General features: G+C 58.9%; 104 protein-coding genes and 1 riboswitch (1 of these 105 running past the window's edge). Of the genes, 59 read left to right on the plus strand and 45 right to left on the minus strand.

All coding sequences use genetic code 11. The features are described 5' to 3' along the window. Window positions 1-328: 328 nt before the first annotated feature. Window positions 329-595 (minus strand): 30S ribosomal protein S20, encoded by a 267-nt coding sequence (gene rpsT / locus QP995_RS00005; RefSeq protein WP_016422323.1) that lies wholly within the window; start codon window positions 593-595, stop codon window positions 329-331. A gap of 273 nt (window positions 596-868) precedes the next feature. Then, window positions 869-1483, minus strand: coding sequence for a type II toxin-antitoxin system PemK/MazF family toxin (locus QP995_RS00010; RefSeq protein WP_070549439.1), 615 nt, complete (start codon window positions 1481-1483; stop codon window positions 869-871). Between the two features lie 162 nt (window positions 1484-1645). Between QP995_RS00010 and lepA the strand changes: the two genes are divergently transcribed. The 4 genes from lepA (at window position 1646) to QP995_RS00030 (ending at window position 6847) form a co-directional block, all read left to right on the plus strand. Further along, complete coding sequence (gene lepA, locus QP995_RS00015; RefSeq protein ID WP_141744758.1) at window positions 1646-3493, plus strand: translation elongation factor 4; 1848 nt, start codon at window positions 1646-1648, stop codon at window positions 3491-3493. Between the two features lie 12 nt (window positions 3494-3505). Next, window positions 3506-4522: an ankyrin repeat domain-containing protein gene (locus tag QP995_RS00020; protein WP_070546428.1), complete on the plus strand. Its 1017-nt coding sequence runs from the start codon at window positions 3506-3508 to the stop codon at window positions 4520-4522. Window positions 4523-4613: 91 nt separating this feature from the next. Further along, on the plus strand, window positions 4614-6197 hold the full coding sequence (locus QP995_RS00025; protein ID WP_049189287.1) for a cation:proton antiporter domain-containing protein: 1584 nt from the start codon (window positions 4614-4616) through the stop codon (window positions 6195-6197). A gap of 77 nt (window positions 6198-6274) precedes the next feature. Then, window positions 6275-6847, plus strand: a complete 573-nt coding sequence (locus QP995_RS00030; protein ID WP_049189288.1) for a histidine phosphatase family protein — start codon at window positions 6275-6277, stop codon at window positions 6845-6847. Window positions 6848-7126: 279 nt separating this feature from the next. On the opposite strand, the gene QP995_RS00035 is transcribed toward QP995_RS00030, so the two are convergent. Continuing rightward, window positions 7127-8212 (minus strand): lipoate--protein ligase family protein, encoded by a 1086-nt coding sequence (locus QP995_RS00035; RefSeq protein ID WP_070549440.1) that lies wholly within the window; start codon window positions 8210-8212, stop codon window positions 7127-7129. Between QP995_RS00035 and QP995_RS00040 the strand changes: the two genes are divergently transcribed. Further along, complete coding sequence (locus QP995_RS00040; protein ID WP_284852776.1) at window positions 8136-8717, plus strand: cation efflux transmembrane domain-containing protein; 582 nt, start codon at window positions 8136-8138, stop codon at window positions 8715-8717. The genes QP995_RS00035 and QP995_RS00040 overlap by 77 nt on opposite strands. A 58-nt stretch (window positions 8718-8775) precedes the next feature. On the opposite strand, the gene nagB is transcribed toward QP995_RS00040, so the two are convergent. The 5 genes from nagB to QP995_RS00065 all read right to left on the minus strand — a co-directional run bounded on the left by nagB (window position 8776) and on the right by QP995_RS00065 (window position 13139). Next, window positions 8776-9561, minus strand: coding sequence for a glucosamine-6-phosphate deaminase (nagB, locus tag QP995_RS00045; RefSeq protein ID WP_049172635.1), 786 nt, complete (start codon window positions 9559-9561; stop codon window positions 8776-8778). Window positions 9562-9722: 161 nt separating this feature from the next. Beyond that, on the minus strand, window positions 9723-10034 hold the full coding sequence (locus QP995_RS00050) for a hypothetical protein (RefSeq protein ID WP_049172637.1): 312 nt from the start codon (window positions 10032-10034) through the stop codon (window positions 9723-9725). An 81-nt stretch (window positions 10035-10115) separates the two neighbouring features. Next, on the minus strand, window positions 10116-10430 hold the full coding sequence (locus QP995_RS00055) for a cupin domain-containing protein (protein WP_049193606.1): 315 nt from the start codon (window positions 10428-10430) through the stop codon (window positions 10116-10118). Window positions 10431-10495: 65 nt separating this feature from the next. Beyond that, on the minus strand, window positions 10496-11284 hold the full coding sequence (locus QP995_RS00060) for a MerR family transcriptional regulator (protein WP_049172640.1): 789 nt from the start codon (window positions 11282-11284) through the stop codon (window positions 10496-10498). A gap of 115 nt (window positions 11285-11399) precedes the next feature. Beyond that, window positions 11400-13139 (minus strand): ABC-ATPase domain-containing protein, encoded by a 1740-nt coding sequence (locus tag QP995_RS00065; protein WP_151011430.1) that lies wholly within the window; start codon window positions 13137-13139, stop codon window positions 11400-11402. A 142-nt stretch (window positions 13140-13281) separates the two neighbouring features. Between QP995_RS00065 and QP995_RS00070 the strand changes: the two genes are divergently transcribed. After that, window positions 13282-14601, plus strand: a complete 1320-nt coding sequence (locus QP995_RS00070) for an MFS transporter (protein ID WP_224783798.1) — start codon at window positions 13282-13284, stop codon at window positions 14599-14601. Here the strand turns inward: QP995_RS00070 and QP995_RS00075 are convergent. Both QP995_RS00075 and QP995_RS00080 read right to left on the minus strand, forming a co-directional pair. Beyond that, on the minus strand, window positions 14598-15632 hold the full coding sequence (locus tag QP995_RS00075; RefSeq protein WP_016422338.1) for an NADP-dependent oxidoreductase: 1035 nt from the start codon (window positions 15630-15632) through the stop codon (window positions 14598-14600). The two genes, QP995_RS00070 and QP995_RS00075, sit on opposite strands and share 4 nt — an antisense overlap. 59 nt (window positions 15633-15691) lie before the next feature. Beyond that, entirely contained in the window at window positions 15692-16288 is a 597-nt protein-coding gene (locus QP995_RS00080; RefSeq protein WP_049172644.1) for an HD domain-containing protein, read from the minus strand. Between the two features lie 57 nt (window positions 16289-16345). Here QP995_RS00080 and QP995_RS00085 point away from each other — a divergent pair, with 57 nt between their 5' ends. From QP995_RS00085 to QP995_RS00095, 3 genes are all read left to right on the plus strand, one after another. Continuing rightward, on the plus strand, window positions 16346-17440 hold the full coding sequence (locus QP995_RS00085; protein ID WP_016422340.1) for a trimeric intracellular cation channel family protein: 1095 nt from the start codon (window positions 16346-16348) through the stop codon (window positions 17438-17440). 15 nt (window positions 17441-17455) lie between these two features. Next, on the plus strand, window positions 17456-18751 hold the full coding sequence (locus QP995_RS00090; protein ID WP_284852777.1) for an alpha/beta fold hydrolase: 1296 nt from the start codon (window positions 17456-17458) through the stop codon (window positions 18749-18751). Between the two features lie 104 nt (window positions 18752-18855). Continuing rightward, window positions 18856-19500: a class I SAM-dependent methyltransferase gene (locus tag QP995_RS00095; RefSeq protein WP_070605505.1), complete on the plus strand. Its 645-nt coding sequence runs from the start codon at window positions 18856-18858 to the stop codon at window positions 19498-19500. Window positions 19501-19507: 7 nt separating this feature from the next. Here QP995_RS00095 and QP995_RS00100 read toward each other — a convergent pair whose 3' ends face one another. From QP995_RS00100 to arsC, 8 genes are all read right to left on the minus strand, one after another. Then, window positions 19508-21334, minus strand: coding sequence for an amino acid ABC transporter ATP-binding/permease protein (locus tag QP995_RS00100; protein WP_284852778.1), 1827 nt, complete (start codon window positions 21332-21334; stop codon window positions 19508-19510). A 1-nt stretch (window position 21335) separates the two neighbouring features. Next, window positions 21336-23054 carry an ATP-binding cassette domain-containing protein gene (locus QP995_RS00105; protein ID WP_284852779.1) on the minus strand — a complete coding sequence of 573 codons (1719 nt, stop codon included), beginning with the start codon at window positions 23052-23054 and terminating at the stop codon, window positions 21336-21338. A 117-nt stretch (window positions 23055-23171) separates the two neighbouring features. Further along, window positions 23172-24197, minus strand: coding sequence for an ABC transporter substrate-binding protein (locus QP995_RS00110; protein ID WP_070439421.1), 1026 nt, complete (start codon window positions 24195-24197; stop codon window positions 23172-23174). A gap of 111 nt (window positions 24198-24308) precedes the next feature. Continuing rightward, the gene (locus QP995_RS00115) at window positions 24309-25169 is read right to left on the minus strand and encodes an ABC transporter ATP-binding protein (protein WP_049189321.1); all 861 of its coding nucleotides are present in this window, start codon (window positions 25167-25169) and stop codon (window positions 24309-24311) included. Next, on the minus strand, window positions 25166-26263 hold the full coding sequence (locus QP995_RS00120; RefSeq protein WP_284852780.1) for a FecCD family ABC transporter permease: 1098 nt from the start codon (window positions 26261-26263) through the stop codon (window positions 25166-25168). Before QP995_RS00120 ends, QP995_RS00115 begins: the two co-directional genes overlap by 4 nt. A 142-nt stretch (window positions 26264-26405) precedes the next feature. Continuing rightward, on the minus strand, window positions 26406-26573 hold the full coding sequence (locus QP995_RS00125) for an antitoxin (protein ID WP_016422348.1): 168 nt from the start codon (window positions 26571-26573) through the stop codon (window positions 26406-26408). A 142-nt stretch (window positions 26574-26715) separates the two neighbouring features. Continuing rightward, window positions 26716-28113 (minus strand): MFS transporter, encoded by a 1398-nt coding sequence (locus QP995_RS00130; protein ID WP_049189323.1) that lies wholly within the window; start codon window positions 28111-28113, stop codon window positions 26716-26718. A 197-nt stretch (window positions 28114-28310) separates the two neighbouring features. Continuing rightward, window positions 28311-28655 carry an arsenate reductase (glutaredoxin) gene (gene arsC, locus QP995_RS00135; protein ID WP_284852781.1) on the minus strand — a complete coding sequence of 115 codons (345 nt, stop codon included), beginning with the start codon at window positions 28653-28655 and terminating at the stop codon, window positions 28311-28313. A gap of 275 nt (window positions 28656-28930) precedes the next feature. Between arsC and QP995_RS00140 the strand changes: the two genes are divergently transcribed. The 7 genes from QP995_RS00140 (at window position 28931) to QP995_RS00170 (ending at window position 34008) form a co-directional block, all read left to right on the plus strand. Further along, entirely contained in the window at window positions 28931-30061 is a 1131-nt protein-coding gene (locus QP995_RS00140; RefSeq protein WP_284852782.1) for a metal ABC transporter substrate-binding protein, read from the plus strand. 23 nt (window positions 30062-30084) lie between these two features. Continuing rightward, window positions 30085-30753, plus strand: coding sequence for a metal ABC transporter ATP-binding protein (locus tag QP995_RS00145; protein ID WP_410397476.1), 669 nt, complete (start codon window positions 30085-30087; stop codon window positions 30751-30753). Further along, the gene (locus QP995_RS00150) at window positions 30743-31573 is read left to right on the plus strand and encodes a metal ABC transporter permease (RefSeq protein ID WP_016422353.1); all 831 of its coding nucleotides are present in this window, start codon (window positions 30743-30745) and stop codon (window positions 31571-31573) included. Before QP995_RS00145 ends, QP995_RS00150 begins: the two co-directional genes overlap by 11 nt. Next, window positions 31566-32384 carry a metal ABC transporter permease gene (locus tag QP995_RS00155; protein WP_147722511.1) on the plus strand — a complete coding sequence of 273 codons (819 nt, stop codon included), beginning with the start codon at window positions 31566-31568 and terminating at the stop codon, window positions 32382-32384. Before QP995_RS00150 ends, QP995_RS00155 begins: the two co-directional genes overlap by 8 nt. A 3-nt stretch (window positions 32385-32387) precedes the next feature. Continuing rightward, window positions 32388-33080, plus strand: coding sequence for a metal-dependent transcriptional regulator (locus QP995_RS00160; protein WP_147722513.1), 693 nt, complete (start codon window positions 32388-32390; stop codon window positions 33078-33080). 92 nt (window positions 33081-33172) lie between these two features. Next, a complete protein-coding gene (locus tag QP995_RS00165; RefSeq protein WP_147722515.1) occupies window positions 33173-33490 on the plus strand; it encodes a hypothetical protein in 318 nt (105 codons plus the stop codon). Then, complete coding sequence (locus QP995_RS00170) at window positions 33487-34008, plus strand: hypothetical protein (protein ID WP_049193626.1); 522 nt, start codon at window positions 33487-33489, stop codon at window positions 34006-34008. Before QP995_RS00165 ends, QP995_RS00170 begins: the two co-directional genes overlap by 4 nt. 13 nt (window positions 34009-34021) lie before the next feature. Here QP995_RS00170 and QP995_RS00175 read toward each other — a convergent pair whose 3' ends face one another. Both QP995_RS00175 and QP995_RS00180 read right to left on the minus strand, forming a co-directional pair. Further along, on the minus strand, window positions 34022-34987 hold the full coding sequence (locus QP995_RS00175; RefSeq protein WP_284852783.1) for a quinone oxidoreductase family protein: 966 nt from the start codon (window positions 34985-34987) through the stop codon (window positions 34022-34024). Window positions 34988-35017: 30 nt separating this feature from the next. Then, window positions 35018-35704: a GntR family transcriptional regulator gene (locus tag QP995_RS00180; RefSeq protein ID WP_070549497.1), complete on the minus strand. Its 687-nt coding sequence runs from the start codon at window positions 35702-35704 to the stop codon at window positions 35018-35020. 148 nt (window positions 35705-35852) lie between these two features. On the opposite strand from QP995_RS00180, the gene QP995_RS00185 reads away from it, so the two are divergent. The 5 genes from QP995_RS00185 to QP995_RS00205 all read left to right on the plus strand — a co-directional run bounded on the left by QP995_RS00185 (window position 35853) and on the right by QP995_RS00205 (window position 40112). Continuing rightward, window positions 35853-37064, plus strand: a complete 1212-nt coding sequence (locus QP995_RS00185) for an NRAMP family divalent metal transporter (RefSeq protein WP_049193630.1) — start codon at window positions 35853-35855, stop codon at window positions 37062-37064. Between the two features lie 91 nt (window positions 37065-37155). Next, window positions 37156-37929, plus strand: a complete 774-nt coding sequence (locus QP995_RS00190; RefSeq protein WP_049193632.1) for a LamB/YcsF family protein — start codon at window positions 37156-37158, stop codon at window positions 37927-37929. Between the two features lie 71 nt (window positions 37930-38000). After that, complete coding sequence (locus QP995_RS00195) at window positions 38001-38654, plus strand: 5-oxoprolinase subunit B family protein (RefSeq protein WP_049172678.1); 654 nt, start codon at window positions 38001-38003, stop codon at window positions 38652-38654. 18 nt (window positions 38655-38672) lie between these two features. Further along, window positions 38673-39557 carry a 5-oxoprolinase subunit C family protein gene (locus QP995_RS00200; protein ID WP_049172680.1) on the plus strand — a complete coding sequence of 295 codons (885 nt, stop codon included), beginning with the start codon at window positions 38673-38675 and terminating at the stop codon, window positions 39555-39557. A gap of 87 nt (window positions 39558-39644) precedes the next feature. Next, a complete protein-coding gene (locus QP995_RS00205; protein ID WP_070549467.1) occupies window positions 39645-40112 on the plus strand; it encodes a GNAT family N-acetyltransferase in 468 nt (155 codons plus the stop codon). Between the two features lie 49 nt (window positions 40113-40161). Here the strand turns inward: QP995_RS00205 and QP995_RS00210 are convergent, their stop codons facing one another. Both QP995_RS00210 and QP995_RS00215 read right to left on the minus strand, forming a co-directional pair. Beyond that, entirely contained in the window at window positions 40162-41637 is a 1476-nt protein-coding gene (locus QP995_RS00210) for an NAD(P)(+) transhydrogenase (Re/Si-specific) subunit beta (RefSeq protein ID WP_070546438.1), read from the minus strand. A gap of 6 nt (window positions 41638-41643) precedes the next feature. Further along, window positions 41644-43233, minus strand: a complete 1590-nt coding sequence (locus QP995_RS00215) for a Re/Si-specific NAD(P)(+) transhydrogenase subunit alpha (protein ID WP_070546440.1) — start codon at window positions 43231-43233, stop codon at window positions 41644-41646. 389 nt (window positions 43234-43622) lie between these two features. On the opposite strand from QP995_RS00215, the gene QP995_RS00220 reads away from it, so the two are divergent. Beyond that, window positions 43623-44825, plus strand: coding sequence for an alpha/beta hydrolase (locus QP995_RS00220; protein WP_070439467.1), 1203 nt, complete (start codon window positions 43623-43625; stop codon window positions 44823-44825). Between the two features lie 6 nt (window positions 44826-44831). Here QP995_RS00220 and QP995_RS00225 read toward each other — a convergent pair whose 3' ends face one another. Then, the gene (locus QP995_RS00225; RefSeq protein ID WP_070439472.1) at window positions 44832-45377 is read right to left on the minus strand and encodes a TetR/AcrR family transcriptional regulator; all 546 of its coding nucleotides are present in this window, start codon (window positions 45375-45377) and stop codon (window positions 44832-44834) included. Beyond that, window positions 45364-46860: an MFS transporter gene (locus QP995_RS00230; RefSeq protein WP_284852784.1), complete on the minus strand. Its 1497-nt coding sequence runs from the start codon at window positions 46858-46860 to the stop codon at window positions 45364-45366. Before QP995_RS00230 ends, QP995_RS00225 begins: the two co-directional genes overlap by 14 nt. A 386-nt stretch (window positions 46861-47246) precedes the next feature. Here QP995_RS00230 and QP995_RS00235 point away from each other — a divergent pair, with 386 nt between their 5' ends. From QP995_RS00235 to QP995_RS00255, 4 genes are all read left to right on the plus strand, one after another. Next, on the plus strand, window positions 47247-48458 hold the full coding sequence (locus QP995_RS00235; protein WP_284852785.1) for an IS110 family RNA-guided transposase: 1212 nt from the start codon (window positions 47247-47249) through the stop codon (window positions 48456-48458). 122 nt (window positions 48459-48580) lie between these two features. After that, a complete protein-coding gene (locus QP995_RS00240) occupies window positions 48581-49063 on the plus strand; it encodes a pirin family protein (protein ID WP_048732946.1) in 483 nt (160 codons plus the stop codon). Window positions 49064-49312: 249 nt separating this feature from the next. Further along, entirely contained in the window at window positions 49313-50551 is a 1239-nt protein-coding gene (locus QP995_RS10860) for a methyltransferase domain-containing protein (RefSeq protein WP_083280599.1), read from the plus strand. Window positions 50552-50672: 121 nt separating this feature from the next. Then, window positions 50673-51152: an SDR family oxidoreductase gene (locus tag QP995_RS00255; RefSeq protein ID WP_070566844.1), complete on the plus strand. Its 480-nt coding sequence runs from the start codon at window positions 50673-50675 to the stop codon at window positions 51150-51152. On the opposite strand, the gene QP995_RS00260 is transcribed toward QP995_RS00255, so the two are convergent. Then, window positions 51134-51433, minus strand: a complete 300-nt coding sequence (locus tag QP995_RS00260) for a hypothetical protein (RefSeq protein WP_224784042.1) — start codon at window positions 51431-51433, stop codon at window positions 51134-51136. The two genes, QP995_RS00255 and QP995_RS00260, sit on opposite strands and share 19 nt — an antisense overlap. Before the next feature lie 808 nt (window positions 51434-52241). On the opposite strand from QP995_RS00260, the gene QP995_RS00265 reads away from it, so the two are divergent. Further along, entirely contained in the window at window positions 52242-52487 is a 246-nt protein-coding gene (locus QP995_RS00265) for a hypothetical protein (RefSeq protein ID WP_246820052.1), read from the plus strand. 490 nt (window positions 52488-52977) lie between these two features. Here QP995_RS00265 and QP995_RS00270 read toward each other — a convergent pair whose 3' ends face one another. Next, the gene (locus QP995_RS00270; RefSeq protein WP_241482348.1) at window positions 52978-53508 is read right to left on the minus strand and encodes a hypothetical protein; all 531 of its coding nucleotides are present in this window, start codon (window positions 53506-53508) and stop codon (window positions 52978-52980) included. A gap of 384 nt (window positions 53509-53892) precedes the next feature. Beyond that, window positions 53893-54014, plus strand: a riboswitch (TPP riboswitch). Between QP995_RS00270 and thiC the strand changes: the two genes are divergently transcribed. The 3 genes from thiC (at window position 54013) to QP995_RS00285 (ending at window position 58741) form a co-directional block, all read left to right on the plus strand. Further along, entirely contained in the window at window positions 54013-55719 is a 1707-nt protein-coding gene (gene thiC, locus QP995_RS00275) for a phosphomethylpyrimidine synthase ThiC (RefSeq protein WP_284852786.1), read from the plus strand. It overlaps the preceding riboswitch by 2 nt. A gap of 382 nt (window positions 55720-56101) precedes the next feature. Next, window positions 56102-57085 carry an HtaA protein gene (locus QP995_RS00280; RefSeq protein WP_224784255.1) on the plus strand — a complete coding sequence of 328 codons (984 nt, stop codon included), beginning with the start codon at window positions 56102-56104 and terminating at the stop codon, window positions 57083-57085. 180 nt (window positions 57086-57265) lie between these two features. Then, window positions 57266-58741 carry a glycosyltransferase family 87 protein gene (locus QP995_RS00285; protein WP_242451377.1) on the plus strand — a complete coding sequence of 492 codons (1476 nt, stop codon included), beginning with the start codon at window positions 57266-57268 and terminating at the stop codon, window positions 58739-58741. Window positions 58742-58743: 2 nt separating this feature from the next. Here QP995_RS00285 and QP995_RS00290 read toward each other — a convergent pair whose 3' ends face one another. Further along, window positions 58744-58941, minus strand: a complete 198-nt coding sequence (locus QP995_RS00290) for a hypothetical protein (protein ID WP_048732933.1) — start codon at window positions 58939-58941, stop codon at window positions 58744-58746. Between the two features lie 264 nt (window positions 58942-59205). On the opposite strand from QP995_RS00290, the gene QP995_RS00295 reads away from it, so the two are divergent. From QP995_RS00295 to QP995_RS00305, 3 genes are all read left to right on the plus strand, one after another. Beyond that, window positions 59206-60588 (plus strand): M18 family aminopeptidase, encoded by a 1383-nt coding sequence (locus tag QP995_RS00295; RefSeq protein ID WP_284852787.1) that lies wholly within the window; start codon window positions 59206-59208, stop codon window positions 60586-60588. A gap of 135 nt (window positions 60589-60723) precedes the next feature. Continuing rightward, a complete protein-coding gene (locus QP995_RS00300; RefSeq protein WP_284852788.1) occupies window positions 60724-62139 on the plus strand; it encodes a M20 metallopeptidase family protein in 1416 nt (471 codons plus the stop codon). A gap of 4 nt (window positions 62140-62143) precedes the next feature. Further along, the gene (locus tag QP995_RS00305; protein WP_284852789.1) at window positions 62144-63487 is read left to right on the plus strand and encodes an alpha-amylase family protein; all 1344 of its coding nucleotides are present in this window, start codon (window positions 62144-62146) and stop codon (window positions 63485-63487) included. A gap of 156 nt (window positions 63488-63643) precedes the next feature. Here the strand turns inward: QP995_RS00305 and QP995_RS00310 are convergent, their stop codons facing one another. After that, window positions 63644-63841 (minus strand): hypothetical protein, encoded by a 198-nt coding sequence (locus tag QP995_RS00310; protein ID WP_048732925.1) that lies wholly within the window; start codon window positions 63839-63841, stop codon window positions 63644-63646. An 89-nt stretch (window positions 63842-63930) separates the two neighbouring features. Next, entirely contained in the window at window positions 63931-65982 is a 2052-nt protein-coding gene (locus QP995_RS00315; RefSeq protein ID WP_284852790.1) for a DUF2339 domain-containing protein, read from the minus strand. Window positions 65983-66139: 157 nt separating this feature from the next. Between QP995_RS00315 and QP995_RS00320 the strand changes: the two genes are divergently transcribed. The 6 genes from QP995_RS00320 (at window position 66140) to QP995_RS00345 (ending at window position 71860) form a co-directional block, all read left to right on the plus strand. After that, window positions 66140-66748: an ECF transporter S component gene (locus QP995_RS00320; protein WP_048732921.1), complete on the plus strand. Its 609-nt coding sequence runs from the start codon at window positions 66140-66142 to the stop codon at window positions 66746-66748. An 8-nt stretch (window positions 66749-66756) separates the two neighbouring features. After that, on the plus strand, window positions 66757-68373 hold the full coding sequence (locus QP995_RS00325; protein WP_284852791.1) for an ABC transporter ATP-binding protein: 1617 nt from the start codon (window positions 66757-66759) through the stop codon (window positions 68371-68373). Further along, window positions 68370-69188 (plus strand): energy-coupling factor transporter transmembrane component T family protein, encoded by an 819-nt coding sequence (locus tag QP995_RS00330; RefSeq protein ID WP_070566834.1) that lies wholly within the window; start codon window positions 68370-68372, stop codon window positions 69186-69188. The genes QP995_RS00325 and QP995_RS00330 overlap by 4 nt, the downstream gene beginning before the upstream one ends. A gap of 19 nt (window positions 69189-69207) precedes the next feature. Beyond that, window positions 69208-69723 carry a nucleoside/nucleotide kinase family protein gene (locus QP995_RS00335; protein ID WP_070566832.1) on the plus strand — a complete coding sequence of 172 codons (516 nt, stop codon included), beginning with the start codon at window positions 69208-69210 and terminating at the stop codon, window positions 69721-69723. Then, window positions 69723-70568: a YdcF family protein gene (locus tag QP995_RS00340; protein ID WP_049193650.1), complete on the plus strand. Its 846-nt coding sequence runs from the start codon at window positions 69723-69725 to the stop codon at window positions 70566-70568. The genes QP995_RS00335 and QP995_RS00340 overlap by 1 nt, the downstream gene beginning before the upstream one ends. A 107-nt stretch (window positions 70569-70675) precedes the next feature. After that, a complete protein-coding gene (locus QP995_RS00345; RefSeq protein ID WP_016422383.1) occupies window positions 70676-71860 on the plus strand; it encodes an acyl-CoA dehydrogenase family protein in 1185 nt (394 codons plus the stop codon). A 415-nt stretch (window positions 71861-72275) separates the two neighbouring features. Here QP995_RS00345 and QP995_RS00350 read toward each other — a convergent pair whose 3' ends face one another. The 5 genes from QP995_RS00350 to QP995_RS00370 form a co-directional block, all read right to left on the minus strand. Further along, complete coding sequence (locus QP995_RS00350; protein WP_284852792.1) at window positions 72276-73508, minus strand: amidohydrolase; 1233 nt, start codon at window positions 73506-73508, stop codon at window positions 72276-72278. 83 nt (window positions 73509-73591) lie between these two features. Continuing rightward, entirely contained in the window at window positions 73592-74089 is a 498-nt protein-coding gene (locus tag QP995_RS00355) for a hypothetical protein (protein WP_048732907.1), read from the minus strand. Window positions 74090-74196: 107 nt separating this feature from the next. Beyond that, a complete protein-coding gene (locus tag QP995_RS00360; protein WP_070767383.1) occupies window positions 74197-74808 on the minus strand; it encodes a suppressor of fused domain protein in 612 nt (203 codons plus the stop codon). Between the two features lie 30 nt (window positions 74809-74838). Further along, complete coding sequence (locus QP995_RS00365; RefSeq protein WP_070866565.1) at window positions 74839-75483, minus strand: ribonuclease FAU-1 family protein; 645 nt, start codon at window positions 75481-75483, stop codon at window positions 74839-74841. A gap of 96 nt (window positions 75484-75579) precedes the next feature. After that, window positions 75580-76272, minus strand: coding sequence for an Rv1157c family protein (locus QP995_RS00370; protein WP_016422388.1), 693 nt, complete (start codon window positions 76270-76272; stop codon window positions 75580-75582). A 635-nt stretch (window positions 76273-76907) separates the two neighbouring features. Between QP995_RS00370 and typA the strand changes: the two genes are divergently transcribed. The 7 genes from typA to QP995_RS00405 all read left to right on the plus strand — a co-directional run bounded on the left by typA (window position 76908) and on the right by QP995_RS00405 (window position 85299). After that, complete coding sequence (typA, locus tag QP995_RS00375) at window positions 76908-78821, plus strand: translational GTPase TypA (protein WP_016422389.1); 1914 nt, start codon at window positions 76908-76910, stop codon at window positions 78819-78821. An 82-nt stretch (window positions 78822-78903) separates the two neighbouring features. Next, window positions 78904-81054, plus strand: a complete 2151-nt coding sequence (locus QP995_RS00380; RefSeq protein ID WP_049172722.1) for an ABC transporter family substrate-binding protein — start codon at window positions 78904-78906, stop codon at window positions 81052-81054. 8 nt (window positions 81055-81062) lie between these two features. After that, on the plus strand, window positions 81063-82016 hold the full coding sequence (gene mshB, locus QP995_RS00385; RefSeq protein WP_284852793.1) for an N-acetyl-1-D-myo-inositol-2-amino-2-deoxy-alpha-D-glucopyranoside deacetylase: 954 nt from the start codon (window positions 81063-81065) through the stop codon (window positions 82014-82016). Next, entirely contained in the window at window positions 82009-82530 is a 522-nt protein-coding gene (locus QP995_RS00390; protein WP_016422392.1) for a hypothetical protein, read from the plus strand. Before mshB ends, QP995_RS00390 begins: the two co-directional genes overlap by 8 nt. A 232-nt stretch (window positions 82531-82762) precedes the next feature. After that, a complete protein-coding gene (gene fdxA, locus QP995_RS00395) occupies window positions 82763-83086 on the plus strand; it encodes a ferredoxin (protein ID WP_005509435.1) in 324 nt (107 codons plus the stop codon). 53 nt (window positions 83087-83139) lie between these two features. Further along, window positions 83140-84267, plus strand: coding sequence for a succinyldiaminopimelate transaminase (dapC, locus tag QP995_RS00400; RefSeq protein WP_284852794.1), 1128 nt, complete (start codon window positions 83140-83142; stop codon window positions 84265-84267). 90 nt (window positions 84268-84357) lie between these two features. Further along, the gene (locus tag QP995_RS00405; protein ID WP_284852795.1) at window positions 84358-85299 is read left to right on the plus strand and encodes a pseudouridine synthase; all 942 of its coding nucleotides are present in this window, start codon (window positions 84358-84360) and stop codon (window positions 85297-85299) included. Here the strand turns inward: QP995_RS00405 and dapD are convergent. The 3 genes from dapD to QP995_RS00420 all read right to left on the minus strand — a co-directional run bounded on the left by dapD (window position 85296) and on the right by QP995_RS00420 (window position 88904). Then, window positions 85296-86267: a 2,3,4,5-tetrahydropyridine-2,6-dicarboxylate N-succinyltransferase gene (gene dapD, locus QP995_RS00410; RefSeq protein WP_049193664.1), complete on the minus strand. Its 972-nt coding sequence runs from the start codon at window positions 86265-86267 to the stop codon at window positions 85296-85298. The two genes, QP995_RS00405 and dapD, sit on opposite strands and share 4 nt — an antisense overlap. 116 nt (window positions 86268-86383) lie before the next feature. Next, window positions 86384-87787 carry an amino acid permease gene (locus QP995_RS00415; protein ID WP_275043520.1) on the minus strand — a complete coding sequence of 468 codons (1404 nt, stop codon included), beginning with the start codon at window positions 87785-87787 and terminating at the stop codon, window positions 86384-86386. 124 nt (window positions 87788-87911) lie between these two features. Beyond that, window positions 87912-88904, minus strand: coding sequence for a 2,3,4,5-tetrahydropyridine-2,6-dicarboxylate N-succinyltransferase (locus QP995_RS00420; RefSeq protein WP_049193666.1), 993 nt, complete (start codon window positions 88902-88904; stop codon window positions 87912-87914). Between the two features lie 83 nt (window positions 88905-88987). On the opposite strand from QP995_RS00420, the gene QP995_RS00425 reads away from it, so the two are divergent. From QP995_RS00425 to QP995_RS00450, 6 genes are all read left to right on the plus strand, one after another. Continuing rightward, on the plus strand, window positions 88988-89878 hold the full coding sequence (locus tag QP995_RS00425) for a hypothetical protein (RefSeq protein ID WP_255456290.1): 891 nt from the start codon (window positions 88988-88990) through the stop codon (window positions 89876-89878). Between the two features lie 5 nt (window positions 89879-89883). Continuing rightward, a complete protein-coding gene (gene dapE, locus QP995_RS00430; RefSeq protein ID WP_284852796.1) occupies window positions 89884-91020 on the plus strand; it encodes a succinyl-diaminopimelate desuccinylase in 1137 nt (378 codons plus the stop codon). Window positions 91021-91089: 69 nt separating this feature from the next. Further along, window positions 91090-91917 carry an LOG family protein gene (locus QP995_RS00435; RefSeq protein ID WP_070429515.1) on the plus strand — a complete coding sequence of 276 codons (828 nt, stop codon included), beginning with the start codon at window positions 91090-91092 and terminating at the stop codon, window positions 91915-91917. A 45-nt stretch (window positions 91918-91962) separates the two neighbouring features. Next, window positions 91963-92775 (plus strand): dihydropteroate synthase, encoded by an 813-nt coding sequence (gene folP, locus QP995_RS00440; protein WP_070437943.1) that lies wholly within the window; start codon window positions 91963-91965, stop codon window positions 92773-92775. A 223-nt stretch (window positions 92776-92998) separates the two neighbouring features. Continuing rightward, window positions 92999-93166 carry a DUF3117 domain-containing protein gene (locus QP995_RS00445; RefSeq protein ID WP_005509573.1) on the plus strand — a complete coding sequence of 56 codons (168 nt, stop codon included), beginning with the start codon at window positions 92999-93001 and terminating at the stop codon, window positions 93164-93166. Window positions 93167-93478: 312 nt separating this feature from the next. Beyond that, a complete protein-coding gene (locus QP995_RS00450; RefSeq protein ID WP_284852797.1) occupies window positions 93479-94354 on the plus strand; it encodes a methyltransferase domain-containing protein in 876 nt (291 codons plus the stop codon). A 3-nt stretch (window positions 94355-94357) separates the two neighbouring features. On the opposite strand, the gene budA is transcribed toward QP995_RS00450, so the two are convergent. From budA to glgA, 3 genes are all read right to left on the minus strand, one after another. Beyond that, a complete protein-coding gene (gene budA, locus QP995_RS00455; protein WP_049171946.1) occupies window positions 94358-95098 on the minus strand; it encodes an acetolactate decarboxylase in 741 nt (246 codons plus the stop codon). A gap of 139 nt (window positions 95099-95237) precedes the next feature. Beyond that, window positions 95238-96761 (minus strand): cellulase family glycosylhydrolase, encoded by a 1524-nt coding sequence (locus tag QP995_RS00460; protein WP_284852798.1) that lies wholly within the window; start codon window positions 96759-96761, stop codon window positions 95238-95240. A 202-nt stretch (window positions 96762-96963) separates the two neighbouring features. Continuing rightward, entirely contained in the window at window positions 96964-98160 is a 1197-nt protein-coding gene (glgA, locus tag QP995_RS00465; protein ID WP_284852799.1) for a glycogen synthase, read from the minus strand. A 112-nt stretch (window positions 98161-98272) separates the two neighbouring features. On the opposite strand from glgA, the gene glgC reads away from it, so the two are divergent. After that, window positions 98273-99490 carry a glucose-1-phosphate adenylyltransferase gene (gene glgC, locus QP995_RS00470; RefSeq protein WP_042388575.1) on the plus strand — a complete coding sequence of 406 codons (1218 nt, stop codon included), beginning with the start codon at window positions 98273-98275 and terminating at the stop codon, window positions 99488-99490. 294 nt (window positions 99491-99784) lie between these two features. On the opposite strand, the gene QP995_RS00475 is transcribed toward glgC, so the two are convergent. After that, the gene (locus QP995_RS00475) at window positions 99785-100459 is read right to left on the minus strand and encodes an O-methyltransferase (protein WP_070603699.1); all 675 of its coding nucleotides are present in this window, start codon (window positions 100457-100459) and stop codon (window positions 99785-99787) included. Window positions 100460-100617: 158 nt separating this feature from the next. Here QP995_RS00475 and sigE point away from each other — a divergent pair, with 158 nt between their 5' ends. The 4 genes from sigE (at window position 100618) to tatB (ending at window position 103679) form a co-directional block, all read left to right on the plus strand. Further along, window positions 100618-101271 (plus strand): RNA polymerase sigma factor SigE, encoded by a 654-nt coding sequence (gene sigE / locus QP995_RS00480; protein ID WP_070429357.1) that lies wholly within the window; start codon window positions 100618-100620, stop codon window positions 101269-101271. A gap of 51 nt (window positions 101272-101322) precedes the next feature. Continuing rightward, the gene (locus tag QP995_RS00485) at window positions 101323-101715 is read left to right on the plus strand and encodes an anti-sigma factor family protein (RefSeq protein ID WP_239271898.1); all 393 of its coding nucleotides are present in this window, start codon (window positions 101323-101325) and stop codon (window positions 101713-101715) included. Continuing rightward, complete coding sequence (locus tag QP995_RS00490) at window positions 101715-103034, plus strand: S1C family serine protease (protein ID WP_284852800.1); 1320 nt, start codon at window positions 101715-101717, stop codon at window positions 103032-103034. Before QP995_RS00485 ends, QP995_RS00490 begins: the two co-directional genes overlap by 1 nt. Before the next feature lie 90 nt (window positions 103035-103124). Further along, entirely contained in the window at window positions 103125-103679 is a 555-nt protein-coding gene (tatB, locus tag QP995_RS00495; protein ID WP_070429355.1) for a Sec-independent protein translocase protein TatB, read from the plus strand. A gap of 244 nt (window positions 103680-103923) precedes the next feature. Here tatB and QP995_RS00500 read toward each other — a convergent pair whose 3' ends face one another. Further along, the gene (locus tag QP995_RS00500) at window positions 103924-105057 is read right to left on the minus strand and encodes an Mrp/NBP35 family ATP-binding protein (RefSeq protein WP_049193006.1); all 1134 of its coding nucleotides are present in this window, start codon (window positions 105055-105057) and stop codon (window positions 103924-103926) included. 319 nt (window positions 105058-105376) lie between these two features. Between QP995_RS00500 and QP995_RS00505 the strand changes: the two genes are divergently transcribed. Continuing rightward, window positions 105377-105859 carry a YflT domain-containing protein gene (locus QP995_RS00505; protein ID WP_042388577.1) on the plus strand — a complete coding sequence of 161 codons (483 nt, stop codon included), beginning with the start codon at window positions 105377-105379 and terminating at the stop codon, window positions 105857-105859. A gap of 43 nt (window positions 105860-105902) precedes the next feature. On the opposite strand, the gene QP995_RS00510 is transcribed toward QP995_RS00505, so the two are convergent. Continuing rightward, a complete protein-coding gene (locus tag QP995_RS00510; protein WP_016422415.1) occupies window positions 105903-107126 on the minus strand; it encodes a magnesium and cobalt transport protein CorA in 1224 nt (407 codons plus the stop codon). 43 nt (window positions 107127-107169) lie between these two features. On the opposite strand from QP995_RS00510, the gene QP995_RS00515 reads away from it, so the two are divergent. After that, window positions 107170-107925 (plus strand): type 2 periplasmic-binding domain-containing protein, encoded by a 756-nt coding sequence (locus QP995_RS00515; protein ID WP_070429353.1) that lies wholly within the window; start codon window positions 107170-107172, stop codon window positions 107923-107925. A 352-nt stretch (window positions 107926-108277) separates the two neighbouring features. Here the strand turns inward: QP995_RS00515 and QP995_RS00520 are convergent, their stop codons facing one another. Beyond that, the gene (locus QP995_RS00520; protein WP_048732838.1) at window positions 108278-111946 is read right to left on the minus strand and encodes a multifunctional oxoglutarate decarboxylase/oxoglutarate dehydrogenase thiamine pyrophosphate-binding subunit/dihydrolipoyllysine-residue succinyltransferase subunit; all 3669 of its coding nucleotides are present in this window, start codon (window positions 111944-111946) and stop codon (window positions 108278-108280) included. A 103-nt stretch (window positions 111947-112049) separates the two neighbouring features. Beyond that, window positions 112050-115343, minus strand: partial view of an ABC transporter ATP-binding protein gene (locus QP995_RS00525; protein ID WP_284852801.1) — the 3' portion only. Its footprint extends 543 nt past the window's final position; the window shows 3294 of its 3837 coding nt (coding positions 544-3837); its start codon lies beyond the right edge, outside the window; it ends in the stop codon at window positions 112050-112052.

The following is a 115343-nucleotide window of genomic DNA, read 5'->3' on the forward strand; positions in this document are numbered from 1 at the left end:
GTCACCGACCAAGAGGTCGCCGAGGCGGAAGCATTGCTGAATAACCGGCCGCGGGTAGTGCTCGACGGGTTAACTCCCCGGGAGGTAATCTCTGGTGTTATCCATGATGCAATGACCGCCTGACCCTACCGGGCCATTTTTGTCATAAACGTAGTCAGTAACTCGCATCGCCCCACCGCCGCCAGCCATAAACGCAGCCACTAACTCGCGTTGGGGTTAAATAATAAAAACCGCCTCCCGCCACATCCGAAATGAAATCGGAAAATAGCAGGAAGCGGTTAATTTCACGGCACAAGCGCCACAAGAACGGCACAGCGCCAAAAGGGAATTAGCCCTCCAGCTTGTTGAAAGCCTTAGCCATACCGGACTTCTTGTTAGCCGCAGTGTTGCGGTGGAAGACGCCCTTGGTGACAGCCTTGTCCAGCTTGCGGGAAGCAACGCGCAGCTGAGCCTCAGCAGCAGCCTTGTCGCCAGCCTCAACAGCAGCCTGGAACTTGCGGATCTCGGTGCGGACTGCAGAGCGGATAGCCTGGTTACGCAGGCGAGCCTTCTCGTTGGTCTTGTTGCGCTTGATCTGGGACTTGATGTTTGCCATCGTGAATACCTCTTGTATCCGTAGTAGTTGGAATTGCTACCGCCCGCCACCAAGAAAACTCCTGATCACAGTGCAAATTTCGGGGTCGAACCTCTGCTGGTTAAAACTCTTTAACCAGCGAGTTAAAACCACCCACTGCGCTTATGCGACGATGAAAACGCGAACCCAAGGTCCTGTCCGCGCTCGCCGCAAAGGAACGCAACGGTAAACAACTTGCAGAATCTTAGCAAACAGCGCTGCCTAATACCAGCCGCTGCCTAGTTCCAGCTGCGGCTAATTCCAGCCATAGTCACCGCGCAACCGGGCGGCGATGAGCTCGAAGCGCCTGCGGGGCATCATTGCGCCTGCGCGGCGAATACCCGATTCTGGAATGAGCAAGATACGGTCCATGCGAACCCACGATGGCTTGGGGTCTTCATTCCAGAACCCACTACCGATAAACAGCCACTCCGGGTGCTCACTGTGCTCGGTGCGTGTGGAAATCAGCATGCCCAGAAGATACTGGTCGTGGCGACCAACCACGACCACAGCGCGCTCACGCAAAGCGGCATTTTCACCTTCGAGCTGCAGCGGAATCCACACCACTTCGCCGGGGTCGGCCTGGCCATCCATGTCAGGGCTGTAGACAATTGTGCGGGCCAGTTCTGCGGTTGGGCGCGCGATGGTCACCGAATCTCGCAGTCGAAGTAGAGCCTCCTTGGACTCGTCGGAAAGCGAGGTGTCCTGAGCGAGCCCAAGTTGCGTGTTGAGCTTAAACAGTGCCTCATCGAGGGTGTCGGGGCCGCGGAACCACTCGGTACCGGCGAAAAGACGCGCGCTGATGCGATTGCGCAGGCGGCGCGGCCAGCTTTCGCGGTCATTTTGATCGGTGGGCGAAGTGGAGCTCATGGAATCTAAGTCTAGAGGTTTAGTGCGGAGGGAATCGATAGGTAAGATTGTGCGTGATTGTATTTAAGCCCGGCTGGTCGGTTTTCGAGGCCGGCGCATGTGGGTCGGCCAACGCCGCGCCCCAATGCCCATAACGTCTTTATTTTTCGGAGTAGACCCAACGTGACCAAGAATTTTGCGGAGCAGACTTTTACGGACCCCTCACGGATTCGAAATTTCTGCATCATTGCGCACATTGACCACGGTAAGTCCACCCTGGCGGACCGAATTCTGCAGCTCTCGGGTGTTGTGGAGGCGCGCGACATGCGCGATCAGTACCTCGACAATATGGATATTGAGCGCGAACGCGGCATCACTATTAAGGCTCAGAACGTGCGCCTGCCGTGGGTTCCGAGCGCAGGTAAGCACGCGGGGGAAGAGATCGTCCTGCACCTGATTGACACGCCTGGTCACGTCGACTTCACCTACGAGGTCTCGCGCGCGCTAGAGGCGTGTGAAGGCGCGATTCTGCTTGTCGACGCCGCGCAGGGCATCGAAGCGCAGACGCTGGCCAATCTGTACTTGGCCATGGAAAATGACCTGGAGATTATCCCGGTTCTGAACAAGATTGACCTGCCGGCCGCGGATCCGGATAAGTACGCGGAGGAGATTGCGCACATCATCGGCTGTGAGCCGGAGGATGTCATGCGTGTTTCGGGCAAGACCGGTGAGGGCGTTGAGGAAATGCTCGACCGAGTCTGTGAGCTCGTCCCGGCACCGGTCGGCGATCCAGAGGCACCTGCCCGTGCGCTGATTTTTGACTCCGTCTACGACACCTACCGTGGTGTGGTCACCTACATCCGTGTTGTTGATGGTCAGCTCAAGCCGCGTGAGGTCATTCAGATGATGTCCACCGGCACCAAGCACGAGCTGCTGGAAATCGGCATTGTTTCGCCACAGCCGAAGAAGTGTAAGGGCCTTGGCGTCGGCGAGGTCGGTTATCTCATCACTGGTGTGAAGGATGTCCGTCAGTCCAAGGTCGGTGATACCGTCACGCTGAACGCCACACCGGCTGAGGAGCCGCTGGAAGGCTACGAAGAGCCCAAGCCGATGGTCTACTCCGGTCTGTTCCCAATCTCTCAGCAGGACTATCCCGACCTGCGTGATGCGTTGGAAAAGCTCCAGCTTAACGACGCTTCGTTGACATTCGAACCGGAGACTTCGGTTGCCCTCGGGTTTGGTTTCCGCGGTGGCTTCTTGGGCTTGCTGCACATGGAGATTACCCGTGCCCGCCTCGAGCGCGAGTTCGACCTGGATTTGATTTCGACGGCTCCGAACGTTGTCTACCGCGTTGTCATTGAGGACGGCACCGAGGTCACTGTTCACAATCCGAGTGACTGGCCCGAGGGCAAGCTCCGCGAAATTTACGAGCCGATGGTCAAGTGCACCATCGTTGTGCCGAGTGAATTCGTTGGCCCCACCATGGAGCTGTGTCAGCAGAAGCGCGGCGAGATGGGCGGTATGGACTACCTGTCGGAAGACCGCGTGGAGCTGCGCTACAAGATGCCACTGGGCGAGATCATCTTCGACTTCTTCGACATGCTGAAGTCCCGTACCAGGGGTTATGCCTCGCTGAACTACGAAGATGCCGGCGAGCAGCTTGCGGATCTGGTCAAGGTGGATATCCTCCTGCAGGGCGAAGCAGTCGATGCTTTCTCCGCTATCGTCCACCGCGACAATGCGCAGTGGTACGGCAACAAGATGACCAAGAAGCTGCGCGAGCTGATTCCTCGCCAGCAGTTCGAGGTCCCGGTTCAGGCCGCAATCGGTTCGAAGATTATTGCCCGCGAGAACATTCGTGCACTGCGCAAGGACGTCCTTGCTAAGTGTTACGGCGGTGACATCTCCCGTAAGCGCAAGCTGCTGGAGAAGCAGAAGGCCGGTAAGAAGCGTATGAAGAACATCGGTTCGGTTTCGGTGCCGCAGGAGGCATTCGTGGCTGCGCTGTCCACCGACGAGGGCGGTAAGTAAAGGGGAAACTGCATGCCACGGAAGCGGAAGAAACTGGTCGAGAACTTCGAAGAGCTGCTCGAAGCCGGTGACATGGATGCACTGAAGGCCGTCTATGACACTTGCGCTCTCGACGCAGTCTTTGGCTACAGCAAGGACACTGCACTGGCGCTCCGTGGCACCCCGCCAGAGCTCATGCGCTGGCTAATCGACCAGGGGATCGACGTCAACACTGAGAACCACTTCGGTAAGACCGCGCTGGCAGAGCATGCAAGCCGGGGCGATACCGACAAGATGAAAATCCTGCTCGAATGCGGTGCCGACATCGAAGCCGGTAAGTATCCTCCGCTTTTCATGGCAGCGAAGAGCCATCAGCCCAAGGCGATTGCGTTGCTGTTGGAAAATGGTGCTGACCTTCACCGCGAGAACCGCCTCGGTCACGGCCGGACAGCGTTCAAAGAGGCGGTTGCTGCTGCCGATACCGATTCCCTCAGTCGAGTCCTAGACAGCATCGAGGTGCTTCTGGACGCTGGTTCGGAAATCGACGACGAAGTGCGCGAAGAGTTCACCAAGTTCGGTCGCCGCTACAACCGCATGTCAGAGAAGCAACGCGACAAGTACCAGCCAGTTATGGATCGCCTCTACGAGCGCATCGGTGCGGAACGTCCGGACGTGATTACACCTCACGATGGCCACAGCGACATCATTGTCCCCGCAGGCAAGTCGACCAACGGTCAGTTCCGATACCTCTGGAACTACCTGGTGCCGGGTGGTGGCGCAGCCGCGACTGTGCAGGGCGAGGTTATTCGCATCGTGGGCCGGCTCGGGTACGAGGCCCTGGAGATGGGCTACGTCAACTGGGACGAAGACTTTGTCGCGATGACCGACTTTTGGCTGGAGACGGTTGGGGCTGCCGAGGATGCAATGGCCGTCGTAAAGCAGCGCAAAGCTGGTGAGGCGGACATTGATGCGTTGACGGCAGCGGCGGTCGCGTGGGTGGCAGAGCACCCGCAGCCGATTGCATTGGGCGAGGTTCCGTACCGACGCTAGCTCCCAAGACGCTAGCCCCAGTCGGGTGGCAAAGAACGGTTAATGGCCAACCTCTGCATTTATCAGTTGTGTCAGACGTTATCTTTGATGGGTGGAATCCGTATACCTAACAGCAATACTGTTTTCGATTATCGGCGGGCTCGGTGCTTCGTTGCTTCGGCTGCCGCCGCTGATTGGTTTCCTTGGGGCCGGTTTTGCCGTTCATGCAATGGGACTTGAGGAAATCCCGTTTATTGATTCGCTGGCCGAGCTCGGTGTTACCACCTTGCTCTTCACAATCGGTCTGAAGCTGAATCCCAAGGATATCGTGGCGCCGCGAGTGGTCTTTTCAGGGTTGGGTCACGCATTTTTAAACACGGTGGTTTTTGCCGTGCTGTTTGGTATCGCCAGTTTCTTGCCGCTGCGTGAACTCACGGGGCTGTCGGTGACTGCGTTGATTTACATCGGCATCGCGACTTCCTTCTCGTCGACGGTGTTTGTGATGAGCCACTTGGAGGAGCAGAACCGCGGTGCTTCGGCCATCGGACGCATCGCGATTGGTGTGCTCATTCTGCAGGACATCATTGCGGTCGGTGTGCTGGTGGCATCGTCGGGTAAGACCCCGGAGCTGTGGGCGCTGGCTCTACCACTGTTGTTCTTCATCCGTCCGCTGGCGGCGCGGCTTCCCAACCGCATGTTCCGCACTGAGCTGCTGGTTCTCACCGGCATTGGTATTGCTGTGGCCGCTTACTCGGCTTTCGAGCTGGCAGGGCTGTCCGGCTCGCTGGGGTCCTTGGTTGCCGGTATTCTGCTGTCCTCGCACCCGATTTCTGACCGTCTGTCGGAAGCTCTGATTAGTATCCGTGAGCTGCTGCTGGTCGCGTTCTTTATCGAAATTGGCCTCGGTGGTCTGCCAAGTGCTGGCGGCTACGTTATCGCCGCGATTATGGTCCTGTTCCTGGTGTTCAAGGTCACTATCTTCATCGGGATTCTCAAGCGCACCGGACTGTCCCTGCGCACTAGTGCGTTGGCGGGTCTGACGTTGAGTAACTACTCGGAGTTCGGCCTCATTGTCATGGCTGCGGCGACGCAACAGGACATTCTGCCCGATGAGTGGACCTCGATTATGGCAGTCGCCGTGGCGGGTAGCTTCATTGCCAGCTCGCTGATGGTCCCGCATGAGGACAAGCTGGTCAGCTTCCTGCAGAAGTTCGTCCCAGAAACCCCAGAGGACCGCCTGGTCCCAGAAGAGGCAACGGTCATTATTGATAACGCTGATGCCCTCATCATGGGTATGGGGCGCGTCGGCGTCGGTGTCTACGGCAGGTTGGTTAATGAGTACGGCATGAACGTCTTTGGCGTTGACTTCGATGAGGATCGCATCGAAGAGCTGCGTGAGCAGGGCTACCAGGTTATCCCGGGTGATGTGACAGACCCAGAGCTGTGGCACCACATCGAGTTGGAGAAGAAACCAGCGCTGTACGTGTTGGCGCTGTCTGAGCACGCTGAGACCTACGCGATGATTCAGAACATCCGTAAGCAGGACACCGAAGCCGTGGTTGCTACCACCACTAAGGTGCAGAGGTTTAAGGATCAGCTTCTCAACGTTGGTGCCGACATGGCCGTCTACCTTTATGACGGTGCTGGCGAGGAGCTTGCCGACCGCGCAGTGGAAACACTTCAGCAGCGTTCGTAGTCGGATCCGTGACCCCGTGATGGGCTAGCAGGGCTGCCGCGGCTAACCGCACTTTCAGATAAGCCTAAGCTGGAACTATGACTGATTTATATCTCGTGCGGCACGGCGAAACTGAGTGGTCGCGCACTGGGCAGCACACATCGGTAACTGATCTTCCTCTGACTGACAACGGTAGGGAAGAAGCCAAGGCCCTCAACGGCTGGCTGGATCCGAAGGACTTTGGGCTAGTGCTGGCATCACCCCGCCAGCGTGCCCAAGAGACCGCTCGATTGGCAGGATTCCACGACTTCGAAGTCGAAGAGGATCTCGCGGAATGGTTCTACGGCGACTACGAGGGGATTACCTCGAAGGAAGTGCAGAAGACTGTTCCCGACTGGCAGATTTGGACTCACGGTGTGCCCAATGGCGAAACCGCGGAGGAAGTCCGTGAGCGCGTTGAGCGCGTGGTCAAAAGGGTTCGTGAATCGGGTGAAGACAAGGCGATTTTGTTCGCACACGGTCACTCGCTGCGTGCGCTCACTACGGCCTGGTTGGAACTGCCCATTGAACTTGGCCAGTCCTTCCCATTGAATACTGCGTCCCTGTCAGTGCTTGGTCGCTACCATGACCGGCCTGCGGTTCTGCGCTGGAACCTCTCGCGGGGGCTGTAGCGGCGTTGTGGCCGGTGCCTCAGTGAATTCGCCGACACCGTTCAAGCTCTGTAGTGGGCGCCCGTGAATCACAATTCCGGTGCCTTCGATATCGGGGAGACCACCACGGCGGTGTTGTTACGGCGCGCGCCGAACCCTTCACCAGGTTTTGGTGCATATTCGCAGGATAGGACCCAATTGCACGCTCGCCGCTCACGTCGACTCTCCTTTGTTTACTTGTCTCCTTTAGTTAACTCCTTTTCCCGACCAGCTGTCGTATACAAGTAAGCAGTGCGACGTTTAGGGGACTCGGTGAGTCCAGCCCTCCGTGCCGTATTTGGTGTCAATAAGATGCTGCGCCGCAGCGAAGTCCTCGTCGGAAAGCGATACCTCGGCGGCGCCGTAGCGGTTGATGAATGTCTGCTTCATCGCGTCAATGACTTCGGCGCGGCTGGCACCCGTCTGGCGGCGGAGCGGATCGACGCGCTTCTTTGCGCTGCGCAAGCCCTTGTCGGCAATCTTGGCCTTGCCAATGCGCAGGACTTCCATCATCTTGTCAGCGTCGATGTCGTAGCTCATGGTGACATGGTGGAGCACCGTCGAACCACGGCGCTTCTGCGCGGCACCACCAATCTTGCCGCCATCGGAGGTGATGTCATTGATGGGGACATACCACGCATTGACGCCGAGCTGCGCGAGCGCAGCGATGACCCAGCGGTCGAGGAACTCATAGGATTCGACGTAGCTGAGGCCGGCGACCAGCTTCTCCGGAACATAGATCGAGTAGGTGACGCAGTTGCCACCCTCCATGAACATCGCGCCACCGCCGGAGAGACGACGCACCACTTGCACATCGTGCTTCTCTACGCCCTCGGGTTCGAGTTCATTAACATAGGACTGGTAGGAACCGATGACGGTGGCACGATCATCCCAATCCCAGAAGCGCAGAGTTGGTCCGCGCTGTCCGGAATTGACTTGGTCAAGGAGGAGTTCGTCGAGAGCAACATTCATCACCGTCGGCAGGACTCCCGGCTGCAAAACCTCCCACTCCAAATCAGTGAAGTCGACAGCCTGTGTCAGTGCACGTCGAACGACCTGCGCAATGATGTGGGTATCAAAACCGTGCAGTCGCACCTCGCGACCAGACTGATCCTCAAAATCCTTCAGCGCCGCATCGAGGCGAACCTGTAAACGCTCCGTATGGTCTCCCGCAGGTGCACCGAGCAGAGCGTCATTAATAATGTCGTAGGCTTCATCGGGCTCGAGGAAAAAATCGCCCGAAATGCTTATCGACGAAATCGTGTCACCGGTGGTCTCACAATCGGCAACAACCAATTTGCCGCCGGGAACCTTCATTTCTGAGTGGAACTTCTGCGGGTGCGTCATAGGATTCGATGGTACTCGCGCCGAGCGTTACGATGTCCCCCGTGTTTACGTCATCAACCTGCTAGTTCTCACCGCATTGGGTTGGTCGCTGGCGAGCCGTCGTAAAGCGAGTATCGGCCTTGCCGGGCTGATTCTGATCCCGGCGATTGCAGCGTTCGGCACCGCCATCTGGAAGATGATTAGCGGTGAGCCGCCAGAGCCACTAACGCTGTCGGTAACGGCAATTATTGCGATGGTTATCAACCTAGTCTGCGCGATTTTGCTGATGAATCTGCGCAAGGCTGACAGTGCGCTCATGCGCGGCGCGTGGTTGGCGGCGCGTAACGACGTCCTGGCGAACCTGCTCATTCTCGCCGCCGGAGTGGTCACCATTTTCTGGTTCAGCGCATGGCCGGACATCGTCGTGGGACTTGTCATCGGCGTCATTAGTCTCACGGCAGCGAAGGAAGTTTACGAGCAGGCGCGTGCCGAAGACCCCGAGCTGGAGATGGATGATGACGACTAGCGCTGACTAGTCCGGGGGTGGGAGCGAAGGTTGGGAAGGGGCCGGGGAGGGCCGGGGCCTACTTCCACATATCCTTCTGCCACTGCGGCTTATGGGCGTAGGTGAACTCGTAGTATTCCTTGTTCTTCAGCTCACTGGCTGCGGCCTGGTCAATGACAACCGTGGCCCGTGGGTGCAGCTGCAATACGGACGCAGGCATCGACGCGCTCAGTGGGCCCTCGATGGATGCGGCAATAGCGTGCGCCTTTGCGGTGCCGGTGGCCAGCAGCAGGAGGTGCCCCGCACGTGAAATGGTGCCAAGCCCCTGGGTGACCACGTGGTACGGCACATCGTCCGCGGAGTCGAAGAAGCGGGCGTTATCCAGCACGGTCTGCGGGTGCAGCGTCTTAATGCGAGTCAGAGAGCCAAAAGAGCTGGCGGGCTCGTTAAAACCAACATGCCCATTGGTGCCGATGCCCAGCAACTGAATGTCAATGCCGCCGGCCTCGATAATCTTTCGCTCGTAATCCTCGCAGGCCGCGCCGATATCGTCCGCGAGGCCATCGGGAATATGGACCCTCGCCGGGTCAACATCCACGTGATCGGAAAACTCATTGTGAATCACGTGGTAGTAGCTCTGCTCATGCTCGATGGGCAGTCCCACGTATTCGTCGAGTGCGAAGAAACTGCAGTCCTTAAAAGTGACTTCACCAGCCCGATGGCGACGAATCAGTTCCCGATACGTCGCAAGCGGAGTCGATCCTGTCGCTACACCGAGGTTTCCACCTTTGTTGGCGTAGTGAGCGAGGTAGTCCGAAGCGATGCTCGCGACTTCGGCCTCAGAATCGACGATGATGATTTCCATGGTGGAACACTCCTGAAAACGAGGGCTCGTGGCAGAAATTGCAAAAGGTGCGAGACAGAGTACCAGTGACTCCACAACGCTAAGCGCTATAGCCCTATTCAGATGAGGTTAATCTGCCACGGGGTGAGACCTGTAATTGAGCCCTGTTTTTCCTGCGTAGGCTACTTCACCCAGAAGTTGCCGTCTTCATCCTTGTAGATGATGTCGCCAGCGTGAGCGACCTGGGTGTCGTTAACCTGAAGCTCAACCAAATCCAGCGTTTCGACGATTGGTTCAATGTAGACGCCACCGTTAAACCAAACCTTGAAAGCATCTGCTGAAGTCGAAGAACCGGAGAAACGGTGTTCTTCATACTTGTGCACTGGTGCAAAGGGGCAACCAATAGCCTGTGCGACAGCTGGAGAGGCAGCAACAGCGCCCAGCACAGTAGCGGCACCGATGGCGACAGCGGCGATAGAGCGAGAGAATTTCATGGTTAATTCCTTCCCGAGTCGGGGATATGACGGAGTTATGGAGATGCCGAAGTGTGCACTGTCAGCTGCTGTTGCTGTGGGCTAGACTGAGCCTTCTTTTTCAATGACAAGCATGCGCGCCTCGCCCTGCGGGTGCGCGACATGTTCGTCGCCGGCTTCTGCGAAACAGATAGTGCCAGGCGTTAATGTGCGTACGCATTCCTCTCCCGCATCGCGGTAGTGCATATCGACGGCTCCGTCGACAACCACAAAGACCTCTTCGCCATCATTGATGTGCCACTTGTATGGCTGATCGCTCCAGTGGAGCCGAACGCTTGTGGCTCCAGTCATAGTGACCACATCCAGTGCGCCCCACGGGCGATCAGCGGTGAAGTCTGCGGCTTCGATGAATTTCATGAGGCAATTCTATGCCGATTCAGTCCCGGATGGGAAGGCCGGGCTGAACGGCTGCTTCCCTGTATTTACCGCCACTCGGCAGTTGCCGGGTCAATGCCTTCCTTACGGGCCTGAGCTTCAATCAGCTCCAGCAGGTAGCCAGCATTGCCGCGGTAGTACCGATCAAACCGGGAATCAGCGACGTACATGCGAGCCAACAGAATCTGCTTTTCTCGACCAGCCTCGTAGAAGCGAGTAATAGAGGCCAAGTGACGGTCAACTAGCTCGGCCGCCTCAGCGGAACCGGGCTCGACGTGGCGCTCGGCGGCGTCGGCAAGCGCATCGGCAAAATCCTTAGCCTCTGCTTCAAGCTCGGCCCAGTCGCTGTCCTTCATCTTTTCCTGAGCCTGCTGAGACTGCTCCCACTCAGTGGTGTCGCCCCAGCGCTCCTCAGCTTCGGCTTCTAGATTCTGCCAGTCGCGGCCCAAGAGCTCCGCTTTCGTCTTTGCTTTCATGGTATTTCCTTCCTCAATCAGTTTGTCCAAGGACTGCACCATGTGGTGCAGGTCAGCGATCTTCTCGGTGAGAACAGTTCGCTGTGCGAGTAAACGATCTTTCCGACTTCTCGGGGAGGAATCGCCGTGGATGAACTCCTCGATAGTCTTCAACGGCACACCGGCGGCGCGGTAGACCAGAATCTCCAGCGCGGTGTCGATGTCCTCATCGGTGTAGAGGCGGTAATCGGACCACGTGCGATACTGCGGGCTGAGTAGTCCGATGGCATCCCAATGCCTCAGCGTGCGTGTGGTAACGCCCAGGAGCTCGGCTGCCTCGCCGATGGTGTACTCGTTGTCGTTGTTGCTCACGGGAATCATCTTTCTGTTTGACGCCGCGTCAAGGTCAAGACCTGACGCCGAAATCCGTCGAGGAAGTTAGCTGGGGCAGCCGCAGGGGAGGGAGCGGGGCCGGGGTCCGCCAATCTTCGAGGCTCTACCGCAAGAGCCGAAGCCGATTGATTGCCGCTGCGACCTCCTGGACGCGAGGCTCGGCCAGATGACCAGAGTTGGTGAACTCAGCTGTCACATCGAAGAGTGAATGACAAAAGTTGTCGTACTCGCGCTGGATTAGGTCGGTGAGGTCAGTACGCCCATCGAGCTGCTTTACGACGGCGCCCAGAATCCGGGCAATTGCTTCTGTTTGGGAGGAGTCCATCAATTGGCTGACAGCGCGCAAATCAAGATTGTCCTTGCCCACCTGAATCAGCTCTAGACCACGAGCACGCGGTGGCTTAGGTGGTTTCGCACCGCCACCGCGCCCACCGCGACCGCCGCCGCGGCCGCCATGCCCACCACGGCCACCACCGGCGGGGAAGTCAGCCTGCAGAAAACGCTCACCGATCTGCGCAAAAGCAGGCGAAGGCTCGGCCGGAGTAGCCGATTCGCGGAGCTCACGGGCGCGCTTGGTGACGTCGTAAGGCGTGTACGCATCCATAGCAATCACGGTGTCCGCGACATCGATGAATGCACCAGAACCACCAGCGACGATGACCGTGGAGATTCCGTGGTTTTCCCAGAGCTCGCGGACCCGTGCGACCAGTGGAGTAATCGGCTCGCGGTCATCGGGGATGAGGCGGCGCATGCGCTCATCGCGAATCATAAAGTTGGTCGCGGAGGTGTCCTCATCGATGAGCAGCACTCGCGCACCGGAACCTAGCGCCTCCATCAGGCCCGCAGCTTGCGACGTCGACCCCGATGCATTCGCGGTGGAAAATCGAGTCGTGTCATCACCGGAGGGAAGGCCGTTGATAAACGGCGAGATATCCACACCAGTGATGGCTCGGCCGTCCTCGGCACGCAGCGCAACCGCAGTCTCGTCGGCGACTACAAACTCGCGGCCATCGCCAGCGACATGGTTATAAACACCCGTGACCAGGGAAGACAACAACGTGGACTTGCCGTGATAACCGCCACCAACAATCAACGTCACGCCCCGCGGAATACCCATGCCGTGCACGGTTTTGCCCGACGGCAGCTGAAAACTGTGCTGCAGCGATTCCGGCGAGGTAAACGCAGTCGCGCCGGGCTTCGGAAGCTGGCTATTGCCCGCCTGACGAGGCAACACCGCACTGTCTGCCACAAACCCAATCAGGTCCGCGTCCGCCACTGCACGGCGCAAAAAGAGCTGGTCATACTCCAATTCCGCGGCTGCCTCGAGCGCATCGATGGGTGCGTTCACGATGGCGTCGTCAAGCGCGTCAAACAGATCCTCACAGATCAAGCGCGCCGCCTCACGCCCGAGAATGCGTCGGCCGCGGGCGGGCAGTTGGATTTCTAGGCTGATCTGGAGGGCATCGTCATGCTTATCGACGTCGTGCGCATCCGCACGGAGCTCAGCGACAGCTGCTCGGCGCAAGACCTGCTGACCTGGAGAATCAATGAATAGTCCGCGACCATACTTCTTCAAAGCGCGCACGAGGCGGCGGTTCAACAAATCGAGCTCCGCCGTGCTGAACCTACCGGGCTGTGACCGGGAGGCGCCGCGATAGTCCAGTACGGACAGCGGAATGTGGACGCGTGCCCGCGATGCCGGGGCGTAGGGGTCGGATTGAACCTTGTCGATAAATAGCGTCGCGTCCAGGTCTGGCAGCTCGTGGGAGCCACGAAGAGATTTGTATGCACCGTAGCTCTTGCCATCGAGGTTGGAGAGACGTCGATAAAGGTCAGCGGGCATATTTCTACTTTCGTTGAAGATGTTAGATGTTCTTCCCGCGAGTGTAGTGGCTGAGGGGACAAGCGCGATTCGGTCTTTGACTGGCCTGGGCAGACAGCCACGTGCGGTAGCGCCGTTGCTACAGGCAGGTAGCGTAAAAGGTATGACTGATAGCTCGGAAGCTGCCAAACCCGCAGGGGAGAACCCAGAGTCGGTGCAAAAACACGCCAGCGCCAACGCCAAGCGCTACGTTTGGGCGCACGGTTTGCAGAATATCGGCGATCAAATCGTTGCGGCAAAGACGCTGTTGCCATGGTTACTTCATTCGGCTGGAGCGCCGGGCTTCTTCATCGCCATGCTTGTGCCGGTGCGTGAGTCTGGTTCGATGCTTCCGCAGGCAGCGCTGACACCGTGGGTAAAGTCTCGCCCGCGCCGCACAACCGTCTGGATCGCTGGTGCTTTGGGGCAAGCCATCGCAGCAGCGCTGATTGGTCTGGCGGCGTTGTTCCTGGAAGGCACCGCGCTCGGCGTCGCTGTCATCGTCGCGCTTGCAGGCTTTGCGACGGCACGAGCTCTGTGCTCGATGGCCTCGAAGGATGTTCAGGGCCGCACGATTCCGAAGGGACAGCGCGGGCAGATTAGTGGCCGAGCTGCGATGTTGGGCGGTGTCGCCGCAATTATTGTCGGTGCGGTGTTGTGGATCATCCGCGACAACGTCACCAAACCAATCGTGGCGGGCCTCATTTTTGTTGCGGCACTGTCGTGGGTGGTTGCGGTTGTGATTTTCCGGGGAATTGTTGAGCCCACCAACGAGGGGGACAAGGAAGAACCGAATAAAACCTGGTGGAAGGACACCTGGCGGCTCTTTGCAGAGGATAAAAACTTTCGTGACTTTGTGATTGTCCGAAGCCTCTTGCTGGTCACAGCACTGTCCACGTCGTTCATTGTGACCCTAAGTGCACAGGTGGGTGCTGACCTGGAAGCCGCTGATGGTGGTGGCGGGGGAGTAAGCGCCAACGTTGGTATCTTCATGCTCGCCGCCGGGTTCGCCTCTTTGGTTGGTGGAAAAGTCGCGGGAATCTGGTCGGATAAATCCTCGAAGAAGGTCCTGACCTACTCTTCGCTGGTCGGCTCGATTGTTCTTTTCCTGCTGGTCGCCAGTGCGCACTGGCTTTCCACCAGTGCCAATGCCTGGATTTTCCCACTCGGTTTCTTCGCAATGTCGGTCGTCCACGCGGGTGTTCGCGTGGCTCGTTCGACCTATGTTGTGGACATGGCAGAAGGCGACAAGCGCACCGAGTACGTCGGAGCGGCCAACACCATCATGGGTGTCGTCCTGCTCATCGTCGGTGCGCTTTCGGGTGTTATCGCCAGCTTCGGCCCTGCGGCAGCTTTAATCTTCCTGGCACTAATGGGACTGGTTGGTGTCGCTATGTCGAGCAGGCTGAAGGAAGTCTCGGCGCCCCACAAGACAGTTATTTAGAACTCTACGACCATCTTGCCGGTATTGCCTCCGCTAAACAGCTCGAGGAATGCAGCTGGCATGTTCTCGATGCCGTGACGAGTGGTGACATCGTAGGCGACCTTGCCACTGACCACGAGCGGAGCCATTCGCTCCTGGAATTCACCTGCCAGGTGCAGGTACTTTCCCAAGACGAAGCCGCGCAGAGTAATGCACTTGCCAATCGCTAGAGCCAAGTTACGTGGTCCGGTCGGAGCTCCAGTGTTGTTGTACTGGGAGATTGCGCCACACATAGCGACACGGCCAAAGGTGCGCATCGCGCCGATGGCTGCCTCGAGATGGTCGCCACCGACGTTGTCGAAGTAGAAGTCGATGCCCTCCGGCGCTGCCTGTGCCAGCTGTTCTGCAACCGGGCCGTCGTTGTAGTTGAAGGCGGCATCAAAGCCGAGTTCGAGTAGGCGCTCAACCTTTTCGTCCGAGCCGGCGGAACCAATGACACGGGATGCGCCCATCTGCTTGGCAAACTGACCAGCAGCCGAGCCGACCGCACCAGCAGCGCCAGAGATAAAGACGACGTCGCCTTCCTTCATCTCTCCGACAGCAGTCAGGCCAACGTAAGCAGTAAGGCCAGTAAGACCAAGGATGCCCAGGTAGGCAGCAGCCGGTGCAACGTTCAGGTCAACCGGTGTTGCCTCGGAATCGGCAATAACAGCATTGGTCTGCCAGCCATAAGAGTGGCGGACAGCGTCGCCAACCTGGAACTTATCCGACTTGGACGCAAGGACAGTGCCCACAGCGCCGCCAGTCATTGGCTGGTCAAGCTGAAAAGGAGGAACGTACGACTTGGTGTCGTTCATACGGCCACGCATGTAGGGATCGACGGTAGCGACCGAGTTGGCTACCAAAATGTCGCCGTCGTTAAGCTCTGGCAAATCGACGGTCTCGAGGCGGAAATTCTCGTCAGTCGGCAGGCCAGTCGGGCGGGAAGCCAGAACCCACTGCTGAGTGGTAGTGGGCAGTTCGGTTGTGGACGATGCATCGGTGGAAGTCACTATTATTCTCCTGTTGCGCGTTCCCGGATTTATTGTCGGTTTAATTGTTGACTCGCAGGTTACGCCTCTTGTACCCAGGAATCGAGGCGCTCAATAAGAACGCCCAGGTCCGCTAGCAAAGGCAAGTCGGGCAGTCGTTCGGCAATCACGTTGCGGACGCTTGTGTACCACCACAGTTGCTGGCTCGGAGTTGAACGAAAGCGTTCCCACAGAGCGTGGCCATCGCGGTCTAAATCCTCCAGAGTCTGGCTGAGATTGTGGAACTTATCCGCAGCGGCCACGATGACAGATTCCTCGCTGCCATGAGAAAGCTGCTCCAGGTAGGCATCGGCACGCTCCTGCCACGAGGGCAGGGAAGAGTCTTTGGTGACGCCCTCGACGATCTCAACCACGCGAGGCCCGAACTCATCTTCCATCTCGGCACGTGAGTAGTTTTCCGGCACGTCTTCCAAAATGTCGTGGAAGAGGGCTGCCAACAGCACGTCTTCGTCGTTAGTCACGCTCGCCGCAATCAACATCACCGACATCGGATGGCTGATATAGGGAACGCCCGAGCCCTTTCGGTAGTGCCCATCGTGCGCGCGAGAGGCGATAGCGATGCCGCGCATGAGCCTGTCGCTAGGGCGTGCCGAAGCAAAGGTGTCAGCGTTTTCCATGGGTATCCCGACCTTTCGTTGATGCTTGAAAAATAGCAGCGTCTAAGCTTGAACATCATGAACGTCGCAGAAGTAGATCCGCTCATCGAGTCGATGTACCGGTGGTCCGATGTCAGTGGTGTCCTGCTCATGGGCATCATTGGTGGCACCATCGCCCGGCAACGAGGCTACGACATCATCGGGTTCTTCTTTATTGCGCTGTTCTCCGCACTGGGCGGCGGCATGATTCGCGATGTTCTGATTAACCAGGGCACCGTCGCCGCAATGAGCCAGCCGGAGTACCTAATCCTGGCGTTTACTGGTGCGCTCATTGCGCGATTTTTCTATTTCAAAGGAAAGACCTGGGAATACGTTCAGGTCCACGGTGACGCTGTGGTCTCGGGACTCTGGGCAGCTACGGGAACGGTCAAAGGCGTCACGTATGGTCTGCCCATTCTGCCGTGCATCATGATGGGCGTTTTCACCGCCACTGGTGGTTCCATGATCCGCGACATTGTGACCGGGCGAGTACCCGCTGTTTTCGGCGGCAACCAGCCCACGGTCATCCCGGCCGTGGCTTGCGCGGTCATTGTCATCGGAGGCCACCATTTGGGATTTATGGCCGTGTCCATGGTCATTGGTCCTATCGTCAGCATCCTGCTTTCGCTGCTGGGGTACTGGGGTAATTGGCGAGTGTCGGCACACTCGGAGTGGGCGCCACTGAACGACACCGCGGCGCAGATTGCGGTCCTCGCACGTCGAGCAGAGGGCAAGAGCCGCGAGGTTGGTCGACGTTTCGAGCCCGCACGCCTCCGCAGCTGGCGTCACCGACAGATGGAAAAAGCGCTGCAGCGTCGCATTCAGGCTGAGGTTGATAGGGGAGTGTCGCGTTCCGACGCCGAGGCCAACGCGGAGGAATTCCTGGAGGAGTTCAATGCGGACTTCCCAGCGGATCTGCACATGCCGACGGCGCAGCAGGAGACAGTGCAGGATGACAGCGACGAATCCGATTTCGGTGTGGACCTATCCGGTGATTCCTATGATGACTACGGAGAAGATACGGCACTGCGGCAGCGGGAATACCGGGAGATGTTGGATCAAATTCTTGCGGACGATGAGGCGACCGATTTACTCGTCGCAAAGCTGATGAAGAAATACGAGCAGCGGGATTAGAGGAGCGGCAGAGACATGGCATCGACGAGTACTGCAAGCAGGCATTTTGGGTACATTATTAAGGAACACACCGTTGAGGTGCCCTGGGATCCTTTTACCGAAGCTGCGAATGCCGCGACATTTGAGCTTTTCGCCAGGGAAATCTATGCGCCAGGAAATGAGGATGCGCCGGCAATTGTCTATTTGCAGGGCGGCCCGGGATTTCCGGCACCGCGTCCGGTAGGTGCCAGCGGAGTAATCGGTGAGGCGCTGAAGGAATTCCGCGTCATCCTGCTGGATCAGCGCGGCACTGGGCGCTCGCATCGATTTGATGTGGCCAATATTGCAGATGTTCCGGCCGAGCGGCTTGCCCAATTGCGTCAGGAATACATCGTCGAAGACGCGGAAGCATTGCGAAAGCATTTGGGCATTGCCAAATGGTCACTGTATGGCCAGTCCTTTGGCGGGTTTTGTATTACTTCGTATCTCAGCCGCTATCCGGAATCCGTGGAGCACGCTTATCTCACAGGCGGTTTACCTGTTCTGGACCGTGGTGCTGACGACCTTTATCGCACGACGTATGCGAAGCTGCGCACCCGTCACGAGCGTTTTTATCGCGAGTATCCGTGGGCCGAAAACCGAATTCGAGAAATCTGCGCGCACCTCGAGCAATCTGCAGAAACTCTCCCCACCGGTGAGCGACTGAGTTCTCGCCGATTCCGCACCATCGGAATTGAATTAGGCCGCGGAGATGGATTCCACAATCTGGCGTATTTGTTGGAAGAGCCATTCCACATTCGCAATGGCGAAAAGCAATTGCGCACCGATTTTCTGGCCGATGTAGGGACCCGCGTGAGTTTCGCCGACGGTCCGCTATACGCCGCGATTCATGAATCCATTTATGGTGGCGTCGGGAACCAGCCCACAACTAATTGGGCAGCTCACCGTATTCGCGAGGAAATCCCAGGTTTTGAAGAAAAAGCCAATCCTGCAGGAGACGAGCCGTTTTATCTCACCGGTGAGCACGTTTTCCCCTGGCAATTCGACGAGGACCCCGCGCTCGTTCCTTTCAAGGAAAAGGCGGAAGCATTTGCGCAGCACACCTGGGAAAGCTCGCCGTATGATTCCGCACGCTTGCTTGCCGACGCCCCGACCTCGGCAGCCGCGGTTTACCTCGACGATATTTTCGTGCCGTTCGAGTACTCCATGGAGACAGCCAACTGCTACCGGGACCTGCGGCCACATGTGACCAATGCATTCCAGCATGACGGCATTCGCCACGATGGTGCGGCAATCTTTGCCCGGCTCCGCGAGCTCGTCGAGGATCACTAGGATGCCAGTTTGCCGGTGGAGATTCTCTCCCCGTAGAACTTCAAACCTCCGCAGAACCTCATGTAGTCCAGCATTGCCTCTCGGTGCCGTCTATCCTGGTGAGCATGTCGACAGCAGAGTTCTGGGATGGGAAATTCACCGCAGATCGCGAGGCCGCAAGTGACGGTTCGCGCTCTTTCTTTGGCGGCGAACCGAATCCGACAATCGCGCAGCATGTTGAGGTAATCTGGAAAGGTTTCTCCGACCCCTCACGTGCGCTCGACCTAGGCTGTGGCCGTGGCCGTCACACGGTGTGGTTAGCCAGCCAGGGCTGGGATGTCACCGGCATGGATTTCTCCAGCGTCGGGCTCGAACATACTGGAGCCGCGTTGGCAGCTGAAGGGCTCTCTGCGAACCTGGTCCAGCAAGACTTAACAGACTGGCAGCCGGAAGCAGGAAGCTTTGAGCTGGTAGTCGCCGCATTTATTCACCTGCCGCGCAGGGACAGGGAGAACCTCTGGCGAGCCGTCGCTGAGGCTCTCACTCCGGGTGGCTACTTTGTCTCAGTCTCACACCATCCGGACAACGAAGTCCACGGCCCGGGAGACCCCGAGCTGCTCTACAGCGCGGATGAGGTCACTGATTTCTTTGCGCACGAGCCGCAGAGTCTCGAAGCGGTGGTGGCGCAGCGTGACGTCGTCAAGCAAATCGATGGCAAGAACGTTGTCGACACCGTGGTGGTGCTGCGGAAGACCTGCGCGGAGAGCTAGAAGGAGCCTAGACCTCGGCGCGCGCAAGTCGAGCAAATGCGCCGTCTGCGTTGAGGAGGTTGTCATACGTGCCGCGTTCGATGAGCTGGCCGTTTTCGATGACCAGGATGTCATCGGCCTCGGCCAGTGTCTGAAGTCGGTGCGCAATAAAGATGCAGGTCGCTCCACATGCGCGGGCATTGTCTACGATACGAGCCTGCGTCAGTGGATCCTGGTGGCTGGTGGCTTCGTCGAAAATAACAATCTTTCCGGCGAGGTGTGCAGCGAGGTCATTGGGCTTAGTGCCGTCGGCTAGTACCGCGCGTAAGTAGGTGCGGGCCAGCGCCAGACGTTGACGCTGACCACCGCTGAGCCGCTGCGCGCGGCGGCCAATGGGCCTGTCCAGCGGCATCTCAGCAGGGTTGATGGCGGCGAGTTCGAGCGCCCAGTGCATCAGTGATTCGGGAACCTCGCAGCCATCAGGCGCGCCGAGACATAGATTCTCAGCGATGGTGGCCTCCATGAGAAAGGGATTCTGATCTGCGACAACAACCGTTCGGCAGACATTGGTTGAGCCGAGGTCACGGGCATTGTGGCCATTGATGATGACCTCGCCGACATCCGGATCGACATGCCGCTGGATTAGCCGGGAGAGTGTGGACTTGCCCGAACCAGTTGGGCCGACCACACCGATGAACTGGCCTGAGGCAATGCGCAGATTGATCTTGGTCAGTGCAGGGTTATCGGCGCCAGGGTAGCGGTAGCTGACATCGCTCAGTTCGAGGGCAGGGACTGAGTCGCCGGAGTTGGCCCTCGCGGTCTGCGCGTGGTGCAGGTCCAGCGACTCCGGCTGCTTCGGCTCTTCCACAGTCGGCGGCTGCGCGGCCAGCTCCCTGATCCGAGTGACTGCATTGAGTCCCGCTGGCAGAGAAGATGCCAGGCGCTCGATCGAATCCATTGATGAAGCAGTTCCCGCCACCAGGGACGTCGTCACCAAAACAGCAGGGAGCATACGGTAGTCGGCTGAAAGCGCCGGGATACCAGCACAAAAGACGGCAATGCTGCCACCCCAAATCCGAAGTCCGGTCGCGCCAGAGCGCAGTCCAGCCCGCTTGCCGCCTGCACGCATTTTCTGAGCAAGCTGTTCATCGAGCTCACGCAATCCCCGCAGCCGCTGCTCGGCTGCGCCGTAGATGAGGATTTCCTCCCGAAGGCGCAGCGTATCGGCAATGTACTGCGCAATGTCCGTGCGTGTGGAGTTCGTTGCGGAAGCCTCCGTCGTCGCCTTCTTAGAGCCTGCGAGCGCAATCACAAAGCCAACCGCGAAGGTCAGCGTCAGAGCAATCGCAGGCAGGGCTCCGGCAGTCGATGCCGCTGTCACGACCGCCATCAGCGGAATCAGTACGGCCGTCACCGCGGGCGCAATTGTGTGCGCGAAGAAGACTTCCACTCGGTCAACATCACGAATCGCAATTGTGTGAATCCTGGCAGTACCCAGCCCATCGGTTACCACGGGCGCCTGCGGGATAAGACGCTCGACGATCCACAGCCGCAGCTCGCCGAGCAGCCGAAACGCAGCCAGATGCCCGAGGTACTGCTCGACATACCGCAGAATCGCTTTCAACAGCGCCAGCCCTGCAACCACGCCAATGACCGCCCACGTCCACTGCATGCTCAAGCTTTGCGACGAGTCGGTTGCGTCCCACTTCGACAGCGCAATTGTGGCAATTGCCCAGGCGGGCACAGCCAGCATCAATGCACCCAGAATGTGCCCAGCCACGCGTGCGAGGATAGATGCACTGAGCGCTCCGCGAGCCTGTGCGGAAAAGCGCAGCAACCAGATGATGTTGTTCATGTCAGCTCTCCTCGGTCAGCGCTCGTGCGTAATACTCATTGCTTGTGCTCAGTTGGTCGGGTTTGCCCGCAGCCACGATCCGGCCTTCGGCGACGACAATGACCAGATCAACGTCCGATAGCGCTTCCATGCGGTGAGCGACCATGATGCTCGTTCGTCCTTCAGCAAGGCGGGTCAAGGACTCCTTGATGAGACCTTCCGTCCGACGATCGATGTCCGCTGTCGGCTCGTCGAGAAGCACAATCGGAGCGGCGCCGAGCAGACCACGCGCAATGGCCAGGCGGCGTCGTTGCCCGCCTGAGAGCCAATTGCCCTGATCGCCGACCTCCGAATCGAGACCACCAGGGCGCTGCTCGATTTCAGCGAGTAAGTGCACGTCGCGAAGTGCTTTTCGCATATCGACGGCCGTTGCGTCCGGGCATGCGATGCGAAGATTGTCCGCGACGGTGGTGCCGAAAATGGCTGGCTGCTGGGAGATGAGCAGCGAGTTGGCGAGCAACTCCGGGGTCGAAAGCGCGTGGCCGTCAAGGCAGACTTCCCCGGAATGCGGCTGTAGGCCTGCGAGTACACGCAGGAGTGTGCTCTTTCCGGAACCGCTGGGGCCAACGATGCCGACTCTGCTGCCGGCTGGAATTGTCAGGTTGATATCGGAGAGAATGCGCTTTTCGCCGATGTCAACGCTCACATCGCGGAGGGAAATCTCCGGTGCGTGCGGTGCGGAGGCTTTGGCGGAATGCGCTGTTCCGGTTGTGAACGCTTTAGCGGCAGGCTCACCGAATACCTCCACTATTCCGTTTCGATGCGTGCGCCCGCCGAGTCCGATGTAGAAAGTGCGGCCGACGCGATTGACGGGCTCGTAGAGCAGAACGGATAGGAAAACACCTGCGAGGGCCGTGCCCACGCTGATTGCATCTGCCTGCAAACGCAGCAAGACAAGACCGATTGCGGTCGTCGACATTGCAATACCAAAAACCGCGTCGTTGACAATAATCATCAGCTGATTGCGGGCGAGTAGGGCGGTGAGCTCAGACATCGCAGTGCGAGTTTGGCTGGCAAAACGTGCCATGACTCGATCAATTGCTCCAAGAACTTTGAATGTTCCCAGCCCTTCGAGCATCTCCAAGTAGGCATGCGTGGCCTTCGCTTGCTTTCGGCGATACGTCGCATTGGATTTCCGCAGAATCTTTCCCGCACCAATAATGATCAGCGGCGTGGAAATGAAAAATAGTGCCAGCCACAAGGCGGTTTTCGTATCCACCCACAAAGCCCAGACCGCCAAAATGATCAGTGGAGCACTAAACGAGGCCAACGTGGGAGCGAGAAATGTCGCTCGGTAGTTCGCGGTCTGTTCGACGCTTGTGGTCGCGGCATCGAAGAGTAGGCCTTCGCCAGTGTTGGACGCGCTTCGGTGTGAGTGACCGGATTTCCCGCCACCGTGCCCTCTTCCATGCGCGTGCTTCGGGGCTTGTTCAGGAGCGGAAAACTCCGGCTTCAGCACACTGCCAACCACATGTGAGCGCCACAGCTTTTCCTGCTCGCCAGCAAGCCGTGGTGGCAATGCCTCGGTGACATAAGCACAGAGGCTTCCCAAAATGACCGCCACAATTGCAGCGGACAGGGATTCATGAAGTCCCCACTGCCCAAACCAGTTGCCGCCACTGGTGTCTGCGACACCGCCGTACAAACTGCTGAGAGCATCGAGCGTGTATCCAAGAGACACGGCGCTGAGAGCGAAGAAAAAGCTGCGCCCCCAGCTGGATAACAAAACCCAGTGCATTCCGCGGGGTGGGGAAGTCAGTGCTTCATGAATCCACATAGCGACGTGAAAACCTATTTTCTATTTAGCCAGTGCGTCAGCGATCTCACGCAGTCCATCGGGCATGTGCATTCCGGCGGTGCCAGAGGTCGTCTTCGCATCAATTAGTTGCACTCGATCATTCTTGACCGCAGCGACGTCGGCAAGCGCCGGGTTATCCAGCAACTCCTGGAATGGAGCCTTGCCCTGGCCGTGGAAATCCTGAATCAGAATGACATCCGGATTCAGCTGCACAATTGTCTCCGGATCAGCGGGAACGGCACCCGGACGCTTGCCCTTTGGCGAGATCGGCTCGCCACCGGCCAGCTCAACGAGATTCGTCGTCGCCGACTGCATGCCCATAATCATCTTCTGACCACCGCGGGCAAACAGGACCAGCGTCTTTGGCTTAGTTGTGGAATCAATTTCCGAGAGAATCTCTTCGGTTTCCGATTCAATCTTGGCAACCATTTCAGCCGCCTTATCTTCGGCTCCGAGCAACTTGCCGAGTTTGGTCACCGACTCTGCCAGCGCCTTCGGCGAGGCGAAATCACTGCTGGCAAACGCCGCGGTCGGAACATCGCTGGCACCCAGCAGCTCACTTGCCGACTGCTCCTGATCATGGCGGCTGGTCATCAACACCATGTCCGGCTCATAGGACAGAATCTGCTCCGGATCCGGCTTCGTGGAGTTGGCAATCGCGTTAGGCACCTGACGCGCCAGCTCAACCTGATTACCCGAGCTCTCATCGAGCGCATTCTTCGTCACGGCTACGACACGCTCTGGCCCAACCAGTTCCAACGCCAGATCCGCAACCTCGGTCGACAGTGCAACGATGCGCTTCGGCTGACTCTGCACCGTAACGTCGTGGTCACCGACGGTCACAGTACGCGGCCACTGCGCCTGCTGGTTTGTCGAAGTTTCGCTTGACGACGACTGCTGCGCCGTCTCCTCCGAGGAAGAACAAGCGACCACCGCAGCGAGGGGGAGTGCTGCAATCAACGGCAGAGTGACGGCCTTTTTAGAGTTTCGCTTCAAGGCAGAGATAGGAGAAGTTGGTGAAAACACGAAAGTACTTCCTTGAGTGTTGAGTTTTGATTGTTGGGGAGTTTTCGGTTGCGTTGGTGCTAGCTGGAATCAGACAGTGTGAGTCAGACAGTCTGAAACAGCCAACTGCAATCAGTCAGCCGGGCGAGCCCGAGCCAACGCCGTCACTCGCACCGAACCGGTATGTGGATCGGTATCGACAGCACTGGAGATGCGATAAATCGCATCTATTCGGGGAGGTGTTAGCACCGCTTCGGCGGAACCAGTGACTTCCAATCCGCCGTTGTGAATCACACTGAGCCGGTGACAGCTGCGGGCCGCGAGGTTGAGGTCATGAAGAACAACTCCGATACCGTGGCCTTCGTCGGCTAGCTCGCCGAGCAGCTCGAGGATTTCCAGCTGAAACCCGATGTCCAAGGCCGCAGTGGGTTCGTCGAAAAGCATGACCTTGGCCTGTTGCGCCAATAGCTTTGCGATGAACACCAATTGCCGCTGCCCGCCGGACAGAGCTGTGATAGGGCGGTCGGCGAGTGCGGTGACACCAACGCGGTCGAGCGCGTAGGCGACGATGTCGTGGTCCGTGGAGTTTAGTGAGCTGCGGAAACGGTCACGCCGACGGTGGTGCGCGTACCTGCCGAGTGCCACGACAGTTCGAACGTCAATAGCAGCATCGGCCGGTGTGTGCTGCGGCAGGTACGCCAATCGAGTGGCGCGTTCGTGGGCGCGAAGCTTCGTCAGCGGCGCGCCGAGGAGCTCAACCTGACCCGAACTCGGTGTCACAATGCCAGCCATAGCACGGAGCAAGGAGGATTTTCCGGTACCGTTGGAGCCGATGATGCCGTGGACTTCGCCGGGGCGAATAGCAAGGTTCACGCCACTTACGACGGTCCGATTGCGGTAACCGACACTGAGGTCGGTAGCCCGCAGCAGCGCGGTGCTGTCGGTGTCTGGCTTAGTGACGTGGTCGGTGAGGTTTTGTGTCTGCTGACTCATGGTTGGCGACCACCTTGCCGAAGAATCAACGCGAGTAGCGCAGGTGCGCCAAGGAACGCGGTGACTGTGCCAGTTTGCAGTGCAACTGGGGAAAAGAGACTGCGGGCGACGAGGTCGGCGAGAATGAGAAACACTGCGCCGAGGCACATAGAAATGGGCAGCAGGCTGCGGTGATCGGGGCCGATGGCAAGGCGAATCAGGTGAGGGACGACCAATCCGACAAAGGAAATAACGCCAGTGACAGCGACGCCCGCTGCCGTGACTAAAGCAGCCAGGGCGAGTAGCAGTTGCCGGATCCAGACTGTGCGCATACCAGTGGCAGTGGCCTGTTCTTCGCCGAGGAGGAGCAGGTTGAGTTCGGGAATGAGCATCATCAGGATAACCGTGCCGACGGTAATGGGGCCGACTGCCAGCGCTATGTCCTGCCAATTGGCAGCAGTTAAATCGCCGTTGAGCCAGAACATGGCCTGTTGCGCGTCATCACTGTGTGGCGCGTTCGCGATGGTGGCGGCGATGACTGCGCCGAGGAACGCATTGAGCGCAATGCCGACGAGCAACAGGGTGGCTCCACTGCCGCCATTGAGACCGGCGACGATCTGGACAAATATGACAGCCAGCAACGCGCCTATGAATGCGCCTGCCGAGAGGACCCACGGCGCTTTCGCGGCCACGCCAGTGACGATGAGAATAACGGCTACCACTGCTGCACCGGAGGAGACACCGGTAACACCAGGTTCGGCCAGTGGATTGCGAAAGACTGCCTGCATGGTTGCGCCCGCGACAGCGAGCGAGGCACCGACCAGCCCCGCCAACAGGACACGGGGCAGCCGGATGCTCCAGACAAGTGATTGCGTGGCAGGGGATATCTCTGGCAGGAGGTGGTTGAGAGCTGGGAGGTCGTCGGAAAGCGTATTGATGAGCGGGGTGAGCAGTGCGACGATGCCGTTGCTGAAACCTGTTCCCGCGGGGCCGATGGAGATTGCCAAGAGGATTGTGGCGGGGACGGCCAGGAAAAACAGAAAGCCGAAGAGCCGGGCTCGAAGTTTTTGGTTTCGAGTACGCGGAAGAGAAGCTCTATCGACAATAGTGTTCACTTGGCTAATGATGGACAATGTGAAAATAATTGTCAATAAAGGCGTGTCAGCGGTCCTGTGGGATCTCCTAAGGACAGCAAAACCCCGCACCAGCTCCCCTGTGAAAGTGGGGTGCTAATGCGGGGTGAAGAAGCTCTGTAGCTTACTTCTTGTCGCCCAGGCGCTCGTCTGCCATGTCGCGAACCTTCTTGATCTGGTCGGCCTTGTCCTCGCCGAGCTTGTCCTTGCCCAGCTGCTCAGCCTTGTCCAGAACCTTGTCGGTGTTCTCTTCGTTGCTCAGTGCTTCCTTGGCCTTGTCCATAAGTCCCATGGTGAAGTCTCCTTCCATTCGTAATGTCTACTCGCGTTTTTTCGTTTGTGACATAGAGTGTACCGATGAATTGGCGACCTTGCGACCGTATTGGCCCCACGGAGTGAAGTTGATATTCGACTAGCAACACCGTGGCCGACAGTTATTGAGCTGTTTTGGTGCGGGCTTCATCTGCCTTGTGCATGACATCGCGCTCGTACTTGCCGACGAACATCATGAGGACAAACGCTATAGCGACAACGCCAATGAGGGTTGCGAATGTAACATTCCAGCCTGCGAAGTCGATCAAGAGGCCGACACCAGTCGAGGCGAGTGTTGCGCCGAGAAGGTATCCAAACAATCCAGTGAAACCAGCTGCGGTTCCCGCAACATACTTAGGCGAGAGGTCGATGGCCTGCAGTCCGATGAGCATGATTGGACCGTAAATGAGTGCGCCGATCAGAGAGATGAGCACGTAGAACATCCACAATGGTGCCGTAGCGGGTAGCTGCCAGTACGCGAAAATGGTGATGCCGGTGCCGACCAGGAAGAGCATGCCGGCGCCTGAGCGCCAACCCTTGAAGACCTTGTCGGAGACCCATCCGCACAGCAAGGTGCCCACAATTGCTGCGCCCTCGTAGAGCATGAATCCGATGATTCCGCCCGTGACGTTGGTCTTGTGCAATTCGTTTGTCAAGTAAATCGGAATCCAGTTAAGAACTCCGTAACGGAGTGCGTAGACGAACACATTGGCCAGCGCCAGCATGACGATAACCGGGTTGGTAAGAACATGGTTCTTGACGATTGTGAACCAGGGTTCTTGTGCCTCGTCATTAGTTCCTTCGACCTTGTCCGGGTCGTTCCGGTATTCCTCTACCGGAGGCAGACCCATGGATTGCGGGTTATCTCGAATCAGCAGGAATGCGATGGCGGCAATCACGAGCGCGACAATTGCCGGTAGCCAGAATGCGGGAGTCCAGTCGGCGTCGGAAGTGGCGAACGAATGCAAGCCCCAGGCTGCCAGAGCACCGCCGACGGCGGCGCCGACATTGTGGGCAGTGTTCCAGATCGACATCAAAGTGCCACGCTCGGATGTCGAGAACCAGTGGACGACAACTCGTCCAGAGGGCGGCCAGCCCATGCCTTGGAACCAACCATTGATGAACATGACTGTCGCGAATATTGCAACAGAGGCGCTGATTGCTGGGACGAATGCAACAAAGAGGTTTACGACCGCGGACAGTGCTAGGCCAAGCGGGAGGAAGTACCTGGCATTGGCTCTGTCGGAGAGCATGGCCATGAAGAATTTGGATAGGCCGTAGGAGAACAGAACTGCATTGGCTACGATGCCGATTCCGGCTGCGCCAAGTAGGTCGTGCTTTTCCAGTACGGCGGACACCAGGGGGATGTTATTTCTGATGAGGTAGAAGCCCGCGTAGCCGATGAAGATGCCCATGAACACGTTGAATCGCCAGGTTCGGTAGGTCGGGGCAATTTTCTCCTCGGGGAGGGGAGCTGCTGGGCCGGGTGCGCTGAGCCAGCCGAGCCTCTGACTGCTCATAATGACAGTCCTTTCGCTGAAGGCCGCCGTTGCCTCTAATGCAACCTGTGCGGGTGGTTAGGGCAGCAGGCGGGGAGCTTTATCGTTTCAGCGTTGAGTTTACAGAGACTTCAGTCTCTATTAACGGGGCATTAACCTCCCGGCCTTGGAGGTCTTTGAGAGGGGTTGGCGTAAAAGCAATTAATGCTTGTCACTGCCTAGAGAATGTCATTAATGGCCTCGGTGGGGCGAGCCATCCTTACCCCCTTATTGGTGACGACAAACGGGCGCTCAATCAGGCGTGGGTGTGTGACCATTGCGTCCAGCAGTTCCTCGTCGCTGGAGTCCTTGGAGAGTCTCAGTTCCTTGAACTCTGCTTCCTTGGTGCGCACGGCATCGATGACGCTCAGGCCGGCCGCCTCGATTAGCGAGCGCAGCTCGGTCTTGGTTGGAGGAGTGTCTAGGTACTTGATGATTTCCGGCTCGATTCCGGCTTCGCGCAGTACGGCGAGGGCCTGGCGGGACTTTGAGCAGCGGGGGTTGTGATAAATCTTCGCTTCCATGCCTCCATCATGGCTGATGTTGTGGTGTGAAGGTTGATGGAGCGGTGTAACTGTATGTGGTGAGACCTTGTTCATTATTTATCCTGAAAGGCTGTAAAGCCGATAACACTTAAGTTCAATAGGTTGAAAATAGTTGTCGTTAGGTTTACTCTCACACGTGATAGATGAACGGCGAAGTGCGCCCCAACCGCCCCTAAGGTGACCAGATTTACTGAAGCGGCCGGTCAGCGTAGCCGTCGTAAAGCAATAACAAACAATCAAGAGCGGACACCAACATGACAATTTCCGGAAAACTTTCGCGATCAGCTAAGTCCATGTGTGCGGGCCTTTCGATCTTGCTAGCGGGCGCTGGCCTTGCAGCGTGTGGCGATGGCAGTGAGGGAGCCAGCGGCGAGAACCCAATCAACGTCGTTGCTTCCACGACGCAGATTTGTGATTACGTGAAGCAGCTGGACATCGATGAAGTTGATTTGACCTGCCTGTTGGCGCCGAATGCAACAGCACATGAGCTGGAAATGACCCATGAGCAGCTGACCAAGACTGGTAACGCCGATCTCTTGTTCGTCAACGGAGTCGATTTGGAGCACTTCCTGGACCAGGCGATTGAGTCCTCGGGCTTTTCCGGAACGATGGCAGTAACCAGTGGCGTTCTCACTGCAGGTGACGTAGATGCCATGAAGGCAGCCAAGGACACGGACAAAACAAAGCCGCTGCCACCAGAGAAGGCGAAGAATGGTAACTACACCATTGACCGAGGGGTGGAAAAGATTGATGTCGCCCCATGGCCATTCCCGCCGGAAGAACCCGGTGAGGAGGCGGAATTCCGCTTCGATCCGCATGTATGGACCTCACCGAAGAACGCCAAGATCCAGGTTGCCAATATCGGCTACGCCCTGGAACAGATCGCTGAGGAACGTGGCGACAATGAGCTGAAGTCCACCATCGCCGACCACGTTGCGGCCTACCAGGACAAGCTGAATCAGCTGGATGAGTGGGCAAATAAGTCCATCGCCACCGTGTCGGACCCTGTGCTGTTTACCAGCCACGATGCCTTTGGATACTTCTCCCACGAGTTCAATATCAACTTCATCGGCGCAGCGCTGTCTGATTTCAACGAGCAGCAGGATGCCACGGCCGCGCATATCGCCGAGGCGGCAAAGACCGTGAAGGATGCGGGTGCAACCGCGCTGTTTGCGGAGAACTCGAACAACTCGAAATCAATTGAGGCGATCGCCAAGGCCGCAGGTGTCAAGGCCATCGTTGGTGAGGACGCACTCTACGGCGACTCCCTTGGTCCGGCTGGCAGTGATGGCGAGACCTACATCGGTTCCATCATCCACAACGTCACTCAGGTTGTGACGGCATGGGACGGAACTGTCGCGCCCCTGCCGGAGGGCATCAAGTGAGCCGTAACCACTTAGCCAACCCCATGTCTGCCGAGCCCATAGTCACGCTCCGCGATGCCTCATTCGGCTACACGGCGGTACCCATCGTCAATCACATCACCGCCAATGTCGCGCCGGGTACCGGGCTTGCACTCATCGGCGCCAATGGCTCTGGAAAAACGACTGTGCTGCGCGGAATCCTAGGTGGGACTCGTCTTCTCGCTGGTGAGATGCACAACAACGCGAAGATTGTGTCCTACGTCCCGCAGTCGGCAGACCTCGATCGCACTTTTCCGGTCACGGCGTTCGATGTCGTCGCCATGGGGGTGCTGCACGAACTGCGCCCCTTCCAACCGCTTGGACACCGCAAAGAACGCATCCACGCAGCGCTAGCCAAAGTCGGGCTTGCCGACCGCACCAGTGAACGTTTCGGCAACCTCTCCGGTGGTCAGCAGCAACGCGTTCTGTTGGCGCGTGCCATCGTCGCACGTCCGCAACTCGTGCTTCTCGACGAGCCGTTCAACGGCCTCGACACTGAAAATCGGGCGATGCTGCTGAATCTCCTCAACGAACTGAAGGAAAATGGCACGGCAATTATCGCGGCCACCCATGATCTTGTTCTTGCTGAGGAGACCTGCGAAAACACATTAATTGTGGCGGAGCAGCCGGCTTTTGGTGCGACCTCGAAGTTGGTGCCAGCCTATGTGGACTGAGCTTGCGAATGAGCTTGGGGTAGCGCCTTTCATGTTCAGGCCACTAGTGCTGCTGATTGCCCTCGGGGCGGTCTCTGGCCTGGTCGGTGTCATCGTGAACCTGCGTGGCCTCGAGTTCAATGCCGAGGCCATGGTGCATTCGATTTTTCCCGGAATTGTGGCCGGTGCCGTATTCGGCGGCATCGACATGATTATCCCGGTGGCTGCAGCATTTGCGGTGGTAGTGGCAGTAGCACTGACCTTGGTATCGCGCTCGCACATGTCGGAAGCCGGAGTGGCAGTTGTACTGACCAGCTTCTTTTCCATCGGTGTGATTCTCTCGCTGAAGAAAGGTGACCAGTCAGGACAGCTGGAAGCGCTCATGTTCGGGCGACTGCTGGAAGTCACTGACTCCCGTCTCACCAGCGCCCTGATTGTCTGTGCCATCGCCTTGGTTCTTATCGCAGTGACCTGGCGCCGGCAGGTGTTTGTTGCCTTTGATCGCTTCGGTGCCAAAGCCGCAGGCGTCAATGTGTGGGGCATCGACCTCACCATTAACGCGGCGATTGCTGCGGTCGTGGTGTCGTCGGCAAGCGCTGTGGGCGTGCTTCTGGTAGTCGGATATCTGGTCGTGCCGGGAGCGGCGGCGAGACTGCTGACTCGCCGAGTTCATGTGATGGTGCCGATTGCGATTGCAGTGGGCTGCCTCAGCGGAATCGTTGGTTTGGCACTGGTGCCTTTGGGGCCGGTGTCGCCTCAGGCAGTCGTCGCGCTGACCTCGGTGGGACTGTATTTCATGGCACTGGGGCTGCGCGTCGTGCTGGGAGGAGACCGTGTCTAGCATCCTGATTTTGCCCATTATCGAACTGATACTGGTAGGAGCCCTGGCTGGAGTAGTTGGGGTGCTCGCGGTGCTGGGAAAACAAGTGTTCTTCGCAGAAGCGATTACACATGCGACTTTTCCCGGCGCGGTTGTGGGCGTTGTTATTGCGGCAGCGCTCGGCCTGAGCCACTCGTGGATTTCGGTGTTCCTCTTTATCGGAGCATTTCTGATGTGTATTCCGATTGGGGCACTGTTCGGTCTGTCAAAGGTGGGAACGACGTCCTCGGCGGCAGGAATTGTGCTGACATTTGGGTTCGCACTGGGCTACTTCCTGAACAAGTGGTTCGCCCCGTTGCCGGTGAAGGTAGAAAGCTTCCTGGTCGGCAGCGTACTTAACGTGAACAAGATTGATATTGTGCTGTCCGGTGGCCTCTTGCTGCTGGTGGCGTTGGTGCTGGTGGCTCGGTGGCGGCAGCTGATTTACTTCACCTTCGACCCGGAGTCTTTCGGAGTCGCGCATTCGAGCAGAAAAGCACAGCTGGTCATCAGCGGGCTAATCGTTCTGACTCTGGTGGCGCTGATTCCGGCTGTCGGCACGATTCTATCCATCGCGCTGTTGGCTGCCCCGGCAGCTGCGCTCGTTGGGGTAGTGAACGATACCCGTTTGCTATTCGTGTTGGCGCCATTGATGGGTATCGCGATTGGCCTGGTGGGGCTATTCATTGCGGTGGCGGCGAATCTGTCAGTTGGTGGCTGCATTGGTGTATGCGCCGGCTGTTTCTATGTCCCCCTCAAGATTGCGTCAACACGCAATAGCGCTAGAGTTTGAAGAATGCACGTGGAGGATTTACCAGCAAAGACCCAGGACTACCTCAAGGTCATTTGGGATTTGCACGAGCGCACCGGTGAAAAAGTGGCACTTGGCGACGTCGCTGAGCGGATGGGCGAAAAGAAGCCCACCGCCAGCGAGGCTGTAAAGAAGCTAGCTGCACGTGGCCTTGTCAACCACGAGCCGTATCGGGGCATTAGCCTGTCGGACCGTGGGCGAGACATTGCGCTAATCATGGTGCGTCGCCACCGGCTGATTGAAAGCTTCTTGGTTTCGACTCTGGGATACACCTGGGATGAGGTTCACGAGGAAGCCGAAAAGCTTGAACATGCGGTCTCGGATGATTTCATTAGTCGCATTGATGCAATGCTGGGATTCCCTGAGCGCGATCCGCATGGCGATCCAATTCCCAGCGCAAGCGGTACCATCGCCAGCGCAGTGCGCACCGACCTGACGGATATCGAAGCCGGCGCGATGGTGGTAGTCGATCGCATTAACGACTCCGACCCTGAACTACTGCGCTATTTGGCGACATCAGGGGTAGGACCGGGGACCGTGCTCCGAGCCGAAGCCGCACCATATGCAGGCATGCATGTCTTTGCCATCCTCGATGAGGCGGACGATACCGAGCCAAAGAAAATTCATGTGGCAGACTCGGCACTATGGGCAATCAAGGCGACTCCAACAACGAACTGACGAGGGCCGCAGCGCGCTCTTACTATAAGGTGTCGCGGAATCTCACTGGGCCAACTAAAGTGCCACCCGCACCGTCAGTTTCGTTCGACAGCGTGAAGAGTGCTCGTCGACAGGCATATGCCAGTGTCGAGAGCGTTGATGTGCCACTCAATGCCATCGCTATCTCGCCTGCTGAGCAGCAGGAACACATGGCTAATCTCGAACGCCGCTTGAATGCCTCGACCAAAGACATGCGGGCACTGCTGGACTACGAAGAGCGCCGCATTGCGGTCACTAGCACCGTCAAAGAGGCAATCGTCTATACGCTGCTGGCAATACTCCTTCTGGCAGCAGCCATTGGACTTGGCTACGCCAGCCACCTGGGGGCCGATGCGATTTTGAATGCTGCGGCGGAGGTGACGCCGCGATGAGTAAACGCTCAGGCTCCGACAACGGGTGCGCGACGGTCATTGTCGTATTTTTCTTCTTCGGCCTGATTGTTCAGCTCTTCGGTGTCACGCTGTGGATTCTGCAATATGCATTGCCAGTTGCGGGCTTGGTGCTTGCGATTCTCATTGCATACCAGGCGTGGGTCGGTGTGCGCCGCAGCGCTGAGGCGCACGAGCTCGCCGAGCGTAATCACGCTGAGCTGCAACAGATTGCCATGGACACCGAGTACCAGCTCACCGCAATCCTCTCTGCCTGGGACAACGTGAACACCACAATGGGTGTCGGCACCATCTACAAAGATGTATTTGCCTCCGGTGAGGCTACGCCGGAGCTCATCGAGCTACGCGGTGAGCTCTCTCGTGCTCGGAAGCTAAACAACCGACTGCGCGAGCAGCGTGAAACTATGACCAACCGGGAGCTGGTGGAAGCCATCTCTGATGCCGACGCGCTGTGGTGCTCGCTGACGAAGACGTATCAGAACGCTCGTCGCGAGCTGTAGTAACGCACCTGGTTTACTCGACGGTCATCACAATCTTGCCGTCAGCGTGCCCGTCTTCCAATACTCGGTGGACCTCCGCGACCTCGGTGAGATTCTTAGTCAGTCCGATAGGAAGTGAAATCTCACCGGCAACCACGCGGTCGGCCAGGTCGGCGTAAATAGTCGTGTCATTCGAAATAGCCGGAATGTGCGCCTCAATGCCACGTTCCTTCGCCGGTGCCAGATCGGCCAGTGAAGGTAGCGCCACGATCCGACCATCCGATGGCAACACATCCAGCGAGGGCAGGAAGGTGTCGAAGTACACGCCATCGAGCACAACATCAACGCCCTCGGGGAACCGCCGGCGCACAGCCTCGAATACATCTTCCGCTGTGTAATCAATATGCTGCGCGCCAAAGCCCACTAGTTTTTCATGATGGCGTGACGACGCACTGGCCAACACAGTTGCGCCACGGGCAACCGCCAGCTGTGTCATCAGCTGGCCAACACCGCCACCTGCACCATGGATGAGTACGGTGTCACCGCTTTTTACCTTTGCAAGCTGCTCGACAGCGACGGTCGCCGTGATTCCCACTAGGGCAAGACCCGCAGCGGTAACGTCGTCAAGCGAATCGGGCGTTCGGACCACACCGTCGGCGGGGAAGACGTTGTGCGTTGCGTAGGTGCCGCGGAAGTCGTCGAAGCCGCGCATGCCGAAGACACGGTCGCCGGGGACGAAGCTGTCCACACCTTCGCCGACGGCAACGACTTCACCCGCGGCTTCGCGTCCGAGGACGGCGGGAGGGTTGAATTTTGTGCACAGACCGGAAGAGCCATCGCGCATCTTGTAGTCCAGCGGATTCGCGCCGATGGCTGTGGTTTTGACCAGGATTTCGCCGGGACCGGGCTGAGCATGATCGATAAGTGTCCTGGTGAAAATGTCAGCGGGGCCGAACTCCGGAATGGTCATTGCGTATGCGTTGCCTGAATTTGCTGCCATGTCCATCACTGTAGTCCTAGCAGCTAATTATCAACGGTCGGCAAGCGGGAGGGCAGCGGTGACGGCACTGAACGACTCATTGAGGTAGGCGCTGAGGAGGTCGGCGGCGTGGTTTGGGGTGTCCTCGATGAGAACTTTGGCGATACTGATGTGGCGATCGGCGTATCGGGCATGGAGTTCGATGCTTTGGGGGTAGGAGAGGAAGCAAAGACGGAGTTGGGCCTGAATTGATTCGGCGGTGGCTAACAGGTCGGGGGACCCGGAAGCTCTGACGATGGCGAGGTGAAAGGCATTATTCCGTTCGGGAAGGTTCAATGATGACTGTGAACCACAAATAGAAAGAATCTCTTCGCCGAGGAGCTTTGCCTGGCTCTTGCTTAGCGATCGCAGTGTTCCGCATTCGACGACATGGCGAAAGGCATACAGTTCGCGGATGCGTTGTTTGTCGAAGGAGGCTATAAAAACGCCGTGATGAGGAATATGAGTGAGTAACCCCTCAGATTCCAGCTTGCGGTAGACCTGTCGGATGGTGTTGCGGCTGACCTGCAGTCGCGCAGCAAGTTGGGTTTCACGGAGCTGCTCGCCGCTATAGTGCTTTCCGGCGAGAATCTCTCGGCGCAGGACAGTTGCGGTGACATCCGCTACTGAAACGTCTTGTTGTTTTTCCCCAGAGGACGTGCGGGTCTGATCGTCGAGGATGTTTCCGGGGGTAGTCATGTAATACAGACTACTAAAGCACTTTTGTGTGGCGGCCATCACCAATTAACATACGAGACATTGTTCAACAATCTCTGTGCAGGCGATCTTCAACGTAGGAATCCTTCAACGTGGGAATCGTCAGACTTGTAGGGAAAGGCCTTACGCTATGGACGCTTCAACATCTGCCCATAAGGCGCGGCGAACGGCACTCCTCGGCGCCGTATTCCTGATGGCGACCAGTGCTATCGGGCCGGGCTTCCTCACCCAGACCGCAACCTTTACGGCCAAGCTTGGCGCGGCTTTCGCCTTTGCCATTGTGATCTCGGTGCTTCTTGATATCGCGATTCAGCTCAACGTGTGGCGAGTGATTGCTGTCTCTGGACGCCGCGCGCAGGAGCTCGGCAACGCCGTGCTTCCGGGGCTGGGCTGGTTAATGTCAATTCTCATTGTCATCGGTGGTGTGGTCTTCAATATTGGCAACGTCGGCGGTGCTGGACTTGGTGCGAACGCGATGTTGGGCGTGGACGCAAAGATTGGCGGCATTGTTACTGCAATCCTCGCCATTGGCTTCTTCCTCTCCCGGCGGGCGGGTATGGCGCTGGACAAGGCACTCGTTGTGCTCGGTGTCGTGATGATTCTGGTCACTGGAATTGTGGCGTTCAGTTCTAACCCGCCAGTAGGGGAAGCACTGAAGAACACGGTCATGCCCGACACGATTGATTTGTTGGCAATCATCACGCTCGTCGGTGGCACTGTTGGCGGTTACATTACTTACGCTGGCGCTCACCGCATGCTTGATGCTGGCGCCGGCGGTGTAGAGAACCTCGCACAGACCACTCGCTCATCTGTTACGAGCATCATCGTCACAGCCATCATGCGTTTCCTCCTTTTCCTAGCTGTCTTGGGAGTGGTTGCGGGTGGCGTGGTCCTCAATACGGATGGAAACCCCGCTGCAGAGGCATTCCAAGCTGCGGCAGGAGATTGGGGTATGCGCTTCTTTGGCGTTGTCCTGTGGGCTGCGGGAATCTCGTCGATTGTGGGTGCCAGCTACACCTCAGCAACATTTCTGACTCGTTCCTCGGGTGCTGGAGCCAAGACTCAAAACACGATCACCATTGTCCTAATTGCAATCTCCACGCTGCTCTTCGGTGTCATCGGTACGGCTCCAGCGACGCTGTTGGTTTTCGCCGGAGCCTTCAATGGTTTGGTTCTTCCAATTGGCGTTACTGTGCTGATTTACATCGCGCTGTTCCGTGCGGATCTCATGAATGGTTACAAGTACCCGAAGTGGTTGGCGGCTATCGGAATCTTGGGTGTCGCAGTCGCCTGGTTCTTGGCGTGGCGCTCATTCGGCGGTGTGTTTGAAATGCTCGGCTAATCCCCCCCGGTTTCTCGCACAGCTCAGATGAGAACCAACATAACAACGGTACAAAGACCAGCATTATTACTTGGAAGGAGCGGTGACGTTTATGGGCGCCACTATCGATCTCAACTCTGACCTTGGGGAAGCGTTCGGCTCGTGGAAGATGGGTGATGATATCGCTCTGCTGAACATTGCGACCAGTGCCAATATTGCCTGCGGGTATCACGCGGGTGACGCTAGCGTCATGATGGAGACCTGTGAGGCAGCTGCCGTGCGCGGAATTCGCATCGGCGCGCACGTCGCCTACCGCGATCTCGCCGGATTCGGACGACGACGCATGGATTACTCACATCGAGAATTGCGAGCCGAAACCGTCTACCAGATTGGTGCACTTTCGGCATGTGCACGGGCGGTGGGTACCGAAGTTTCCTACGTCAAGCCCCACGGTGCCCTCTACAACCGCATCGCAGTGGATGAAAATCAGGCCGCTGCAGTGGTGGAGGCGCTCCTGCTCGCTCGCTCCACCTGCGGAGATGAGCTTGCCATTATGGCGCAGCCGGGGTCGGTCATCGAACGGCTCAGCCTCGACGCGGACCTCCCTGTGATTAGGGAAGCTTTTGCAGATCGCGCTTACAACTCCGATGGAACTCTGGTGTCCCGAGTACTCGAGGGGTCGGTCATTGTAGAACCCGATGCCGTCGTCAAACGCGTCATTGCAATGGCTAGCGGGGAACCAATCGTCGCCTACGACGGTTCACCGTTGACCGTGCAGGCTGACTCTATTTGTTTGCACGGAGACACCCCTGGTGCGGTCGAACTCTCCCGTATGATTCGCCAAGGGCTCGTCGACGCCGGAGTCACCGTCGCTGCCCACGTATAGCGCGGACTCGCACACCGGTCTTATCAACCGCAGTTTTTCAACCCCGCAAGAAAGAAAGGATCAGCACCGCCATGGCCGAGATTCGCCCTATGGGAACAAATGCGCTGCTTATCGACTATTCATCATCGGCCAATCCGTTGGCGAAGGTACTTCGTGCACACTCTGCTGCGGCTGAGATTGAGGGACTCGTTGACAGGGTACCTGCAGCCCAAACGCTCCTTCTTCGCTTTCGCGGACCGGCTCGTCGTTACCTCGGCGCAGTAGAAACCGCGCTGCGGGGCAACAATGCGCAGAGGCAGACCGTCGACAAGCGAAAAACAATGACGATTCCCGTTCACTATGACGGCGCGGACCTTGAGTCCTTGGCACAAAGCCTTGGGATGAGCCCTCAAGCGTTAATCGATTGGCACTGCGAACGCCCTTGGACGGCCGCGTTCGGTGGATTCGCGCCGGGCTTTTATTACATGGTGCGCGGGAGCGGTCAGGGGTGGCCAGAGCCGCTTGATATTCCCCGCCTTACGACGCCGCGCACTCGAGTTCCCAAGGGCTCCGTCGGACTTGCGGGCCAATTCGCAGGTGTATATCCCATCGATTCGCCCGGTGGCTGGCAGCTCTTGGGACATACAGATGTGGAGATGTGGGACTTGAATCGGCCTAATCCGGCGCTGCTTGAGCCCGGGGTTGAGGTGCAATTTGAAGCGACTTCTACGGTGAGTGCGGCGTAGAAAAAGGGGGCGGAAGAGATGAAGAATTCTATCGAGATTATTCGACCCGGCATATTGACGACGATTCAGGACTTGGGCCGTGCAGGGCAAGGCAGCCTGGGCGTGAGTACTTCCGGTGCGTTCGACCACGAGTCCGCGGCAGCTGCTAACCGGATGGTTGTCAACGAAGAAAGCCTGGCGGTGCTTGAGTGCGTCGTCGGCGGGTTGGAGTTCCAAGTAGCGGAGGGAGCAATCATATCCTTCGCAGGAGCCCACGGTGAGGTGACTGTCGAGCAGGATGGCAAGGTCATCAAGACCTCGATGAATAGTCGAATTGTGGTCGGGGCGAAGGCAATTGTGCGGCTTGGTACCTTCGATGCAGGTCTTCGCGGGTACGTCGCGATTCGAGGGGGCATCGATGTCGCGGAAGTGCTGGGCTCGCGGTCATACGATACGCTCGGCAAGCTCGGCCCAGCGCCTTTGCAGGCCGGTCAGGTCTTGCAGGTCGGCGACCCGGAGTATTCGACGGGGTCGTCAATCGCAATTTATCCCGCGCCTCATTGGTCGAGCGAGGCTGCGCGCTTAGATGTTGTTCCTGGCCCTCGGGCGGACTGGTTTACGCGGGAAAGCGTCAGTGATTTCTTTCACGAGACATGGACCGTGACGCAAGAGGCCAACCGCGTCGGACTTCGGCTGAATGGGACTACTCTTGAGCGCCAGGTCACCCATGAGTTGGCAAGCGAGGGAATGGTCCCCGGTGCGATACAAGTGCCCGCATCGGGGCAGCCGATTATTTTCGGTCCTGATCATCCGGCGACGGGTGGATATCCGGTCATTGGTGTGTTGACGGAGCCGTCATTGTCGAGGGCCGGGCAATTGGTGCCCGGCGCGAAGGTACAATTCCGCCGGGTGCGGGCGGTATAGGTCTGCGGCTTCATTCTGCGCGATGGTGCGCCACTACGTTTGCCAGCTATGAGCGTCACACCGTTCTTCGCAGTAAAATCAGCCACCATGATTGAACACGCCTCCTTTTCTCAACTCAGCGCGACGGATGTTTATGCCATCTCGGCACTGCGCACCGATGTGTTCTATCTTGAGCAGTCCTGTACAGAGCCGGAAATGGATTGGCGCGACCTGGAAGCTACCGCAGAGCACTATTTCATCCGCGACGACAATGACTCCCGCAAGATTATTGCGTACTTGCGTGTAATTGACACGCTCGATGAGTTCTCGACGAGCTACCCGCGCACCATCGGCCGAGTTGTCGTCGATGCTGCGAGCCGGGGTAGGGGGTTGTCCTCGAAACTGCTGCAGCAGGTCATCGCTGACCACCCAGATACGGGGCTGATTCTGCATGCCCAGACGCAGGCGAAGGCTGTGTACGCAAAAGCCGGCTTCCATGAGATCGGGGAGACCTTCATAGAAGCCGGCATTGAGCACATCACGATGGTTCGTGATGCAGCCCGTGGCGAAGCCTAGGAATTAATCGCCTAGGCTCCGATTTGTACGGCGTTGCTTGCCTGAAGTTTTAAGCGTTGACCTTCGAACTCGCCAGGATGCGGTTCAGAGAGTCGACGCTGGCCTTCGCATCGCCGATAAGCATGTCGGTGTTTTCGTTGAAGAACAACGGGTTCTGCACGCCCGAGTAACCCGAACCCATCGAACGCTTGAGAACAATCACGCGCTCAGATTCCCACACCTTCAGCACCGGCATACCTGCAATCGGGGAGCCCGGCTGCTCTGCCATCGGGTTGACGGTGTCATTTGCACCGATGACCAGGGTGACATCCACATCAGCGAAGTCATCGTTGACCTCGTCCAGCTCCAGCACGATGTCGTAGGGAACCTTGGCCTCAGCCAGCAGCACGTTCATGTGACCCGGCAGGCGGCCAGCGACTGGGTGGATACCGAAGACCACTTCCTTGCCGGCCTCACGCAGGTTACGGACTAGGTCAGCAACAGCGTACTGAGCCTGTGCCACAGCCATACCGTAGCCCGGAGCGATGAGGATCTTGTCTGCGTCACGCAGAATCTCGGAGGTGTCCTCGTGGCTGACCTCGGTGTGGGAGCCTTCCACGGCGCTTCCCGACGAAGCCTCGGAGCCAAAGCCACCCAGAATAACGTTGGCAAAGGAGCGGTTCATGGCCTCACACATGATGTACGACAGGTAGGCGCCGGAGGAACCAACCAGCGCACCAGTGATGATGAGCAGCGGGTTGCCAAGCATGAGACCGGTGAAAGCGGCGGCCCAGCCGGAGTACGAGTTCATGATGGACACGACAACCGGCATGTCGCCGCCACCGATGGCGATGACCAGGTGCCAGCCCAAGAACAGGCCCAAAGCAGTCACTGCAACCATGCATGCCCATGCGATGGCGCCGCCCTCGGTGCCGGTTGCGATGAAGACAGCCAGGAGAACCAGAGTGACCACCAGAATGGCAATGTTCAGAGCGTTGCGGCCCGGCAGCAGAAGCGGCGAGCCCTTGATCTTCTCAGACAGCTTCAGGCCTGCGACGATGGAGCCAGTGAAGGTCACAGCGCCGATGAAGACGCCAATGTAGACCTCACCGAAGTGGAACTTCAGGGCATCGGGGGCTACATCTTCGGCGAAGATGTAGGAGTTGAAGCCGATGAAGATAGCGCCGAGTCCGACCAGACCATTGAACAGTGCAATCAGCTGCGGCATGCCAGTCATGGCAACGCGGCGTGCGCGACTGATACTGATGACACCACCGATGCCGATAGCGACAACGATGAGAATCAGGGTAATCAGCGGCGAGAAGTGAGTATCCGGCTTGGTGTCTGCGGTCACGAGTGCCTGGAAGATGGCAATGACGACGGCTACAGCCATACCGGCGATACCGAAGGAGTTACCGCGGCGAGCGGTCTCCGGCTTGGACAGGCCCGAGAGGGCAGCGAGGAACAGGACGGCGGCGACAATGTAGCCGACGTTGGACAGGCGGTAGGTCCAGTCCAGAAGCGAAGCAGTATCAATGCTAGCCATTAGACTTTATGCCTCCTCTTTCACAAACATGCCAAGCATGCGGTCGGTGACGGCGAAACCGCCGAAGATATTGATGGAGCTAACCACGATGGCCGCGAACGCGAGACCGGAAACCAGCAGGTTGGAGCTTCCCACCTGGAGAATCGCACCCACCAGAACAATGCCGGAAATCGCGTTGGTCTCAGACATCAGCGGTGTGTGTAGGCGCGGCGTGACCGCGGAGATTACGTAGAAGCCAAGCACGATAGCCAAGGTGAGAACCATGAAGTTGGCGCTCACGCTGTGCGGTGCGCTGAGCATAACCACAATTGCCAGCAGTGCCGTCAGGCCCAGAGCAATCTTCGAGCCCAGGCCAGATCCCATGAAGGAAACCTTCTCCGGCGCATTCTCTTCTAATGCGGCCTGGTGAGCCTGCTGCTCCTGCAGTGGGGCAGCAGGGGTGACAGCGACCTTGATTGGCGGTGGTGGCCAGAGAATCTCAGCTCCGGCAGCGCCGGCGCCATTCTGTGGGCGAGCCTTTGTCACCGTGATGCCACGGATAATCTCGTCCTCGAGATTGAGAACTGGAGAGCCATCCTTTTCCGGCGTGATCAGCTTGAACAGGTTGAAAATGTTCTGTCCGTACAGCGACGATGCCTGCGCGGGCAGACGTCCTGCAAGGTCGGTGTAACCGATGATGGTCACACCGTTGTCAGTGACAATGGTCTTGCCTGGAACGGTCATCTCGCAGTTGCCGCCACCGGCGGCAGCCATGTCGACGATGACGCTGCCTGGCTTCATAGCTGCAACATCGGCAGCAGTCAGCAGCAGTGGAGAGCGACGGCCAGGGATATTCGCGGTGGTAATGACAATGTCAGCCTGCGCGGACTGCTCGGAGTAGAGCTTCGCGGCAGCGGCAGCCTGATCATTGGTCATTTCCTTGGCGTAGCCATCTTCGGACTTCTCGGTGGCGGCCGGAATCGGGATGAACTCTGCACCCATCGATTCGACCTGTTCACCGGCTTCAGGGCGCAGGTCTGTTGCCTTAACAACCGCGCCCATAGAGTTGGCCGTACCGATCGCCGCAAGTCCGCCGACACCAGCGCCGATGACGTAAACGGTAGCTGGCGGCATCTTGCCTGCGGCAGTCACCTGACCAGTGAAAAGGCGACCATATGCAGAAGCCGCTTCGACTACTGCGCGGTAGCCGCCGATGTTGGCCATCGACGACAGTACGTCCATCGACTGTGCCCTGGAAATGCGGGGAACTGCATCCATAGCAAGGGCGGTGATGTTGCGTTGCGCGAGCTCTTCGACCAGTTCTTCGTTTCGGCCTGGCGCAAGTCGGCTGATCAGCATGGCACCGTCGTTAAGCAGTGCACGGAACTGCTCCGGCGGAGTGTCGAGCGTTACGACGATATCGCTGTGCCAGACAGACTCGTCGACAATGGTGGCACCGGCGGATTCGTAGTCCGCGTCGGTGAACTTAGCAGCCAGGCCGGCGTCAGCCTGCACGGCGACCTCGTAGCCAAGCTTGACGAGTTTGCCGACGGTCTCCGGGGTCGCAGCCACAATTGTTTGCTGGGGATCGGGTTCTAAAGGGATGCCGATTCTCATTGTGGGAGTTCTTTTCTGTTCGGGGGTTTTATTAAGGGCCATGCACACTCGGTTGTCGGTTAACAGTGAGTGTGGGCGTGGCCACTTTCTCCTTGGTGTCAATAAGGTATGCGCTGGTGGGGAGGCAGCGGAGGCGTTTGTGGAAAAAGGTAATAAAAATATGTGGGTAACGGTGGTGAGGTGGGTTTTTCTGAGTTTGCGCACTCTTAGAAAGGGGGTAGGAAATGGGGGTAATAGTGCTAATTGTGGGCGAGAGTGAACATTTGTAGCGCCCTGAATGATTGTTTGAGGGGTGAAGTATGGGGGAGGATGATTCTGTCTTTACGTACGTCTTTACGCATTAGGTAGATTCGTATTCCAAGGCTTTTGGCAAGAGTTAAGGAAAAACGATGATTGGTTCACTAAGTGCCGCCGGAAAGGCCGTGTCGGCATCCCGCCGAGGGCAGGGGCGTACGTTCTCGAAGGTGGCTGCTCTCTCGCTCGCAGCTGGTGTAGTTCTCGGCGGACAGGTGCCAGCGCAGGCGGCACCGCGCATTGGTCAGCTGCCGGATATCACTGCACGCGAAAGCACTATTGACTACCAGAACTCGGAAACCGTGGACAAAATTGGCGGTGGTCTGGTGGATGTCATGGGTGGCGTGAACCGTGTCATTTCCGGTGGCGAAAGTGGCCATATCACCGAGCCGTTCGCCCCAGAGGCGGGGCAGCTGCGCAAGGAGTTCGGAGCGATGGGCTCCCATCCAGTTGCCGCAACCCGCGAAGCAATGCCATGTGATGGTGTCGTCTACACCATCTATAACCGCGTACTGCGGGACCTCCACGGTCTCCACGGCACCACCGGCTGCTATGACGTACTGCCTGAATCGGCCAACGCCTCCCCAGTTGGCGCGCAGCTTATCTACCCGGCGGATATTGACTCGATGGAGTCTGCGCCACTGATGGTTCTCAGCCCTGGCATTGGTACTGAGCCGGGTATGTACGACGCGCAAGCGCGACTCTATGCAAGCCACGGATACGTCGTGGCTCTTGGCTACAACTTCACCAACTGGTTCGCGCCACAGATGGTGCTGGCAGCTTCAGTTGCCGCAGCGGCCAATGGGGATGAGTCCACACCACTTGCAGGCAAGATCGATTTCTCCCGCACGATGTTGGTCGGGCACTCTGCGGGTGGTGGCTCCGCAATCTTCCTGAACAACAGGATGGATAAAGCCTTCCAGGCTGCGGGTATCGATATGGTCACCCGTGGTCTGGTCGCCATCACCCCAGGGCCTTCCGACGCTGGACTAATCTCCACACCGCCGGAGATTCCAAGCCTGGTGGCCATTGCGGAGCACGAGGACATCGTTCCTTTTGATGCGGATCGACGTGGCTACCGCGACGCTGAAGGGCCCGCCTGGGAAGCGGTAGTCACCGGTTCCTACCACGGTACCTACCTGGATGATCCGTCCAAGAATGTGCTTGGCTCGCTGGTGCTGTCTTTTAGTGAGTATGTGCTCGGCGGAACGAGTCGAGCAAAGGCCGTCTATGAGGGTGCTAACTACGGCCTGGCTACTGACTCCGAGCTCAAGGACGTTCAGCGCAAGGGCGTTTAGAGCTGGCTACTCCATCGACTCTGGAATCAGCTTTGCCGCGGCCTCGGCGATTGCCTTACGCTGTGCTTTCGTGAGCTGATTGCCGTTGAGGTAGTCGTTGGCCCAGAGTCCATCGGAAATCATTTGGACAACGTAGGCCATGCAGGCTTCCTCATCGGTGGCAATCTGTTCTACCGGCGGATTCCACCGGCGCAAAAGGCGCGTCCAGATCTCGCGCAGCTCCGGGTCGGCGGCAGAGTCGATGGACATGAGTAGCTCGGCCCTCGTTGCTGTATCCAGCGAGACCTGGAGGTTTGCGCGTAGGCGGTTGGCGGGGGATACCTCCTCTGCGGGCCCACCCGCGGCTTCGATAAGCTCCTCTTCCCATAACTGCGCCATGTGCTCATGGACGCTGCGAATCATGTCTTCGCGGGAGGGGAAGTGGTAAATCAACCCTGATTTACTCATTCCGCATTGAGTTGCGACATTTTCGTAGGTGACCTCGGAAAAGCCATTTGTCTCGATAATCTCAACGATTGTGTCGAGAATGGCAGTGCGCTTACTCGTGCGCATATTCAGTCTCCTTCGGGTTGCCGCGGAATGCCACCGCAGTCGCAATCGCTGCAATGACAGCAACGACAGCCAGGATAATCAAAATGGCCAGGTAGGAACTGTCGAGGCCGGCGCGGGCGCCGTCGTTAAGCGCTGGCGTGTGAAGTGCATCGGTGAGTGAGATGCTGGCGTCGACAGGCGTGAACAAGGCGTAGAACATGGGTAGGAGGCTGCCTGTGATTGCGACGGTGATCAGTGTGCCAAATTCGTAGGACACGGATTCCATCGCCGCCGCCATACCGGCCTTTGACCTCGGGGCTGAGCCGATAATCGCGGTCGACGACACCGACATCACAGAACCTGCGCCCGCGCCGAGCAGTATCAATCCTGCGATCATGAGCGGGAAATTGCCCGAGGAAACACCGTAGTACATGCCTGCCAGGCCGATGGCGTTGAGGAGGAATCCGCCGGTGATGAGTGTGCGGAAACCCACTCGATGCAGCACCATGCCGCCGATGACACCAACTGGCAAGGACGCCAGTGCCGCGGTGGCAACTAGCAAGCCCGCGTCGAGTGGTGTGTATCCGACGGAAATCTGGAAGCGCTGCGTCGTCATCAATTCGGCGCCTGCCAGGACAAACATGGCAAGCGCGGCTGCCAGCACGCCACCGGAAAACATCCGCGAACGGAAGACGGAGAAGTCGATGAGGGGTTCAGTGAGACGTGCCTGACGACGCTGAAACAGTACCGCGCCCACTAGCCCGCAGGCGATAGCTGCGACGATGACGGTGGAGGAGCGATGACCAGCGAGTTCCTTAATGAGCGAAACCAGGCCCAGCATGGCCAGCATCGCGTAGAGGCTGGTGAGGAAGTCCCAGTGTTTGGCTGGGTTGGGCTGATTTGGTGGAGCGAAAACCAGCGTGCCAATGATTGCGAAAACTACGACAGGGATGTTGATAAGGAAGATTGAGCCCCACCAAAAGTGCTCCAACAGGAAACCGCCGACGACGGGGCCAGCAGCGGCACCCAGTGTTGCTGTGGCTGACCAAATGCCAATAGCTGTGGCAAGTTCACGAGGGTGGCGGAAGGTCTCACGTAGCAGTGCGAGGGTCGCCGGCATCATGGTCGCGGCGCCCAGTCCTAGACAGCCGCGAGCGATGACCAGCGCCCAGGCGTGCGGCGCAAAGGCTGCGGCCAGGGAAGAGAAGCCAAAAATTGTCAGGCCCACAAGAAACATCTTGCGGTGACCGATGCGGTCGCCCAGAGTGCCTGTGCCGAGGAGGAGCGCGGAGATCACCAGTGGGTAGGCGTTGATGATCCACAGGCCCTCCAACTCGGTTGTGTGGAGCTGCTCGCGCAGAACTGGCAGGGCAGTGTAGAGCACCGAGTTATCTATGCCGATGAGTAGTAGGCCGGCGCTGATGATAGCGAGGAAGACCCACCTGTGGGTGACTGAAGTGGACGGATTAGCCCTCGTGGAAGTGGCGTGGTCGGTACTTGTCATTCCAGTAACTGTAACGAACGTTCGGTTTAGTTACAACTTCTGGAGAGCGACGATTTAGGCCTAAAAATTCAAGAGATGTAGGCCAATCCCGCCAAAGGAGACAGTGAAAAAGTGTCTAAGTTGCAGGCGTTGTTGAGGTACGAATTCGCGGACGCCGTTCGATCCGTTACCGTGATGGTGTCCCCCTCACGGGGCGCGGTCACCGGGCCCGGTATGGCTTATCTGCGTGAACATTTCCATAATCCGGGGGGTGTTGCCACCGGACACCGGGGACAACCGCTGACAGCTAATAGGGCCACGGACCAAACAGAGGTCTCGTCGTAACGTGGGTGCCTGCAACGGATGTCCAAGACACCGGCGACCAGCCGCAACAGAAGGACACCACCATGGAACCGTCCACAACACCCGACATCATCATCGGCCTCGACGTCGGCAAAACCGACCACCATGCCAGCGCGCTGACCACCACCGGCGAGAGAATCTACGACAAACCACTGCCCCAAGACGAAGCCGCACAGCGCGAAATCCTCGCGTCCATGCAGGCCCACGGCGGCGTTCTCATGGTCGTCGATCAACCCAACACCATCGGCGCCCTGCCCATCGCAGTGGCCCGCGACTGCGGTTGCACGGTCGGAGACCTCCCCGACCTAGCCATGCGAAAAGCAGCCGATCTCTACCCCGGGCGATCAAAAACCGACCGCCGGGATGCATTCATCATCGCCGACACCGCCCGCACCATGCCGCACACACTGCGGGCAGTCGACCGCGACGACGAGACACTAGTAGCGCTGAAGATGCTCGCCGGATTCCACGACGACATCGCCAAAGACGCCACCCGAACGAAAAACCGCCTTCGCAGCGTGCTCACACAGATTCACCCCGCACTCGAGCGCGTCTTTGCAGGCGAGATTCTCTCGCGCACGCTGGTGCTGGACTCGCTCATCCACTACGAAGGTCCGACAAAACTGGCCGCCGCAGGTCGAGGCCGGGTCCTGAAGTGGATACGCAACCGCGCCAAGAAGGACCCTGATACCCTCGCAATTTTCGCCGCCCTTGCCGAGCAAACTGTCACGGTACCCGGCATGGCGGCAGCAGAATTGGTCATTCCCCAGCTGGCGGCGAACATCGAAGCGCTTCAAGCACAGCGCGACACGATCGCCGGACATGGCTCGGAGATGCTCGAATCGTTCCCTCTTGCCCAGGTCTTGATGTCGATGCCCGGCGTAGGCATCAAGACCGCCTCCAACATCTTGCTGTCCATCGGCGATTGCTCCGACTTCGCCGATGCCGCGCACTTGGCTGCTTACGCCGGCATCGCGCCGACCACCCGGCAGTCGGGTACGTCGATCCGCGGCGAGTTTCCCACCAGGGCCGGCAATAAACAGTTGAAAAACGCGATGTTTCGATCGGCGTGGATCGCGTCGAACTGCCATCCCGCATCGCGCGACTACTACCTGCGTAAACGGGCTGAAGGACAGAAGCACAATGCCGCGGTGATGTGGCTTGCCCGGCGGCGCTGCAACGTCATCTATGCCCTGTTGACTCGGTGTGAGTTCTTCCGAGAAATCCCTGCTAGAACCATCGCCACGGCTGCGTAGGCCGCTGCGCTAATCACCGCCGGCCCGCACGATGCGGACCGGCGATCAGTCACGGCTACACCACCATACGATGTACGTGAAAGTCCCGCCTGACTATTGACAATCCACATAGGGACCCCGGCATGGCGCAGCGAATCAGCGCCGGGCGCGGGATCCGCCACTCCGAGCTCAATGCCTCCGGTTACCTCGACGGCAAGAAGTTGCGGGTCGTCCAGGCCTGGTTGCCGCCCGACGATCTCGGTGCCGCTCCCTCCCACGACGAGGTCGACCTCAACGATGCTCTCACCGACGGCACGCTGGTCCCGGTCGCGTCGGGCACACCGGGCCTCGCGCCGCTGACCATCGGCACCACCGGCGCGACGTTGCGCATCGGCCGGGTTCCCGCAGGCCGCACCATCGACGTGCCGTTGTCGCGGTTCACCCACTTCTTCGTCGCCTGCGGCTCGGCATCCTTCGGCGACGAGACGCTTTACGACGGCGACGTTGCCCGCATCACGGCCGACGGATCGAATTCAGCGGATTCGGACGAGGTCGACTCGCTGCCCATGACCGCCATCAACGATGCCGAGGTGCTGGCTTGGACCATGGACCGCAGCATCGACTGAGCCCACCAAACGACACCGGATGACGGTATAGACCAGACGCCGAAGGACAGGTACCTCGCCTTTTTCGGATCGACCGGGTCGTCGGACATCTACGTTGCAACGGCCCGGTTCGGCGTTTCGGGCCAACCCCTCGACAAATATGCCAGGTAAGGCTAAGTTAATTGCTAAAGCAGTATTTTACATGCGGGTTAACGGGCCGGCGCAGTCGCCGACACCGTCGGCCCGGCCACACGACGAGTGAGACGCACCATGAATGCACGCGACAGAGATTTCGAACAACTCCAGGGCCACTGGCTACTGGCCCGACTGGGCAAAAAGGTCCTTCGACCCGGTGGCCGGAAGATGACGGAGTGGATTCTCGACCGGGCTCGCCTCACCGACGCCCGCGTCGTCGAACTCGCACCGGGACTGGGGATTACGGCGACGGAAATCTTGAATCGCGCACCGGGGGATTACGTCGGCATCGACGAGGACCCCGACGCCGCCAAGACGACCGGCAAGGTCGTTGGCCACAGGGGCCGGGTCACCGAAGGCAAGGCCCAAGCGACGGGGCTCGGCGATGACTCGGCGGACGCCGTCGTGGGCGAGGCGATGCTCACCATGCAAGGCGACAAGGGCAAGGCGGCGATTCTCGACGAGGTTCGTCGGATTCTCGTTCCCGGCGGCCGCTACGCGATCCACGAACTGGCGTTGACCCCCGACGACCTGGATGCGGCGACGAAAGATGAGATTCGCATCGCGATGTCCAAGGCCATCCGGGTCAACGCCCGACCACTCACCGTCGCGGAGTGGCGAAACCTCCTCGAAGAACACGGATTCGAGGTCGAGCACGTCCGCATTGCGGAGATGGGCCTGCTCAAGCCCTCCCAGATGATCGAAGACGAAGGGATCTCCGGAGTTGCCCGCATCGCAGGCAACATGATCAAGCACCCCGCGGCGCGTAAGCGCGTTCTCGGCATGCGCAGCGTTTTCGTCGAGAACGACGACGCCCTCGCCTCGATAGGCATCGTGGCCCGTCTGCGCGACACCGCCGATTCCGCCGACGCCGCCGATGCGACGGGTGCCGTTTCCAACGCTTCCGAAAGCGGGCGCGAAGCATCGCCCGCCGTCCGACGCGGGCCCGAGATTGAGTTCCTCGACGACGACCAGCAAGCTGAATTGACCGCCGATCCGGAGGCTCTGAGCCTTCATGACGTCGTCGCCGCCGCTCCGCCCGCCAAGGACGGCGACGGCCCGGCGGTGAAACGTCTGCAGACGGCCGACGGGGTAAACATCATCGCCATGCGTTTCCGCTCCGGCCAGGCCTTGCCCGATCACCGCGCTGCACACCCGATTATGGTGCAATGCATCGAGGGCCAGGTGCGCTTCACCGTAGGCGACCGCACCGAGGTCCTCACGCCGGGGACCGTCGCACACCTGCCCACCATGGTCCCACACCGGGTCGACGCAGACGAGGACTCCGTGTTCCTGCTGTCGATGCTCACGTAGATCCGTACACGGGGTTGACCGCCGCACGGGCGGAGCGATTTCGCCGGCCCGGACCGGCCTCGCCGCCGCATCCGGCGAGGGCCCCTTCGGCCGTTCCCCCGAACCACGCGGCCTGCGGCGCGTGCTCATCACCGGCACCGCTTCCGGCTTCGGCCTCGAACTGGCCAAGCGCTTCGTCGCACGCGGCGATTCGGTCATCGCGACCGATCTGCATGACTCGGCGAACGAGGACGTCGTCAAGCTCGGCGATGCGTGCACCTACCGCGAGCTGGACGTCACCTCCGACGCGGACCGGGAGGCGGCGGCCGCGGCGATAGGCGCGGTGGACGTGCTCGTGCTCAACGCGGGCATCGCGGTCGGCGGGGCGATCGAGAACGTCACCATGGACACGTGGCACCGCGCGCTCGACATCAACCTGCTCGGGGCGGTCTGCGGCTGCCGTGCGTTCGTGCCACTGTTGGAGCCGGGCGCGAAGATCGTGATGACGTCGTCGATCGCCAGCCTGATCCCCCGTGGCGCCCGAGCGGGTAAAGATCAGCTTTTGCGCGCTGACTTTATGCTCGGAGGCTTACGGTCGGAGCTTTACGATCGGACGTTGTGACCAATCACCGCCGGGATAGTAATTGGCGCATCCCCGAAAAGCTCCTTCTGGTATTCGTTCTGCTCGAAAGCGCCGGCATCGTTATCCCTGATGGTGGCCACGTTTGTCAGTTTGCGTGCCGACGGTGCGGAGCCCTTTTGGAGCAGTCCGCCACGGCTGCCCGCAGTGGTGGCCGCGAAAGACCCTGCGCCACGGTTTCCAGCAGCGGCGCCCGCGGTTCCGCCAGCAGCACCCGTAGCTCCGGTAGCAGTACTGTTGCGTGCGCTGATTAGGGAATTCATCAATCCACTTCCGCGCTGTGAAGGGCTATTCGAGGCGTTTGGCAAGGCAGAACCAGCAACCCCGGGACCCAAGCCGGTTCCCATCCCGCGCCCCGCTGTTGGCGCTGGCATACGACCAGGACTCGAAGTCGGAAGTCCCGAGGCCGGTGGACGGGGGCTTGCGTTTCCAGAAGGCGGCAGTGCCGGGATATTGCCCGCTGGTGTGAGCCCCGCAGTGCGTCCTGCGCCGAGAGGGCCAGCCGGCCGGTTGCCGTGAACTCCGTAAGGCGAGACTCCTTGCGGTGATGTGCGTTGAAGTGGGGCGCTCGCTCCCGAAGGGGTGACCATGGCTGGATTCGCCGTGCTCGGTTGAGCCATGGTTGATGTACCGGTCGGGGATGTTGGCGAGATTGTGGAGCTCGTTGGGCTGCTAAGTGATGCTGGGTGCACAGGGGCAGCAGACGGATTTGTGGGGTTCGACAAAGTCGAAGTGCTCGGTTGCACGTGCGAAGGAGCGGAAGGGCTCGCGGATGTGGATTGTGGTGTTGGAGAATCCGGAACAGTTGAGGTGGCACCAACTGGTGTGCTGGCGGCCTGCATGCTTCCAGTCATCCCCGCAGGCGAAAGGCTGAACTGGCTAGTTCCAGAACGCCCGGCGACTGTGGCCCCAACGGACACCTCGGCAGTCACACCACTTCCCGCATCGGCAGAAACCAGGTTAGGAATTCGGGGAATAGCTGTCTGTAGCTGTGCGGTATACGGACCAGAGAGAAAGGCTGCTACCTCGGCCTGTTCAAAAGCCTTTTGCGCGCCAGGGTTTGGGAGTGCCTTGGATTCGGCTTCGATCGCTGATAGTGCATTGACGGCCATCGCTTTCACAGATGGCAATACGGCAAGGTGCCCGGCCATGACCTCCGATGCGGTGGCGATGCTGGTAGCGCGTGCGGCCAGACCTTTCATTGTCGTATCCGCAGCAGAGAAAACAGCACCGCTGTTGCTCGACACCAAGCCGGATGAGATGGAGGTTAGATTGCTGGCCAACGTGGTCATAGTGTCGGCGAAGTTGTTCCAGTAGGCGATTGCCTCGGCTACGGCACCGTCATTTGTCGAGGAAAACATGGATAGTAGGGACTTCGCATCGAGACCAAGTTCCGCAGAAAGAGTGACTGGCGCGAAAGTGAGACTTCCAGCTTCAAACATCGGCCGACGCTGAAATACACCGCTTGTTCGCGCTACTTCAGCAAGGGAAGCGCCGTCACCATTGAACGGGTTAATGCTTCGAAGAATCCGATTCATGGTGGATTCGTGTTCAGTAATCACGCGACGGAAGTCAGCGAGATTCGTTTGCGCCCAGGTGAGTTGTTTGCCCAGAGACAAGCCGACGGCGGCAGAGCTTCCTGAACTGCCGGAAATTGCGAGACTGTGTTCTGTCGCCACCAGCTGGAGTGACGGAACCTGTGAGTAGCCGGCCAAGTTGGGCTGCATAAATCTGGAACCGCTTGCTAGAACATTCGTAATACTGAACTTCTGAATTGCAGAGTCGATTGTTGGAATTACGGCATGCATCATGATTCTTCCCCCAAGTAATCAATTAACAGCTCATTTACAGGAGCGCATCGTCGGTGCTGTGGGTCAGGGCTATCTTGTCCGGTTGTGTCGATAACGAATCCGAGAGCCCCTTGTTCTGTTTCGACAGAAGCAATACAGGCAGAGCTTCCGAGCGGTTCTGTTTGAGTGAATGTCACCCAATTGAAAATTCCTTCGTGATGAGCCAAAGGCTCGGCACTGTAGCGCTCGAGTTGCGAGTGAGCGACCGCGGCATGCCAGATGCTCAACAGGCCGGAAGCGTCGGATTCGATAACGCAGCCAATCTGTTTATTACCTTCGATTCGGCCCTCCATGTACGTCTGCTCCTGGAACCCCAGCCTGTCTAAACGCCCCATAATCGCAGGGTCGTCACACGGATTGGTCAGGACGAATTCGGGTGCGTCGTAGTTGTAGTGCCCATCGGGACCAAGTGGAGCATCACCGGGCTCCGGCGGATTGTTGGGTGGAAGCACACCCGCAGGTAACGTCACGCCCGAGTCAGTAGTCATGGTTGTCGCATTGTCGCCGACAGGTTGAACGTCCTCGCCGGATGCCTCGGTCGATGCGCAACTAGTCCCCGTTATTCCCCATAGAAGTGCTGACAGTAGGGCGGCAGTAGTCGCCTTTTTCAATTTTCCCTCCCCAAAGAATTTGTGTGAGAAAGATATAACACCGCGGTCGCAATTGCGCTTGCTGAGAAGCCGAAAAAATAGACCGGCTGTGGATAACTTTTAGGGGGTGTGGACAACGCGGTCGCCGTGCAAAACGACGCCTCTGCGTAGCCACCACCTGCACCTTTGGGGTGCGTTCTCCGGGGCGTCGTTAAGCGTTGGTGGACAGCGCGGGTGTAATGACCGAAGTAATCCGAACGATTGGTTAGACTATGAGGCGCATTACAAAACCACGGGAGTGCCAACCGAAATTCCGGCACTGAGAGGACGCTAGGGATCGAGCGTCGACCGGACGAACCTGAATCTGGGTAATACCAGCGTAGGAAAGGGATGTGTTGCTTCATGGCCGCACGTGTATCTGTATCCGCTCCACCGAAAGAGGGCGAGGTTACAACTGGCCCGATTTACCGCAGCAACAAGCATTACGACGAGGTTGCGTTTAGCAACGATTTCGGTGAGGCGAACCTGCGCATTCCAGTCCGTCGAATCAATCTGACGGACGGCACTCACTTCGATGCATACGACACCTCGGGTATTTACACTGAGGAAAACCCGGAACTGAATCTGAAGGAGGGGTTGGCTAAGACTCGTGACTCTTGGCCGAAGGCTCCGGCGGTGCCGGCGGTTGCGGGGTCTGAGGACGCCCCGAAGGTCAAGACGCAGCTGGCATGGGCTCGTGCGGGAATTGTCACCCCAGAGATGGCATTCATTGCCGCTCGTGAAAATGTGGATCCGGAAGTTGTGCGCGAAGAGGTTGCTGCGGGGCGCGCCGTGATTCCGGCCAACCACAAGCACCCGGAGACCGAGCCGATGATTATTGGCAAGCGCTTTGCCACCAAAATCAACGCCAACATTGGTAACTCGGCTGTGACTTCGTCCATCTCCGAAGAGGTGGAGAAGATGGTGTGGGCGACCCGTTGGGGCGCGGACACCATCATGGATTTGTCCACTGGTAAGGACATTCACGAAACCCGCGAGTGGATTCTGCGTAACTCCCCGGTGCCGGTTGGTACGGTGCCGATTTACCAGGCGCTGGAGAAGGTCAAGGGTGACCCGGCCAAGCTGACCTGGGAAATCTACCGCGAAACCATTATTGAGCAGTGTGAACAGGGCGTGGACTACATGACCGTTCACGCGGGTGTGCTGCTGCGCTACGTGCCGCTGGCCGCCAATCGCGTGACGGGCATTGTTTCCCGCGGTGGCTCAATCATGGCCGCATGGTGCCTCGCGCATCACCAGGAGAGCTTCCTCTACACGCGCTTCGCTGAGCTGTGCGACATTCTGGCGCAGTACGATGTCACGTTCTCCCTCGGTGACGGCCTGCGTCCGGGCTCCATTGCCGACGCTAACGATGAGGCTCAGCTGGCTGAGCTGCGCACCCTCGGTGAGCTGACCAAGATTGCCAAGTCCCGCGGCTGCCAGGTCATGATCGAAGGTCCAGGCCACGTTCCGATGCACAAGATCGCCGACAACGTGAAGTGGGAAGAGGAGTGGTGTGAGGAAGCTCCGTTCTACACCCTCGGCCCGCTGGCAACCGATATCGCGCCGGGCTATGACCACATCACCTCGGCTATCGGTGCGGCCATCATTGCGCAGGCTGGCACCGCCATGCTTTGCTACGTCACGCCGAAGGAGCACCTGGGTCTGCCGAACCGCGACGACGTCAAGGTCGGCGTGATTACTTACAAGATTTCTGCGCACGCCGCTGACCTGGCAAAGGGCCTGCCACGCGCTCAGGAGCGTGACGACGCGCTGTCGAAGGCCCGCTTCGAGTTCCGTTGGCATGACCAGTTTGCACTGGCTCTGGATCCGGACACTGCGCTGGATTACCACGATGAGACTCTGCCTGCAGAGCCGGCAAAGACTGCGCATTTCTGTTCCATGTGTGGTCCGAAGTTCTGCTCCATGCGTATTTCCAAGGATGTACAGGACTACGCGAAGGAACACGGCCTGGACTCCGTTGAAGCGATCGAGGCCGGCATGGCTGAGAAGTCCCAGGAGTTCGCTGATCAGGGGAGCCGCGTCTACCTGCCGATTACCGCGGAGTAGCTGGTTGTCTTAGAAGCTGCTGAAGTAAGCCGTGGTCGAGCTCTATTGGGCTTGGCCGCGGTTTTCTTTTGTTTTCAGCTATTTCTGCCGGCCTCAGTGTTGAGCCTCAAACGGGGGAGGGTAAGGCGCACCTTCATAAAGGCGTTAGGTAAACCTAACTAGTGGGGTGTACATTGCTTGTATGCACAGTCTGAAGTTCTTGACTTTCGATCATTCCCACCGCCATCTTGCGGGGGCTCACGAAACTCGCCTTTCGTCCGGCTCCGAATCATCGCCCGTTGGAGAAGGCAAGCGTCGACCGGTGAGGCAGAGTGCGCGCAGAGGTGTTACTGCGGTTTCGCTGTCCGGCGCCATGGTCCTTTCAGCGTTTGTGTCCCCAGCAATGGCTGAAACTGCGAAGCCAATCGTGCCAGACAACTTTCCCAATGTGATTAATCCAGCGGAGAACTTCCAGCCGCAGGATCCGCAGTATGTCGAATCCCCGGAAGTTTCTGTCACTTTTGAGGACGGCACACCAGCTGAAGGCGCCACAGTTCATCGCGGCGATGTTCTCATTGTTCGCGGCAGTGGTTTTAATCCGTCGGCCAACCGTGGTGGTTACCCGCTTCCAATTCCTCCGGGTGTGCCCAATGGCGTTTACGTTCTCTACAGTGCGTTCCCAGACTCCTGGAAGCCAAGTGAAGGTGCTCCGTCCTCGTCGCGGAAACATCCGCACGACAACATTGCCTGGGTCACGCCGGCTGGAACTCTCGAGGCGATACCGAACCAGGGCGTCGACATGCGACGTTCTATCGCTCGTCAAGCCACTCCGATGACAGATGACGGCAGCTTTGAGGCTCGCATTGTTGTTGACCCGCCAGAGACCCCAGCTGGTGAAAACTGGGGCATTTATGTTTACCCGGCAGCCGGCTCCATTAATGAGGCCGAGGAAATCTACATCCCGTTGAATTATTCGGATGCTCCGGGCAAGAATGCCCCGGCTCCCTCCAGCGAGGATTTAGTAATTTCTGTATCTGCGCTGGAGAAGGTATTCGGCGCACTGGGTGGTGGCGTCACTGCCAAGAACGGTGCCCTAGAGCCTGAGGCCGGTGTCGTCTCATTCACCCGCGACAATGACAACAGTGATGTCGAAGGGGAGAGCTACCGCGGAGAAGTTCACATCACCGCGAAGTTCAGTCTGGTTCATGTGGTCGTTCGTAATCCGCGCATTGAGGAAGGCCCGACCGGAAAGATTATTACGGCAGAGGTCTCGCAGGGCTACGATGTCGGCCCGGATGAGATGGAGCGCATGCCCATAGCCGCCGTGGTCGACAGCGATGGAGATCAGCTGATTACGACCATCGGCACTATTTCACAGATTCGATAGTCCTCCGGCCATCACGGCCGCCAACTGTCGTCCTCCTGGCACTTTGTTCAAAGTAAGCGGTCATACCTTGTGGGTTCTTGCGGGGTGTAACCACTGCCGTATTGGAATCACTACATTAGATAGAGGCGCTTACCAGCGATGAGGAGGAACGTGGGACGGCATAGTCAGGCAGAAGGACCTGTGTCACAGGATGGCGCATCGTCACAGGCTGCGGAGTCGCAACGTGCTGCTGCGAAGTCTCGGTCACAGGTCTCGCGAAAAATGCGGGCTCGCAAACCCAGTCAGACCCCCGCGCTGGCGCAATCGCCTGTGATGAGCTGGCCTCTTATTCTGGTCTCGCAGCTCGGTGGTCTTGCCTCGCTGTTGGCCTGGAATGGTCGTACTCAGCCGGACGATTGGGCTTCGCTCTGGGTAGGCGGGCTACTTATGGACAGGGGACTTGAGTCCCATCTTTATGACGCCGATCCAATCGATTTCACTGCCATGAGTGGAGAGGTCTGGCCACGCCTGGCGCAGGAAGTGTCTGCGCCATTTACGCATCCCTTTGTGCAAAACCCTTTGTTCGCAAAGGCTCTGGGAGTGATATCCCACGTCATGAGCTTTGAAACCTCGGTTGCTTGGTTGCTGTTTCTCTCCGGAATGGCCGTCGTGGTCCTCGTCGTAGCTTCCTACCACCTGTGGTTTCGGTCCACCATGCCCTGGGGTATCGCAGCGCTGGTTACCGCATGCGTATTCGCTCTGCCGACCACTATTAATTCGTTCTGGATCGGTCAGACGACACCGCTGATCGTCGCGGGTGTCGCCTATGGTCTTGCTGCCTCGCGCACTCGTCCTTGGCTCGCGGGCATCGTGCTCGGCATCGTCGCATCCATTAAATTGACTCCGTATGCGCTCATCGCTGTGATGCTCTTTTTCGCTTATCGACGGCGCGCAGCCCTCTGGTCGCTGGCCACCACGGCGGTACTGGCGGTCTGGATGTTTATCCGCGTTGATATGTCGGTAATTTCGGATTGGATTGATCGAATCGGCGACATTGGTTCATCGGTCTTGGTCGGCGGTGCGAATCAGTCGTTGGCGTCGACTTTAGCCACAGACCTGGGCAAACCTGATTTATTAGTAACAGTGGTTCGTGATTACCCGAGTCACGTGAAAACGATTCCGCTGTGTATTGCGCTTGGCGTGGTGTTGATGGTCACGGCAGTTGCGTGGTTGAACCCGGTCTACCGGTTTGAATTTCTGATCACGGGCGCGTGGCTTATTGCAGCTACATTCTCATCGATTCTTTGGACCCACTACATGTTGATGCTGGTCACGTCTGTGTTCGGTTTGGCCGCCATGGCGCGGACCCGATTGACCAGACAGTGGCCGTATATCGGTATTGCGTTGCTAGTGGTCCTGCTGACGTTTCCTGTGACAAACCCGATTGCTGCTACGCCGTATACCGGCGGATTTGTGTACTCGGGGATTACTGCGATGCTCTTGACGCTGGCATTGATGCTAGTTGTTGGTGGCTGCCACGCATTTGCGGTACATCGGTACGGCGATGGTGATGCAGGCGAGGTTGGAGCTGGTTTTGGCAGTGAATTAGCTGCCGCGGAGACGTTGAAATTTCCTCAGCCAGAGCCAATGGTCTTATTCGACTTGAGGAAGCGCTAGATTTAGCGGCTCAGCATAGAGACGATGTCACGGGCGGACATGTCGCTGTAGATCTCGTTTCGGGCGCTCTTAACCTGGTGGCCGAAGTGGACTGCGTTAGCGTCACTGCTGGTGTCGCGGGTAAGAGCCTCGCGCAGCGGCTGAGAGAAAAAGGCGCGCTTGGTAGTGAAAGAGCGGGGGAACAGGTTTTCAAGGCTCACGGTATAAACCCTTTCTGTGGTCGGAATCCGGTCGGGACTCCGGTTTGAGAGGTTCTGTATTCAAATGGTTTTCTTTGATGCGGTTGCCACTATATGTCTGAATATGCCCGATATCGAGTTAAAACGGGCAAAAGTGACTAAGTGGATACCGTTCCCAACATGAAAGCTGCATCACACTGTGGACCGGCTCAATGCTCGGTCACGGTCAGTTGTGGGCTCCAATACAATGAAATCCGGAATCAAATGTGAAGTAGGAGTTTGGTTATGGCTATTTCTTCGGCACCCACCCCTGAGTCCCCGGATTCGGCGGATACCTCGGGAGCGGCATCGCGCAGAGTTCCGGCGGCAGCGCTCAGTCACGTTGAGGATTTAATTGATTTTGTGGCTGCGTCGCCAAGCTCATTTCATGCGGCACAACAGGTCGTTGACCGTCTGAGTGCAGCCGGTGCCACGGTCATCGATGAGCACGAACAGTGGCCAAGTAAACCCGGTGCCTACGTCCTGCGTCGCGATGGCGCTGCCGTTGCTTGGATCGTCCCGGAGACGCCGGCTGCCGATTTCACCGGTTTCCGTATTGTGGGTTCCCACACGGATTCGCCCGGTTTTCGTGTGAAGCCCAACGCGCGCACCTCCGCCGCAGGCTATACGCAGGTCGCCGTTGAAGTCTACGGCGGCGCGTTGTTGGGAAGCTGGACCGACCGCGAAATTGAGTTCGCCGGTCGGGTAATTGATAAAAGCGGCAATGAGCACCTTGCTCGCACTGGCCCGGTTGCGCGTATTCCGCAGTTGGCTATCCACCTCAATCGTGCGGTTAACGAAGAGGGGTTGAAGCTCCACAAGCAGAATCACACTGCACCAATCATCGGACTGGATACTTTCGGCACCGATGTGTACCAGGTCATCGCCAATGCTGCGGGCCTGTCTATCGACGACATCGTCGCCTGGGACCTCATTTCCTTCGACACCCAGCAGCCGCGCACCTTCGGTGCTCACGATGAGTTCCTGGCTTCAGGTCGACTCGACAACCTGCTCAGCGTCCACTCCTCCCTGGTTGCCTTCGAGACCTTGCTCCGCCAAAACTGGAGCACGTCAACCACCATCCCCGTCATGGTCGCTTTCGACCACGAGGAAGTCGGGTCCGCCTCCACTACGGGCGCTGCAGGTCCACTGCTTGCCGACGTTCTGTCCCGCATCGCAGCGGCTACAGGCGCTGACCTGGAACGCACCCAGCAGCTCTACCGCGGTTCCATCTGTCTCTCGGCCGACGGCGCACACGGTGTGCACCCGAACTATGCAGGCGAACACGAGCCGGGGCACCAGCCGGAGCTCAATGCTGGCCCAGTGGTAAAGATCAATGCCAACCAGCGCTACGCCACCACGGCGGTTGGTCAGGCCGAGGTTGTCCGAATCGCAGCGGAAACCTCCAAGCGCATTGGCCAGGAAGTGCCGGTGCAGTATTTTGTATCTGCGAACCACAAGCCATGCGGCTCCACTATCGGCCCGATCACTGCAACGCGACTGGGTATCGACACCATCGATATCGGAGCTGCGATGGTCTCCATGCACTCGGCGCGTGAGATGTGCGGCACGATTGATCCATGGTGGTTGGCCGAACTCACCGTGGATTTCTGGGGTGCCGGACACTAGCAGCTCGCTGGCAGCGCTGAAGTCGTCTCTAGCAGTGGAGATGTTGGGGCGCTGTGGCCGTCGTGAAGCGAAAATGGGTGAGGGAATTTCCGTAGCTGCTCGTCGTGGAGCCTATTTTCTGTCATGCTATGAACCATGACTGATGCTAACGACACCCTGCCGTCGCACCGCCTTGAAGTACCTATCGAAGAGGCGGTGGCATGGCGTCGCCAACTGCACCAGAATCCGGAGCTGAGCTTCCGGGAGTACAGGACCTCGGACATGATTGAGGATTTGCTCAATCAGTGGGACATCCCGACGTACCGGTTGACCCCGACGTCCGTAATTGGCGTCATCGAGGGAACAGCGGGCGACCCCAGCACTGGCCGTGTGATTGGCTACCGCGCGGATATTGACGCCCTGCCGATTCAGGAGGAAACGGGACTGCCGTACGCCTCGCGCACGCCAGGTGTGATGCACGCCTGTGGGCATGATGTTCACACGGCGATGCTGCTGGGCACGGCGAAGGTGCTCTCTGGAATGCGCGATCAACTGCACGGCAAGGTGCTGTGCATCTTCCAGCACGCCGAAGAAATGCTGCCGGGCGGTGCTCGTGAGCTGGTCGACAAGGGCGCCGCCGATGACTTAGATGAGGTCTATGCCTTCCACGTCGCGCCGCATCCGGTGGGGCATGTGGGAATCTGCGCTGGGCGAGTGACAACTATGTCGGGCATCGTCTCCATCGCGATTCGTGGCCGTGGCGGACACTCCTCGAACCCGCAGCTGTCGATTGACCCGGTGCTCATCGCCAGCGAGGCGACTCTCATGCTGAACACGATTGTCTCCCGCGATGTGGATCCGAAGCACATGAACATTGTCAATGTCGGCTCACTGCATTCAGGTGAGGCCGGCAACGTGATTCCGGATACGGCCAACCTGGAAGTGTCCATCCGCTCGGTGGATGAGGCCGACTGGGAGATTGTCTGCCAGCGTATCGAGGCCGTCGTCAACGGCGTCTGCCAGGCTCACGGTGCACAGGCGACTTTCGACTGGCAGATTCCGTACCCGATGGTGGTCAACGCCGACATTGCGGTCAATCGTGCGTGGCATGCGGCGACGAAGGCGGTTGGCAAGTCCAAGGTGTTCGCTGCCGATCCGTGGGCTCCTTCGGATGATTTCTCGTATTTTTCCCGTGAAGCGCCGGGTTGTTACATGTTCCTCGGCACCGGTGGCCCGGAAGCGGGTAATCCCTTCTTTCTTCACAACTCCAGGTTTAAAATTGTGGAGAGAGCCATGGTCAGCGGCATGCGCACGGAAATTCAAATCGCGCTGGATGCACTGAACCCGTCGAAGAGCCAACCGCCGGAGCGCCCTGTCGCATCTCCGACCATGCCCGCAGCAGGTTCCGTGCCTCCACGGCCGCGGAATGCAGGCCTTGGCACGCCGAAGTCGCATGCGGGCCAGGCGCGGGCGTCGTCAAGCGAATCGGCGGGGGAGACCTCACCGACCCCTGAGGCTGCGACGGCACCAGATAATTCCAATCAGCCTCAGGCACCTAGAGAGGATGCATAGGACAATGTCCACTACCCCCAACGCCCCTGATAAGACGCTCGCTGGCGCCGCACCTGAGTGGACGAAGTGGGCGATTGGATGGCACGTCTATCCACTGGGGTTTGTGGGAGCGCCCATCCGTGAGAAGGATCGAGGCGCCGCGCCGGTCAATCGAATTCGCAAACTGATTGACTGGCTTCCGTACGTCCAGGAGCTCGGGCTCAACGTCCTGCAGCTGGCGCCAGTATTCGAGTCGACTAGCCACGGCTACGATACCGAGGACTACTACCGCATCGACTCGCGCCTGGGCACCGAAGAGGACATGAAGGCCGTCATCGAAGCTGCCCATGAGCGCGGCATCAAAGTGCTTTTCGACGGTGTCTTCAACCACATCGGGTCAGAGGCGCCCGCGCTGAAGACCGCGAAGGAAAACCCTGACTCTGAAGAAGCACAGCTCTTTGCGTTTACGCACTCAGATGGCGACATGACCGCGCCGGTGTTTGAGGGACATGAGAGTTTGGTCGAATTCGATCACACCAGTGACGCGACTGTTGATTTTGTCGTGAACGTCATGAATTACTGGCTGGCGCGGGGGATTGATGGCTGGCGCCTGGATGCGGCCTACGCAGTGGATCCACAGTTCTGGCACAAGGTTTTGCCGCGAGTGCGTGCTGAGCACCCGCATGCTTTTATCTACGGGGAGGTCATCCACGGCGACTATGCGGAGATTGTGTCGGTGTCCGGCATGGACTCGGTGACGGAATACGAGCTGTGGAAAGCGACCTGGTCGGCGCTGAAGGAGGAAAACTTCTTCGAGTTGGACTGGACTCTGAAGCGCCATAACACCTTCGCGGAGTCTTTTGTGCCGGTGACGTTTGTGGGAAACCACGATGTTTCACGCATTGCGACACAGGTAGGGGCCGACAAGGCCGTGCTGGCGGCAGCGGTGCTGTTTACCGTGGCCGGTGTGCCACTGGTCTACTACGGTGACGAACAGGGCTATACCGGTCTCAAAGAGGAACGCATCGGCGGTGACGACCAGATTCGTCCAGTGTTCCCGGATAGTCCGGAGGAACTCTCTACGCTTGGCGCGGATCTCTACCGCGCTTACCAGCAGCTCGTTGCGGTGCGACGCCGGTTCCCATGGTTGCACTCCGCTCGCGTGGAGACTGATGAATTGCGCAATGGTTTTCTTCGCTACCGCGTGACCGCAACCGACGCGGCGCTCGTGGACGATGCTGCCGAGGCCTTGGGCGAGACTGGAGCTTCCGGCGAGATGCCCTCGCTCGTTGTCGAGCTGAACCTGGAAAACGGCGCAACCAGCGCCGTGATCCGTGATGGTGACCACGTGGAATTTGAGTTTTCCTAGGCTCTCTTGGCGGCTCTAGGCTGCCCTCGGAGAACCAAAACCGCCCGGACACAATGTCCGGGCGGTAATTCTTTCGCGCCCCATCGATGAGTGGGCACAAGGGGTAGTGACTGCGTTTATGTTTGCTAGCTACCCCGGTTTTCGCAGATGCAGTGATTACATCTCTGCGGTCTCAACAGGAGTCATCTCGTCGGAGGATGCCGGAGTGGTGGCCTTCTGCTCGAAGGTCTCCGACGGGTTGGCCTGGTCGCCGACCTTCACGTCCGAGTCAACCTGATTCGGGGGAGAGCAAGCGACCAGGGCTGCTGCGGCAATGGCGGATGCGGCGATAGCGCCGGCGATGCGGTTACGCATGGATGTGGCTCCTCTGTCGGAAAAACAATAGCTACAAGGGGCTAATAAACTTTTCTCACATTATCTTAAAGCAATATCTTAGAGGATTCTTAACGGCTTGCGGGAACCAAGGGGCCAATCGCCCCCGCGCCGATGCATAGGGTTGCCCCCGGAGTCGCCTTTTCCACATCGACATGGAGAGTATTTCCGCCACCGTTGAGGTACACATAGCGCGGTCGCAGATCGTTGTTCATCTTCACGACTGTGGAACCACCGCGGGTTTGCTCTTCAGTCTCGAAAGGATTGGGGAGCGACAGGCGCACATCCATGTCCTCGGAGGCGGTGGCCGGGAACTCAAGCACCCAGTCACCGAGCTTGATGATGTTCTCCAACTTGATGTCCTCCGACGCAGTGCCGTCCTCGCCAACTGTGATGCGATGGCCACACTGCTCGACAGGGCCGTCAGTGACACGGGTGACCTCGGAGACCTTGGCGTCGATAAGCGAACCGTCTGTATTGAACATGCGCGGGTGACCGGTGACGCGCTCAAACGGCGGGCGATCGGAGACCGCATCAAACACCCGCGAGTACATGTTCATCGGAGCGGCGACGGGCACGAGAACTTCGAAGGGGACGGGCTGGTCGATGAGATTGTAGTCGATTGCCTTGTCGGGGCCAGCGGCATCGGCTTCCTCGCGCAGCGTGGACAGCGACGCCTTGGTGTTGCCGATCCACTCCATTGCGATGTCATCAGACCAGGCATTGCGGTAAGTGACCACGGAAATCGTGGAGGTGACAGCCAGCGCGATGCCCAGCGACCAAATCAGAATGTGCGTACGAGCCGGTAGCAGCGCTGGCGCCTCGTCCTTCGGTGGGAGTCCAGCCAGGGAGATCGCGACGCAGATTACGATCACGAGCGCGACATCAGAGTAGTAGTGCAAAGTGTGCGCCAGCACGCCAGAGGTGTTCTCTCCCGAGCGGAACAGGGTGATGGCGAACAAGGTGGTGAACATGTACGCCACCGATAGCGTCCACGGAGCCCAGCCACGGTAATCGCGGCCAATGAGGGTGGCGGACAGAATCAACAGGATAATGCCGCCGAGAGTAATCAGCTGAGACGAAGCGGAGGCAAACGGCTGTCCCGGAGCCCAGCGTTCCCAGCTTGTTGGTCCGCCGATGATGCCGGCAAAAATCTGGCCGAGGCCGTTGAAGAACAGTTCGGGCTGTAGCTTGTCGGAAATGAAGCCAGTGGTTTCGGCGGGGCCGAAGTAGTACCACAGTGCCCAGGCGCCGGTCAGCAGCATCGATGGGATCCAGATGACGAGGCCACGGCGGAGAACCTGCAGGATATTTCTGCGTTCCATGTAAGCCAACGTGACGACAACCAGCATGGAAATCGGCGCGATAGCCAGGGACTTCTCAAAGAACCCGAGCGCCACGGCCAGCAGCACGAACAGGCCTACGGCCTCCCACGGGCGAGGGCCGAAGGAACGACGCATAGTCGTGCGAATAGCGACAATCATGAAAACCACGAATGCTAGGTGGAACGGCTGGGAATTGGCCGCGGCCGACCACCAGGTGTCGCCCGGAAGCATCAGCGGAGTCCAGGCGACGACCGTGATGAGGAAGAGAGACACCAGCGTGCGGCCGGTGAGAAGCTCAAAGAGTTTAGCTGTGGCGTATGTCAGCACTACCGACATCACGGCCATGGTGATAGCCGGTAGCCACCAGTTCCACGGCGCGATGAGGTGATAGAGGCCTTGCACCAAGAAAGCCAGTGGCGCAAGGTGCCCGTCGTGATCCTGAAGCAGGTAGTCCTTGCTCAGCAGTGGGGTGTCGTAAAGGTGGCCAACAATGATGAAGTCATCCCAGTAAAAACCATGGCTAGTCAGCACCAGAATGCGAGCGACAAGCTGTATCGCAATAACAACTCCGATGAGAGGCCACCATTGCTTCGCAGACAGGTCAAGTCTCTCGCCCCACGTCAATGTGGGCATGTAGTATGGGCGAGAACTTTCCTGCTCAGCGGTGTTGTCAGCACCAGGGGCCTCGGCAGTTTTCACTGCGGAATCCGCGACTGTCCCCTCATCGCCCACTGTCGGCGTATGAGGGGTTTGGGCAGTTGGGGTATCTCCTGTAGATGACCGCTCGGCTTTAGTCATGGTTCCTTATGTTATCTAGGCCATCTGCTGGGCGCGGTAGGGTAGGCAAAAGTTAGTGCTTAGGGCGTGTCGACACAGGCTTCATACGCCGCTAATGAATACATCAATAATGTTTGAGCAATGCCGCTCGAGTTAAAGAAAAATAGGAGCAAGTGGGATGACGCAATCGGCGAGTGCAGCGCGCGCTAACTTCTCGTGGCGCAATATTGACATCATCATTGCAGCTGTTATCGGCGTGGCCGTTGGCCTGATTTTTGTTATCTGGAACATCATCGGCGGTGCGGGCTATGAAGCCGTCAACGCGCTTACTCCTGGTCTTGGCGGTTTGGTCGCTGGTATGTGGTTCCTCGGTGGTCCGCTCGGCGCGTACATCATTCGCAAGCCGGGTGCCGCTATCTTCGTCGAGGTAATCGCGGCGACGGTTTCAGCACTGATCGGTAACCAGTGGGGTATCTCCACCCTGTACTCAGGTTTGGCGCAGGGGCTCGGCGCGGAGCTGGTGTTCCTCATTTTGGCGTATAAGAGCTACAACCTGGTCACCGTGGTTATCTCGGGTCTCATGGCAGGGGTCGGCGCGTGGACTTTTGAGCTTTTCACCGGCAACCTGGCCAAGACTTTCGAATTCAACGTCATCTACCTAATCTCCACAGCGCTGTCGGGTGCCGTCCTCGCCGGTCTGCTGGCTTACTTCCTGGCTAAGGCACTGGCGGCAACTGGAGCGCTGGATCGTTTTGCCATCGGGCGAGAGCGACACGACGACGTCTAGGAAAATCGATGACAGATGAGTCGTTGACGCGGGGGCCGTCGTCAAGCGGAAATGTCCCTGCGGTGAGCGCGCGGGGGTTCGGATATCGGCACGCGGGGCGCAAAGCTGCAGTACTGAACGACATCACGCTGGACATCGAGCGCGGTGAAAAGGTGCTGTTGCTCGGCGCGTCTGGGATGGGGAAGTCGACGCTGCTCGCCGCTATTGCTGGCGTGCTTGGCGACGACTCCGATGGCGAAGCCACCGGAAAGCTCCTGATTGAAGGTCGTACTCCTGCTTCCGCACGGGGCGCGGTGGGCTTGGTGCTGCAAGACCCTGACTCGCAGACGATTAGTGCTCGCGTTGGCGACGATGTTGCCTTTGGTGCGGAAAACCTGGGCGTTGCCCCAGCTGAGATTGGCAACCGAGTGCGCGCCAGCCTGGATTTGGTGGGGCTGGATTTGCCGCTGGATCATCCCACGCACAGGCTTTCGGGTGGGCAGAAGCAGCGCCTCGCATTGGCAGGTGTGCTGGCAATGGGCGCACGGGTCATTTGTTTGGACGAGCCGACGGCCAACATCGACCCGGCCGGTGTGCCGGTACTACGCGATGCTGCGATTACCGCGGCGGAGAGGACCGGTGCGGCACTGATTGTGGTCGAGCATCGAGTGGATGCGTGGGTCGATGTGGTCGACCGCATCATCGTGCTGGGCCGCGGAGGTGTGATTGCCGATGGTGCACCGCATCGGGTCTTGGAAGACTACGGGCAGGCTCTGACGGATGCTGGGGTGTGGATTCCGGGTGCTCCGCCCGCGCTGCCGGATGCGCGTTCAGTTACCTGCGACCAGGACGGGCACCCTAGCGGTGACATCGCGATCGAAACCCGCGAGCTGGACATCGGCTATGGCGCGAAGAAGTCGTGGTTCAGGGGTAGCGAAACTGTTGAGCCTATTGCTCGCGGAGTATCCGTTTCTATCCCATCCGAAGCTTCCACCTGCATCGTTGGTCACAACGGCAGCGGGAAGTCCACGTTAGCGCTGACGCTCGGCGGTCTGCTTGAGCCGATGGCGGGGACGGTCCAAGTGGCAGGCAGCGGTAGCACGCCGTGGAAGTGGCCGTCGAAGAAGTTGGCTACTCGTATCGGCACGGTGTTCCAGGATCCTGAACACCAATTTGTCACCGGCACCGTGCTGGAAGAGTTGCAGCTCGGCCCCAAGCTCGTCGGTGTTAACGCCGATCAGCGCATCGAGGAATTGCTCGAGCGGCTCCGGTTGACGGCGCTGACCAAGGCGAACCCATTTTCGCTTTCCGGCGGTGAGAAGCGACGTCTGTCGGTGGCGACCATGCTGGCGACAGCGCCGGATATTGTGCTTCTCGACGAACCGACCTTCGGCCAAGACCGCCGGACATTCACCGAGCTGCTCACTTTGCTTCGCCAACTTGCAGACGACGGCCGAACTGTTATTTCGATTACCCACGATCCGTTGGTGGTCCAAGCGATGGGGGACTACGTCGTCGACATGGATGCGTTTCATCCGGAGCGGTCAGGCCGTGCGGCACCGGGACAGCGTGGTTCGGGGGAGCAGGCCGGTCCGAGCAGCAGTAAAGGTTCGCGCGGCCAGGGTGAAGCAGGAGGGACATCGTGACTGAAGTCGGTTCCGCCGGTACGGCTGAAGGTACGCAGAGCGCCGAGCAGAGTAAGCAGCCTTTCCTCGCGACGGTCAACCCGGTAGCGAGAGTACTGGGCCTGTTCTTGCTCACCACACCGCTGCTGATTTCCATCGACTGGGTCTCCGCAGTGGTCGCGCTTGTCTGCACGCTTTTCTTGGTGCCGCTGTCGGGTTTGGGTTTTCGTCGTTTTCTAGGACGCAGCCTGCCACTTCTTATCGCCGCGCCCATCTCTGGAATCTCGATGGCGCTCTACGGCAACCCGGAGGGCAAAGAGTATTTCTCCTTCCTGCTTGCGCATGTGACGGATAATTCTATTTCCCTGGCCATCGCGATTATGTTGCGTGTGCTGGCTATCGGTACTCCAGTTGTCGTGTTGACAGCCAATATCGACCCCACCGATCTGGGCAATGGGCTGGCGCAGATTCTCAAGCTGCCCAGCCGGTTTGTGCTGGCAACGGTGGCGAGTTTGCGGCTCGTCGGCCTATTCATCAGCGATTGGCAGGCGCTGACCCGAGCCCGTCGAGCACGCGGTTTGGGTGACCACGGCGCAATCCGCCGCACTATTTCCCAGGTGTTCGCTCTGCTGGTGTTTGCGCTGCGCCGCGGAACCAAACTGGCTACGGCCATGGAAGCCCGCGGCTTTGGCGCACCGATTAAGCGTACGTGGTGGCACACCTCGACATTGGCCACGCGTGACTATGCCACCATGGCCGCCTGCCTTGCCATCGCCGTCGCAGCAATCAGTATTTCCGTGTGGGCCGGGGAGTTCCGCTTCCTGGGCGTAGCGTAGCAAAGGTGTTTCGATCACGATGATTCTGCTTATCGACGGCCGTTCCGGCAGTGGCAAAACCACCCTTTCGGCAAAGTTGCACAGTATCCTCGGTTGGCCAGTTATCCACTTGGAGGATGTATATCCGGGCTGGTCCGGTCTGCAGAAAGCATCGGCCGCAGTTGCGGAGACCATTTTGAACCCCGCTCTACCGGCCGATGAGCGCGGGTATCGCCGGTGGGACTGGTACGCCAGTGAATTCGCCGAGTGGGTCCCCACGCCACCGGACTCCTCGCTCATCGTCGAAGGCTGCGGCGCTGTCACTGAAGCTAACCTTGCCGCTGCCCGCGCCATCGGCGACGGCAACGCCTGGGGAGTCTGGGTAGAGCTGGACACACAGACTCGATTTGCCCGTGCCATGGCTCGCGACGACCACTTCGAGGAACACTGGGACATGTGGGCCGAGCAGGAATCCCAGCATATGGCGAAGCACAATCCGCAACAGCTCGTCGACTGGACCATCAACGTCCCAGAACAGTTAACGTGGAAGCTCTGATGAGAAAAACACTCGCGTGCCTCGGTGCAGGCTTCGGTTCCATGCTCCTCGTCGGCGGACTACGCGTCGCCGCTAATTCGGAGCTACGCCCACCACGCCTGCCCAATCGCAGACCTCCGCGGTGGGTTCTTCCCACAGTAGGTGCCGCGTGGACACTGGCCAGCTGCCGCGCCTACTACGCTCGCGCATCGCATCGCTTGACGACGCCCCTGCTCGCCGGCCTCGCAGTACCAGGAGCCGCAGCGATCGTTTTCGAGGCCGTTCGCCTTCGATGTGCAGCCCAAAAACCAACTCTGCCGCCACACACCGTGGTTGTACTGGGATGCGGATTGAAGAACAATCGGCCCTCGGCCCTGCTGGCCAGAAGATTACAGCGAGCAGTCTCAGCGTGTGATGAGCGTACCGAGCGAATCATCTGCTCCGGTGGGGTCGGCAGTGAAGCGGTGACAGATGCCACCTGCTCCGAAGCGGACGCCATGGTGGAGTGGTTGGAGGCGAACGCTGGGGACGTCGTAAAGCGCGGCGACATCGAGTTGATCCCCGAGGACCAATCGACGAATACGTCGGAAAACATTGACTATGCGTGCGAATTGATGCGCGGCATGGACGGTGCGTTGAGCGCTGGAACGGTTGTTGTGACCAGTGATTTTCATGCGCCACGGGTAGCGAAGCTCATGCGCGAACGGGGGCTGGAACCCTGGTGTGTCGTCGGCGCCTATACGCCGTTGAGGTACTGGGCGACATCGCTGCTGCGGGAATTCCTCGCGCAGTTTATTCTGTGGGCGCCGAGCGGCAACGCGAGAATTTTACGAATTTCGCGGGTAGGGCGAAGCGTTAGCCACTAGTATCGAACGAAGATAAATACGTCGTGCGGTGATAGTGCTGCGTAGAAATGCGTAGAGCGCGATATCGAACACGACATCGGAATCATTAAATCGGGAGGAACACCCACATGGCTTTGACCCCAGGATTCGACCTGTTCCAGCTGCCAGAGGAGCACCAGGAGCTCCGCGCCGTTATCCGTGATCTGGCGGAGAAGCAGATTGCTCCGTACGCAGCGGACGTCGATGAGAACGAGCGTTTCCCGGAGGAGGCCCTGAAGGCTCTCAACGAGGCTGGATTCAACGCCGTCCACGTGCCGGAGCAGTTCGGTGGTCAGGGTGCGGACTCGGTTGCGGCCTGCATTGTCATTGAGGAAGTTGCTCGTGTCTGTGGCTCGGCTTCTCTTATCCCGGCTGTGAACAAGCTGGGCACCATGGGCTTGATCCTCAAGGGCTCCGACGAGCTGAAGAGCAAGGTCCTGCCGGACATCGCCAACGGTGAAATGGCTTCCTACGCACTGACTGAGCGTGAGGCCGGTTCGGATGCCGGTTCCATGAAGACCCGCGCGGTCCGTGAGGGCGATGAGTGGGTCCTCAACGGTTCCAAGTGCTTCATCACTAACGGTGGCCGCTCCACCTGGTACACCGTCATGGCTGTCACCGACCCGGAGAAGGGTGCCAACGGCATCTCTGCATTCATGGTCCACAAGGACGACGAGGGGTTCCGCGTCGGTGGCCTGGAGCACAAGCTGGGTATCAAGGGTTCCCCGACCGCGGAGCTGTACTTCGAAAACTGCCGCATCCCGGCTGACCGCATCATCGGCGAAGAGGGCACCGGTTTCAAGACTGCCCTGGAGACCCTGGACCACACTCGCCCGACTATTGGTGCACAGGCACTGGGCATCGCGCAGGGTGCGTACGACTACGCCGTTGGTTACGTGCAGGAGCGTCAGCAGTTCGGCAAGCCGATCGCTGCTTTCCAGAACACCCAGTTCATGCTGGCTGACATGCGTATGAAGATTGACGCTGCTCGTCTCATGGTCTACACCGCAGCCGCTAACGCTGAGCGTGGCACTGCTGAGGGCGGCGCTCGCCTGGGTCTGATGGCCGCAAACGCCAAGACCTTCGCCTCTGACGTTGCTATGCAGGTCACCACTGATGCCGTGCAGCTGCTCGGTGGTTACGGCTTCACCCGTGACTTCCCGGTTGAGCGCATGATGCGTGACGCCAAGATCACCCAGATCTACGAGGGCACTAACCAGATTTGCCGCATGGTCGCAGGTCGCCAGATTCTCGCAGACGCACAAAAGCGCTAATCACCAGCGCAAACGCTAAGCCCCCGCTGAAACGGCGGGGGCTTTTTCATGCTGCCACATCACTCAGAATTTGTCTCTTAACCCCAACGCGCGCTAGTGACTGCGTTTATGGTCGGCGGCGGTGGGGCGATGCGAGTTACTGACTGCGTTTATGACAGAAATGGCCCGAAAAACGGCTTCAAAGTGTCATAAACTCACACAGTTTCACATTTGCAGCCCGTAAATTTTGCGTTAAGTAGCAAGAAGCGTGTCCAATCGGCGTGCACCGGGGTCTACTTTTCTCTTAACCCCCGGTTTTTCGGCCGTCCCGCACGAGCACCGCACGAGTCCGGCACTCCAGCCCCGCACGAGTCCGGCACTACACCATCCACCAGCTCGCCTGCAGCCGCACGCATCAGCCTCGCTAATCACACCCTCATTTCGCCAACCAAGCACAGGCAGCTACAACGATTGCTTCTGCGCCCCGGTCAAGAGTGGGTTGGAGGTCAGGGGCAAAAGCTGGGTTGTGGTTGCCAACAGCGCTGCTCTCATCCGCGAAGCCGCCGAGCCCCCAGTACGTATATGGCACGCCAAGCGCATCGGGGATGATTGAGAAATCTTCAGAGGCGGGCACTGCGTCCAAATCGGAGACTTCATCACCGAAGTACGCGTCGAATGCCTCGCGCACAGTATTCGTGGCGTCCCCGTCATTGTTCGTGAGGGGATAGCGGTCGTAGTAAGTGAACTGCGGGTCTTGAGGGCTGCGGGCAGCAACGCACTCTGCTCGTACAATGCGCTCGATTGCCTCTTTGAGGTGTTCGGTCACGGCGCTGTTGTAGGCACGAGTGTTGATGAGCAGCTCTGCGGAGTCAGGGATGATGTTGGACTTAGTTCCCGCCTGAATCGCGCCAACGGTCACCACTGCGGTCTCGGTGGCTGCTACCTCACGCGAGACAATCGTCTGAAGACGCATCACAATGGTGGATGCCAAGACAACGGGATCGACACTGAGCTCCGGCATGGATCCATGGGAGCCATTACCGTACACAGTGACTTTGACCGAGAATGCAGAGGAGAGAACTGGCCCGCGGCGAGTGCCCACATAGCCGCCGGGCAAGCTAGCTAGTACGTGTTGACCGAGATAAACATCGGGACGCGGAATAGCCTTCTCCAGATCTGCCGCCAGCATTGCGCGTGCACCTTCGGCGGTTTCTTCAGCGGGTTGGAAGATACCGATGAATGTGCCAGACCACTGATCAAGGTTTTCGTTGAAAGCCTGCAGCGCTGTGAGCAAAGACATCAGGTGGAAGTCGTGGCCACAAGCGTGGGCGACGGGGACCTCTGTGCCGGTCTTTTCATCAATCTGCGTTGCCGTGGAGGCGTAATCTTTGCCGGAAGTCTCCTTCACCGGTAGCGCATCAATGTCTGCGCGCATAGCTACAATCGGCCCGGCACCGTTCTCAATGATGGCAACGACGCCGGTGTCTCCGACGCGATTTGTGGAAATACCTGAAGCTTCGAGCTCCTGAATAATCCGGTCTGCAGTGCTGTGCTCCTGCATGGAAAGCTCAGGGTGCCGGTGGAAATATTTGTACAGTTCCTCGTGCTGGGATTGGGTGGACGCGAGACCATTCAGAATCTTTCTGGCGCTCTCAGTATTAGTGGGCATACCTAAAATGTACGCCGACCTAAAGCGGACGGTGGAGGCCCTGGAAGGTATCCCCCGTCCCGCCCCAAACCTCTAAGAGCTGCCTACGTCGTCACAAAGAACTTCTGGTTACGCTCGCCGCGGTAGGACTGGGCGGTTGCAGTTGCGGCGATGATAGAGGCAACAATCAGCAGGCCAGCTGTAATCAAACCGAGCGCCGACGAGTCTCCGGAGCGTACCTGGGAAATCGTTCCGACCAGCGTCATTGATGCATTAATGACAAAAACTGCCGCCGCCACGGACAGCACCGTGCGCGCTGCAGTCGATCCTTCAAGGAGTTTGCCAGCAAGCCACCAGCACGCAATCGCCGTTGCCGTCTGCGCGAGAATCGCAAACGCGAAGCTCACGGCCAAGCTGGTCTGTGCAGCAGAAACCTCGATGTTGTTGGCCTTTGCCGCTTCCGTAACAGTCGCATCCCATTTCAATAGGGAACTGACCACGGTGAGGATTAGCGCTGGGACGTAAACATATACCGCCAGCCGCCACCACCGAAAGGACTGCGCCGCATGGAAAGGAACGTCTTTAGCCGAATTGACTGCCATAATTCCATACTCTAAACCACGCTGTCGCGGCGCGAAACGTCACTGCTAGGTTGCACTTATCGCTTGCCGACGAGCAGATAACCGGCAACCACTACAAAAGCTAACTTCTATACAGCGCTGGTGCGGTGCGGGTCGGTGAAGTCGACACCTTGGGTTTCCCACACGCGACGCAGTTCGTCAACGCCCTTAGCGCGAGCAAGGGCAAATTCGTTGGTCGTGGCCGGGACCGGCTGGAAGATTGTGACTTCGGTTTCCTCCACCGCGACCGGCGGGATTTCTGCCTTGAACAGCACAAAACCGGTGAAGCGCGACTGATCCCACAGTGGCTGGCCGAAGTCAATAAGTGCCCCCTCGGTCAGGACGAGGCCTTCGATGCTTGGGGAAGCGGCAAGAATACCCAGCGGGCGGATGACTTCGTCCAGTCCACCACGAATAGGCAAGATGAGTTCGGCACGCGGGCCAGAGTTGGTGTCCACCACCATTGCGGACGGATCTTGCATCGCCTCGGCACTGCAACCCAGTGTTGCATAGGTGACAATCCGGTCTGTGTCAGGTCCGAAGCGCAGCATCTTCAGTGGCGCAGAGCCAAGGAAGGTCAGCTGGGCTTCGCCGGGGTTGGACTCTTCAAAGTAGGAGGAAAATGCTGCTCGGACGGCTTTGATAATCGCATTGCTATCAGGGCCGGTGGGAGGAATGGGGCCGGTTAAGTTATCGAACACGGGCGGTACTCCTTTGTTGAGGTGGTCGGTCTAGGCCGCAGGCGAAAGCTCAACGGCATCAGCCCACGTCGCATCGAGGTGCAAAGTCTGCATCCACGCATCAATGTTGTCACCGTGTGCAGCGATTGCGGCGCGTGCAGTCAGTGTGGTCTCGATAGCGAACTCGGTGAGTTCATCGCTAATCAGTCCCTGAGTATGAGCCGCGACGAGCTCGTCGACATCTTCAACTCGAATCTGTGTGGCCGCATCGCCAGGTAGGGGAGCTATGGCCTCAGGGTCGGTCGGTGCCTGCAGGATGTCGAGATACAAATCGGTCATACGCCAGCACTGCGGATCAGTCCGGTCGATGCTGACAATATCGACGTAGCGTTGGTGTTCCACCTTCACGCCCGGGCGGAAGTGATAAATGCTGATGCGCAACCCTTCGTCGGCAAGCAGGAATGACTCAAGATATCCAAACTTTGGATGATCCATCCCACGGCGCATATAAAGGCGGCTGGGTGTGAGAGTTCGGAACTCATCGACATTGCGCTGAAAGCCCTTGGGGTCGGTGTTGACCATTTCACGTAGGTCAAAGGTCTCGACTTTCGGAGGATGTGTGTCCTGACTCGAGCGAATTGGGGAGAGTGCAGGAGCTGCCGCGGTCGAAGCCGAAGTGGCCGGTGAAGTGGACATGCGAATACCTTAACGTGTAGGGGTTGCCTTTTTGGGCATAGAAAAGCCCTTTCTGCATACGTGATGCAAAAAGGGCTAGGGGAGAACTAGAAAAACTTAGTTCAGGCCGACCGGGAAGACACCGGCGGTCGGAGTGTAGCTGCAGTTGGTCGGACCAGGCTCTTCCTGAGTGGTGATACCGCCCTGCATGACAGCGATGACCACGCCCTTGCCCGTGTCAGCGGTGCCGTTGACAGCGCCCGGGCCCTCCTCGGCGTTGATGCCGTTGTTCTCCAGGGTGGTCTTGCCGTACTTGCCGTTAGCAACGTTGACCCAGTAGACATTCATCTCTGTGTCCTGCTGCTTAGCCAGCTGCTTGGTGCCCAGGCCAGTGAAAATGAAGCCAAGCTGGTTTTCTGGAACACCTGGCAGCGGCAGGTCTGCCGGGCCCGGAACGGTAGTGGCCAGGCCGAAGGAACGGCCTTCGCCGCCGATGCACTTGTCGGCAACAGTAGGCAGCAGGAACTGGTTGGTCTTCGGGGCACCTTCCGGAACCTTGAAGCCCGGCTCGCCCTCGCCCTCACCAGTCAGGAAGTCAATTCCCTTGTTCAGTGCGCTGGAAATTTCCTCAGGAACGCCTGGGGAGTTAATGATGTCGCGCGCGTTGCCGTAGAGATTCGGCGAAGCGATGTTCAGGGAGTCCAGCGACGGGGAAGCAGAAGCGGCGGGAGTCATGCCCGCAGTGAGAATTGCAGCTGCACCCAAGGTCGCTGCGGCACGGCGCAGGAAAGAGCGTCCAGTCGAAACCACGGTGAAGAACCTCTCATTCGTGGGCTATTGGAGTCGGAATCAAAATTTCGGAATCGTTGCTCATCTTAGAACGACTCCAACGGGAATTGGAAAGATTTGAAAAAGAAATGTTCAGAATCTTCTCAGGAGATTAACGCACGGATTCTCGCGTGTCGCAAGTTAATTAGAGTGATTTGTGATGTAGAACGAGATGATTGTGAAAATTGAGGCGAAATGCGTATGTATGGGGTTAATGGTGTTTCGCAGTGTGTAAGCGGGTGAAGTCAAGTCTCATCCCGTGGGGTTACAACTATGGCATTTGGTCACATCTATCACATGGCGGGCTGAGAGATTGCCGTCGTGAAGCGTTGTGGCGTTGGCGGATGTGCCATTATGGCTGTCGGTAAAGCGGGGGTGCAGTAAGGGGGTAATTTATCCCTAAGGGTGGCGCGGCAGTGCCACTTTGCATGACGGATAGGTGCTCGGGGTTGCGAGAATCTCTGCCAGATGTGCAGGGGCATTAAGAAGGAGTACACTGTAGAACGCTTTATTACGCGTTGATGCGGGGCGTTAAAGGCAGTCGTAAAGACAGTCCTTTAGAGCAAGGCCGTATCTTTTTCTTTTAGTCCTCTTAGCTTGTTAGGAGCTATCCGCCTGTGAGCGATACCGAGTTCCGTAATGTCGCCATTGTCGCACACGTCGACCATGGCAAGACCACTCTCGTGAACGCCATGCTGGAGCAGTCCGGCGTTTTCAGCGACCACGAAGAAGTTGCAGACCGAGTGATGGACTCTGGTGACCTTGAAAAGGAAAAGGGCATCACCATCTTGGCGAAGAACACCGCTATTCGCCGAAAAGGTGAGGGCAAGAACGGCGAAGACCTCATCATCAACGTCATTGACACCCCTGGTCACGCCGACTTTGGTGGCGAGGTGGAGCGCGCACTGTCCATGGTTGACGGTGTCGTGCTGCTGATCGACTCCTCTGAAGGTCCGCTGCCGCAGACCCGCTTCGTCCTGGGCAAGGCGCTTGCTGCCTGCATGCCGGTGATTATCGTGGTCAATAAGACTGACCGCCCAGATGCACGTATCGACGAGGTTGTCGAGGAAGCACAGGATCTGCTGCTCGAGCTAGCCTCCACCCTGGAAGACCCGGAAGCTGCTGAGGTCGCTGAGCGCAACCTTGAGCTGCCGGTTCTCTATGCCTCTGGTCGTGCCGGTAAGGCTTCTACCGAGAACCCGGGTAACGGCAACTTGCCGGAGTCTGAGAACCTGCAGCCGCTGTTCGACGTCATCACCGAGGTGCTCCCGGAGCCGTCCGCTGAGATTGATGCCCCGCTGCAGGCGCAGGTTACCAACCTGGACTCCAGCTCCTTCCTCGGTCGAATTGGTCTGATTCGTATCCATAAGGGCCGTATCCGCAAGGGACAGCAGATTTCGTGGATTCATTACGACTCCGAGGGCAATGAGCATGTCAAGAATGCGAAGGTCGCGGAGCTGCTGCGTACCGTCGGCGTGACCCGCGTACCTGCTGAAGAGGCCATTGCTGGTGACATCGCCGCTATCTCCGGTATCGACGAGGTCATGATCGGTGACTCTCTCTGTGATGCCGAGCATCCGGACCCGCTGCCGCGCATCCTGGTCGATGAGCCGGCTATTTCTATGACGATCGGCGTGAACACCTCGCCACTGGCAGGCCAGGGTGGTGGCGATAAGCTGACCGCTCGTATGGTCAAGGCCCGCCTGGACCAGGAGTTGATTGGTAACGTCTCGCTGCGCGTGCTGCCGACCGAGCGCCCGGATGCCTGGGAGGTGCAGGGCCGTGGTGAAATGGCGCTGTCCGTTCTGGTTGAAACTATGCGTCGTGAGGGCTTTGAGCTGACCGTCGGTAAGCCGCAGGTTGTTACCAAGACCGTCGACGGCAAGGTTCAGGAGCCGTACGAGCACCTGACCATTGATGTTCCTGAAGAGCACCTGGGTGCTGTCACTCAGCTGATGGCGGCTCGTAAGGGGCGCATGGAGCAGATGGGTAACCAGGGCACCGGTTGGGTGCGCATGGAGTTCCTCATTCCGTCCCGCGGTCTGATTGGCTTCCGCACTACTTTCATGACGGAGACCAAGGGCACCGGTATCGCCAATCACTACTCGGCCGGCTACGGCGAGTGGGCTGGTGAGATTAAGGACCGTCCGACAGGATCGTTGGTGGCTGACCGTACCGGCCAGATCACCGCTTACGCACTGATTCAGCTTTCTGACCGCGGCACCTTCTTCGTCGAGCCGGGTGACCAGGCTTACGAGGGCATGGTCGTTGGCCAGAATCCGCGTGATGAGGACATGGACATCAACATCACCAAGGAAAAGAAGCTGACCAATATGCGCGCAGCCTCGGCTGATGCGACCGTGACTCTGGAGAAGGCGCACAAGCTTTCCCTCGATGAGGCTATGGAGTTCTGTGGTGCTGACGAGTGCGTTGAGGTCACCCCGGAGGGCATTCGCGTACGCAAGCAGATCCTCAGCGCCACCGATCGCGCTCGCGCTCGTTCCCGCGCGAAGGCCATGAATAAGAAGTAATTCGGGTTGGTAGGGGACTGGGCCACCTGAAAACCAGTCTCGGGGTAACTGACTCGGTCAGGTGTCGAGTAATCTCGTGGATATGTTTATTCGCAGCCGTCGTCACGCAGCTTCTCGTCGATTTTTCGTAGCATCGACACTCTGCGTGACGGCGGCTTTGGCGTCTTCGTGCATGGCTCGCCCCTCGGACGCTCCGACTGTGCCCGGGCAGCAGGAAGCGCCGGTGCAGCAGGAAGACACCGCTGACCAGGCCAAAAAGATGCGTGAAGTCACGGTCGGTGTCGACGAGTTTGTCGAAGGCTTCAATCCGCATTTGCTTGCCGACGTCTCCCCGGTGACCAGCCTGGTAGCGCGACTGACACTGCCTAGTGTTTTCACCCCTGCGCCGGTAGAGGGCGAGGCTGGTGACGCTAGTGCCGCCGCGCAAGCTCCCGGAGTGGTGGATAACGCTGCCAATGCTCGCTCGGCAGGAGCTCCCCAATGGCTTCTCAACTCCGACTTGCTGGATTCCGTGCAGGTCATCGAGAGTGATGACAGCAAAGACGGTGACGCCAGAAACGGAGCTGGAAACGGGAAAGCGGCCGATGTTGACATCACGGATCCGACGGTAGCGGCAGAGCATGTCCGCTACCGCATTCGAAAAGGGGCGCAGTGGAGCGATGGCACGCCAATCAGTGGCGAGGACTTCCGCTACCTATTTTCCCAAGTCACGTCCACGCCAGGATCGCTGGATACGGCGACTTATGAGCTGATTAAATCCATTGATGTCTCCGACGGTGGCCGTCAGATTGATGTGACGTTCACTCAGCCGATTACGCATTGGCAGCGCCTGTTTGCACATCTCTTGCCAGCGCATTTGATGCGGTCGAACACTGATGGTTTTTCCGAAGGGCTGGCCAGCCGTTTGCCGGCCTCCGGTGGGCAGTACACCGTCGAGTCGATGGATGTCGGCCGCAACATCATTCGACTGGTTCGAAATGACCGCTACTGGGGTGAGCAGCCAGCAGCCTCGGAGGTTATTACGCTGCGTGCCATGCGTAGTGCCATCGATGGTGCGGAGCAACTGCGTTCGAAGCAGATCCAGGCCGTGCAGGTCCGTCCGACGGAGACGTCTGAGCTGACGTACGGTCTGATCCCCGGTGTTGCTGAGTTCTTCCATGAGCCCAACCGGGAACTGGTTTTCAGTACCAACCTCGCGTCGAGCAGGCTTGCCGACGAATCCGTCCGCCGGGCCATTCTGAACACCATCAACGTTGCACAGGTCTCAGAGGTGGCCACCGGGCGCCGAATCGCAGGTGGCTCTGGTGACGGTCGTGACCAGGAGAAAACCGAGGCGCCACAGGCCGGTTTTACTGAGGACAATCCGCTACGAATCGGCATCATTAGCGACGGTATAGCGGCACGCGCTGCGGCTTTTGCGGTCGCTGACCAGTTGACTGCAGCTGGTATCCCCGCCACCGTTGTTTCGTATTCACCGGCGGACATGCTGCGTTCTTCGTTGCCCTACGGAACCGTCGATGCCGTGGTGGCATGGGCAGAGCAGCCCAATTCCGTCCAGGCGGCCCGGGAACGCTATGCGTGTACGGAAGGCTCGATCAGTTCGCTACCGCCGAAGGACTTGGATGAAGCAGGCGCAGAGTCGGCTACCGAGTCTGAGTCAGAATCCGAGTCTGAGTCTGAGGGCGTTGACAGTTCGACAAAACCTGCACCAAGTGAAGACCGGGGAAAGAGCGCTGAAGAGCAGAGCTCGCTGGACGGGACAACATCGTCTGAGCAGTCCACATCTTCTACCTCAGCAGAGCCGGCTGACCTCAGCGGAGTATCTGTCGCTCCGAAATCGGCTGCTCGGAGCGAGAATCTTTCCGGCCTTTGTGACCCGCAGGTTGATGAGCTGCTCGCTCCCGACAGTTCTGCGTTGCCCGCTGAACTCGCCGATATCATTGCTGGCCACAGTATCGAGCTGACCTTGGTGAAAGACGGCTTGCTGACGGTCGTCAGCCCGGAAATTACAATTACTGGGCGGAAGGACTCTTCGCAGTGGACCGATGACCCAGTGTTGGGCCGCCTCGGTGTTCTGGGTGAGATTCGCCGAGTCGCGACGCAAAGCGGGACTCGAGAATCGTCTGAGAATTCTCAACCGGGAGATAGTCCGCGCGAAGATACTGAGCAGGACGGTTCGGGTCAGAACCAAGAAGTCCGCGATAACGCCGACCAGGAGAACAAGGGGAAGTAAGAAAGCCCGTGAAGTTACTTTTTGTTCACGCACATCCAGATGACGAGTCCATTTGGACAGGTGGTTTGATTGCGGCTGCCGCGCGCTCCGGAGCGTCGGTAAGCGTAGTGACCTGCACGATGGGCGAGCTGGGAGAGGTCATCGGCGCGCCGTACCAGGGGCTAGTTGCTGATGAAGCTGACCAGTTGGGCGGTTTCCGCGTCGCCGAGTTGCGCTCGGCGCTGCGTGCGCTGGGGGCCAATAGCCCAGACAATGCGCCACGTTTCCTCGGTGGTGCCGGGCGTTGGCGTGATTCCGGTATGGCAGGGGACAAGGGTAATGAGCATCCCCGTGCGTTCATGAACTCAGGTGATGAGGCGGTAGCCCAGCTTCGCACCATCCTCGATGAGCTGCAGCCAGACCTGGTCATTACCTACGATGCCGATGGTGGCTATGGGCATCCGGACCACATTCGTGCGCACGATATCACTGTCGCGGCGTGCGGAAATCGCTTTCCGACGCTGTGGGCGGTCACCGATCGTGAGGCAATGGCGGCGGGACTGGATGCCATTACCGTGGTGCCGGAGACCTGGCAGGCGTGCGATGTCGACGACTTCGCTACCGTGACCGGCCATTTCGAGGTTCAGCTGGATGATGCCGCTGTGGCTGCCAAGGTTGAGGCCATGCGCGCGCATGCGACACAAGTGTGGTTCGCCGATGGTTCCGTTAGCGAGGTCAATCCTGATGCTGTCTATGGACAGACCGACGGCTCTGGTCGTGCGCGAGCCGTCTGGGCGTTTTCCAATTTGCTGTGTCAGCCGGTGACACCGACTGAGGCATACCGTTTTGGTACGGCGACCGCTGCGTCCCTGGAAGAGCTGGGGGAGCTGGTGAATATCCAATTACTGCCAGAGCCGGTAGCGAGCGTCGACTCTGTACCGAGCGTGGATCTGGAAGCGGAGGGGAGTGCGGACGATGAGTAACCCTCAGCCTCACGAAAGCGAAGACTTGATTAACGCTGCTGGCGGAAAGTTGAAGAACGAGCGCTTGAGTATTGAAAAGCGCACATTCGGGGATGAGCGCTATTGGGGTGACCCGGAACGTTCGCAGCCACGCGAGAACTTCCATCAGGGGGAGGTCACAGTAGCGCTAGTCTGGCTGTCGCTGGCTGCGTTGGCAGCGTTGGTGATTGAAGTAGTTTTCCTCGGAGCGTGGATTACCATCGGCTCGGTTGCTATTCCGTTGCCGTGGACCATTCCGCTGGCCTATATTGCCAATCTGATTATCACCAACACAGCGTTGCTGTGGACACGCGATCGCTCCAAAGCTGCAATTCCGACTGTCATCTGGGTGCTGGGCTTTGCAGGCATTCTGCTGTGGGCAGTGCTGCCCTTCGGTGGGGACTTGGCAATGGGGCAGTGGTTGCGAACAGTGCTGCTGCTTGTTTGCGGTGTGCTGGGCGGTGCCTGGCCACTGCGCCATCTGCGGGCACTCTAGCGAAAACCGCAGCGGATACTGCAGGAGACGGTGAGGAATTGATACAGGGCAGGCCCGCATCAATGTGGCTCTTTCTGGAGCCAGTTGAAAACAACACCCACGTTGGGTGTAGACTCCAATCTGAATATACCGCTCTGTCTATTTTGCTCTGTTTCTCGTCGGAACGGCATAATCGACAGATAGCGAAAGCCTCATCCCATATCTTGTGAGAAAGGTTCTTAAACCTAAAACCATGACTTACATCATTGCCCAGCCATGTGTTGACGTCCTCGACCGTGCCTGTGTTGAAGAGTGCCCGGTTGACTGCATTTACGAGGGCAAGCGCATGCTTTACATTCACCCTGATGAGTGCGTGGACTGCGGCGCTTGTGAACCGGTCTGCCCAGTCGAGGCCATCTTCTACGAGGACGATGTTCCGGATGAGTGGGTTGAATTCATCGATGCCAATGTCGACTGGTTCGATGAGCTGGGTTCCCCGGGCGGTGCCGCCAAGCTCGGCCCCCAGGACTTCGATGTGCCATTCGTGGCAGCTCTGCCGCCGCAGGCAGAAGACTAAAACCACAGAGGACTAAAGCTATTTCTTTCCCGGGAAGGACTTCATCACCGCCCATGTCAGCTGCCCGCAAGCGCGTAACTCCCGGTTCTCTTTTGCCTCAGTTTCCGTGGGATTCTCTCACGCAGGCGAAAGCCACTGCGGCTGCGCATGAAGAGGGCATGGTGAATCTCTCGGTCGGCACACCAGTCGATGAAGTCGCTCCGATAATCCGGAAGGGCCTTACCGAAGGTGCTGCCGCACCGGGTTACCCACAGACCGTCGGCACGCCTGAGCTACGTGCTGCGATTGTTGCAGCGATGGCGCGGCGCTACGGCGTGACGGGACTGGAGTCAGCGGTCAACGGCTGCAATGTGCTTCCGGTCATCGGCACGAAGGAAGCAATTGGCTGGCTGCCCTTTCTCCTCGGCGTAGGCGCGGGGCACACCGTCGTCATCCCCGAGCTGGCATATCCCACCTACGAGGTCGGTGTTCGTATCGCAGGCGCTGAGCTGCTGCGTGCGGACTCGCTGACGCAAATCGGTCCCGCGTCGCCGACGCTGATGTTCATCAATTCCCCGGGCAACCCCAACGGCAAGGTCCTCGGTGTTGAACACCTGCGCAAGGTGGTTGAGTGGGCGCGTGCTCGGAACGTAATCGTTGCCTCTGACGAGTGCTACTTGGGGCTCGGCTGGACCGAACAGCCAGTCAGTATTCTCGACCCGCGAGTGTGCGACGGTGATTTCACCAACCTGCTGGCTATCCACTCGCTGTCCAAGACGTCGAACATGGCGTCGTACCGCACCGGCTGGTTCGCCGGCGACGCGGACCTCATTGCCGAGCTGGTTTCCGTGCGCCGTCACATGGGGCTGATGGTGCCGGGGCCCATCCAGCACGCCACGATCGCCGCGCTTAACGACGACTCCCACGAGGCCGAACAAAAGCAGCGCTACAGTGACCGCCGTGAGATTCTGCATGATGCACTGGTAGCCGCAGGTTTTCGTATCGATGACTCCGAGGGCGGGCTCTATCTGTGGGCTACTCGCGGGGAAGACTGCTGGCAGACAGTTGATTGGCTGGCTGAACGCGGCATCCTGGTCGCACCGGGTAGCTTCTACGGGCCCAAGGGTGCGCAGCACGTACGGGTGGGGCTCACAGCGACGCTCAGCGACATCGAAGTGGCGGCGGCGCGTATTCGCGGCTAGCCCCGGCCAGATGTGCTGGCTCTAGTAGGCCGAATGCTGCAAACGGTGCCGACATCGGCATAGACCAAATCATAAAAAAGGGAGTGTGCCGTGGGACGTGCCGGAGGCAACCGAGATGCTTGGTGGGGACTTGAGAAGAACCGTCAGACAGCGCAAGTCGATGCCGCCGCTCACGAGCGCGAGGAGTACATCCCCTTTGAGCCGACAATTGTGGCCGACACCGATGAGTTTCTGGTCGTAGACAAGCCACCTTTTCTGCCGGCGACTCCCAATGGCCGCATCGTGGCCAATACCGTGCAGGAGCGACTGCGACGTAGTCTCGGGGAACCGGAGATAGTGGCCGTTCACCGCCTGGATCTTCTGACCAGTGGGCTGCTGTTGCTTTCCCGGAATCCGGCTACCCGTGCGCGCTACCAGCAGCTTTTCCAAAACCAGGAAATCACCAAAGAATACGAATGCCTCACCGTGATGCCCGATGATTGGCATGTGGGGGAAACCAGGGATGTCACGCTTCTGCTCGATCCCAACCCGGCGGGGCGCGGAGTAAAAGTCGTGGAGACCGACGATTTCGCTCGCGCTGCCGCGAAGAATCCCAAGTTCAAGCTCGCACGCACAACCGTGACCTTCCTCGGCCGAGTAGCCGCGGACATCGGCGATGTGCTGGCGAACAGCCATGGCGGTGGTGCGACCAGCACCAGCATTCCGCTGCACGCAGTCGGCTGTGGTTGTGGGCATTGCGGGAGTCGCATGCAGGTGGGGCGCTGGCGGCTACAGCCCCATACGGGCCGCACGCATCAGCTGCGGGCGACGATGGACTGGCTAGGCTATCCCATTCTCGGTGAGGACACCTATGGCCGGAAAGCGGGGGCGCAGGGGCCGTCGGCAAGCGCGGGCAGCGCGCCAAAGTACACGCCGCAGCTGCGATTGACGGCAACCGCGCTGGCCTTTGTCGACCCCGTCACTGGTGAGCGACGTACCTACCGGAGCGCGCGGAATATCGCGGCCCCGGCAGACGTGCCGACCACCCCTTAGTTAGCGTGCAGCTCCGCGCTGAGCTTCACCTTTTCGGCAGCCCACGGCACAACCTCGACTGCACCAGAGAGCGAGTTGCGGCGGAAGAGCATATTCGATCCGCCCGAGAGCTCGCGGGCCTTGAGCGTCTTCTTCACACCGTCTAGGGCAACGAGGCACTTGGTGCCGGCAGTGATGTAGAGCCCGGCTTCGAGTACGCAGTCATCGCCGAGCGAGATTCCGAGTCCAGCGTTCGCACCGAGTAGGCATCGCTTGCCGACGGACACAACTTCCTTACCTCCACCGGATAGTGTGCCCATGATGGACGCACCACCGCCGATATCGGAGCCGTCGTCGACGACGACCCCCTGAGAGATACGGCCTTCCACCATGGAGTGTCCAAGCGTGCCTGCGTTGAAGTTGACGAAGCCCTCGTGCATGACTGTGGTGCCCTCTGCGAGATGGGCTCCAAGGCGCACGCGGTCAGCGTCACCGATGCGGACTCCGGTGGGAGTGACGTAGTCGACCATGCGGGGGAATTTATCGATGGAGTAGACGGTGACAGGCCCGCGGCGCGACAGCTTGGCTCGGGTTACCTCGAAGCCTTCGACAGCACAGGGGCCAAAATTCGTCCACACCACATTGTTGAGCTTGCCGAAGATGCCGTCCAGGTTGATGCTGTTGGGGGCGGCCAGGCGGTGGGACAGCAGATGGAGACGCAGGTAGGCATCGATGGTGTCGACTGGTGCGTCATCGAGTGAAGCGATGGTAGCTGTGACCAGACGGCGGGTGGTGCCGCGGTCCGCATCGGCTACGGCCAGATCTGCGAGGTAGGTGAAATCTTCGGGCAGTGCGTCGGCGTCGATGGTTCCGGTCGTGGTGGAGGTTGCCACGCCCTCTTCGATGAGCTTGGGGGCGGGGAACCAGACGTCGAGAACAGTATCGTTGTTAAAAGTGGCAATGCCGGTAGCTTGTGCTCCAAATTTCATGGAAAACAGGCTACCGGCATATCCCTATCTATGAAAAGTGCTCCGCAAATGTGTAGCAAGGAAGTGTTCGGATAGGGGTAGCAGGGTGGTTAGACCCTGCAATTAATTGTCATGGGCTAGTTGCTTTCGCTGGACTCGAGAGCCTCGCGGGCCGCGGTGCGGCTCTTCTTAGTCAGTGCAGCGAGCACGGCAAGGAACGCAGTGACACACACAACGGCGATAACCTGCTGGCGAGCACCAGGATCGGTGAGCATGCCAACAGCGAGGCCCAGGATTAGGATGACCGCTACCCAGGACAGTGCCGGGTAGGCCCACATGCGAACGGAAAGCTCGTTGTTGGCCTCCATCTGCGGGCGCAGCTTAATCTCGGACAGGGCGATGACCAGCCAGATCACCAGCAAGCAGCCGCCGACAGCGTTCAGCAGGAAGACCAGGACACTCGAGCCGTCGAAGACAACCTGCAGGCCAACGGAGACGAAGGCGAAGACCATCGACATGATGACCGCACGGTTCGGAACTGCGCCTTCATTGGTGTGGGCGAAGAAGCGCGGTGCCTCACCGCGGGTGGACATCGAGTAGACCAGGCGAGAGGTTGCGTAAATCTGAGCGTTGAACGCGGACAGCAGCGCCAGAACGATAATGGCCTCCATGAAGCCAACGGCACCCGGAATGTTTGCCTGCTTCAGAACCTGGGTGAACGGCGACTCAGCTGCGGAGTCAGCGCCGTCAATCTGGGAGTACGGCAACAGCAGGATGATGACGGTCACGCAGCCCAGGTAGAACACAGAGATGCGGAAGATTACCGAGCGGACAGCAGCAGCGATGGAGCGCTGCGGATCTTCAGCCTCAGCAGCGGCAATTGTGACAATCTCGATACCGCCGAAGGCGAAGGCCACGGCCAACAGACCAGCGGCAATGCCGGACACGCCATTCGGGAGGAATCCGGACTCGGCAATATGCGTCGTACCGACGAAGCTGGTGCCTGGCAGCAGACCGAAGAAAAGAAGAACGCCAATGACCAGGAACGCGATAATCACCGCGACCTTGATGAACGCGAACCAGAACTCAAACTCGCCGAAACCGCGCACATTCGCCAAATTCACTACAGCGAAGAAGACAACACAGATCAGGCCTGGAATCCAGCCCGGAATACCGAACCACGCACCCATGATGGCACCGGCACCGGTAATTTCAGCGCCGAGCACCATGATGAGCATGAACCAGTAGAGCCAGCCGAGGACAAAGCCAGCCGAGGAGCCAAAGGCCATCTCGGCATAAGTGGAGAAGCTACCCGGTGTCGGGCGGGCAGCGGCCATCTCGCCGAGCATCTGCATGACGAGGACGACAATGAAGCCAGCGATGACATAGGAAACTAGAACACCCGGGCCAGCTGCCTTAATGCCGACGCCCGTACCAAGGAAAAGACCGGCACCGATTGCGGAGCCAAGACCCATCATGGTCAGGTGTCGAACCTGCAGCCCCTTGCCCAGCTGAGCTGTCTCGCCGGAGGTGGAGGTAATTTGCGATTCGGTCATGTCGCAAACATTACCTCGCTGATAACAGGGGCAATAACCGTATTACGGGTTTACCCCCATTCACCGTTTTGGGGTCAACTAATGTGCCTTCACGAGCACCGAAAGTAGGTTATCCGGCCAGCTCATCCGGCACGTCGGCAAGCTGAGCGAAAGCAGCGGCACCTTCGTCATTGCCCGGGCGTTCCGTGCGGCGGACGCACACCGCCGAGTGGTCCGGGTGATGGTAGAAGTGCATGTTGTCGCGGCCCGAAATTTCCCATGCCTGAATACGGCGGTTCTCCGCGGGGACATCGATGGGCGTATCGGGGGCAATGAGGATGCTTCGGTCAATAATGCAGTCATTACCGAGGCTGACGCCGACGGTGCCGGCCGCGATATCGATGTGGCAGCGCTCGCCAACCGTGAGCGGCTTACGCTGACCGGAATCGTCATGAGCGGCAATGATGGAGGCCGACAGTCCCACCTTCGTGTGCGCGCCAATGACGACACCGGAGGATAGACGTCCCTCAATCTTGCATGGGCCCAGAGTGCCCGAGTTCAGCGAGACAAATCCCTCGCGCAGTACGGACGTACCCGGTGCCAAGTAAGCGCCCAACCGCACGCGCTCGGCCTCTGCAATGCGCACACCGGCGGGCAGCACATAATCGACCATGCGCGGCATGCGGTCGATGGCGTAGACGTGAATCAGACCGCGGACGCGCAAGTGGGTGCGCAGTTGCTCGAAGTTGTCCGGCAGACATGGCCCCTTGTTGGTCCACGCCACCACATGGAGTAGCTCGTAGAGCCCCTTGGTGTTTAGCTGGTGCGGCTTGACCAGGCGGTGGGAGAGCAAATGCAGGCGCAGGTAGGCATCGTGCGGGTCGACAGCAGGCTTGGACAAATCCTCAATGGACGTGCGCACTGCCACCTGCTCCACGCGGCGATCCTCGTCCAAAATCACCTGACGAAGCAACTGTGGGGTCAGATCAGCGGCGCCGAGCCGGTGAGTGCTCGATTCTACGACCTCATCGCTTAACTGAGGTGCGGGAAACCAAGTATCGAGAACTGTACCGTCCATTGCGATATTGGCGATTCCCGTAGCGACAGCACCAGATGTAATCATGATTCTTAATATTAGTATCCCTTTAAGGAATCTTCGCGGAAGGATGAACTATGCCCCTAGCTGGCCTTGAAAGCACACAGAAAATGAAGCAGTGGTTCTTAGTTAGCCTCATCATTGCTGTCAGTGTGCTCGGACTCGGCTTCGTCCTGTCCCTGCCGGTGGTCTTCTATGTCGGATTCGCACTGCTGAGTGCTTGGATTCTCGCCGTAGCCAGCTTCTTTGGTTTCGTTTTGCCGCCGCGAGCAATGCCAATTGGCGCAGTCGGTGTGGCTATTGCCGCAGTGGTTGCGCTCATCGCGCCGAACCGTCTTGTGCTGGTTATCGCAGTTGCCATCGCAGTGGGGCTCGGCGGTGGCATGATCGCCCGTCTTCTGCTGGAGCGCAAGAACCGCGATCAGCAGGCACGCATCGATGCCCTGCCGATGTGGGAGCGCGATGAGCTGGGCGATGTCGCCGAAACGCTTCGTCCTGCTTATCGACGAGACATCGATCCCACTCCAGTGCAGCTGCCACACGCAACGGCCAAGATTGTCGCGGCCGTCTGTAAGCCGCTGGCCGGTTCTACGGTGATTGTCAGCACGAATGAGCTGCGTCCGGTGATTGCGGTCTATGGCTCCCGTGTAGCTGTGGTCTATGGTCCCGGCGCGGGCGTTGTCGAGGAGGATGGCGGAAACGGAGAGGCGACCGATTCTGCGGGGGAGGAGCGGGCGCCGGGGTCGTCGACAAGCGAAACTCCGGAGGCAATCATTGCCCAAACTCTCCCGGAAGGAGCGAAAACCCTGGTCTTTGAGGTGGCTGATGGGCTTAAGCGCTCGGCGGAGGGGAGAATTGGTGTGACCTCCGCCGAACCGCATGAGCTGGCGTTGTTCCTCGGTGGTGGCGCGCCCGCCAATGGGGATGCGATCAATGGTCGTGCGGCGCATATTCATCACAAAATTCTGGTTTCGCTGGCGCACAATGGTTTGTACGCTTAATTGATGTGAAATCGAAGTTAAATCTGCTCCAAGATCCTGTAGACCTCACGGCGGCACTGGTGGACATCGAATCGGTGTCCCACAATGAGACCGCGATAGCGGATGCCGTCGAGGCGGCATTACGTGAGGTCGCGCAGGCAGATGAGTCGATTGAGGTCCTGCGCATTGACAACAACGTGATTGCGCGGACCCATCGGGGGTTACCGCAGCGCGTGATTTTGGCAGGGCACCTGGATACGGTGCCAACTGCGGACAATGTGCCCTCGACGCGTGGGGTAGACGCGCAGGGACGAGACGCACTCTTTGGGTGCGGAACTGTGGATATGAAAAGCGGTGACGCGGTCTACCTGCATGCTTTTGCGACGCTGGCGGCAAGCCAGGAGTTGCAGCGCGACCTGACACTCATCATGTACGAATGCGAAGAAGTCGCCGCGGAGTTCAACGGGTTGCGGCACTTGAGTGAGTCGCATCCGGAGCTCCTGACTGGCGATGTCGCTCTGCTGGGCGAGCCCAGCGGCAATGTCATCGAAGCCGGCTGCCAGGGCTCTATTCGCCTGCGTCTGACCGCTCACGGCACACGTGCACACTCGGCTCGGGCGTGGCTCGGCGACAACGCCGTGCACAAGTTAGCACCGGTGCTGTCGAGGATTGCCGCCTATGAGCCGCAGACTGTGGACATCGACGGGTTGGCCTACCGCGAAGGGCTCAACGTCGTCTGGCTGGAGGCCGGGGTTGCTACCAATACGCTTCCCGACGAGGCGGTGCTGCGAGTCAACTTCCGATTCGCGCCCAACCGCAGCGCCGATGAGGCCATGGCGCACTTCCGAGAGGTGCTTGGACTCGACGAGTTCGCGCCCGAGGACCTCACCGTCGATGTCGAGGATGTGAGCCCTGGGGCGCTGCCTGGACTGCATGCGGCGGCTGCGAAGGAGTTGGTTGCGGTCGCAGGCGACGTCGTAAAGCCCAAGTTTGGGTGGACCGATGTGGCGCGTTTTTCGGCGCTCGGCATTCCTGCGGTGAACTTTGGCCCGGGTGACCCGGCGTACTGCCACAAGAAGGATGAGCAGATTCCGGTCGAGTGCATAACGGCACTGTGGGAGGATGTGCGGCGGTACTTGACCACCGCGCCGGTGGCTGAGTGAGCCTAGAATCACACCCCACCCTCGCCGAGCGGGTGCGCGTATGTCATTGCTGGCATACATTGTGAGGTTATGAAACCTGTACGTACTCCGTCCCCAGCTAAGCGCCGTGCACTCCGCGGCCCAATCGCGATTCGACAGGCGGGCGAACCGCAGGCGTCTACGACCGACCGCAGGCTGTTGTCACACAATCCGAACACGGACTGGCTGCACAACGATACCTGGCGTGTGCTGCGCATTCAGTCGGAGTTCGTTGACGGCTTTGGTGCGTTGGCGGAGATTCCGCCGGCGGTGACGGTATATGGTTCGGCACGTCTGCCAGAGGATAGCCCTTACTACCAGTGGGGCTTCGACCTGGGCAAGGCGCTGGCGGAGGCGGGTTACGCGACCATCACCGGTGGCGGCCCGGGCATCATGGAAGCCGCCAACCGCGGCTGCTACGACGCCGACGGCCTGTCCATTGGGTTGGGCATTGAGCTGCCGCACGAGCAGCACTTGAATGACTGGGTCGACCTGGGCATGAACTTCCGCTACTTCTTCGTGCGGAAGACCATGTTCCTGAAGTACTCGCAGGCGTTTATTTGCCTGCCGGGCGGTTTCGGCACTCTCGATGAACTCTTTGAGTCACTGGTGATGGTTCAGACCGAGAAGGTGGAAAATCACCCAATCGTGCTGCTCGGCACTGAGTTCTGGTCGGGGCTGGTTGATTGGATGCGTGAGAAACTAGTGGCCATGGAGCTGATTTCTCCGACTGATATGGACCTTTTCCTGGTCACCGACTCCATTGACGAAGCGGTCGAGTACATCGAGGCCGCGCACGAAAAGCTGTTGGAAGAGTGTGAGCCGACCTCTGACGTTTCCGAAAAGCTCCGCCGAGTCCGTCGCTTCAGCGAAAGGTAGGACGCTGTGCGGAGTTTTTATCAGGACTCCGCGGTGCCGACGGTGATGGCCATCGTCAATCGCACCCCGGATTCCTTCTATGACCGTGGCGCGACGGCTGCGGAGGAGGCTGCGCTTGCTCGCGTCGACGAAGTTGTTGCGGCAGGCGCGGGCATTGTCGACATCGGCGGCGTCAAGGCCGGTATCGGTGCAGAAGTAACTGTTGCCGAGGAAATCGAGCGCGTGGTGCCGACCATCGCGAAGGTCCGCGAGCGCTATCCTGACCTGCACATTAGCGTCGACACCTGGCGCGCCGAAGTCGGAGAGGCCGCCATTAACGCTGGCGCCAACCTCATTAATGACACTTGGGCGGGCCATGACCCGGAGCTGCTGGAAGTCGCGGGTTCCCACGGGATGGGTTACGTCTGCTCGCACACAGGTGGGGCACTGCCACGCACCAATCCGATTCGCGTGCGTTACGACGACGTCGTGGACGATGTCATCTCAGAAACCGGCAAGCTCGCCCAGAGGGCAGTGGACGCTGGCGTGCCGGAGGACCGCATCCTCATCGATCCCACCCACGACTTTGGCAAGAACACCTACCACGGCCTCGAGCTTCTGCGGCGCTGCAATGAGCTCGTGGCTACAGGCTGGCCGGTGCTCATGGCGCTGTCGAATAAGGACTTCGTCGGTGAGACTTTGGACCGCCCGGTCGAGCAGCGTGTGCCCGGCACCTTGGCTGCGACCGCCCATGCGGCAGCTGCCGGCGTGGCGGTGTTCCGTTCGCATCAGGTGTCCGAAACTCTTGATGTTTGCCGTATGACTCTGGCTATTTCCGGTGATTTTGCACCACTGCATCCGGTGCGTGGGCTGGTGTAAGGGGCGTAGTTTGAGGCGCTTCACCCATGCCGCTGCGTGAAACAAAGGACTATGATGAAGAGAAGTAGTCGAAAATGCCGACAGGGATTCTAAACCGGGATCTTGAGCCGGGGTCTTAGACCGAGGTCTTGAACCGGGATTGTCAATCTCCTGGCTACCACAGCCGAGCTGGGGTGGCTGGTCGTCTCCTGCATCGACAACGTCTTAGAACGAAGGAGTTCACATGGCAGCAATGAAGCCGCGTACCGGTGATGGTCCGCTGGAGGCAGTTAAAGAGGGCAAGAAGATTGTAATGCGCGTCCCCGCAGATGGTGGTGGGCGCCTGGTGGTGGAACTGTCCCCGGAGGAAGCCAAGGAGCTCGGTGCAGAGCTTGTAGCAGTAGTGGAGTAGCAGAGTAGTAGGGTATCGGGTAGAGGCCGGGTAGAGGCGAGCCTGTCCGGTTTTAACCCAGCGGCGACCTACACAGGTGGTGTAGGTCGCCTTTTCTTTTTCAGGTGATAACGGCTCGAATGAGGGGTTATGAACAAAAAGTACGGGCTGCAAATGTGAAACTGTGCGAGTTTATGACACTTTCAAGCCAGTTTTCGGGCAATTTTTGTCATAAACGTAGTCAGTAACTCGCATTGGAGTTACTTGGCTGAGCTCGACACGGGCTAAGATAGTGAAAATTATTTTTCTAGCTCAGTTTGAGGAGTGACCGACGTGCTAGCTGACATCATTGATGTGCTTGCTGACCCCATCGATGGCACTGATTTGAAGTTTGGTGATGCCGAACGAATGACTCTGAAGTCCGAATCCGGACATAGCTATGATGTCGCCCGCCAGGGTTACGTTACGCTCGCCGGTGGGGCTGGCCTGCGCTACACCGGCGATGACGCCAAGATGATTACCGCCCGCGAGGAGTTCCTCTCTGGTGGCCACTATGCTCCATTCGTTGAGGCAGTTACAGGCAACGTCCAGGACGTGCTTGACGACGCCAACGTGTCCGAAGCCGCCAGCCCAGTCATCTGCGAAGTCGGTGCGGGCACTGGTTATTACCTCGCACACACGCTGGACAGCATTCCCAATTCTCGTGGCGTAGGCATTGATGTGTCTGTGCCGGCCGCCAAGCACCTGGCCAAGAGCCACCCGCGCCTCGGTGCGGTTGTGGCCGATGCGTGGGCACGGTTGCCGCTGCGTGATGGTTCCATCGATGCGCTTACTGTTGTCTTCGCACCTCGCAACGCGGAGGAGTTCGCTCGCGTGCTCAAGCCGGGCGGCCAGCTTGTGGTTCTGACTGCCACCACTGGTCACTTGGGTGAGCTTCGTGAGCCACTGGGCATCATTGATGTCGAGCGCGGCAAGGTCGAGCGCATGATTTCCCAGGCAGAGGGGCACCTCGTGCCTGTTGGCGACCCGGAGCTGGTGGAGTTCGGTATGAACCTCAACCAGGGTGCAATCGCCGCGCAGATCGGTATGAGCCCGTCGGCACGCCATATTCACCCGGAGGTGCTGCAGGAACGCATTGCGGCGCTACCTGCAGAGATGCACGTCACCGCCCGTGCCTACGTCACTCGTCTTGGCCGCCCGGGAGACTAGCGTTTACTCCTTGACCTCGGTTTTGTGAATCTGCTCATCCAGGTCTTCCGGATCCAGGTCAGCATCCGAGAATTCCGCCGTTAGCGGAAGGCGAAGCTGCAGGTCAGTGCCCGGGCACAGTTCGATAGTGCCCGAGCGCAGCTTAAAGTCCAGCACATGCCCGCCGCCGGTGCCGCCTTCCGCAAGGAAGTGCACGTGACAGCCGGGCACCGAAATTCCCTTCTCGTACACCGGCGTGCGGAAGCCCGCAATCGTGCCCCGCAGGTTCTCAAAATCAACCGACGCGTCTTCTTCCGTCGCATCAACCATCTTCTGGTACGGCTTTTCCTGCTTTACGACGGTTCGAGTCTTCACCCACTCAAATTCGCCGGTAATCCGCAGTGCGTACATAAAATTTTGGCTCGGCACCAGGGAATCGATGATGGGGCTAATTTCCTTGCGAGTCAGGTTTTCCGGCGCATCCATCACCGTGTGGGGAACGAAGTTGGTCACCACCGTGTAGGGGCTGCGCTGATCCATGGTGGCCCGGGTCGCGGAGCCGTCGTGACGCACCTGCCAGCAAACACCGTCGAGGATTACCATTTCGCCATCGAGACCGTCGAAGGTGCCGATGCCGAAGTTGCCATGACCAAGGATTTCGCCAATGGTCATCTCGCCGTCGTAGATGCCATCGAGCAGTGCGGACATCAGTGAGTTTTGGAAAATTGTGTGTCGGACCGTTGGAAAATTCTCGTGAGTGGTCATGGAAGCCATTATATTCGCGGTGCTTGTGGCTCAGTTTGTTCGGCGTTTTCGGTCCGATGGTGTGGGAGGACCCTGCGGCACGAAAAACGCCCTGCGGAAGAATCCACAGGGCGTGATTTGGTGAATCGAGCGGTTGGTTCTACTTCGGCCGAATGGTGACTGACACGTGGTCAGCAGTGGAGACGATATGAACCGTCTGGCCATCGGCAGCGACAGTGGCGTGGCCACCCTCGACATTCACTGTGAACCCATTCGGGAAGTTGATTGAGGGCACAACGAGCTCGCTGGTGGAACCAGGTGCGAAAACTCCGGTGCCGTCGACGCGACTATTGTTCCAGCTGGCCTTGTAGACACGGGTGTCGCGGTTCCAGTCAGTAGCCTGCGGGGTGCCTGCGACCGCTCGCAGGTGTGGAGCGGCGAGGATGGTCATCTTGTCGCGGTTGAAGGCATCGGCACCTACAGGTCCTGGAACAGTAGGGTCGAAGACCATGCCCTGTTCCTTCTGGTTCTGCGTCGTCGGGTCGTTGCATCCGCAGTAGGACCAGTACTGCCAGCCGACCATGTGGCGGCGGGCAAGCGAAATTACGCCATTGAGGGTATCGGCATCGTCGGTGGCGCCGAACTCGGAAAGCAGTGTGGCCGAGCCGTTACCGGATGAGACGATTTCCGCATTGTCGAAGACGCGACCATCGAAAAAGTCACAGCCCGTGTAGGTGTTGAACAGGGCATTCGTGGTGCAGTAGACATGCCAGCTGAGGGCCGTACCAGCGGTTTCAGGAACCTCCGGGGCTGCCGGATTCGTGTTCAATCCGGTGTTCCACATGGAGTAGGGCTCGTAGTGGACAATAGCGTCCGGGTCCTTGTCGACAATCTGATTGGCAGCCTTCTGGTGCAGTTCATCGAGCTTTTCCTTAGCCGGGCCGCAGTCGCCGAGAGCCAGATAGCACAGTGGGTATGCGGAGCCTGGCCACGGTTCATTTATGATGTCGTAGCCCATCAGTCCCGGCATGTCGCCAAGGCGTTTGGCGACATGGCCCCACATGGCTGCGTAACGCTCCTGCAACCCAACGCCGCCTGGCCCTTCGCGGTTATTCAGGAAGTTGTCGTATGCCCTAATGAGTCCGATATTGAGAGCCTGGTTAGCGGGGAAGCCAACCTTTAAGAGGCTGGGAACGCCGTCGTCAATGACAGCCCAATCCGGGGCAAATTCGCCTTCGAACTTCTCGTTGTACATGTCCTGGTGGGCATCGACCAAGACCGCGATTCCACGCTCAGTGAGCATGGAGATAGTGCGGGCAATGGAATCCAGGTATTTGTCGTTGTACTCGCCAGGCTCTGGCTCTACTGCTTTCCAGATAATGCCGACTCGCATGGAGTCGAAGCCCTGCTGCACGAGCCAGTCAGCATCGTCCTCGTTAAAGCCTCCGGCCTCTGGGGTGTAAGGATCGTGCTTGTAGACGATGTTCGACCCCTGAGTGAGGAAAGCACGGCCATCACCGTCGGTAAACCAGCGACCGGACTGTCCAAGGGGACCACGCTCGGTGATGGTAGCGGTACTAGGGGATGGGGCTACTTCTGTAGCGAGCGCCTGATGCGGTAGTGCACCCGCTAGCGCTATGGCAATGGCGGCACCAACTGCTGCCACCTTCTTAGTGAATCTCATACTCAGGATGCTATTGACCAGTAATGATAAATTCAGCCAAAACTCAAATTAGGTTTAGAAAAGTGGGCAAGGGCATAAGTAAATGTCCTGAACGGGGTTAGTAAAAAGGCTAAGAAAGGCCCACCGCTTCCTTCTCGGAAGCGATGGGCCTTATGAGGAGACTCCGTCCACCGCGCATCCGTGGCGTCTCGCAGACAGCCAGCTACATCAAAGACTTATAAACCTCAACGGTCTGCTGAGCGATGTTCTCCCAGCTAAACACATCTTCAGCGCGCTTCTTACCCGCCTGGCCAACCTTGGCAGCGCGGTCACGGTCGGCAACCATGTTGTTGACAGCGGCAGCGATTCCACGCTCGAAGCCCTCCGGATCGGACTCTTCGTAGTGAACCAAAGTGCCGGTTTCGCCATCGACGACAACCTCCGGAATACCGCCGACATCAGAGGCGACAACTGCGGTGCCACATGCCATAGCCTCGAGGTTAACGATGCCCAGAGGCTCGTAGATGGACGGACAGACGAAGGAATCCGCGGCCGTCAGGATCTCCTGAATCTTCTCCTTCGGCAGCATGTCCTGCACCCAGAAAATGCCATCGCGCTTCTCCTGGAGGTCATGGACGAGCTGCTCAGTCTCCTTCGCGATTTCCGGGGTGTCCGGAGCGCCGGCGCACAGAACGAGCTGCACACCGTCGTCGAAAAGCGATGCGGCCTTGACCAGGTGAGCGACACCCTTCTGACGGGTGATGCGGCCGACGAACGCGACCATCGGGCGAGACGGGTCAACGCCGAGCTCCTCCAGGACAGACCAGCCGTTCTGTTCCTTGGACTCTTCCCACGTCGGGCGCGGGTGCCACAGCTCGGTGTCGATACCGTTCAGGACAACGTGAACCTTGTCGGGGGAGATACGCGGGTAGGCGTCCAGGATGGCGTCCTTCATGCGCGCGGAAACAGCAATGACAGCGTCTGCGTACTCCATAGCATTGCGCTCGGACCAGCTGGAAACGTCGTAACCGCCGCCGAGCTGCTCGCGCTTCCACGGGCGGTGCGGCTCCAGTGAGTGCGCGGTGGCCACATGCGGAATGCCCTTGAGTAGACCGGTGAGGTGACCGCCCAGGCCTGAGTACCAGGTGTGAGAGTGGACGACATCAATGTCGGTTGCCGCGGCGGCATTGGCCATGCGCAACCCCGTGGACAGCGTCTTAATCGAGGCGTTGGCATCCTTCAGCTCCGGGTCAACGCCGTGGACATATACATCCGCCTCATCGCGAGGAGCACCCATGCAGTGCACATCGACGTCAACGCCGTCGAGGCCGCGCATGAAACGAGTCAGTTCAGTTACGTGAACACCTGCTCCGCCGTAAATCTCCGGAGGGTATTCCTTGGTCATCATGGCAACACGCATAGTTCCAGCGTAACCAGATTTGACAATTTCCGTTGCTTGATATGACTGGGTGTGGGTAGCGGGGAGGGGAGACTGGCAGCGAGGAACGTAAATCGCATATAGGTTGGTTGGTGTGAGGAGTCAACCACATGTTTTGTCCATTGTCCTTGCCGGTGGCGAAGGCAAGCGTCTCTTCCCGCTGACGGAAGACCGCGCTAAGCCCGCCGTGCCTTTCGGCGGTAGCTATCGGCTTATCGACTTCGTGCTGTCGAACCTGGTCAACGCAGGTTTCTTGAAGATCTGTGTGCTGACCCAGTACAAGTCCCACTCGCTCGACCGTCACATTTCGCAGGCGTGGCAGCTGTCTGGCATCACCGGCCAGTACGTCACCCCGGTGCCGGCTCAGCAGCGTCTGGGTAAGCGCTGGTTCACCGGTTCGGCGGACGCGATTCTGCAGTCGCTGAACTTGGTTTACGACGAGGATCCGGAGTACGTCATCGTCTTCGGTGCCGACCACGTCTATCGCATGGATCCGCAGCAGATGCTGGAGGCCCACATCGAGTCTGGCGCTGGCGTGACGGTCGCTGGTATCCGCGTCCCGCGTTCTGAGGCCAGCGCATTCGGTGTCATCGATGCCGATGACAACAACCGAATCACCGAGTTCCTGGAGAAGCCGGCTGATCCGCCCGGCACCCCGGATGACCCGAACTCGACGTTCGCGTCGATGGGTAACTACATCTTCACTACCTCCGCGCTTATCGACGCTATTAAGCGTGACTCGGAAGATGAAAACTCCGACCATGATATGGGCGGAAACATTATTCCGATGCTGGTAGAGGAGGGCGAAGCTTTCGTCTGGGACTTCAAGGACAGCTACGTTCCGGGTGAGACCGAACGTGACAAGGGCTACTGGCGTGATGTCGGTACCATCGATGCCTTCTACGAGGCCAACATGGACCTGATTTCCGTCCACCCGGTGTTTAACCTCTACAACAAGAAGTGGCCAATCCACACCTTCTCAGAGGAGAACCTGCCTCCGGCCAAGTTTGTCCAGGGCGGTATTGCTCAGGCTTCGATGGTCGGTGCTGGTTCGATTGTCTCCGGTGGTACGGTCCGCAACTCGGTGATTAGCACCAACGTTGTGGTCGAGGATGGCGCGACGGTGGAGGGCTCGGTTCTCTTCCCAGGCGTTCGCGTCGGCCGCGGAGCAGTGGTTCGCCATGCGATTTTGGACAAGAACGTTGTAGTTTCCGACGGCGCCATTATCGGTGTCGATCCGGAGAAGGACGCAGAGCGCTTCAAGGTCAGCGCTGGTGGCGTTGTGGCCGTTGGTAAGAACCAGGTTATCTAGACTGTCTGAGTCCGACCGGCTGAAAAGGCACGTACCGTGGGGTACGTGCCTTTTGCCTTTAACCCTTTTTGCTACCTAGTTGCTACCTAGCCCCAAAACTGGCAGCCCTAAAAGTTGCGGGCTGCACCTGTGAATATGGGGTGCGCATGTGAATACGGGCATGGGCTGCAAATGTGAAACTGTGTGAGTTTATGACACTTTCAAGCCATTTTTCGGGCCATTTTTGTCATAAACACAGTCAGTAACTCGGCTCGGCCCACCGCTGCCGCTAGCCGGCCGGCCAACAGTAGAAAACTACTTCTTCACCAGCACAGTGGTGCCAGCTGCTAGAGGTAGGCGCATCACGTAAGCGTCGTCAAGCTGGAGCATGTATTCGTCGGCTTCGCGGGCAGCGACGGTGTCACGGTCAGTGCGTGACGAGTCAGCGACAGTGCCGTCGAGGAGCGCGCCGGTCAGGACGAGCGCGCCACCGGAGCGAAGCAGCGGCCAGGCCTTTTCCTGGGCGGCGCGGAGGATTGCCGGGACGACGTCCAAGTAGACCAAGTCGTAGGAGTCGGCGGCCAGTCGATCCATGACCTCCAGTGGCTGCGAGGGCAGGAAGCGCTGTCGGTTGGGGCGGATGCCTGCGGCTCGGAAAGCGGACTTTGCCAGAGACTGGTGCTCGAGCTCCGGGTCGATGCAGGTGAGAACGCCGTCATCGCCGAGGCCGGCGGCCAGGTGCAAACCGACTACGCCTGCCGCAGGCGATGCGATGACAGCGGCGGGGTGACCGTCGCGGCGGGCACTGGTCAGAGCCATGAGCGAGGTCAAAGCGGCGCCGGTCATCGTATCGGGGACGGCAACTCCGTATTCGCGAGCGCTCTCTCGGGCGCTTTCAAGGGCCTCGGAGACTACGGTCGTGTTGTTGACGTGCTGTGCAATAGCGTCACGTGCGGATAGCGGGGTAGCAGAAGAACTCGTTTCGGACACGTTCTATAGCGTAGGAAAAAACTTCGGGCAGGGCAGCGGGGCGCGCCGGTCAGTGCCGGACTAGGTGGGTAAACAAGCCTCAAGTTTGTCTGGACTCTCAAACTATTTTCAGGGTAAGGTCACTACAAACCTAAGGTTGGTAAGGAACACTGAACCTCATGCCCGAACGAGTCAAGTCCGAACGAGTCAGCGTAGGCGCCAGCCGCGAGGACGCCGCGTCCGCTGACGTAACTGAGCAACTGTCCGGCACCGCGGCTTTTGACGCAGGTGTGGGGGAGATGCCGTCGTGGTCGGAGCTGGTCCAGGCCCACGCGGATAGTGTTTATGGGCTCGCATATCGGTTGACTGGTAACCAGCAGGACGCGGAAGACCTGACGCAGGAGACATTCATGCGTGTGTTCCGCTCGCTGAAGTCATACCGTCCCGGCACTTTTGAAGGCTGGCTGCATCGGATTACCACTAACCTGTTTTTGGATATGGTCCGGCATCGGCAGGTCATCCGGATGGAGGCGTTGCCGGAGAACTACGACCGCGTCCCGGGTACGCTGAAGACCCCGGAGCAGGCCGTCGATGACGCGATGCTCGACCCGGATTTGGAAATCGCGCTGGCTGAGCTGCAGCCGGACTATCGCGCGGTGGTTGTCCTCTGTGATGTGGTGGGGCTGACCTACGAGGAAATTGCCAGCACCCTTGGGCTCAAGATGGGCACTGTGCGTTCGCGTATTCACCGGGCACGTTCCAGCTTGCGGGCGACGTTGGAGCGCCTGGAGAAGGAACGACAGGAGCTGCCGGAGTCGGTCACCGCAGGCTAGATTTCCCGCACTCAATCCGCGGGAGCGGCTATTGTGGGGCTAGTTAAATAGGTGCGATTTCTGGAGGTGCTGCAGTCTGTGATTCAGCAGGGCGATGACAAGCGTTTTTTGTCAACGGAGCATCTCGGCACCGAGGCGATTGCCGCTTTTGTTGACGGCGAGTTGTCGGTCGTAGCTGAGCGTCGTGCGCAGGCGCACCTGATGGCATGCCCGGAGTGTCGCCGGGAGGTCGCGAAGCAGCGGCAGGCAGCCAAGCGTCTGCGTGATAGTGCGCCCTTGCACATTCCAGCTGAGCTGCGCGCTCGTATTGCTGATTTCGCAGGCAGTTGCGAGGACTCAGAGCCCCATCGGTCGGCGCGGCATCTCACGCACCGTCCGCCGGAGTCGCTGAGTGCCGCGTTGGAGCAGATCGTTCGCGGTTTTCGTAAAGGTGGTAGTCACTAGTGGGCAAACATCGCTCTTTCGATGATTCCGCGTTCGCCCCGGACTCCGATCGTGCCGCCGCAACTGGCGGGTTACAGCGTGCTCCAGGGCAGAAGCTTGACGACGACACCAGTGCGACCGCCCAAGAGTATTCGCCGTGGCAGGATTCGTCGTCACGCATGACGACGGGGCGTCCAGCCCGCAAACCCGAAGCGAAAAAGAAGCCTCGCCCGAAGACGGCTCCCCGCGTCAGCGCGCGGGAAGTGATTTTTGGCCGCGAGGTGCCGTGGCGTGTGATTGCGGCATCGTCGGCCGTGGTGCTGCTCATTGGCGGTGTTGGCGGCTTTGTTGGCGGTTGGGCTGGCAAGTCTTTCCGCTCGGACTACCAGCGTGTGGAGCTGCAGCAGATCGAGGGGCGGCCGGGCAACGGTGATTTGACTGAAATCGGCAAGGTGGCGGAGGCTCTTCGTCCCGCGGTGGTGTCGATTGCGGTCAGTGCCGGTGAGGTCTCGGGCGTGGGCTCGGGGTTTGTCATTGATGGTGACGGTCATATTTTGACGAATAACCACGTCGTTTCGGCGGTGGCGGACCGGCAGGATATGCAGGTCTCCGTAACGTTTTGGGACGGCGGAAAGCTGAAGGAAGTGCCGGCCAAGATTATTGGCCGCGACCCGAAGACCGACCTCGCTGTGATTAAGGTCGAAGATGTTGCGGGGCTGACTGTGGCGCAGCTTGGTGATTCCAACGCGGTTGCGATCGGTGACACAGTGATTGCGATGGGCTCGCCGCAGGGGCTTGGCGGCACGGTGACCTCGGGCATTGTCTCGGCGCTCAATCGCCCGGTGCGCCTGGCTGCTGAGGGGACCGACACGGACGGTTACGCCGATGCGATTCAGACCGATGCCTCCATCAACCCGGGTAACTCGGGTGGTCCACTGGTGGATATCCGCGGTGCCATTATCGGTATTAATACGGTGATTTTCAGTAGTTCGGGTGGCTCACAGGGGTTGGGCTTTGCGATTCCAATCAATTCAGCCGTTGCCATCGCGGAGCAGCTCATCGCCGGTGAGCAGCCGGTTCATCCGGGGATTGGCGTGACAGCGCGCACGGTTTCCAATGGCGCACTGACTGGTGCCGAGATTGCCAGCATCCTGCCGGGAGGCGTTGCCGACCGGGAAGGCCTGCAGGAAGGCGATGTGATTACGGCTGTGGGAGACCGCGCGGTATCGTCCGCAGATGAGCTCACGGTGGCGCTGTGGACTGTTGGCGCTGGTAATGAGGCGGTATTGAAGATCGTTCGCCACGGAGCCGAGCTGGAGGCGAAGATCACGCCGGAGTAGGGGGCGCTGGTTTCTGCGGATTTAGCAGATTTGGTGGATTTGGCCACGCAATGCTGCATGCGAGGTGCACTGTAACTAAGGTGGTATAACGTGTTTTCTAATGTTGGCTGGGGCGAGATTCTTGTCCTCTTTATCCTCGGACTAATTCTCATCGGACCTGAGCGGTTGCCGAAGGTAATTGAGGACGTCCGCGCATTGCTCTTGGCTGCGCGCACCGCAATCAATGACGCACGCGATAACCTCTCGGACGAGTTCGGCGAAGACTTCGACGATCTTCGCAAGCCGCTGCAGGAGCTCAACGATCTCCGTCGTCTCAACCCGAAGACCGCCATCACCAGGACGCTTTTCGACGGCGATGACACCTACCTGGACATGCTCTCCGGTAAGCCCGCAGCGGGTGGTGGCGGAACTGGTGCAGCCGGAGCTGCAGGAGCGGCCGGGCCTGCGGGTCAGCAGTACCAGCAGTCCAATACGAACCAGCCAGTGCAGCCGGCTCCGTCGCAGCAGCCGCTCCCGCAGCCGGGGACGTGGCAGGATCCAGTTGCCCAGGCCCGCCAACAGCAAGCACAGCAAACACCACAGCAGCCGCAACAACCTCAGCAGCCCCGTGGGGTGCAGGCCTGGGTCGACGACGACAACCTATAGAGGTTGCAAACCGTTCCCGACCGCAAGTTACTGACTAGGTTTATGACACTTTGAGCACAAATTTTGCCACGAAAGTGTCATAAACCTAGTCAGTAAGTGCACGCAGCCGCTTTGATGGATGCACCACCGAAAGCGCCCACAACACATACGCCCCAGACACCGCAGCCGCAAAAGCAGACGCCCCCTTCCCGGCACCGAAAATACCGGGGAGGGGGCGTCGCTGTGATCGTCGTAAAGCGAAGGCCTACTTCGGAGTTACGCCCAAGCCGAGCGACTTGCCTGCGAGCGACTCGCGACGAACAACCAGCTTGTCAGCGATAGCGTTCAGGGCCTCGCCCGCGCCCGAATCCGGCTTGGACAGGACAATCGGGGTGCCCTTGTCGCCGCCTTCGCGTAGCTCTGTGTCCAGCGGCACCTGGCCGAGCAGCTCGACCTTTCCGCCGGTGATCTGGGTAAGACGACGGGCAACGGTCTCGCCGCCACCTGCGCCGAAGACCTCCATCTTGGAGCCGTCCGGCATCTCCATCCAGCTCATGTTCTCGATGACACCGGCGATGCGCTGGCGGGTCTGCAGCGAAATGGTGCCGGCGCGCTCTGCGACCTCGGCGGCGGCCATCTGCGGGGTAGTAACAATCAGCAGCTCAGCGTTCGGCACGAGCTGCGCCACGGAGATGGCGATGTCGCCGGTTCCCGGGGGCAAGTCGAAAAGCAGGACGTCCAGGTCGCCCCAGAACACGTCCGCGAGGAACTGCTGGATAGCGCGGTGCAGCATTGGCCCACGCCAGACAACCGGTGCGTTGTCGTCGACGAAGTGTCCGATAGAAATCAGTGACACGCCGTGCGCTTGCGGAGGCATGATCATGTCGTCGACCTGGTGTGGCTTTTCCTCGGAGCCCATCATGTGTGGGATGGAGTGTCCGTAGACGTCGGCATCGAGGACACCGACAGACAGACCCTTCGCGGCCAGCGCGGCGGCGAGGTTCACGGTCACGGAGGACTTACCGACGCCACCCTTACCGGAGGCGACGGCGAACACGCGGGTGCGGGAGTCCGGCTGGGCGAATGGGATCACCGGCTCGGAGGCGGTGCCGCGGACGGCGTTGCGGAACTCGCGGCGCTGCTCGTCATTCATCACATCGGTGGTGACGGTGACGTTGCCAACGCCCTCGATACCGTTCAGCGCCTCTTCGGTGCGCTCGATGATGGTGTTTTTCATGGGGCAACCGGCGATGGTGAGGTAAATCTCCACGGCCACGTCATTGTTGTCCGCCACCGAGATGGACTTGACCATGCCAATCTCGGTAATCGGGCGACGTACCTCAGGATCTTCGACCTGCGCCAGGGCGGTGCGAACTTCAGCTTCAGTAATCGTAGACATTATGTAGTGAATCTTATCGTGAGACCCCGCAAGACAAAGAACTACTGACAAAATCAGTAGTTTGCCGCTTTACGACGGTCACAGCGACCAACCCTTCCGGCAAGAGCGGTGGCGGTGGAATGGGCGGCGGACCAGTCGGTGGAACAATTGCCAATCGTCTGACGTTGTCCTTGATAGAACGCCTTTTGGCGATAGTTTTAGCAATATTTTCAGCAACTGAGTCACCTTTTACTGTGACAACAACTGCAAGGGAACGGTGAGAGTACCGATGGCAAATGGGGAAGCGGGCAGCGGTTGGGGGAGCGGCCGGGAACAGAGCATGAAGTCCCGGTTGCCTCAGCGCCAGGTACCCGAGGGGTGGCCGGTGGGCAGTTTCACCAACTACTCCGACGCGCAGGCGGCGGTGGATTCGCTCAGTGATCGCGATGAGTTCCCGGTTTCCGACCTCACCATCGTCGGTGTTGACCTGATGCAGGTGGAGCGCGTGGTTGGCAGGCTGACCTGGCCGAAGGTGCTCGGCGGCGGCGCGCTGTACGGGCTGTGGATGGGCCTGTTCTTCGGCCTGATTCTGGGGCTTTTCCAGGAGGATTGGGTTAGTCCGCTGATTGTTGGCCTCGGTATGGGCGCCATCTTCGGCATCGTGCTGGCCGCAGTTCCGTACGCAATGCAAAACGGCAAGCGGGATTTCTCGAGCACAACGGAGATTGTTGCCCGTCGCTACGACGTCCTGTGCAATCCCCGCAATGCCGAGCGGGCCCGTGACCTGTTGGCGCAGCGGGCGCTCGGTGGGAATCGCGGGTAGGTTGCTGTATCCGTCGTAAAGCGATGCCTGCCAGAAGCAGTACCTACAGCCACTTGTTGCGGCGCAGGACCCACACCAAAAACGCCACGATGGCAAACATGATGGCGAGGACGATGAAGTAGCCGTACTCCCAGTGCAGCTCGGGCATGTGGTCAAAGTTCATGCCGTAGATGCCGGCCAGGGCGGTCGGGACGGCGAGAATAGCCGCGTACGCCGAGATGGTACGCATATCCTGGTTCTGCTGCAGCTGGATTTTCACGGCGGCGGCGTCGATGAGGGCGGAGAGTCGTTCGTCGAGTCCGGAGACGAGGTCCGCGGCGGCGAGCTGGTGGTCGAGAACATCGGAAAGATAACGGCTGACGTCCTTAGGCATGATGTCTTCCCGCAGATTCATCAGGGAGCGCAGTGCCGGTGTCAGCGGATCGATCGCGTGGCGCATTTCCAGAATCTCTCGTTTGAGGATGTAAATGTCCTCAATATCCGAATCCAAGTTCGGCTCGAAGACTTCGTCTTCCATGATCTCCACGCGATCTTCCAGCTGCATAGCGATGCGCAGGTACGCATCGACGAGGTTGTCCGTCAGTGCCCACAGCACGCCCGCGGGGCCGTAGTCGATGGCGTCGGTGGTGTTCTCCACGCGTGCGCTAATGCGCTGCATATCCGAGCTAGGCATGCCCATGCGAATGGTGATGACGTACTCCGGGCCGATAACAATCATCAGCTGGCCGGAGCGAATAATCTCATTTTCGTCATCCGCGAGACCTTCCGGGGAGTAGTGAATCGAGCGAATAACAAAAACAACGTGATCATCGTGGATCTCAATCTTGGGGCGCTGGCGGTTAGTCAGTGCGTCCTCCACCGTCAGCTCATCCAGCCCGTAAAGCTCAGCGATGGCATCCATCTGTGTCGCGTTGGGGCGCGACAACGACAGCCACGTGAAGCCCTCGCCAAAATTCCGTACCTCGGACAGCCCGGAGAAGTGGTCGTAGGTGCCGGGCAACCGCTTGCCGCCGATGTAGACGCCGCAATCGCGCAGGGCATCGCGCACCGCCCTCGACTGTCCTGTTCCTGTGCTTGACGACGAGCCGTTGGTGCGCGTCACCTTCGAGACAGCCGACTTCGCTGCGGATTTAGCCGCATTCGTCGCCCGAGCGGTTTTACCGGGTTTTGCTGTGGCCGACGGTTTTTGGCTTTGACTGGCCGAGCTAGTTCGCGGATTGCGAGCCTTCGCCGAAGCGCTGATGTTGCGGCTTTTCTCTTCGCCCATTCTGGGTGACCTCACAATCCGTTCGTAGGTTACGCTGGTGTCGATGATTGATTTTAGACGTGCGAACGCCGGGTTCCACTTTCGCATCCGCTCAATGGGGTGCAAGGGTAGCTCCACGGCTACTGCGTGCACTTTTACCGCCCTGGCATTGGTCACTGGGGCGACGGGGTTCGGTCTTGCCGCATGTTCTGATTTGGATCCGCAGATGCCCGTTCCTCCCGAGCAGGAGGCGGTGGTGACTGTCGGGGCAGACCTACGCAACCCTGAGCAAGCAGCTCTTGCGTACGTGTATGCGCAGAGCTTTGAGAGGATAGGGCGGCAAGCGGAGGTCGTCGGCATTCGCGATGCTGACGACCGGTTGCGGGCCGTACGCAATGAAGCGGTCCTGGTCTCCTTCGGATGCACAGGTGAGCTACTCGGCCTGAGCGACCCTGCGTCGGCGGCTTCACTGGCGGAGGAATACGCGGACGACTCCACCCCGGACAAGCAGTTCAGCGGCGAGTGGCGCGACCGTGTGTACGACGCATTTTCGCGGTCGCTGCCGGGTGAAGTTATGGCCACCGACGCGGGCATGGCACAGGGCTGCGCGGATGTGTCAGCTGACAATGCTGGGGCTGACTTGCCGCAATGGCTTGTGCCTTTCTACGTCAAGCCAGCGTTGGACCGAGATGATCGAGTCCGCGTGCTCAATGAGATTGCGGGTTCGCTGAGCACTGAGGACTTGAAGCTGATGACCCGGGCTGTGGCTGGTGGCGCCAGCCCTGAGTTGGTCGCTCAAGAGTGGCTGGACAAGGCGTAGTCGGGGCGGCGGGGGCTAGTTGTGGCGGTATCTGACGCGTATCTGCTGTTGGCTGCCGCCAAGTTTGTTGAATAACCCATGAATGCGGGCTGCAAATGTGAAACTGTGCGAGTTTATGACACTTTCATGCCATTTTTCGGGACATTTTTGTCATAAACGTAGTCAGTAACTCGCATTGAGGACTAAGTAGTAAATGGTGCCGACCCGGTGGCACGCCGACCGGACACGCTTTTTGACTATTCGCCCTTGATGCCTGGCAACGATCGCCCAAGCAACAGGAAAGGGGCTCCAACCGTTCGGTTGGAGCCCCTTAGCGTTTACACGCTAACTGGTGAAGACCAGTCAATGAGACCTACTTGAGAGCCTCTTCCAGCAGAGCCTTCTCCTCAATCTGGTGGACCTTAGCCACACCAGTTGCGGTGGAGGACTGTGCACGGCGGGAAACGCGGGTCAGCTTCGGCATATCCGGCAGAACCTCTGGGAGGTTCAGTGCCAGGAATGGCCACGGACCCTGGTTAGCCGGCTCATCCTGAACCCAGCGGACTTCCTCAAGATCCGGGTAGGACTCGAAGATGTCGCGGAGGCGGTTGTGCGGCAGCGGGTGCAGCATCTCCAGGCGAGCGATTGCAAGATCGTCGCGCTTGTCCTTCTTACGCTTCTTCTCCAGCTCCCAGTAGATCTTGCCGGAGCAGAGCAGCAGGGTCTTGATGCCGGACTTGTCCTTGGACTCGAAGTTCGGGTCATCGATGACTGAGCGGAACTTGTTCGGGTTGGTGAAGTCCTCGACAGCAGACGCTGCCATCTTGTTGCGCAGCATCGACTTCGGCGAGAACACAACCAGCGGACGGTGCAGGTCGGACAGGACGTGGCGACGCAGCAGGTGGAAGTAGTTAGCCGGCTCGGACGGCTGAGCAACGGTGTAGGAGCCCTCGGCTGCCAGCTGCAGGAAGCGCTCGATACGTGCCGAAGAGTGGTCCGGGCCCATGCCCTCGTAGCCGTGCGGTAGCAGCAGGATCAGCTTGGAGGTCTGACCCCACTTGGCCTCGCCGGAGGAAACGTACTGGTCAATGGTGGTCTGAGCGCCGTTGGCGAAGTCACCGAACTGTGCTTCCCAGAACACTGCTGCGTCCGGGTTACCCAGGGTGTAGCCGTACTCGAAGCCCATGCCTGCGTACTCGGTCAGAGCCGAGTTGTAGATCATGAAGCGGCCGCCGTTCTTGGACTTACCGTAGGCGTCGATCGGGTTGTATTCCGAACCGTCCTCGGAGTCAATCAGAACTGCATGGCGAGAGGTAAAGGTACCGCGGCGGACATCCTCACCTGCGAAGCGGACGTCGATGCCAGCACCGGTGAAGGAGCCGATTGCCAGCAGCTCGGCCATACCCCAGTCGATGCCACCTTCCTGAGTCATCTCCGCGCGCTTCTTAGCGACCGGCGCAACACGCGGGTGAATCTTGAAGCCCTCAGGGAGGTTGACGTAGGACTGACCAATCTCGACGATTTCAGCCTTGTCGATGCCGGTCTTGAGACCGTGCGGCAGCGGCTGAGAACCGGCGATACCGGTCTGCTCGCCCGGCTTTGCGTCCTGAGCTGCGCGAACCTCGTTGAAGACCGCTTCCATCTGGTCGTGGAAGTCTCGGCGTACTGCTTCGTACTCTTCCTCGGAGATGTCACCGCGACCGATGAGGTCCTCGGTGTACTGAGCACGAACGCTTTCCTTCTCGTCGATGATCTTGTACATCAGCGGCTGAGTCATGGACGGGTCATCGGCCTCGTTGTGGCCGCGCTTGCGGTAGCAGACCAGGTCGATGAAGACGTCCTTGCCGTAGCGGTTACGGTACTCAACAGCCAGCTGGCCGACCCAGACGACAGCCTCCGGGTCGTCACCGTTGACGTGGAAGACCGGGCAGCCGTATGCCTTGGCGATGTCGGTTGCGTAGTAGGAGGAACGACCGGAGTCCGGCGAAGTGGTGAAGCCAATCTGATTGTTCACCACGATGTGGACGGTACCGCCGACCTTGTAACCACGCAGGGACATGAGGTTCAGGGTCTCCTGGACAATGCCCAGGCCGGCGAAGGATGCGTCACCGTGCAGCAGCAGCGGCATGACGGAGTAGCCCTCTTCGCCCTTGTTGATCTTGTCCTGGCGTGCACGAGCAAGACCCTCAACGACCGGGTTGACGGCCTCGAGGTGGGACGGGTTCGCAGTCAGGGTGACGTCAATCTCGCCCTCGCCGAACATCTGGATGTGACGGCCAGTAGTACCCAGGTGGTACTTGACGTCACCAGAACCGCCGACCTGTGCCGGGTCGATGTTGCCTTCGAACTCGGTGAAGATCTGGCGCAGTGGCTTGCCGACGATGTTTGCGAGCACATTCAGTCGACCGCGGTGTGGCATACCGATGACGACCTCATCCAGGCCAGCACCAGCAGCGGTGTCAATGGCGGAGTCCATCAGCGGAATCAGCGACTCTGCGCCCTCAAGGGAGAAGCGCTTCTGGCCGACGTACTTGGTCTGCAGGAAGTTCTCGAATGCCTCAGCGGCGTTCAGCTTCTGCAGAATGTACTTCTGCTCAGCGTGGGACGGCTTTGGCTGGCCGCCCTCAATGCGCTCTTCCAGCCACTCGCGCTCTTCGCGGTCGAGGATGTGAGCGTACTCGGAACCGACCTTGAGGCAGTATGCGTTCTGCAGGCGCGAGAGAACTTCGCGCAGCGTCATCGTCTCCTTGCCGCCGAAACCACCGACGTTGAAGGTACGGTCCAGATCCCACAGGGTCAGACCGTGCTCCTCAATATCGAGGTCAGCGTGGTTCGGAGCGGAATCATTCGGCTGGTCAGAACGCAGCGGGTCGATATCAGCCAGCAAGTGACCGCGGGAGCGGTAGGCCTCAATCAGACGCATAACGCGGGTGTTCTTGTCGATACCCGTGTTCGGCAGATCCTGTGCCCAACGGATTGGGGTGTAGGGGACGCGCATGGTCTGGAAGATGTGGTCCCAGAACTTGTCGTCGACGAGCAGGTTGCTCATCGTGCGCAGGAACTCACCGGACTCTGCACCCTGGATAATGCGGTGATCGTAAGTAGAGGTGATGGTCACCAGCTTGCCGATGCCCATCTCTGCCAGACGGTCCGCGGAAGCACCGGCGAACTCAGCCGGGTAATCCATGGAGCCGACACCGATAATCGCGCCCTGCCCCTTGGTAAGGCGCGGGACGGAGTGGCGAGTACCGATACCGCCCGGGTTGGTCAGGGAAATGGTGACGCCCTGGAAGTCCTTACCGGTCAGCTTGCCGTGGCGAGCACGAACGACGATGTCCTCGTAGGCGTCGACGAACTGCTTGAAGGTCAGGGTCTCACACTCGCGGATAGCGGCAACTACGAGCGAGCGAGAGCCGTCCTTAGCTGGCATATCAATAGCCAGGCCGAGGTTAATGTGCTCCGGGGTAACCAGAACTGGCTTGCCGTCAACCACCTTGTAGTTGTTGTTCATGTCCGGGTGGAGCATGACAGCCTTCACCATGGCGTAACCAATGATGTGGGTGAAGGAAATCTTGCCACCGCGGGCGCGTGCCAGATGATTGTTAACCAGGGTGCGGTTTTCAAACATCAGACGTGCCGGCATATCGCGAACCGACGTAGCGGTCGGCATCTCCAGGGAGACATCCATGTTCTTAGCGATAGCCCGTGCGACGCCCTTCAGAGGCTCCTCGCCGGATTCAACAGCCGAAACCTTGGCTGCTGCATCCATTGGGGACTTCTTTGGCTTCGGGGACGCCGGCTTGTTCGGGGTCTTAGTTGGTTCGACCCCCTTGGATTCACGACGTCCGGTTGCCTTAGCTTCCTCCTTCGTGGCTGCTGCTGGCTTTGCCATATTGGAAAGGTCCTCGCCCTTTTGGGACGGGGTGTGGGTTGCGAAGAATTCGCGCCATTCCTGACCCACAGATTGTGGATCCTTCTGGAATTGCTGGTACATCTCGTCGACCAGCCATTCGTTCTGGCCGAAGCTCATGTCGCTGCTCACGGCAGGTACTCGCCTCTTTTCGTCTTAGTTTTACTAACTCACGTTTATTCTAATTAGCGCAAGTGTCAAAGTGTCATTCAAGGATAACGAAAATTCTGAATTACTACACCGTCGCGCTCCCCATATGGTACTTGCTCCAAAGCTCTGCGTATTGGCCACCCGCCGCTAGGAGCTCGTCATGGGAGCCGTCCTCGACAATACGCCCGTGGTCAAGTACCAAAATCCGGTTGGCCCGAGCCGCTGTAGCCAGGCGGTGGGCCACAATAATTGCCGAGCGTTGACGCGACGCACGGTCAGTGGCTTCAAGGATTGCCGACTCTGTTGCAGGGTCGAGTGTCGCGGTGGCTTCGTCGAGAAGCAGCAGTTCAGGACGCATCATTTCGGCACGAGCGAGTGCGATGAGCTGACGCTGTCCGGAGGAGAGCCCTCGGCCATCTGGGCCGACGGGGTGGTGGAAGCCACCGGGCAGGCTGGCAATGGTGCTGAGGGCACCGACGTTTTTCGCGGCCTGCTGAATTTCAGCATGACTGCTGTCCGGTAGACCGTAGGAAATATTTGTTGCTACTGTCCCCGAAAACAGGTGTGATTCTTGGGGGACATAGCCGAGGGTGCGTCGCCAATCGTTAAGAGGGAAGTCGCGGATGTCAGTTTCGGAGGCTCGCACCACACCGTCAACTGGATCGTAGAACCGAGCAAACAACTTAATGATTGTTGATTTTCCGGCGCCGGTGGATCCGACAATTGCGACTGTTTCTCCGGCAGGAATCTGCAAATCGAGAGCATCGAGAACCTGCGGGCGTTCGTGCTCAGAGTCGGCGGCGGGGTAGGAGAAAGTTACCTTGTCTAAGCGCAGGTCGCCAGCAGCTGCGCGGGACGCGCCGTCAGTAGTGCCGTGATCTGGCATGGGGGCGGTCTGTAGGAGGTCATCAATGCGATTGAGGCCGACCTTCGCCTGCTGGTAGCCGTCGAAAACATGGGACAGCTGCTGAATCGGGCCAAAGAGCATTCCTAGGTACAGCGTGAAGGCGACGAGTACGCCGGGTGTCGTGGTTCCCGAAGCAACCTGTTGGGCACCGACAGCCAATACCGCGGCTGTTGCCAACTCAGAGACGAAGTTGATGCCGGGGAAGAATAGAGCCACGGCCAGCTGTGCTCTCTGACGAATTGCGCGGTACTTGTTGGATTCCTCGGCAAAGGAAGATTCGATATCGGCGACGCGGTGGTACATCTGAATCTCGCGAAGCCCACCAATAGTCTCCTGAAAATCAGCGTTGACCAAGGAGAGCTGCTCTCGCGCAGCCTTGTATAGGCGCGAGGAGATCCGGCGGAATACCAGGGTGGCCACCACAATGATGGGAAGCGATGCCAACGCCACCGCGGCGAGTGACACCTGTGTGGCAAGCAACAGCGCTGTGACACCGAGCAGAGTAAACGCGGCGATTGCCCCTTCTGCCAGTCCCGTTTGCAGGAAAGAGGAGAGCGCATCGATGTCGGTTGTCATCCTCGTCATGATGGCGCCCGAGCGATTGGCCTCGAAGTAGTTAATGCCAAGCGACTGCAGGTGACGGTAGCAGCGCACACGCAGGGCATAGAGCAGCCGCTCACCAGTGCGCGCAGTAATAACAGCATTTGTGGCTACGGCAAGCCAACTGATGAGGACCGTCGCCAAGCCACCTGCGGCGCAGGCCCACAGCACGGCCTCATTGTGCTCACTGATGCCGTGGTCAATGGCGTAGCGCACGAGCATGGGGAACGCCAGATCGGCGACGGCAATGAGGGCGAGCAGCGCAATGACACTTATAAATAGGCCACGGACATAGGAGAGCAGCCGGCGCAGAGAAAAAAGCTCGGAGTTGTCGAGTGCCGCAGCGGGCACACGCGGTTTTTCGGTAGCGGGTGGGAGGTTTCGCACGCGCTCGAGAAGCTCAGGCGTCGCAGGAGCATTGGCGAGAGCCGCCCCCATGCCACCACGACCACCGCCGCGGCCACCTGGACCACCAGGTCCACCTGGACCGCCTCCGGCTCGGCCAACCCCGCGGCTCATTTGAGAAGTGGCACCTCCGAGACGGCGGGAAGAGGTGTCTGATGTGGAGTCGTCGGCGGTTGGAGCGGTTTCGTCGGGCCAGAGTTCCTCAGGGCTGGGGTCTTCACTGTCGATGGGGTCGAGAACAAGGTTTTCGATTTCGGGGTAGGCGCTCTGGTCGATGTCCATCAGCTCGGTGAAGCGCGGATGAGAAGAAATCAGTTCGGCCTTGGTACCAATGCCAGTGATGGCACCGTCTTCGAAAATGGCGATGTGGTCCGCCTGCTCGAGAGTGGAAGATCGATGCGCCACGATGACGATAGTCGTATCCGCCAGCTGTGAGGTCAGCGCGCTGAAGATTTCCAACTCTGTCGCGGCATCGATTGCTGAGGTCGCGTCATCGAGAACCAAAACCCGAGGACGGGCGAGGAATGCCCGTGCTAACGCCACGCGTTGAGCTTGTCCGCCGGAGAGATTATGCCCGCGCTCACCGATGGCTGTGTCCCACCCCTGAGGCAGGTCGTCGACGAAGTTGACCTGGGCGGCGGTCGCTGCGGCGACAATCTCTTCCTGGGACGCCGCGGGATTGGCGAATGCGATGTTCTCACGCAACGTGCCCGCAAATAGATAAGGAGTGTCCGGAACGACAGTAATAGCGTCATACACATCGCTGGAGAGAATGCGCGCCGTATCTGTGGATGTGCCGTGGCTGGGCGCATCGATAGTGATGGTTCCCGAATCCGGCAGATAGTGACGGCCGAGTAACTCCGTGGCGATAGTCTTTCCGGACCCCGGTGGGCCAATCAACGCTAAGGTCGCCCCTGGCGCGACGGAGAATGAGACATCGTCGATAAGCGTGCGTCCGCCACGGCTGTGGGTGACGTGGTTGAAGCTGATGCCAACGGGGCCGTCGGGGAGAGGAAGCGCGTCGGTGGGTTCGGGGTTGTCTGGTCGGGCGTCGATGACATCGGAAATGCGGTCGATGCTTGCCGACGTCAGATGTATCGAGATGACCATGTTGGAGACCAGACGCGACAGGGCAGTCAGGCTGGTGAGATACGTGGCAAAAGCTACGAACGTGCCTAGGGTGATGTGTCCGTTAATCGCGAGCCAGCCACCGACCGCGATATTTCCGACGAGGGACAGTTGCGGCAACGACTGTAGCGCCGGTTGGAATCGAGCGCTGAGTTTTGCCGCTCGCAGGCGGAGGGAGTAGAGCAGCGACGAGTTACGCTCCATCTTCGCAACTTCGTTGTCACCCTGCGCAAACGCCTTGACAACGCGGATGCCGGAAACGGTTTCCTCGACTTGTCCGGCGATCTCGCCTGCTTGCTGTTGGGCAGCCCAGGTTGCGGCATGGAGTTTGTCACGCGA

This window comes from Corynebacterium sp. MSK032, from assembly GCF_030232065.1.
Taxonomy (GTDB): Bacteria; Actinomycetota; Actinomycetes; order Mycobacteriales; family Mycobacteriaceae; genus Corynebacterium; species Corynebacterium jeikeium_D.

Coding starts and splice junctions, on each gene's coding strand:
- QP995_RS00185 (WP_049193630.1), top strand. CDS start 35,853: ATGGACGCTTCAACATCTGCCCATAAGGCGCGGCGAACGGCACTCCTC.
- glgA (WP_284852799.1), bottom strand. CDS start 98,160: ATGCGTGTTGCCATGATGACCAAGGAATACCCTCCGGAGATTTACGGC.
- QP995_RS00180 (WP_070549497.1), bottom strand. CDS start 35,704: ATGACTACCCCCGGAAACATCCTCGACGATCAGACCCGCACGTCCTCT.
- QP995_RS00280 (WP_224784255.1), top strand. CDS start 56,102: ATGGCTGAAACTGCGAAGCCAATCGTGCCAGACAACTTTCCCAATGTG.
- QP995_RS00195 (WP_049172678.1), top strand. CDS start 38,001: ATGGCCGAGATTCGCCCTATGGGAACAAATGCGCTGCTTATCGACTAT.
- QP995_RS00130 (WP_049189323.1), bottom strand. CDS start 28,113: ATGAGCAGTCAGAGGCTCGGCTGGCTCAGCGCACCCGGCCCAGCAGCT.
- QP995_RS00270 (WP_241482348.1), bottom strand. CDS start 53,508: ATGACTACTGACTCGGGCGTGACGTTACCTGCGGGTGTGCTTCCACCC.
- QP995_RS00320 (WP_048732921.1), top strand. CDS start 66,140: ATGACGCAATCGGCGAGTGCAGCGCGCGCTAACTTCTCGTGGCGCAAT.
- QP995_RS00390 (WP_016422392.1), top strand. CDS start 82,009: ATGAGTAACCCTCAGCCTCACGAAAGCGAAGACTTGATTAACGCTGCT.
- QP995_RS00425 (WP_255456290.1), top strand. CDS start 88,988: ATGAAGCAGTGGTTCTTAGTTAGCCTCATCATTGCTGTCAGTGTGCTC.
- QP995_RS00170 (WP_049193626.1), top strand. CDS start 33,487: ATGAGTAAACGCTCAGGCTCCGACAACGGGTGCGCGACGGTCATTGTC.
- QP995_RS00350 (WP_284852792.1), bottom strand. CDS start 73,508: ATGCCCACTAATACTGAGAGCGCCAGAAAGATTCTGAATGGTCTCGCG.
- QP995_RS00095 (WP_070605505.1), top strand. CDS start 18,856: ATGTCGACAGCAGAGTTCTGGGATGGGAAATTCACCGCAGATCGCGAG.
- QP995_RS00190 (WP_049193632.1), top strand. CDS start 37,156: ATGGGCGCCACTATCGATCTCAACTCTGACCTTGGGGAAGCGTTCGGC.
- QP995_RS00160 (WP_147722513.1), top strand. CDS start 32,388: ATGCACGTGGAGGATTTACCAGCAAAGACCCAGGACTACCTCAAGGTC.
- QP995_RS00240 (WP_048732946.1), top strand. CDS start 48,581: ATGGCGCAGCGAATCAGCGCCGGGCGCGGGATCCGCCACTCCGAGCTC.
- QP995_RS00010 (WP_070549439.1), bottom strand. CDS start 1,483: ATGAGCTCCACTTCGCCCACCGATCAAAATGACCGCGAAAGCTGGCCG.
- QP995_RS00050 (WP_049172637.1), bottom strand. CDS start 10,034: ATGAAATTCTCTCGCTCTATCGCCGCTGTCGCCATCGGTGCCGCTACT.
- QP995_RS00065 (WP_151011430.1), bottom strand. CDS start 13,139: ATGCCCGCTGACCTTTATCGACGTCTCTCCAACCTCGATGGCAAGAGC.
- QP995_RS00505 (WP_042388577.1), top strand. CDS start 105,377: ATGAAGTCCCGGTTGCCTCAGCGCCAGGTACCCGAGGGGTGGCCGGTG.
- QP995_RS00085 (WP_016422340.1), top strand. CDS start 16,346: ATGAACGTCGCAGAAGTAGATCCGCTCATCGAGTCGATGTACCGGTGG.
- QP995_RS00090 (WP_284852777.1), top strand. CDS start 17,456: ATGGCATCGACGAGTACTGCAAGCAGGCATTTTGGGTACATTATTAAG.
- QP995_RS00220 (WP_070439467.1), top strand. CDS start 43,623: ATGATTGGTTCACTAAGTGCCGCCGGAAAGGCCGTGTCGGCATCCCGC.
- QP995_RS00510 (WP_016422415.1), bottom strand. CDS start 107,126: ATGGGCGAAGAGAAAAGCCGCAACATCAGCGCTTCGGCGAAGGCTCGC.
- QP995_RS00500 (WP_049193006.1), bottom strand. CDS start 105,057: ATGTCTACGATTACTGAAGCTGAAGTTCGCACCGCCCTGGCGCAGGTC.
- QP995_RS00030 (WP_049189288.1), top strand. CDS start 6,275: ATGACTGATTTATATCTCGTGCGGCACGGCGAAACTGAGTGGTCGCGC.
- QP995_RS00070 (WP_224783798.1), top strand. CDS start 13,282: ATGACTGATAGCTCGGAAGCTGCCAAACCCGCAGGGGAGAACCCAGAG.
- QP995_RS00210 (WP_070546438.1), bottom strand. CDS start 41,637: ATGGCTAGCATTGATACTGCTTCGCTTCTGGACTGGACCTACCGCCTG.
- QP995_RS00345 (WP_016422383.1), top strand. CDS start 70,676: ATGGCTTTGACCCCAGGATTCGACCTGTTCCAGCTGCCAGAGGAGCAC.
- sigE (WP_070429357.1), top strand. CDS start 100,618: ATGCCCGAACGAGTCAAGTCCGAACGAGTCAGCGTAGGCGCCAGCCGC.
- QP995_RS00380 (WP_049172722.1), top strand. CDS start 78,904: ATGTTTATTCGCAGCCGTCGTCACGCAGCTTCTCGTCGATTTTTCGTA.
- QP995_RS00150 (WP_016422353.1), top strand. CDS start 30,743: ATGTGGACTGAGCTTGCGAATGAGCTTGGGGTAGCGCCTTTCATGTTC.
- QP995_RS00055 (WP_049193606.1), bottom strand. CDS start 10,430: ATGAAATTCATCGAAGCCGCAGACTTCACCGCTGATCGCCCGTGGGGC.
- QP995_RS00100 (WP_284852778.1), bottom strand. CDS start 21,334: ATGAACAACATCATCTGGTTGCTGCGCTTTTCCGCACAGGCTCGCGGA.
- QP995_RS00115 (WP_049189321.1), bottom strand. CDS start 25,169: ATGAGTCAGCAGACACAAAACCTCACCGACCACGTCACTAAGCCAGAC.
- QP995_RS00230 (WP_284852784.1), bottom strand. CDS start 46,860: ATGACAAGTACCGACCACGCCACTTCCACGAGGGCTAATCCGTCCACT.
- QP995_RS00175 (WP_284852783.1), bottom strand. CDS start 34,987: ATGGCAGCAAATTCAGGCAACGCATACGCAATGACCATTCCGGAGTTC.
- QP995_RS00460 (WP_284852798.1), bottom strand. CDS start 96,761: ATGAGATTCACTAAGAAGGTGGCAGCAGTTGGTGCCGCCATTGCCATA.
- QP995_RS00315 (WP_284852790.1), bottom strand. CDS start 65,982: ATGACTAAAGCCGAGCGGTCATCTACAGGAGATACCCCAACTGCCCAA.
- QP995_RS00125 (WP_016422348.1), bottom strand. CDS start 26,573: ATGGGACTTATGGACAAGGCCAAGGAAGCACTGAGCAACGAAGAGAAC.
- QP995_RS00260 (WP_224784042.1), bottom strand. CDS start 51,433: ATGAATTCCCTAATCAGCGCACGCAACAGTACTGCTACCGGAGCTACG.
- QP995_RS00205 (WP_070549467.1), top strand. CDS start 39,645: ATGATTGAACACGCCTCCTTTTCTCAACTCAGCGCGACGGATGTTTAT.
- QP995_RS00365 (WP_070866565.1), bottom strand. CDS start 75,483: ATGTCCACTTCACCGGCCACTTCGGCTTCGACCGCGGCAGCTCCTGCA.
- QP995_RS00020 (WP_070546428.1), top strand. CDS start 3,506: ATGCCACGGAAGCGGAAGAAACTGGTCGAGAACTTCGAAGAGCTGCTC.
- QP995_RS00080 (WP_049172644.1), bottom strand. CDS start 16,288: ATGGAAAACGCTGACACCTTTGCTTCGGCACGCCCTAGCGACAGGCTC.
- QP995_RS00200 (WP_049172680.1), top strand. CDS start 38,673: ATGAAGAATTCTATCGAGATTATTCGACCCGGCATATTGACGACGATT.
- nagB (WP_049172635.1), bottom strand. CDS start 9,561: ATGGAAATCATCATCGTCGATTCTGAGGCCGAAGTCGCGAGCATCGCT.
- QP995_RS00515 (WP_070429353.1), top strand. CDS start 107,170: ATGATTGATTTTAGACGTGCGAACGCCGGGTTCCACTTTCGCATCCGC.
- dapD (WP_049193664.1), bottom strand. CDS start 86,267: ATGAAATTTGGAGCACAAGCTACCGGCATTGCCACTTTTAACAACGAT.
- QP995_RS00215 (WP_070546440.1), bottom strand. CDS start 43,233: ATGAGAATCGGCATCCCTTTAGAACCCGATCCCCAGCAAACAATTGTG.
- QP995_RS00295 (WP_284852787.1), top strand. CDS start 59,206: ATGGCTATTTCTTCGGCACCCACCCCTGAGTCCCCGGATTCGGCGGAT.
- QP995_RS00420 (WP_049193666.1), bottom strand. CDS start 88,904: ATGATTACATCTGGTGCTGTCGCTACGGGAATCGCCAATATCGCAATG.
- QP995_RS00145 (WP_410397476.1), top strand. CDS start 30,085: ATGTCTGCCGAGCCCATAGTCACGCTCCGCGATGCCTCATTCGGCTAC.
- QP995_RS00060 (WP_049172640.1), bottom strand. CDS start 11,284: ATGATTCCCGTGAGCAACAACGACAACGAGTACACCATCGGCGAGGCA.
- QP995_RS00335 (WP_070566832.1), top strand. CDS start 69,208: ATGATTCTGCTTATCGACGGCCGTTCCGGCAGTGGCAAAACCACCCTT.
- QP995_RS00435 (WP_070429515.1), top strand. CDS start 91,090: ATGAAACCTGTACGTACTCCGTCCCCAGCTAAGCGCCGTGCACTCCGC.
- dapC (WP_284852794.1), top strand. CDS start 83,140: ATGTCAGCTGCCCGCAAGCGCGTAACTCCCGGTTCTCTTTTGCCTCAG.
- arsC (WP_284852781.1), bottom strand. CDS start 28,655: ATGGAAGCGAAGATTTATCACAACCCCCGCTGCTCAAAGTCCCGCCAG.
- QP995_RS00140 (WP_284852782.1), top strand. CDS start 28,931: ATGACAATTTCCGGAAAACTTTCGCGATCAGCTAAGTCCATGTGTGCG.
- rpsT (WP_016422323.1), bottom strand. CDS start 595: ATGGCAAACATCAAGTCCCAGATCAAGCGCAACAAGACCAACGAGAAG.
- QP995_RS00035 (WP_070549440.1), bottom strand. CDS start 8,212: ATGACGCACCCGCAGAAGTTCCACTCAGAAATGAAGGTTCCCGGCGGC.
- QP995_RS10860 (WP_083280599.1), top strand. CDS start 49,313: ATGAATGCACGCGACAGAGATTTCGAACAACTCCAGGGCCACTGGCTA.
- QP995_RS00310 (WP_048732925.1), bottom strand. CDS start 63,841: ATGCGTAACCGCATCGCCGGCGCTATCGCCGCATCCGCCATTGCCGCA.
- folP (WP_070437943.1), top strand. CDS start 91,963: ATGGCCATCGTCAATCGCACCCCGGATTCCTTCTATGACCGTGGCGCG.
- QP995_RS00300 (WP_284852788.1), top strand. CDS start 60,724: ATGACTGATGCTAACGACACCCTGCCGTCGCACCGCCTTGAAGTACCT.
- budA (WP_049171946.1), bottom strand. CDS start 95,098: ATGACCACTCACGAGAATTTTCCAACGGTCCGACACACAATTTTCCAA.
- QP995_RS00325 (WP_284852791.1), top strand. CDS start 66,757: ATGACAGATGAGTCGTTGACGCGGGGGCCGTCGTCAAGCGGAAATGTC.
- QP995_RS00305 (WP_284852789.1), top strand. CDS start 62,144: ATGTCCACTACCCCCAACGCCCCTGATAAGACGCTCGCTGGCGCCGCA.
- QP995_RS00225 (WP_070439472.1), bottom strand. CDS start 45,377: ATGCGCACGAGTAAGCGCACTGCCATTCTCGACACAATCGTTGAGATT.
- QP995_RS00445 (WP_005509573.1), top strand. CDS start 92,999: ATGGCAGCAATGAAGCCGCGTACCGGTGATGGTCCGCTGGAGGCAGTT.
- QP995_RS00340 (WP_049193650.1), top strand. CDS start 69,723: ATGAGAAAAACACTCGCGTGCCTCGGTGCAGGCTTCGGTTCCATGCTC.
- thiC (WP_284852786.1), top strand. CDS start 54,013: ATGGCCGCACGTGTATCTGTATCCGCTCCACCGAAAGAGGGCGAGGTT.
- QP995_RS00235 (WP_284852785.1), top strand. CDS start 47,247: ATGGAACCGTCCACAACACCCGACATCATCATCGGCCTCGACGTCGGC.
- fdxA (WP_005509435.1), top strand. CDS start 82,763: ATGACTTACATCATTGCCCAGCCATGTGTTGACGTCCTCGACCGTGCC.
- QP995_RS00355 (WP_048732907.1), bottom strand. CDS start 74,089: ATGGCAGTCAATTCGGCTAAAGACGTTCCTTTCCATGCGGCGCAGTCC.